This window comes from Leadbetterella sp. DM7, from assembly GCF_040829825.2.
Classification (GTDB): Bacteria; Bacteroidota; Bacteroidia; order Cytophagales; family Spirosomataceae; genus Leadbetterella.
On record NZ_JBFOLH020000005.1, the window covers coordinates 170,600 to 285,942 of the forward strand.

General features: G+C 43.5%; 100 protein-coding genes and 1 tRNA gene (2 of these 101 running past the window's edge). 59 read left to right on the forward strand and 42 right to left on the reverse strand.

Translation table 11 applies throughout. The features are described 5' to 3' along the window. The 6 genes from kdpB to AB2U10_RS08145 all read right to left on the reverse strand — a co-directional run. A protein-coding gene (gene kdpB, locus AB2U10_RS08120) for a potassium-transporting ATPase subunit KdpB (RefSeq protein ID WP_115401462.1) crosses the window boundary here: on the reverse strand, positions 1-1,020 show its 5' portion. The gene continues 990 nt to the left of window position 1, outside the view; 1,020 of the gene's 2,010 nt are visible here — the first part of the coding sequence; its start codon is at positions 1,018-1,020; its stop codon lies off the left edge, out of view. Positions 1,021-1,040: 20 nt separating this feature from the next. Further along, a complete protein-coding gene (gene kdpA, locus AB2U10_RS08125) occupies positions 1,041-2,729 on the reverse strand; it encodes a potassium-transporting ATPase subunit KdpA (protein WP_078690920.1) in 1,689 nt (562 codons plus the stop codon). 242 nt (positions 2,730-2,971) lie between these two features. Beyond that, positions 2,972-3,049, reverse strand: a complete 78-nt coding sequence (locus AB2U10_RS08130) for a potassium-transporting ATPase subunit F (protein ID WP_078691099.1) — start codon at positions 3,047-3,049, stop codon at positions 2,972-2,974. Beyond that, positions 3,046-3,429, reverse strand: a complete 384-nt coding sequence (locus tag AB2U10_RS08135) for a DUF7674 family protein (protein ID WP_078690918.1) — start codon at positions 3,427-3,429, stop codon at positions 3,046-3,048. Before AB2U10_RS08135 ends, AB2U10_RS08130 begins: the two co-directional genes overlap by 4 nt. 122 nt (positions 3,430-3,551) lie before the next feature. Continuing rightward, positions 3,552-3,719: a hypothetical protein gene (locus tag AB2U10_RS08140; RefSeq protein ID WP_158542122.1), complete on the reverse strand. Its 168-nt coding sequence runs from the start codon at positions 3,717-3,719 to the stop codon at positions 3,552-3,554. Positions 3,720-3,725: 6 nt separating this feature from the next. Next, a complete protein-coding gene (locus tag AB2U10_RS08145; protein ID WP_115401464.1) occupies positions 3,726-4,085 on the reverse strand; it encodes a DUF7674 family protein in 360 nt (119 codons plus the stop codon). A 626-nt stretch (positions 4,086-4,711) separates the two neighbouring features. Between AB2U10_RS08145 and nhaA the strand changes: the two genes are divergently transcribed. The 5 genes from nhaA to AB2U10_RS08170 are packed head-to-tail and all read left to right on the forward strand — an operon-like array spanning position 4,712 to position 10,795. Then, complete coding sequence (gene nhaA / locus AB2U10_RS08150; protein ID WP_115401465.1) at positions 4,712-6,043, forward strand: Na+/H+ antiporter NhaA; 1,332 nt, start codon at positions 4,712-4,714, stop codon at positions 6,041-6,043. Between the two features lie 13 nt (positions 6,044-6,056). After that, positions 6,057-7,364 (forward strand): DUF389 domain-containing protein, encoded by a 1,308-nt coding sequence (locus AB2U10_RS08155; protein WP_078690915.1) that lies wholly within the window; start codon positions 6,057-6,059, stop codon positions 7,362-7,364. A 17-nt stretch (positions 7,365-7,381) separates the two neighbouring features. Then, positions 7,382-9,121, forward strand: a complete 1,740-nt coding sequence (locus AB2U10_RS08160; protein ID WP_221406954.1) for a TrkH family potassium uptake protein — start codon at positions 7,382-7,384, stop codon at positions 9,119-9,121. Positions 9,122-9,135: 14 nt separating this feature from the next. Then, entirely contained in the window at positions 9,136-9,828 is a 693-nt protein-coding gene (locus tag AB2U10_RS08165) for a potassium channel family protein (protein WP_078690914.1), read from the forward strand. Positions 9,829-9,850: 22 nt separating this feature from the next. After that, positions 9,851-10,795 carry an arsenic resistance protein gene (locus AB2U10_RS08170; protein WP_078690913.1) on the forward strand — a complete coding sequence of 315 codons (945 nt, stop codon included), beginning with the start codon at positions 9,851-9,853 and terminating at the stop codon, positions 10,793-10,795. Positions 10,796-10,799: 4 nt separating this feature from the next. On the opposite strand, the gene AB2U10_RS08175 is transcribed toward AB2U10_RS08170, so the two are convergent. Continuing rightward, the gene (locus AB2U10_RS08175) at positions 10,800-12,137 is read right to left on the reverse strand and encodes a sigma-54-dependent transcriptional regulator (RefSeq protein WP_078690912.1); all 1,338 of its coding nucleotides are present in this window, start codon (positions 12,135-12,137) and stop codon (positions 10,800-10,802) included. Between the two features lie 189 nt (positions 12,138-12,326). Here AB2U10_RS08175 and AB2U10_RS08180 point away from each other — a divergent pair, with 189 nt between their 5' ends. From AB2U10_RS08180 to AB2U10_RS08205, 6 genes are all read left to right on the forward strand, one after another. After that, positions 12,327-13,172: an RteC domain-containing protein gene (locus AB2U10_RS08180; protein ID WP_078690911.1), complete on the forward strand. Its 846-nt coding sequence runs from the start codon at positions 12,327-12,329 to the stop codon at positions 13,170-13,172. Positions 13,173-13,424: 252 nt separating this feature from the next. Further along, positions 13,425-13,778, forward strand: a complete 354-nt coding sequence (locus AB2U10_RS08185) for a helix-turn-helix domain-containing protein (protein WP_078690910.1) — start codon at positions 13,425-13,427, stop codon at positions 13,776-13,778. Between the two features lie 5 nt (positions 13,779-13,783). Further along, on the forward strand, positions 13,784-14,080 hold the full coding sequence (locus AB2U10_RS08190; protein WP_078690909.1) for a helix-turn-helix domain-containing protein: 297 nt from the start codon (positions 13,784-13,786) through the stop codon (positions 14,078-14,080). 98 nt (positions 14,081-14,178) lie between these two features. Beyond that, a complete protein-coding gene (locus AB2U10_RS08195) occupies positions 14,179-15,636 on the forward strand; it encodes a DUF3945 domain-containing protein (RefSeq protein ID WP_078690908.1) in 1,458 nt (485 codons plus the stop codon). A 6-nt stretch (positions 15,637-15,642) separates the two neighbouring features. Beyond that, positions 15,643-17,727 carry a type IA DNA topoisomerase gene (locus AB2U10_RS08200; RefSeq protein ID WP_115401471.1) on the forward strand — a complete coding sequence of 695 codons (2,085 nt, stop codon included), beginning with the start codon at positions 15,643-15,645 and terminating at the stop codon, positions 17,725-17,727. Then, the gene (locus AB2U10_RS08205) at positions 17,727-18,608 is read left to right on the forward strand and encodes an ORF6N domain-containing protein (RefSeq protein ID WP_367914873.1); all 882 of its coding nucleotides are present in this window, start codon (positions 17,727-17,729) and stop codon (positions 18,606-18,608) included. The genes AB2U10_RS08200 and AB2U10_RS08205 overlap by 1 nt, the downstream gene beginning before the upstream one ends. 29 nt (positions 18,609-18,637) lie before the next feature. On the opposite strand, the gene AB2U10_RS08210 is transcribed toward AB2U10_RS08205, so the two are convergent. After that, positions 18,638-19,396, reverse strand: coding sequence for a Swt1 family HEPN domain-containing protein (locus AB2U10_RS08210; protein WP_115401473.1), 759 nt, complete (start codon positions 19,394-19,396; stop codon positions 18,638-18,640). Between the two features lie 18 nt (positions 19,397-19,414). Further along, the gene (locus tag AB2U10_RS08215) at positions 19,415-21,544 is read right to left on the reverse strand and encodes a DUF262 domain-containing protein (RefSeq protein WP_115401474.1); all 2,130 of its coding nucleotides are present in this window, start codon (positions 21,542-21,544) and stop codon (positions 19,415-19,417) included. Between the two features lie 185 nt (positions 21,545-21,729). On the opposite strand from AB2U10_RS08215, the gene AB2U10_RS08220 reads away from it, so the two are divergent. Together AB2U10_RS08220 and AB2U10_RS08225 are read left to right on the forward strand one after the other, a co-directional pair. Beyond that, entirely contained in the window at positions 21,730-22,167 is a 438-nt protein-coding gene (locus tag AB2U10_RS08220; protein ID WP_115401475.1) for a DUF1896 domain-containing protein, read from the forward strand. After that, the gene (locus AB2U10_RS08225) at positions 22,154-27,547 is read left to right on the forward strand and encodes a helicase-like domain-containing protein (RefSeq protein WP_367914874.1); all 5,394 of its coding nucleotides are present in this window, start codon (positions 22,154-22,156) and stop codon (positions 27,545-27,547) included. The genes AB2U10_RS08220 and AB2U10_RS08225 overlap by 14 nt, the downstream gene beginning before the upstream one ends. Positions 27,548-27,597: 50 nt before the next feature. On the opposite strand, the gene mobC is transcribed toward AB2U10_RS08225, so the two are convergent. The 3 genes from mobC to mobA form a co-directional block, all read right to left on the reverse strand. After that, the gene (mobC, locus tag AB2U10_RS08230) at positions 27,598-29,598 is read right to left on the reverse strand and encodes a conjugal transfer protein MobC (protein ID WP_115401477.1); all 2,001 of its coding nucleotides are present in this window, start codon (positions 29,596-29,598) and stop codon (positions 27,598-27,600) included. Between the two features lie 106 nt (positions 29,599-29,704). Continuing rightward, positions 29,705-30,994, reverse strand: a complete 1,290-nt coding sequence (gene mobB / locus AB2U10_RS08235) for a conjugal transfer protein MobB (RefSeq protein ID WP_115401478.1) — start codon at positions 30,992-30,994, stop codon at positions 29,705-29,707. A 2-nt stretch (positions 30,995-30,996) separates the two neighbouring features. Continuing rightward, positions 30,997-31,434 carry a conjugal transfer protein MobA gene (gene mobA, locus AB2U10_RS08240; RefSeq protein ID WP_367914875.1) on the reverse strand — a complete coding sequence of 146 codons (438 nt, stop codon included), beginning with the start codon at positions 31,432-31,434 and terminating at the stop codon, positions 30,997-30,999. 759 nt (positions 31,435-32,193) lie between these two features. Here mobA and AB2U10_RS08245 point away from each other — a divergent pair. From AB2U10_RS08245 to AB2U10_RS08365, 25 genes are all read left to right on the forward strand, one after another. Beyond that, positions 32,194-32,961 carry a ParA family protein gene (locus AB2U10_RS08245; protein WP_367914876.1) on the forward strand — a complete coding sequence of 256 codons (768 nt, stop codon included), beginning with the start codon at positions 32,194-32,196 and terminating at the stop codon, positions 32,959-32,961. Positions 32,962-32,966: 5 nt separating this feature from the next. Then, complete coding sequence (locus tag AB2U10_RS08250; protein ID WP_115401483.1) at positions 32,967-33,443, forward strand: DUF3408 domain-containing protein; 477 nt, start codon at positions 32,967-32,969, stop codon at positions 33,441-33,443. An 11-nt stretch (positions 33,444-33,454) separates the two neighbouring features. Beyond that, complete coding sequence (locus tag AB2U10_RS08255; protein ID WP_068597194.1) at positions 33,455-33,727, forward strand: DUF3408 domain-containing protein; 273 nt, start codon at positions 33,455-33,457, stop codon at positions 33,725-33,727. A gap of 11 nt (positions 33,728-33,738) precedes the next feature. After that, the gene (locus tag AB2U10_RS08260) at positions 33,739-34,011 is read left to right on the forward strand and encodes a DUF3408 domain-containing protein (protein WP_115401484.1); all 273 of its coding nucleotides are present in this window, start codon (positions 33,739-33,741) and stop codon (positions 34,009-34,011) included. Positions 34,012-34,013: 2 nt separating this feature from the next. Continuing rightward, positions 34,014-34,649, forward strand: a complete 636-nt coding sequence (locus AB2U10_RS08265) for a conjugal transfer protein TraD (RefSeq protein WP_115401485.1) — start codon at positions 34,014-34,016, stop codon at positions 34,647-34,649. 167 nt (positions 34,650-34,816) lie between these two features. Continuing rightward, positions 34,817-37,549, forward strand: coding sequence for a tetratricopeptide repeat protein (locus AB2U10_RS08270; protein ID WP_115401486.1), 2,733 nt, complete (start codon positions 34,817-34,819; stop codon positions 37,547-37,549). 301 nt (positions 37,550-37,850) lie between these two features. Further along, the gene (gene mblB, locus AB2U10_RS08275; RefSeq protein WP_367914877.1) at positions 37,851-39,014 is read left to right on the forward strand and encodes an anti-phage 6A-MBL system MBL-fold protein; all 1,164 of its coding nucleotides are present in this window, start codon (positions 37,851-37,853) and stop codon (positions 39,012-39,014) included. Continuing rightward, the gene (gene cap2-3, locus AB2U10_RS08280; RefSeq protein ID WP_367914878.1) at positions 39,001-41,280 is read left to right on the forward strand and encodes an anti-phage 6A-MBL system cap2_3 protein; all 2,280 of its coding nucleotides are present in this window, start codon (positions 39,001-39,003) and stop codon (positions 41,278-41,280) included. The genes mblB and cap2-3 overlap by 14 nt, the downstream gene beginning before the upstream one ends. Positions 41,281-41,292: 12 nt before the next feature. Continuing rightward, the gene (locus AB2U10_RS08285; protein WP_115401489.1) at positions 41,293-41,919 is read left to right on the forward strand and encodes a hypothetical protein; all 627 of its coding nucleotides are present in this window, start codon (positions 41,293-41,295) and stop codon (positions 41,917-41,919) included. A gap of 202 nt (positions 41,920-42,121) precedes the next feature. After that, positions 42,122-42,427, forward strand: a complete 306-nt coding sequence (locus tag AB2U10_RS08290; RefSeq protein ID WP_002979435.1) for a DUF4134 domain-containing protein — start codon at positions 42,122-42,124, stop codon at positions 42,425-42,427. 11 nt (positions 42,428-42,438) lie between these two features. Further along, positions 42,439-42,771, forward strand: coding sequence for a DUF4133 domain-containing protein (locus AB2U10_RS08295; RefSeq protein WP_115401490.1), 333 nt, complete (start codon positions 42,439-42,441; stop codon positions 42,769-42,771). After that, on the forward strand, positions 42,768-45,272 hold the full coding sequence (locus tag AB2U10_RS08300) for a TraG family conjugative transposon ATPase (RefSeq protein WP_115401491.1): 2,505 nt from the start codon (positions 42,768-42,770) through the stop codon (positions 45,270-45,272). Before AB2U10_RS08295 ends, AB2U10_RS08300 begins: the two co-directional genes overlap by 4 nt. Before the next feature lie 27 nt (positions 45,273-45,299). Then, positions 45,300-45,932 carry a DUF4141 domain-containing protein gene (locus AB2U10_RS08305; protein WP_115401492.1) on the forward strand — a complete coding sequence of 211 codons (633 nt, stop codon included), beginning with the start codon at positions 45,300-45,302 and terminating at the stop codon, positions 45,930-45,932. A gap of 2 nt (positions 45,933-45,934) precedes the next feature. Continuing rightward, positions 45,935-46,930, forward strand: a complete 996-nt coding sequence (gene traJ, locus AB2U10_RS08310) for a conjugative transposon protein TraJ (protein ID WP_367914879.1) — start codon at positions 45,935-45,937, stop codon at positions 46,928-46,930. Between the two features lie 21 nt (positions 46,931-46,951). Beyond that, positions 46,952-47,575: a conjugative transposon protein TraK gene (gene traK, locus AB2U10_RS08315; RefSeq protein ID WP_115401494.1), complete on the forward strand. Its 624-nt coding sequence runs from the start codon at positions 46,952-46,954 to the stop codon at positions 47,573-47,575. 13 nt (positions 47,576-47,588) lie between these two features. Continuing rightward, positions 47,589-48,020 (forward strand): hypothetical protein, encoded by a 432-nt coding sequence (locus AB2U10_RS08320; protein WP_115401495.1) that lies wholly within the window; start codon positions 47,589-47,591, stop codon positions 48,018-48,020. Positions 48,021-48,040: 20 nt separating this feature from the next. Further along, the gene (locus tag AB2U10_RS08325; protein ID WP_115401496.1) at positions 48,041-48,325 is read left to right on the forward strand and encodes a nitrogen regulatory IIA protein; all 285 of its coding nucleotides are present in this window, start codon (positions 48,041-48,043) and stop codon (positions 48,323-48,325) included. Next, the gene (traM, locus tag AB2U10_RS08330) at positions 48,312-49,652 is read left to right on the forward strand and encodes a conjugative transposon protein TraM (RefSeq protein WP_115401497.1); all 1,341 of its coding nucleotides are present in this window, start codon (positions 48,312-48,314) and stop codon (positions 49,650-49,652) included. The genes AB2U10_RS08325 and traM overlap by 14 nt, the downstream gene beginning before the upstream one ends. An 86-nt stretch (positions 49,653-49,738) precedes the next feature. Continuing rightward, positions 49,739-50,641, forward strand: coding sequence for a conjugative transposon protein TraN (traN, locus tag AB2U10_RS08335; protein WP_367914880.1), 903 nt, complete (start codon positions 49,739-49,741; stop codon positions 50,639-50,641). 21 nt (positions 50,642-50,662) lie between these two features. Next, positions 50,663-51,223 carry a conjugal transfer protein TraO gene (locus tag AB2U10_RS08340; protein WP_115401499.1) on the forward strand — a complete coding sequence of 187 codons (561 nt, stop codon included), beginning with the start codon at positions 50,663-50,665 and terminating at the stop codon, positions 51,221-51,223. 66 nt (positions 51,224-51,289) lie between these two features. Then, positions 51,290-51,685 carry a DUF3872 domain-containing protein gene (locus tag AB2U10_RS08345; RefSeq protein ID WP_367914881.1) on the forward strand — a complete coding sequence of 132 codons (396 nt, stop codon included), beginning with the start codon at positions 51,290-51,292 and terminating at the stop codon, positions 51,683-51,685. 137 nt (positions 51,686-51,822) lie between these two features. Continuing rightward, positions 51,823-52,101, forward strand: a complete 279-nt coding sequence (locus tag AB2U10_RS08350; protein WP_115401501.1) for a molybdenum ABC transporter permease — start codon at positions 51,823-51,825, stop codon at positions 52,099-52,101. Positions 52,102-52,281: 180 nt separating this feature from the next. Then, the gene (locus tag AB2U10_RS08355) at positions 52,282-52,593 is read left to right on the forward strand and encodes a helix-turn-helix domain-containing protein (RefSeq protein WP_367914882.1); all 312 of its coding nucleotides are present in this window, start codon (positions 52,282-52,284) and stop codon (positions 52,591-52,593) included. After that, on the forward strand, positions 52,574-52,873 hold the full coding sequence (locus AB2U10_RS08360; RefSeq protein WP_367914883.1) for a helix-turn-helix domain-containing protein: 300 nt from the start codon (positions 52,574-52,576) through the stop codon (positions 52,871-52,873). Before AB2U10_RS08355 ends, AB2U10_RS08360 begins: the two co-directional genes overlap by 20 nt. 276 nt (positions 52,874-53,149) lie before the next feature. Beyond that, positions 53,150-53,599 carry a response regulator gene (locus AB2U10_RS08365; RefSeq protein WP_367914884.1) on the forward strand — a complete coding sequence of 150 codons (450 nt, stop codon included), beginning with the start codon at positions 53,150-53,152 and terminating at the stop codon, positions 53,597-53,599. Here AB2U10_RS08365 and AB2U10_RS08370 read toward each other — a convergent pair. The 14 genes from AB2U10_RS08370 to AB2U10_RS08435 form a co-directional block, all read right to left on the reverse strand. Continuing rightward, positions 53,596-54,576 (reverse strand): bacteriophage abortive infection AbiH family protein, encoded by a 981-nt coding sequence (locus AB2U10_RS08370; RefSeq protein WP_367914885.1) that lies wholly within the window; start codon positions 54,574-54,576, stop codon positions 53,596-53,598. The genes AB2U10_RS08365 and AB2U10_RS08370 overlap by 4 nt on opposite strands. A gap of 31 nt (positions 54,577-54,607) precedes the next feature. Further along, entirely contained in the window at positions 54,608-55,183 is a 576-nt protein-coding gene (locus AB2U10_RS08375; protein WP_367914886.1) for a hypothetical protein, read from the reverse strand. After that, positions 55,184-56,335 (reverse strand): HEPN-associated N-terminal domain-containing protein, encoded by a 1,152-nt coding sequence (locus AB2U10_RS08380; protein ID WP_367914887.1) that lies wholly within the window; start codon positions 56,333-56,335, stop codon positions 55,184-55,186. 317 nt (positions 56,336-56,652) lie between these two features. Continuing rightward, positions 56,653-57,462, reverse strand: a complete 810-nt coding sequence (locus AB2U10_RS08385; protein ID WP_367914888.1) for a PRTRC system ThiF family protein — start codon at positions 57,460-57,462, stop codon at positions 56,653-56,655. Beyond that, positions 57,462-58,184 carry a PRTRC system protein B gene (locus AB2U10_RS08390; protein WP_115401509.1) on the reverse strand — a complete coding sequence of 241 codons (723 nt, stop codon included), beginning with the start codon at positions 58,182-58,184 and terminating at the stop codon, positions 57,462-57,464. Before AB2U10_RS08390 ends, AB2U10_RS08385 begins: the two co-directional genes overlap by 1 nt. Positions 58,185-58,196: 12 nt before the next feature. Beyond that, positions 58,197-59,357, reverse strand: coding sequence for a hypothetical protein (locus AB2U10_RS08395; RefSeq protein ID WP_115401510.1), 1,161 nt, complete (start codon positions 59,355-59,357; stop codon positions 58,197-58,199). A 17-nt stretch (positions 59,358-59,374) separates the two neighbouring features. Continuing rightward, the gene (locus AB2U10_RS08400; protein WP_115401511.1) at positions 59,375-59,593 is read right to left on the reverse strand and encodes a PRTRC system protein C; all 219 of its coding nucleotides are present in this window, start codon (positions 59,591-59,593) and stop codon (positions 59,375-59,377) included. Between the two features lie 18 nt (positions 59,594-59,611). Next, positions 59,612-60,232, reverse strand: coding sequence for a PRTRC system protein E (locus AB2U10_RS08405; RefSeq protein ID WP_115401512.1), 621 nt, complete (start codon positions 60,230-60,232; stop codon positions 59,612-59,614). Positions 60,233-60,449: 217 nt separating this feature from the next. After that, complete coding sequence (locus tag AB2U10_RS08410) at positions 60,450-60,788, reverse strand: molybdenum ABC transporter ATP-binding protein (RefSeq protein WP_115401513.1); 339 nt, start codon at positions 60,786-60,788, stop codon at positions 60,450-60,452. Then, positions 60,785-61,282 (reverse strand): DUF1281 family ferredoxin-like fold protein, encoded by a 498-nt coding sequence (locus AB2U10_RS08415; RefSeq protein WP_115401514.1) that lies wholly within the window; start codon positions 61,280-61,282, stop codon positions 60,785-60,787. The genes AB2U10_RS08410 and AB2U10_RS08415 overlap by 4 nt, the downstream gene beginning before the upstream one ends. A 21-nt stretch (positions 61,283-61,303) precedes the next feature. Continuing rightward, positions 61,304-61,678 (reverse strand): hypothetical protein, encoded by a 375-nt coding sequence (locus AB2U10_RS08420; RefSeq protein ID WP_233509387.1) that lies wholly within the window; start codon positions 61,676-61,678, stop codon positions 61,304-61,306. Between the two features lie 52 nt (positions 61,679-61,730). Beyond that, positions 61,731-62,804: a DUF932 domain-containing protein gene (locus tag AB2U10_RS08425; protein WP_115401515.1), complete on the reverse strand. Its 1,074-nt coding sequence runs from the start codon at positions 62,802-62,804 to the stop codon at positions 61,731-61,733. Positions 62,805-62,852: 48 nt separating this feature from the next. After that, entirely contained in the window at positions 62,853-63,245 is a 393-nt protein-coding gene (locus AB2U10_RS08430; RefSeq protein ID WP_115401516.1) for a single-stranded DNA-binding protein, read from the reverse strand. Between the two features lie 650 nt (positions 63,246-63,895). Next, on the reverse strand, positions 63,896-65,149 hold the full coding sequence (locus tag AB2U10_RS08435; RefSeq protein WP_115401518.1) for a site-specific integrase: 1,254 nt from the start codon (positions 65,147-65,149) through the stop codon (positions 63,896-63,898). A 313-nt stretch (positions 65,150-65,462) separates the two neighbouring features. Between AB2U10_RS08435 and AB2U10_RS08440 the strand changes: the two genes are divergently transcribed. Beyond that, entirely contained in the window at positions 65,463-66,368 is a 906-nt protein-coding gene (locus tag AB2U10_RS08440) for a lysophospholipid acyltransferase family protein (protein WP_367914889.1), read from the forward strand. A 5-nt stretch (positions 66,369-66,373) separates the two neighbouring features. Here AB2U10_RS08440 and dnaE read toward each other — a convergent pair whose 3' ends face one another. Together dnaE and AB2U10_RS08450 are read right to left on the reverse strand one after the other, a co-directional pair. Further along, the gene (dnaE, locus tag AB2U10_RS08445; RefSeq protein WP_367914890.1) at positions 66,374-69,970 is read right to left on the reverse strand and encodes a DNA polymerase III subunit alpha; all 3,597 of its coding nucleotides are present in this window, start codon (positions 69,968-69,970) and stop codon (positions 66,374-66,376) included. Positions 69,971-70,039: 69 nt separating this feature from the next. Next, on the reverse strand, positions 70,040-70,645 hold the full coding sequence (locus AB2U10_RS08450) for a hypothetical protein (RefSeq protein ID WP_367914891.1): 606 nt from the start codon (positions 70,643-70,645) through the stop codon (positions 70,040-70,042). Between the two features lie 331 nt (positions 70,646-70,976). On the opposite strand from AB2U10_RS08450, the gene rpmI reads away from it, so the two are divergent. The 4 genes from rpmI (at position 70,977) to AB2U10_RS08470 (ending at position 77,146) form a co-directional block, all read left to right on the forward strand. Continuing rightward, entirely contained in the window at positions 70,977-71,165 is a 189-nt protein-coding gene (gene rpmI, locus AB2U10_RS08455) for a 50S ribosomal protein L35 (protein WP_367914892.1), read from the forward strand. A gap of 92 nt (positions 71,166-71,257) precedes the next feature. Continuing rightward, positions 71,258-71,602, forward strand: coding sequence for a 50S ribosomal protein L20 (gene rplT / locus AB2U10_RS08460; protein ID WP_367914893.1), 345 nt, complete (start codon positions 71,258-71,260; stop codon positions 71,600-71,602). A gap of 178 nt (positions 71,603-71,780) precedes the next feature. Next, the gene (locus AB2U10_RS08465; protein ID WP_367914894.1) at positions 71,781-73,670 is read left to right on the forward strand and encodes a hypothetical protein; all 1,890 of its coding nucleotides are present in this window, start codon (positions 71,781-71,783) and stop codon (positions 73,668-73,670) included. 95 nt (positions 73,671-73,765) lie between these two features. Then, positions 73,766-77,146, forward strand: a complete 3,381-nt coding sequence (locus AB2U10_RS08470; protein WP_367914895.1) for a HEAT repeat domain-containing protein — start codon at positions 73,766-73,768, stop codon at positions 77,144-77,146. Positions 77,147-77,192: 46 nt separating this feature from the next. Here the strand turns inward: AB2U10_RS08470 and AB2U10_RS08475 are convergent, their stop codons facing one another. Further along, positions 77,193-80,621 carry a ThuA domain-containing protein gene (locus tag AB2U10_RS08475; RefSeq protein WP_367914896.1) on the reverse strand — a complete coding sequence of 1,143 codons (3,429 nt, stop codon included), beginning with the start codon at positions 80,619-80,621 and terminating at the stop codon, positions 77,193-77,195. A 21-nt stretch (positions 80,622-80,642) separates the two neighbouring features. Beyond that, positions 80,643-81,911 carry a serine hydrolase domain-containing protein gene (locus AB2U10_RS08480; RefSeq protein WP_367914897.1) on the reverse strand — a complete coding sequence of 423 codons (1,269 nt, stop codon included), beginning with the start codon at positions 81,909-81,911 and terminating at the stop codon, positions 80,643-80,645. A gap of 187 nt (positions 81,912-82,098) precedes the next feature. Here AB2U10_RS08480 and miaB point away from each other — a divergent pair, with 187 nt between their 5' ends. The 7 genes from miaB (at position 82,099) to AB2U10_RS08515 (ending at position 90,909) form a co-directional block, all read left to right on the forward strand. Continuing rightward, positions 82,099-83,487 carry a tRNA (N6-isopentenyl adenosine(37)-C2)-methylthiotransferase MiaB gene (gene miaB, locus AB2U10_RS08485; protein ID WP_367914898.1) on the forward strand — a complete coding sequence of 463 codons (1,389 nt, stop codon included), beginning with the start codon at positions 82,099-82,101 and terminating at the stop codon, positions 83,485-83,487. A 2-nt stretch (positions 83,488-83,489) separates the two neighbouring features. Then, entirely contained in the window at positions 83,490-84,764 is a 1,275-nt protein-coding gene (locus AB2U10_RS08490; protein WP_367914899.1) for a sigma 54-interacting transcriptional regulator, read from the forward strand. Beyond that, complete coding sequence (lptE, locus tag AB2U10_RS08495) at positions 84,751-85,248, forward strand: LPS assembly lipoprotein LptE (protein ID WP_367914900.1); 498 nt, start codon at positions 84,751-84,753, stop codon at positions 85,246-85,248. Before AB2U10_RS08490 ends, lptE begins: the two co-directional genes overlap by 14 nt. Continuing rightward, complete coding sequence (locus tag AB2U10_RS08500; protein WP_367914901.1) at positions 85,242-85,598, forward strand: hypothetical protein; 357 nt, start codon at positions 85,242-85,244, stop codon at positions 85,596-85,598. The genes lptE and AB2U10_RS08500 overlap by 7 nt, the downstream gene beginning before the upstream one ends. A 70-nt stretch (positions 85,599-85,668) precedes the next feature. Beyond that, positions 85,669-86,013: a preprotein translocase subunit SecG gene (gene secG, locus AB2U10_RS08505; RefSeq protein WP_367914902.1), complete on the forward strand. Its 345-nt coding sequence runs from the start codon at positions 85,669-85,671 to the stop codon at positions 86,011-86,013. A 73-nt stretch (positions 86,014-86,086) separates the two neighbouring features. After that, positions 86,087-87,790 (forward strand): PHP domain-containing protein, encoded by a 1,704-nt coding sequence (locus AB2U10_RS08510; protein ID WP_367914903.1) that lies wholly within the window; start codon positions 86,087-86,089, stop codon positions 87,788-87,790. 77 nt (positions 87,791-87,867) lie between these two features. Continuing rightward, positions 87,868-90,909: a beta-L-arabinofuranosidase domain-containing protein gene (locus AB2U10_RS08515; RefSeq protein ID WP_493820390.1), complete on the forward strand. Its 3,042-nt coding sequence runs from the start codon at positions 87,868-87,870 to the stop codon at positions 90,907-90,909. A 27-nt stretch (positions 90,910-90,936) separates the two neighbouring features. Here AB2U10_RS08515 and AB2U10_RS08520 read toward each other — a convergent pair whose 3' ends face one another. From AB2U10_RS08520 to AB2U10_RS08535, 4 genes are all read right to left on the reverse strand, one after another. After that, positions 90,937-92,175, reverse strand: coding sequence for an alkaline phosphatase family protein (locus AB2U10_RS08520; protein WP_367914905.1), 1,239 nt, complete (start codon positions 92,173-92,175; stop codon positions 90,937-90,939). 172 nt (positions 92,176-92,347) lie between these two features. Further along, positions 92,348-93,349, reverse strand: coding sequence for a redoxin domain-containing protein (locus tag AB2U10_RS08525; RefSeq protein WP_367914906.1), 1,002 nt, complete (start codon positions 93,347-93,349; stop codon positions 92,348-92,350). A gap of 46 nt (positions 93,350-93,395) precedes the next feature. Then, positions 93,396-93,854, reverse strand: coding sequence for a DUF4395 domain-containing protein (locus tag AB2U10_RS08530; protein ID WP_367914907.1), 459 nt, complete (start codon positions 93,852-93,854; stop codon positions 93,396-93,398). A 192-nt stretch (positions 93,855-94,046) separates the two neighbouring features. After that, the gene (locus AB2U10_RS08535; RefSeq protein WP_367914908.1) at positions 94,047-94,367 is read right to left on the reverse strand and encodes an NIL domain-containing protein; all 321 of its coding nucleotides are present in this window, start codon (positions 94,365-94,367) and stop codon (positions 94,047-94,049) included. 559 nt (positions 94,368-94,926) lie between these two features. Between AB2U10_RS08535 and AB2U10_RS08540 the strand changes: the two genes are divergently transcribed. The 7 genes from AB2U10_RS08540 (at position 94,927) to AB2U10_RS08570 (ending at position 104,409) form a co-directional block, all read left to right on the forward strand. Further along, on the forward strand, positions 94,927-95,235 hold the full coding sequence (locus AB2U10_RS08540; protein WP_493820392.1) for a VOC family protein: 309 nt from the start codon (positions 94,927-94,929) through the stop codon (positions 95,233-95,235). A gap of 395 nt (positions 95,236-95,630) precedes the next feature. Next, entirely contained in the window at positions 95,631-96,839 is a 1,209-nt protein-coding gene (locus AB2U10_RS08545; protein WP_367914909.1) for a TlpA family protein disulfide reductase, read from the forward strand. Between the two features lie 309 nt (positions 96,840-97,148). Further along, complete coding sequence (locus AB2U10_RS08550; protein WP_367914910.1) at positions 97,149-98,228, forward strand: OmpA family protein; 1,080 nt, start codon at positions 97,149-97,151, stop codon at positions 98,226-98,228. 5 nt (positions 98,229-98,233) lie between these two features. Next, positions 98,234-99,610 (forward strand): TlpA family protein disulfide reductase, encoded by a 1,377-nt coding sequence (locus AB2U10_RS08555; protein ID WP_367914911.1) that lies wholly within the window; start codon positions 98,234-98,236, stop codon positions 99,608-99,610. Positions 99,611-100,603: 993 nt separating this feature from the next. After that, positions 100,604-101,026, forward strand: coding sequence for a hypothetical protein (locus AB2U10_RS08560; RefSeq protein ID WP_367914912.1), 423 nt, complete (start codon positions 100,604-100,606; stop codon positions 101,024-101,026). Positions 101,027-101,148: 122 nt separating this feature from the next. Then, the gene (locus tag AB2U10_RS08565; protein WP_367914913.1) at positions 101,149-102,078 is read left to right on the forward strand and encodes a DUF4249 domain-containing protein; all 930 of its coding nucleotides are present in this window, start codon (positions 101,149-101,151) and stop codon (positions 102,076-102,078) included. Further along, positions 102,079-104,409 carry a TonB-dependent receptor gene (locus AB2U10_RS08570; protein ID WP_367914914.1) on the forward strand — a complete coding sequence of 777 codons (2,331 nt, stop codon included), beginning with the start codon at positions 102,079-102,081 and terminating at the stop codon, positions 104,407-104,409. Between the two features lie 76 nt (positions 104,410-104,485). Here the strand turns inward: AB2U10_RS08570 and AB2U10_RS08575 are convergent, their stop codons facing one another. From AB2U10_RS08575 to AB2U10_RS08590, 4 genes are read right to left on the reverse strand one after another with little or no spacing between them, the layout of a single operon-like run. Then, a complete protein-coding gene (locus AB2U10_RS08575; protein ID WP_367914915.1) occupies positions 104,486-106,603 on the reverse strand; it encodes an outer membrane protein assembly factor BamB family protein in 2,118 nt (705 codons plus the stop codon). 55 nt (positions 106,604-106,658) lie between these two features. Further along, a complete protein-coding gene (locus AB2U10_RS08580; protein ID WP_367914916.1) occupies positions 106,659-107,135 on the reverse strand; it encodes a cupin domain-containing protein in 477 nt (158 codons plus the stop codon). Between the two features lies 1 nt (position 107,136). Further along, positions 107,137-108,207 carry an alpha/beta hydrolase gene (locus AB2U10_RS08585; RefSeq protein ID WP_367914917.1) on the reverse strand — a complete coding sequence of 357 codons (1,071 nt, stop codon included), beginning with the start codon at positions 108,205-108,207 and terminating at the stop codon, positions 107,137-107,139. Between the two features lie 18 nt (positions 108,208-108,225). After that, positions 108,226-108,939 carry a carboxymuconolactone decarboxylase family protein gene (locus AB2U10_RS08590; RefSeq protein ID WP_367914918.1) on the reverse strand — a complete coding sequence of 238 codons (714 nt, stop codon included), beginning with the start codon at positions 108,937-108,939 and terminating at the stop codon, positions 108,226-108,228. Positions 108,940-109,114: 175 nt separating this feature from the next. On the opposite strand from AB2U10_RS08590, the gene AB2U10_RS08595 reads away from it, so the two are divergent. Next, positions 109,115-110,008 (forward strand): helix-turn-helix domain-containing protein, encoded by an 894-nt coding sequence (locus AB2U10_RS08595; protein ID WP_367914919.1) that lies wholly within the window; start codon positions 109,115-109,117, stop codon positions 110,006-110,008. 67 nt (positions 110,009-110,075) lie between these two features. Here the strand turns inward: AB2U10_RS08595 and AB2U10_RS08600 are convergent. Continuing rightward, positions 110,076-110,147, reverse strand: a tRNA-Glu gene (locus tag AB2U10_RS08600). Positions 110,148-110,446: 299 nt separating this feature from the next. On the opposite strand from AB2U10_RS08600, the gene AB2U10_RS08605 reads away from it, so the two are divergent. After that, entirely contained in the window at positions 110,447-111,469 is a 1,023-nt protein-coding gene (locus AB2U10_RS08605; protein ID WP_367914920.1) for a glycosyltransferase family 2 protein, read from the forward strand. On the opposite strand, the gene hemL is transcribed toward AB2U10_RS08605, so the two are convergent. The 3 genes in view from hemL to yidC are tightly spaced (at most 55 nt apart) and all read right to left on the reverse strand, a layout consistent with a single transcriptional unit that may run on beyond the window. Then, a complete protein-coding gene (hemL, locus tag AB2U10_RS08610) occupies positions 111,436-112,737 on the reverse strand; it encodes a glutamate-1-semialdehyde 2,1-aminomutase (RefSeq protein WP_367914921.1) in 1,302 nt (433 codons plus the stop codon). The genes AB2U10_RS08605 and hemL overlap by 34 nt on opposite strands. After that, positions 112,734-114,377, reverse strand: coding sequence for a hypothetical protein (locus AB2U10_RS08615; protein ID WP_367914922.1), 1,644 nt, complete (start codon positions 114,375-114,377; stop codon positions 112,734-112,736). Before AB2U10_RS08615 ends, hemL begins: the two co-directional genes overlap by 4 nt. 55 nt (positions 114,378-114,432) lie before the next feature. Further along, on the reverse strand, positions 114,433-115,343 hold the final stretch of the coding sequence (yidC, locus tag AB2U10_RS08620) for a membrane protein insertase YidC (protein ID WP_367914923.1). The gene runs 931 nt beyond the window's last position; only the last 911 of its 1,842 coding nucleotides appear in the window; its start codon lies beyond the right edge, outside the window; it ends in the stop codon at positions 114,433-114,435.

The window sequence follows — 115,343 nt, forward strand, 5'->3', positions numbered from 1 at the left end:
CGGTGTTTCATCCGCCATGGAGCTCAATACCGCAGCTTTTATTAATCTTTTCTCATCAATACCATTGGCGGCATGAAAATGGGTTGCTTTACGGTTACCAATGGTAATAGTTCCTGTTTTATCCAATAGCAAAACATCAATGTCACCAGCGGTTTCAACCGCTTTGCCACTTTTGGTAATCACATTGGCTCTCAGGGCTCTATCCATTCCGGCAATCCCAATGGCTGATAATAAGCCTCCAATGGTGGTGGGGATCAGACAGACAAACAGGGAAATAAACGATGCAATGGTAATTCCCACATTGGCGTAATCAGCAAATGGTTTGAGTGTCACACAGACGATGATAAATACCAATGTAAACCCTGCCAATAAAATCGTTAAAGCGATTTCATTGGGTGTTTTTTGTCGCGCAGCACCTTCTACCAACGCAATCATTTTGTCCAGGAAGCTTTCACCAGGCTGCGTTGTCACCTGCACCACGATTTTATCCGACAAAACTTTGGTACCACCCGTTACGGAGCTTTTATCACCACCCGCTTCACGGATTACAGGAGCAGACTCTCCGGTAATGGCACTTTCATCAATGGTAGCCAAACCTTCAATAATTTCTCCATCGGTTGGGATTATGTCGCCTGCTTCACAGATGAAAATATCGCCTTTTTGCAATTGCGCAGACGAGATGGTTTTTCCGTTTTTCAATCTTGCAGGAGTTTCCTCTCTCGTCTTACGCAGACTATCAGCCTGTGCCTTACCTCTTGCTTCGGCAATAGCTTCCGCAAAGTTGGCAAACAATAATGTCAATAACAGGATGATGAAAACCGTAAAATTATAGCCAAAACTTCCTTGTCCCTGAGCTCCTGCCAATGTCCAGAGGCTCACGGCTAACATGACCAAGGTACCGATCCATACAGTAAACATGACCGGATTACGGAACATGGTTTTCGGATTGAGTTTCACAAAAGATTGCTTCAATGCTTCCTGAACCATATCTTTTTGAAACAATGATGTATTGTTGTTCATTTCTAAATTCTTTAATCAGTTTAATAAAGTGAGAAGTATTCTGCAATTGGGCCTAATGCCAAAACCGGGAAGAATGCCAACGCAGCTACAATAGCGATTACGGCGAACACCATCAGTCCGAAAGTGGCTGTATCGGTCTTCAATGTTCCGTCACCTTCCGGTACAAATTTCTTTTGTGCCAATAAGCCTGCAATTGCAACGGGACCTATGATCGGTAAGAATCTGGAAAGGATTAGTACAAATCCAGTACTGATATTCCACCAAGGTGTATTATCACCCAGCCCTTCAAACCCGCTACCGTTGTTGGCAGATGATGAGGTATATTCATAAAGCATTTCGCTAAGTCCATGAAATCCTGGATTATTGAGAGAGTCAGCCGTATACTGTGGTAAAGCTGCTGCCAGTGCTGTTCCGACAAGTATCAGGAACGGATGTAACAGGGCGATAATCATGGCGATTTTCATTTCTCTCGCTTCTACTTTTTTACCCAGGAACTCGGGCGTTCTTCCCACCATCAATCCACTGATAAATACAGCCAGTATGATGAAAATAAAGAAGTTCAATAAACCAACGCCGACACCGCCGTAGAATGCATTGATCATCATGGCCAGTAATTCATTCATCCCGGATAACGCCATCGAACTATCATGCATGGAGTTCACTGAACCCGTAGAGATCACGGTGGTTACGATACTCCAAAATCCGGAAGCAGGTGCTCCTAATCGGATTTCTTTCCCTTCCATTGCTCCCAATGAATTATCGATACCCATAGCTGCTATAGCAGGGTTTCCGTTCATCTCCATATTGATATTTGGAATAGTCAGCATTAGAAAACCTACCGTCATTACGCCGAATATCATCCACGAGAGTTTTCTTCTTCTGATAAAATAGCCGAAAGCAAAAATCATAGCCAAAGGCACGATCAGCTGGGCAACCATTTCTACCATATTGGATAAATAGGATGGGTTTTCAAAAGGGTGAGCAGAGTTTACACCAAAGAATCCACCACCGTTAGTTCCTACGTGTTTAATGGGTACAAAAGCAGCTGCTGGCCCTCTTGACACCTCTACAGAATCTCCCTGTAAAGTAGTGATGGTATCTTTTCCCTCAAAAGTCATCGGCGTGCCTTCAAACGCCAATATGATGGCTACTACAAATGATATGGGTAGTAAAATACGGGTACATGATTTTACAAAATTGCTGTAGAAGTTTCCCAAGGTATCGGCGGTTTTATCCCTGAATGCCCTGAATAATACTACTGCGGCTGCCATACCAGTTCCTGCACTTACAAACTGTAAAAACATCAGCCAGTACTGTCCCAGATAGCTTAACCCAGACTCCCCCGAATAGTGCTGTAGATTACAGTTTACCACAAATGATATGACAGTATTAAATGCAAGGTCTGCCGACATACTCGGGTTTTTATCCGGGTTCAAAGGAAGATTTCCCTGATTCATCAAAACAACCATTCCTAATAGGAACCAGACCATATTGATCGAGATCATCACGACCATCTGCTGTTTCCAGTTCATCTCTGTATGTGGATTGATACCACTGATTTTGTAAAAGATCCGTTCTATTGGATTAAAAATCGGATCGAGCAGCGTTTTTTCGCCGCCATAGACTTTTGCGATGTATTTACCCAGCGGTATTGCCAGCAATATCGACAAGGTAAACATTACGATTATTCCTAAAATTTCTGTGTTCATTTTTATTAATTAAATATGGTTTTAAACATCCACCCAAGCAGCTTGACGAATGCCAATACGATCAGGAATATCAAGGCAATTCGGGCTACATCTTTCATTTCATTGATTATCTTTTTCATAGCAATATTTGAATTTTTAGAAACGCCAAATAGATAATAGAAATAAAGAACAGCACCCAGAATATAATGGATATCCATACCTTGATCTTCACCTTTGTATTTTTCTTCATCTACTGAAACGGTTTAAAATTTTTCCGGTTTAAGCAATACGTAGCAGATGTAAGCAAATACACCTATGGCTACTATAAATAATGCGGTCATAGACTTGTTTTTTGTATTAAATAATTTGTATGCTGAAACTGATAAACATGTTTCAGGTTATTAGGGATAAGTTGATACACGTATATCCATTGTTCTGCTGTACAACGCCTTTTCATTCCTTCAAAAGAGCGGACAAAAAGATTCTCAATAATATACCTTACGTATTCATTTCCTCTTTTATGGAGCCAACCGATAAACTTAATTCTCACCCCAATTTTCTCTATCTGTCCCTTGGAGAGTAGAAGATTGATATGGTTAACGATTGCCTGAAATATGCCTGCAAAGTTTCTTTTCGAGGATAATTCGGTGATTTCTTCTTGAATTTCCCCATAATGCTGAGCCAGATAAACACTGGCTGCATTTTCGTTTATTTCATTCATTGTTCTGATTGTTTTTTATTTGCTGAAAAACATCCCATAGAAAATGCAGAAGACAATAAATGCTAAAAGTATTTTTGCCAATATATCTGTAACTATTTCTCTGTTTGATTTTCGTTCTTTTTTCATCTGCTGATTAATTGAAAGAATAAGAAGAAAAAGACAAAGCCAATTAAAAGACCTGCAAACCCACCAAGCTTTACAGAGGCTGCAAACAGGAGAAATAATAATATTGCTAATGCTGCCTTTTTTATTTTAGAAGACCACTGTTCTTTCTCTTTTGAAACTTTCATGTTTACTTAGTTTTCCAAAATGGTTTTGATATATCCTTTTCGCAATTCGATCGGAAATAAATCCAGGTGTTTTTTTAGACTACCTGGGCTCTCATCAAACGACAATGCTGTCAGGAACTCATTTTCAATAGCATTTCGTGTGTATTGATTTCCTCCCTGGTACAAAAGATTAATTACTTTCGCTATCTCCTGAACCCGCTCTAATTCATCCTCCAATCCCGAACAAATTTTTTGGGAACAAACTTCTGCCAATTTGTGAAGCAATAGGTAGTCTGCAATAGCGTCATCCAGATTATCCAAATCGGGAATTAGTCTTGCAGCTTCAGGAGCCCATTGTTGTATCGTATTTATTATTTTTGTTTTCATCTATTTATTTTCCTTAAAATGGTCGATGAGAGCTCAATGTATTCACATCTTTTTTCATCTTATTTTAGATTTTCTCAAAGAAGTCGATTGACTTTATGAACAGGCCGAAGCAGGCTAACCCTGCGAGTACTAAAACTGTTGTTATCATGTTATAAATTTTAAGATTATACCTCACTAATGTGCTTCATAATGGCTCCGAATATCAACATCACGATCAATGCAAAAAGCAATAAATGATATGATTTGAGCCATTTTGGAAACGACGGCGGTTCTTTTTGCTGTTTCCATTTGACATTTCTTTTTCTCATTTTTAATTTCGTTTGTATACACTATGCCAATATTCATTCCAGTGAAAACAAATACAGTATAAACAACTGTAAATAAGTTTGTTATTTAAATTCCTTTAATTCTTTCTTCCGAAAAACCTTCTCATAATGATAGGGTCATTCTCATAATGATACGACCATGTCAATTGATGATAAAAGGTATGCTGTCTTGGTGGAGCGATATTGCCTTGATTAGTAAGGAGAATCGTTTTGAATTTTATATTTTTGTACTTTATAAAATCGCAAATTGACTTTCTTCTAAGTCATTTTCAGCATAAACAAGAGGGATAATTATAAAAGATGAATAAAGTAAAAAGGACACCTATTGAAAAAATTGTATCACCTATACAGAGCTTCATTAAGAATGAAAAAGCAGGTGGAATCGTATTGGGTATTAGCGTAGTTATTGCTTTGATATTAGCAAACTCACCATTATCGGAAGAGTATCACCATATTCTAGAGCACAGGTTTGGTTTTCAATTAGACGGAAATACTTATTTTGAGTATAACCTGCATCACTGGATCAATGATGGTCTGATGGCTATATTTTTCTTTGTGGTCGGTTTGGAACTAAAAAGAGAGATTGTCGGAGGCGAGTTGTCCAACCCACGTAAAGCGCTATTACCCATTGCTGCGGCATTTGGTGGTATGGCTGTACCTGCCGCTATATATCTCTTCCTGAATCCAACAGGTGAAGTACACAGTGGTTGGGGAATACCCATGGCAACAGATATAGCATTCGCTCTAGGCGTACTTTATTTATTAGGAAACAAAATTCCGCTAACGCTCAAAGTATTTTTAACGGCTTTGGCTATTGTTGACGATTTGGGAGCCGTGCTGGTCATCGCTTTTTTCTATACATCGGACATATCCATGTTTCATTTGATCATCGGTGCTTTGGTACTGTTGACGATGTACATTGGTAATAAAATGGGCGTGCGAAGCATTTTGTTCTACGCGATTTTAGGGATAGGTGGTGTTTGGACTACATTTTTGTTGTCTGGCGTGCATGCGACAATTGCCGCAGTACTGGCTGCATTTACTATTCCGGCAGATGTGAAAATCAATGAAAAAATATTCAGCAATAATATTCAACGGTTGCTGGATAAGTTTAAAGGAATAGATCCGGACAACAGTAAACCTACGCTGACGAATGAACAGCTGCATATTCTCGAAGAAATTCAAAATAGTACGGTTGCAGCGACTCCACCATTACAACGATTGGAACATGCGATGCACCCCATGGTAACGTTTATAATCATTCCGATATTTGCACTGGCAAATGCGGGCGTTTCATTGGCTATAGATATGGAACATTTGTTCAGTACGAATGTGGCATTGGGCGTCGCCTTAGGCTTGTTGGTCGGTAAAGTAGTAGGCGTTGTCGGATTTACATGGCTTCTGGTTAAGCTTAAAGTTGCTCCTTTCCCGGAAGGGATGAATGTACGAAACCTATTTGGTGTAGGTTTGCTTGCTTCTATTGGATTTACGATGTCATTGTTTGTGACTTCATTAGCTTTTTCGCATGAAGAATATATGACACAGGCTAAAATAGGAATTTTTGCAGCATCTATTATCGGCGGTGTGTTGGGGTATTATGTACTCAGCAAACAGGCGAGAAAGAAATCTTAATATTCAATAGCAGATGAGTAATAAAATATGGGATTTTATCAACCTGCACAATGGTGAAGAAGATAAACAAAAAGTTTTAGAAAACGTAACGGCTAACATTTCCTTTCGTGGATCCAACCTTTGGATATTGGCCTGTGCCATCATTATCGCTTCTGTTGGATTGAATGTCAATTCCACAGCGGTGATTATCGGTGCGATGCTGATATCACCCTTGATGGGACCTATATTAGGGGCAGGATTTGCGTTAGGAACCTATAACTTCCTGCTGTTAAGGAAGTCAATCAAAAACCTGTTAATTGCCACAATTGTCAGCTTGCTGGTGTCGGCATTTTATTTTTATATCAGTCCGTTTAAAGACGTGCAATCTGAATTGTTGGCTCGTACTTCGCCCAACATATATGACGTGTTGATTGCTTTCTTTGGCGGTTTAGTAGGTGTTATTGCCATCACCCGGGTAGAGAAAGGAAATCCAATTCCGGGAGTTGCCATTGCAACAGCATTGATGCCGCCGTTGTGTACCGCAGGATATGGTTTGGCAACCTTTAATTTTAGTTATTTCTTTGGTGCCTTTTATCTGTACACGATCAACTGTTTCTTTATATGTATTGCCACTTTTTTGGTAATCAAGTATTTAAAATATCCTGCATCCGCAACGATCGAGCCTAAAAATGAAAAGCGTATCCGATATGGTATTACGACTTTAATGATGGTCATGATTATCCCTAGCTTTTATCTGGCTTATAATCTTTTTGAAGAGAAAAAATTCACAAAAACAGTAGAAGAGTTTATCAGTTCAGAATTTAGCAGCAGAGGTTATACCGTGATTTATAAAAAACTGAATTATAACTCCAAACCTAAAAAAGTGGATATTGCTTTCCTAGACAAAAAATTGAGCAAAGAAGAAATGGAGATGTATAACCGGCTATTGGATGAAAGAGGTATTCATAATACAACGTTGGGTTTTAGACAGGACGATGCAGATCTCAAATCTGAAATTCTCAGTGAATTGAATAAGCAGGATGCTTCTTTATCTGAAAAAGATGTTACCATCAATAATTTGAGGCAGGAATTGAATAGATATAAAGTAAGCGAACCTGGTTTAGTGAAAGAGATCAATGTCCTTTTTCCGGAACTTGAAGATGTGTCCCTCGGCAAAATAGAAAAATATACCGGGACCGACAGTGCAAGGATTGAATGGGTGGTTTTATACCATCTTGAAAAGGGAGCAAAAGAAACTGATAAAACCAAAATAAAGAAATGGCTAAATGAGCGACTTAAGGTCGATAACACACTGCTTTTGCAAGATACACAGTCAGAATAGCCGCAGAGAAAAAAATAATGAAAGATTTTTTATATGCCAGATGGGTGCAGCGACTTATTGTTGTCCTTCATTTGGTAGCACTTACAGCACTTATAGGGGATTATGGCTTTATACTAAATTCAAGCTTACAATTGGGTATCATTTCATTGTATTTGTTTGTATTGGTTATTGGTGTTTTTTATACTGTACTGAAATACTATTATCATCGGAAAGAATTCATATTAAGTGTTTTTGTTTTTGACACATTGAGTGTGTTGTTTGTGCTCTATTGTTTGTACAAGCAATTATCAACAGATGGATTATCAGACATAAGCCCTTGGATAAGGTGGGCTGTTATTTTGAAATTGGTAAGGGAATTTACTCGTCCACGAGTAAGTTATAAGCGTTCTTTACTGAATCCTGCTCAATTGTTTATCATCAGTTTTATAGGTCTGATCGTAATCGGTGCTTTACTTTTAATGCTTCCTAAAGCAACTTATGAAGGGATAAGCTTTGTAGATGCCTTGTTTACTTCCACCAGTGCCGTATGTGTTACCGGGCTTATCGTGGTAGATACGAGCAGTTATTTCACCTCTTTTGGACAAACATTAATCATGTTGCTGATACAGGCTGGTGGTTTAGGTATCCTCACATTTGCCAGCTATTTTAGTTACTTTTTCAAGGGTGGATCCACCTATGAAAATCAACTTGCATTAAGTGATATGACCAATTCTGAGAAAATTGGCGAGGTTTTTACGACGGTAAAAAGGATTTTGACCATTACATTTTTGATAGAATTTATCGGAGCAATACTCATTTTCTTGAATCTGGATAAAACTTTAATTCCATTATTTTCTGAGAGAGTATATTTCTCCGTTTTTCATTCTATTTCGGCTTTTTGCAATGCCGGTTTTTCAACATTGCCAAATGGCATGATGGAAGCTAGTTATGTATATAATTATCCGCTACAATTTATTATTGTCATCATATTTGTATTCGGAGGATTAGGATTTCCGATCGTGATCAATTCCGTACGGTATATAAAAAATCTGATAGCAAGGTATATTCTTTGGTTTGTAGAAAAGAAGAACAACTACCGTCCATGGATTTTGACCTTGAGCAATAAAATAAATTTATTGACCACTTCCATCTTGATAGTTTTAGGAACCGTCATTATCTACATCAAGGAATATCACAATGTTTTGAGTAATCATGAAGGGGTCGGGAAAATTGTCACGGCACTGTTCACAGCCACTACACCCAGAACGGCAGGTTTTAATTCCATTGATTTTAGTCAGATGCACTTTTCGTCTATCATCATCATCATTTTTTTAATGTGGGTAGGTGCATCTCCTGCCTCAACCGGTGGAGGTATTAAAACGAGTACGTTTGCGATTGCCACCTTAAACTATTTGAGTTTGGCAAAAGGCAAACGTAAAATCGAAATTTTCCGACGGGAAGTAGCAGACATTTCCGTACGGAGGGCTTTTGCTGTGATGAGCCTATCTTTATTGGTCATCGGTTCTAGTGTTTTCTTGATTTCTCATTACGACAATCATGTTCCTCTATTAGATATCGCATTTGAGAGCTTTTCCGCTTACAGCACCGTTGGTCTTAGTTTGGGGATAACAGGAGATTTGAGTAGCGAGAGTAAAATGGTGTTGGTGGCTACGATGTTTATTGGCAGGGTAAGTATGCTGACTATCCTTATTGCCTTTTTTAAGAAGGTGAAGCAAGGTAATTATCATTATCCATCGGATGAAATATTAATCAACTAAAAAGAAGATTTAAAATGAAATTTGTAATTATAGGTTTGGGCAACTTTGGAGGCTCATTAGCCGAAAAACTAACCCAACAGGGAAATGAAGTAATCGGGGTAGATTCACGTGATGAAAAAGTAGTGGCATTAAAGGATAAGTTGTCTCATACCATCTGCATGAATGCAACCGATCAGTCTGCTATAGCACACCTTCCACTAAAGAACACCGATGTAGTGATGGTTTGTATTGGAGAAGACGAAGGTGCTAACATTATGGTAACGGCACACTTCAAAAATTTAGGTGTAAAAAGACTAATCAGTCGTTCCATTAATCCTTTGCATGAAAATGTACTACAAGCTCTCGGTGTGAATGAAATTGTACGACCGGAAGAAGAAACTGCTGAACGTTGGGCTAAAAAGTTATGTCTAAAAGGTGTAGTAGATTCTTTCGAGTTAAACAAGAATTTCAGTATCGTAGAGATTATTGTGCCTGAAAAATATGTCGGCAAAACCATAGAGGAAGTTAAATTCAGAGAACTTCACAATGTGTTGATTCTAACCATTATTCGAGATACACCGGAAAAAAGTTTTTTGGGCAGAAGCAAAATAGTAGCCAATGTACAGGGAATTCCAGAACCAACTACTATGCTTCAGCGGGATGACATCATAGTAATTTATGGAGCTAATGAAGATTTACAGAAATTTGCTAAAGGGAAATTTGAATAGATCATTTTTTGCATAAACCAAAATGGATAAAATCAATAGGTACCAAACGATAGTTATTTTAATCGCTGTAATTGTAGGTCTACTTCTTGGGCAATCTTTTACGATTTCAGATTTTTCGTCATCCTTGATTATTCCGCTGTTGATGGTAATGCTCTTTGGGTTATTTCTGACCATTGATCTTACAGAACTAAAGCACGCTTTTCTGAATGTTAAATTTTCAGTAACCAGTATTCTTATCAATTTCGTCTGGACACCTGTATTCGCTTATTTACTGGGAAGTATATTTTTACATAGTGATTTAGCTCTATGGATTGGTTTCGTCATGCTTATGGTCACACCTTGTACCGATTGGTATTTAGTTTTTACAAATGTAGCTAAAGGAAATGTTTCTTTGTCAACAGCCATTCTTCCAGCGAATTTAATATTACAGGTTTTACTTCTACCAGTATATCTCTTGTTCTTTTTTGGAAAATCAGGAAATGTAGCCTTAGGGTCACTTGCGGAGAGCATCTTGATTGTTTTGGTGTTACCGTTCATTCTGGCACTTATAGCCAAAACAATAGTGAAAGGCAAAAATGTAAGCAAAAGCAGCTTTTTAAATTTTTTTGAGACTTCTCAAGTCTTTTTTTTGGCTTTAGCTGTAGTTGCTATGTTTGCGTCTGAAGGAAAAGATTTAATCAGCCATCCAAGTATTATTTACAAAATGCTTATCCCGGTTTTACTTTTTTTTGGGGTAGCATTCCTTGTCGCATTTCTTGCAAGCAAATTACTCCGGTTCAATTATGCAGACAAGGTAAGCTTAACGTTTACTACTATGGCAAGAAATTCTCCAATTTCATTAGCCATAGCTGTTTCGGCATTTTCCGCAGAACCAATGATTGCTTTGGCTTTAGTGATTGGTCCATTAATAGAGTTACCTATTTTAGTTTTGACGTCACAAATACTTTTAAAAACACAAAAAGAATAGCTCACTACTGAATTTTGTATTGCTCCATTTTTCTGTAAAGTGTTGCTACCCCAATTTCCAGTAATCGGGCTGCTTCCGCTTTATTACCTCCCGTATGATTAAGAATTTTCTGTATGTGCAGTTTTTCAGCACTTGCCATAGAAAATGCGGACAACTGTTGCGCATTGGATTTGGCATATTGTAGGTCAGCGGGTAATGTATCCAGATCTAGCACGTCAGCATCTGCCAGAATTACACTTCTTTCAATCACGTTTTTTAATTCACGGATGTTACCTTTCCATGCATTGTTCTCCAGAGCCTCCATGTATTCATCCGTTAACCTCAAAGGTTTTCTGTTTGATTTTAGTGCGAATATACTGGCATAATATTCTGCTAATAATTTGATGTCTTTGGGACGTTCCCTTAATGAAGGCAGGTGAATGCCAAAGACAGAAAGACGGTAAAAGAGATCGCTTCTAAAATGTTCTTTCTCTATTTCCTCTTCCAGATTACGATTTGTCGCAGCAATGATACGTACATTGACCTTAATGGGCTTTGCATCCCCCACACGAAGCAATTCGCCTGATTCCAGTACCCGCAAAATCTTAGCTTGGAGATCCAGTGCCATTTCCCCGATTTCATCCAGAAAAATAGTGCCGTTATGCGCTTCCTCAAAAAGCCCTTTCTGGTCTTTTGAGGCTCCTGTAAAAGCCCCTGCTTTGTGCCCGAACAATTCGTTTTCCAACAGATCTTTACTAAATGCTGAGCAATTGATAGCTACAAAGTTGTGGTTAACCCGTTGACTTCCCTGATGGATGGCTTGTGCAAAGACTTCTTTACCAGTACCTGTTTCTCCTGTCAATAAAACAGTCGTGTCTGTGCCAGCCACTTTTCGGGCTAGCTCAATAGCTTTGATGATAGGCTTAGATGTACCGATGATTTTATCGAACGAATGTTTTTCGCCTAATTGTTTTTCTAATTTTTGAACTCTCTTGTTTAAAGCAACCTTTTCACTGGCTTTATATAGAAGCGGGATTATTTTATTGTTGTCATCACCTTTCGTAATATAGTCGAAAGCCCCGTTCTTTATTGCCTGTACACCATCAGAAATATTTCCGAAAGCGGTCAAAAGAATTACCTCTACAGCAGGATATTTTTCTTTGATAACTTTTGCGGTATCTACACCACTTCCATCCGGGAGTTTTACATCGCATATCACCACATCTATTTCTTCTACATCTAATCGTTGCAATCCCGATTTTATGCTAGATGCCTGAAAAACCTCAAAACCTTCAAAACCAATAATTTTTGAAAGTAGATTTCTCAATTTTTCCTCATCGTCTATTATTAAAACTTTTACCACTTTTTTGCTGAATTATAGGGAACAAATTTACTAAATATTATGTCCGTTTTGATAATTATAACGCGAAGCGGATAAATAAAATCTTTCCCAGCTTGGGATAAGCTTGGGCAACAAATTCTTTTTTATTCAGAATATTTGCAACAATACTTTCAAGTCTAATGAATCTGAAAACCTACTGTGATAAAAATTATGAAGAACTCATTAAAACACATAATTTTAGAGATACATAGAAAAGAAGATAAACTTGCTTCTCAAAACAAGAAATTGATTGAAGAAGCATATGAAATGACCACGTATCTTCAAAACTTATTATCTTCCGTTAAAGACTTTGTAACCAATGATGGGTTTGAAACAGACGTTGAAGAAATTGATTTCTTCAGGAATATCAAGCCCCAAATACTCGGAAAGCTAATTTACTACAATAAAGTTTATCGAATAGAAACATCCTGTCCTGTAAATAACGGGAAGCTATACAATAACTATTTTTCAAACCAACTCGCACAATTGAAGCGTGAGTACATTGAATATATCTGCAACTCCGATTTTTATAGGTACTATCGATCAGGCAGAACCGACCGTGATACTATTTACTTCAAAAGAGGTAATATAAATTATCACGATGGCTTAAATAGTATCGTCTTTGAGATGGATCCATCTTTTTCCACTTTCTTTGACTATAAAACAGCCAGGATTATTGCCAATGAATTGATCTATACCTATCTTCTTACTAAAATTAATCCAGCCGAAGACCCCGATATGATTTTTCAAAAACCCGAAAACTCAAAAGATATCTTCTGGACAGAAAGTAAAAATTCACTTGTGGAATTAATTTATGCATTACATGCTTCTGGAGCTATCTCACATGGAAAAATTGGGATAAGAAAAATTAGTCTATTGTTTCAAATAATTTTCCGTGTTAATCTTGGCGACCTTCATCACTCATTTCATAGAATGAAAACAAGAGCAGGTTCCCGAACTGCATTTTTAGACCAACTCAAAATATCCCTCGAAGAGTATATGGATAAAGACCTTTAGCCATTTCAATACAGTAATTTAAAAGCAGTACCCAAAACGTACTGCTTTTTCTTTTGCCCATATATGCCAATTGGCAAATGTAGGCAAAACTCCCTCACAAAATATCTCCAATACATTTAAACCCTTATCAAACAAGAGTTTTCCCTGTTTGCAAAAAAATTCAAAAAACTGCCAAACCAATTGGCAAGGCTTGGCAGACAAACACTACCACCCTTAGCAATTTTGCATTGTAAACATTATAGGATCAATGCGATGAAAATAATTACAATCGAAGAAGAAGCGTGGCAACAGCTAAACAGCCGTATCAATGCCATTGCCGATTACCTGAAAAAACAGGAAGATAAAAGCTATGATGACCTGTGGCTAAATAACCACGAGGTATGCCAATACCTGCACATCAGCGAAAAGACTTTGTGGCGTATGCGTACCAAAGGCGAAATAGCCTACTCCAAAATGTACGGACAATACTTCTACACCATCGGAGCAATTAAGGATATGCTTAATGCCAATGCCGTACAGAGCAGTGATGAGTTTGTACAGGAACTTATGGCAAAAGGTAAAAGCTATATCGAAAAAGGTAGACAATTGAAAACGGATAAAAAGTAGGTGCTATGAATATTGATAGAATGGAATTTTTGGCGTGGATGGAACGCTTGATAGGTCGCCTCGATATGCTGGGTGATAATATAGATGAGTTGCAAAAGAAACGCAACAGTATAGACGGAGAGGAATTGTTGGATAATCAGGATTTGCTTCAAATGCTGAAAATCAGCAACCGTTCCCTGCAACGGTATCGCTCCATCGGCAAACTACCCTATTATACTATTAGCGGCAAACTGTATTACAAGCTATCCGATGTGCATCAGTTCATAAGAGAGAGTTTTAATCCACCATCTGCAAAACTATAACGCCTTTGAGTGACAAACACTGCCTTTAAGTGCCACTTCGGGCAACGTAGTGAACGCTTCCTTTACATTCGGCGGTAAACTTTTAAAATTTTCATATTATGAGTGAAGAAACCACAAATAAACAGGAAATGCCCGAACAATTATCGGACATATTATTGGTACTGGACAAAGAAAAAATGAAAATCCAAGCCGTAAAGAGCATAGACGAAAACGGGAAAATGGAAACCGTTGACCCCACGAAGAAAAACCAAAACCAGTTTATGCGTGTGGACAAGAGTGGCGATTTCTTTTCCAACTTCTTTTCCAATTTTTTTAGCCAACTAAAGAACCCTACCAATTTTTCATTTTTCAAAGTGCCTGCACCTATCGCCGTTGAGAAAGCACAGGAAATGCAAAAGCAGGTAGATAAGCCAACTTCGGAAGGCGAAAAAGTGATGAAAGAACACGAAGTCAAAACCGCCACACAAGAGAATAATAAACAAGAAAATAAAAATGATATGGCAACAGCACAGACAACGCCGGATGTAAGCGAATACCGCTATAAGCCGGAGCAGATTGATTGGGATACAATGACCAATCTCGGATTAAGCAAGGAATACCTTGAAAAAAGAAACCTGCTTGAACCTTTATTGAAAGGTTATAAAACCAATGAACTCGTACCGATAGGGGTTAATCTTGGAGGTACTATTCTCCGCACAGACGCCCGACTGTCATTACAGCAAGCCGAAGACGGAAAAATTGTTGTGGGAATACACGGCATCAAAAAAGAGCCTAATCTGCATTTTGAGTTTTTTGGACACAAATTTACTGATGAGGACAAGAAAAACCTGCTCGAAACGGGCAATATGGGGCGTGTGGTTGATTTGAAAAATTCCAAGACTGGCGAACTAATGCCGTCCATTATCAGTATTGACAGGCTTACCAATGATGTCATTGCACTGCGAACGGATTTTATTAAAATTCCCGATGAGATTAAGGGTGTAAAACTCAATGATGAGCAAAAGCAAACCTTAATGGAGGGCAAACCGCTCAAATTGGAGGGTATGATTTCCACAAAAGGAACGGAGTTTTCGGCAACGGTACAGTACAATGCCGATAAACGCTATACCGAATTTCTGTTTGACCGCAGTAACTACAACGGACAAAAGCAAAACAACCAACAGAATAATCAACAAAGCCAACCACAGGAAGCTCCAAAAACATTTCGTGGCAAGGAACTGACCGATGATCAATACAAGGATTTCAAAGCGGGTCAAACCATATATATGGCAGGTCTGGTTGATAAGAAAGGGCAAACGTACAACGGTTACATCACGTTCAACAAAGACACCGGAAAAACTGGCTTTGAGTTTCCAAATCAATATAAAGAAAGAATGCAGCCAACCGAATCCCATAAAACGCAAACTGCGGTCAATTCGGAGGGCAAGACCAACGAAGCGACCAAAAATATCAACGAGCCTTTGAAGTCCGGACAGCAAACACCGAAAAATAAACAACAGCAGGAACAACAGGAAAAGCCCAAAGCACCTGCAAAGTCCAAAGGCAGAAAAATGTAGTAAAATATGAAAACAATAATTGCAGAAAAACCAAGCGTAGCAAGGGAAATAGCCGGACTTGTGGGAGCATCCGATAAAAAGGACGGCTACCTGACAGGTAACGGCTATTTTGTTACGTGGGCATTCGGTCATTTAATAGGATTGGGAATGCCCGAAGATTACGGGATTACGGGATTTGACAAAGCATCATTGCCGATACTCCCCAACCCGTTTTTACTGACCGTCCGGAAAGTGAAAAAAGACAAAGGTTATACCGCTGATGCTGGTGCGTCAAAGCAACTGAAAATAATAGACCAGCTTTTCAACCGTAGCGATAGCATTATTGTAGCTACCGATGCAGGACGTGAGGGCGAACTTATCTTTCGCTATATATACGAACACCTCAAATGCAAGAAACCGTTTGAACGGCTTTGGATTAGTTCGCTTACCGAAAAAGCCATCAAAAAAGGCTTTGACAACCTGAAAGACGGAAAAGCATTTGACGGGTTGTATCAGGCAGCACAAGGCAGAAGCCGTGCCGATTGGTTGGTGGGCATCAATGCTACACAAGCATTGAGCATTGCTGCAGGCAATGGAGTTTACTCGCTCGGAAGAGTACAAACACCCACACTCGCTTTGATATGCAAACGTTATTTGGAAAACAAAAATTTCTCGGTAAAGAAATATTGGCAGATACAGTTGTTGCATCACAAAGCAGGTATTGATTTTAAAAGCCTTTCTAAAACTAAATGGGAAGACCAAAAACTCGCCAATGATACGCTGAAATCCATTCAGCGAAGCGATACGGCAACAATTACATCGGTAGAAACAAAAAGCGTTACGGAGCAACCGCCTTTGTTGTTTGACCTTACAGGACTGCAAAAGGAAGCGAACAAAAAGCTTAACCTTTCTGCCGAAGAAACGCTGAACATTGCCCAAAGCCTTTATGAAAAGAAGTTTATCACTTACCCTCGCACCGGAAGCAAATACATTCCCGAAGATATGTGGGCAGAAATTCCCAATCTCGTGAGAGCATTGCAGGACAGGCAAACCTGCAAACAAGCTGTAACCAAAGTGAAATGGGGTCGTTTCAACAAACGTATCGTGAACGACCTGCGTGTTACAGACCATCACGGTTTGTTGATTACGGATAAAATACCGTCTGCCCTGAACGCAAAGGAAAATGCGGTTTATGATATGATTGCTTTTCGACTGCTCGAAGCTATTTCACAAGCCTGTATCAAGGAGATAACCGATATTGCTATACAGGCATTGCATTACGATTTTACGGCAAAAGGATGTAAAATTATTGAACCAGGTTGGCGTTCCCTTAAAGGGACTTTTTCGGATGATGATACCGAACCTGTACAGGATTTACCTGAACTGAAAAAAGGTGATGAACTCAAAATTAAGGAAGCCACCGTTTTGGAAAAGCAAACCAAACCGCCTGTGCTTTATACCGAAGCAGGGCTTTTGTCGGCTATGGAAAGTGCCGGAAAGGAAATCGAAAACGAAGAGGAACGGAAAGCCCTGCAAAATATCGGTATTGGTACACCTGCAACAAGGGCGGCGATTATCGAAACCTTGTTTACCCGAAATTATATCCAAAGGGATAAGAAATCCTTAATCCCAACCGAAAAAGGATTGCAGGTATATGAATTGGTTAAAGACCGAAAAATTGCAGATGTGGCAATGACCGCCGAATGGGAATTGGCTTTACAGAAAATCGAAAACAACGAAGCAGATGCAAGTGCGTTTCAAAAGGAAATGGAAACCTATGCTTCTACTATTACCAATGAGCTGTTGCAAACCTCCATTGCCAAAAGCAACCTGCCTAAACTTACCTGTCCGAAATGTAAAAGCCAGCAACTCATTATCCGTGACAAGATTGCCAAATGCCCTGATGAAAGATGTAATTGGGTACAATTCCGCAATGTGTGCGGTGTACAAATCGGCATAGGCGATATTGAAAGCCTTGTTAATAAAGGCAAAACCTCACTTATCAAAGGAATGAAAAGCAAAGCCGGAAAGAAATTCGATGCTTACATCGTGTTGAATGAGCAAGCCGATAGTTCCTTTGAATTTGAGAAAAGTAAAAATTACAAGAAGTAATGGAAAATAGACCTAACATTAGTACAACGGAAATCAGAAACCTGATTTATACCATACGTGGCAAGCAAGTAATGCTGGATAGCGACCTCGCTTCCTTATACCAAGTGGAAACAAAGAACCTCAACAAAGCCGTAAAAAGAAATATTGAAAGGTTTCCGGCTTCTTTTTGCTTTCAACTGACCGAAGAGGAAGCCAGCAACTTGAGGTTCCAAATTGGAACCTCAAGTTTGAACTACGGCGGAAGACGTTATTTGCCCTATGTTTTTACCGAACAAGGGGTTGCAATGGCTTCTGCCATACTCCGTTCAGATATTGCCGTTAAAGTCAGTGTTGAAATTATGGAAGCCTTTGTAGAAATGCGGCGTATGCTTACTAGCAATGCTTCTTTGTTTCATCGGTTGGATAAGATTGAACTGAAGCAATTAGAAGCTGACGAAAAATTTGAAGAGTTATTTAAGGCATTGGAAAGCGACAAGCTCCACAGCGAAAAAGGTATTTTCTATAACGGACAGGTTTTTGATGCCTACGCCTTTGTATCAGATATTATCCGAAGTGCCGGAAGCTCCATTATCCTGCTTGATAATTATGTGGACGATACGGTGCTGACCTTGTTAGGCAAACGCAATACGAATGTAACTGCCATCATCTATACCAAAAGCATCAGCACTCAATTACGGCTGGATTTGCAACGATATAACAGCCAATATCATCCGATTGAGGTTGAGGTTTTCTCCGATGCTCACGACCGATTTTTGATTATCGACGATACGGAGCTTTATCATATCGGAGCATCACTCAAAGACTTGGGCAAAAAATGGTTTGCCTTTTCACGAATGGATATTGAAGTTGGCAGGATGCTTCAAATCCTTAATCAACAATAAACCCTCCATTCAGAGGGTTTATTGTTATACTATAACTGTAATTGGGCTGTGATACTCTTATAATAAACTTTTAGTGCATCACGTTCATCTTTACCAACATAACTATTGTGAGCAACCAAACACCGTATTTTGTATAATTCATCAACCATTACATTCAACCAATGTTCATTCTGCTTAGGAAAATACTTCCCAAAAATTGTCCAATTCCCAACTATTATTTTTCCTAACTCAATAAAGTCGCAGTAAAATAAATCACTATTACCTCGAATGGGCAAATATTTACTTTCTTGTTCGCTTTTCTTTAGTTTATCTATGGTTTCTTGTACTTTTCGGGGAATATTTATTGTTTCAGTCTTCATAATTTCTTCAATAAATATTCTTAAAGAATTTTCAATACAATATAAATACAAATAGACTTCCGACATTTCTCGTCCTTTTTGTTGTATGTCTTGCGGCAAAAGGTTTAAATGCCCAAAGTTTACATTTTGTTGTATTTCCTCGATGCTATCTAATAGGGAATTTTCATCTGAAATTAGAGGGTAGAATATCTCATTAATATATTTTCTTCGTTCCGCATATCCTCCTTTTGCTTGCATTTCTCTTCTAAATTCTTGAAGAGTAAAGCAAATTTTAAATTCCTTTGGTTGGTTGGTTTGGAACTTCGCAGATTTATTCAGTTCACTTTTCAATCTTTTATATTCTGCTTCATTATCACTTGTTATAGTAACATCGGTAGATGCTCCTGTAAGTAGTATTTTTAAGCGTTCAATGTTTTCTGTATAATTCATTTACATAAATATTTTAGGTTATTCTTCTATACTATGTTCTTCTTCTGGAAGCATAAAATCAAGAAATAATAATTCTGCTTTAGCTTCATCATCTTCAAATTTCAAATCCCAGCGTTGCTCCATAAATTCTAATAATTTATTACCTCGGTCAAGTATAGCAACCGGGTTCCAAACATCATATCCAGACACTTCAATCTCTGAATGCGAACCGTCAGAATATCCTTGTCTTATTTTTTCCTTTCTGTCATTATATTTTGCTGTTTTCTTATCTTCAAAGCAATCATTTTGTAAACTTGAATTTATACTTTGCGACAATGGTAAAAGATTGCCCAATGTTCCCTGAAAAAAAGGATGAAAATTCTTTTTATATTCCTTAAAATTTTGTTTCCAATATTTATCTGTTGGTGTCTGTGGATAAATATGCTCAATAGAAACCTTATCTTTTTCGCTCTTAACAAACAGTTTCCAATCTATCTTTTGGCTTCCTCTTTGTCTAACTTTCTCCATTTCATATTCATATAAGAAATATCGAAGCCCATTCCAAGAATAGAAACCTCCTCCGCTTTTAAACTTCTTGTCAATGAACTTTTGAAAATAGGTATAATCAAAGTAGATTTCTTCAGAATTTTCAGGTGTATAAAAACAATAATCCATTCTTTCATTCAATCTGTGAATGATATTGTCAATTGTTAGTTCCCCATTTCGCAGTTGTCTTGCTGCACGATAAAATTCACTGTTTCTGTATGTTGAAAAAGCTCGGCTAAGCCTGAATGTAATAAAAATGAAACGCTCAATTGCTCTAAAGAGCTGAACTCTCTTATCAGGATTAACATTCTTACTCAAATAAGCTACTGTTACGAGTGGACGAAAATAGATTATACCAATTCTATTCAAACGGTCTATCCAAAGACTTTCCTGTGTGGTTAAGTCCGGATTATTTACAGGGTTATGGGTATTATACCAATGTACAGCGGCAGCCTTTAAGCTGTTCACATAATCTTCTATTTCTTTGGGAGAAAGTTGGGAACGCATAACAATTACTTCTTCTTCGCCGTTTATTTCAACTTCTTCTTGGTCGGTATCTTCATCCTCCCGAACTTCTTCAAACTCTTGCAACGAACTTATTTTCACCTCTGTTTTTGCATAAATATTTTGAGGTGTAAATTTCTGTTCCAGCAAAAAACGGATATAATCATCTCCTTTCTCCCTCGTGTATTGAAAGTACATTATCCAATGAGCCACTAAAAAATCATCATCATTAAGTGGATTTTTCTTGTTTCTCCCAAGTTGATAATAAACTTCTTTCCAAGCATCATTGATTTTTTCACGAAGAGAATTTCTCTCATCAGTTTTTAACTCCTTTTCATCATACAAAGTCGTCAAATAAATTAGCCTGTTTTTGAGAAGTTCCAAATTTGACAGCTTTTTGCCACGATTATTCATCGTTTCAAATGCTACGAAAACATCAAAATCGTCACTTATTTCGTAAACATTGAACATCAGGTTTTGCGTAACTTTTTTGAATAATGTTTCTATCTCGGTTAAACCGTATGTTTCAAAATAGTTTTGCAGATTTTCCTTGAAAAAATGCTTTGCATTTTCAAGATTGAGCGTGTAAAAAGTTTCTTGTACTGTTCCGCTATTTGGTTCTAAGAAAACCTTATGACGTAAATATTTAAAACTCGGATTATCGATCTCATAGCCAAACTTGTAGGTTGTAACAATAAACTGAGGAGGTTTTTCTATTACTAAATATTCTTCTTTAATAGCCTTTAAGCTAAAAGAGCCAAGATAAATTTCTTCATCTTTTTTGCCTTTGTTTTCCGGTATTGCTTTTAATTGTTCCGAAATGGCTTGAATGAAAATTACAAATGTTGTCAATCGCTGTTGCCCATCAACAATATGGAAAGGTTTAAATCCTCTATCTTCAATTAACCATCGTTCGTCATTCCAGTTATTCCAGATATTTTTATCGACTTTTTTCAAAGAGAGTAAACCTGTATAATGAAATCTATCGGCAGGAAGATTGACTAAATCTTCCCAAAAATCTTTCAGTTGTCTTGTTGTCCAAGCGTAACCACGCTGATAATCGGGTATTTTAAATATTCTGTCTTTAAAAATACTTTTTAAGGGTTCTAATTCATTCATTATTTAATGACCGTTCTTTAATTGTTGATTTTATCAATTATCAAAAATACAAATTAAACTCTTCGTTATTACGTGGTTTTACGCCAAATCCCGCCACTCAAAGCCAAACCCTGCCACTTCTGCAAAGGCTCTTATCTACTGCTATAATTTTAGGCTTCAAGTAAATTTCTAAACAAAATTATAGTATGGATACACAGCAAAAAGACCTATCGTATTTCAGATTACTACTGCAAGAATTATTAAACACGAGCTTTCCCGAAAAAGCCAACGACCAAAAGTTTATAGACCAGCGTTCTTCGTGGGCTGCCAATGCCTACGAGGGTGCTTTTCGTTCGGGAAATACCATTGAGCAATGCAACGAAATAGCCAATTATATCCTGTTTGAAAAACTGCATTTCTCCAAATTCGATACGGTTTTCCAAGTCGTATGCGATGAGTTTGATACCCTAATGGCAGACGAGGAATTGCGACCGTTCGCACTAAAAATGTTCCCTGTTTGTGAGGCTGTTTTTGCAAAGTATCAACTAACCGATGATTTCGCTTACGGGTATGAGTTTGACCTGCTCTACACCGAAATAACAGGAACCATCGCAATATGGATAGAGGAAAATGGGCTTCAGTAAAAAGCAACATCTCCAACAAAACATTGATGCCCTGCGAATTGCTTTTAAACTGGAAAAGGAGAACCGTCAAGCCACCGTAGGTGAAAGACTGCTAATGATGCAATACAGCGGATTTGGTGGTCTTAAATTCGTGCTGAACCCCATAGCGGAAGAAATAGACATCAACAATTGGAGAAAGACGGAACACGACCTGTTCCCAATCACGCAGGAACTCCACCAGCTACTCAAAGAAAATTCCGAAGACGATAAACAATACCGCCGATATGTGGATAGTATGAAAAGTTCCGTACTGACGGCTTTTTATACGCCTCCACAGGTTATAGATGCTATTTCTGCATCCCTGCGTGAAAGCGGTCTGAACATTCAGAAATTCCTCGAACCCTCCGCAGGTATCGGTTCATTTGTTCAATCCTTTGCAGAGAGCCAAACCGAAGTTACAGCCTATGAAAAGGATGTGCTGACAGGAAAAATTTTAAAACAGCTTTATCCCGAAAGCAATATCCGTGTGAGTGGCTTTGAGGAAATCCCCGAAAAGGAACACAACACCTATGATGTTGTTGCCAGCAATATCCCCTTTGGCGATACTTCCGTCTTTGATTTATCCTATTCCCGAAGTAAGGATAGTGCAAAAGTACAGGCTGCCCGAAGCATTCATAACTATTTCTTTTTGAAAGGAACCGATATGCTCCGTGAGGGTGGCTTGTTGGCTTACATCACTTCACAGGGCATTCTGAATAGCCCAAAGAATGAGCCGATACGCAGGGCGTTAATGCAGGATAATAATTTGGTTTCGGTTGTGCGGCTGCCAAACAATCTGTTTACAGAATATGCAGGTACAGAGGTTGGAAGCGACCTGATAATCCTGCAAAAGAATACGGCAAAACAAAGCCTGAACGAAACGGAAGAACTATTTTGCCAAAGCAGGCAAACCAAATACAATACGCCAAGCAATGCTTACTTTCAGAATGGTACAAGGGTCATACATACCGACCGTAAGATAGATACCGACCCTTACGGACAGCCCGCAATTATCTATATCCATAAAGACGGTGTTGCCGGAATTGCCAAAGATTTGAAAATGATGCTTTCCGATGATTTTGGAAAGCACCTGAATGTGGATTTGTACAAAGGCGAACGGAACGATGAGCCAATCGTACAAATTCCGGTACAGCCAACGCCTCCGGTCATTGAGCGTGAAATCATTCAGCCGGAACAACCTCGTTTTACGCAAACAACCATAGTAAAGGAAAGCTCACAGGAAAAGCAGTTAAGCATTTTCGACCTGTTTGAAAATGTGAGCGAACCTGTAATGGCAGTTGCTCCACCCAAAAGAACCACGCAAGCCAAAAGACAAACCGCTAACAAAAGACGAGGTGCGATAGGTCGCCAAACTGACCTGTTCAGTTCTGCTACGCAACAGCCTTACACACCTCCGGTTTCAAACGGTACTACAAACGGAACAACGGCTACCAATAGTAATAAACAAGAAGTTATTGGCGATTTGTTTTCGGGTATCAACGGGAATGGCCAAGCTGATAAGCCAGCCGTTCCCGATACCATTCCCGAACCTGCTCCTTATAGTGGCAAGTTGCAATCGTTCCACCGAAACGATTGCCTTGTGGTGGATAATGGTTGGGTAGGTCATCTGCAAGATGTAGATACAGCAGACGGTACGGCTGTTTTCCACCCGCTGCAATTACCAACCTCACAGAAAGCAAGAGCCGAAGCGTACATAGCGGTACGGGATATATACCAAGAGCTTTACAATAAGGAGGCAAATTTTCAGACCGAACACAAAGAAGAAAGGGAAAATCTTAACCGCTTATACGATGCCTTTGTAAAAAGGTACGGAAACCTCAACAGTGCCGATAATGTCAAGCTCATTAAAACGGATAGTTCCGGTAAGGAAATCCCTTATTTGGAGCGTGTCGTTGGCGGTGTGGTACACAAAGCGGATATATTCAGCCGCCCTGTAAGTTTTTCTACCGTAACCATAGCAACGGACAATCCCGAAGAAGCATTAGCGGCATCCCTTAACAAATACGGAAGCGTGGATTTGGGCTATATGTCCGAAATAAGCGGAATGCCTGACGATGCTTTGAAAGAAGCCTTGAACGGTCGTATTTACTACAATCCATTGCAAAAGGAATATGAAATATCCGAACGCTGGATTGCGGGCAATGTGGTGGAGAAAGCAGAGGACGTAAGAACCTACATCGAAAACAATCCTGATGATGCCCAGGCTAAAGCAAGCCTTACGGTATTGGAGGAAGCCCGACCAAGACGTATCGAATTTGAGGAACTCGATTTTAATTTGGGCGAACGCTGGATACCCACAGGCATTTATGCCCGATTTGCTTCACATCTTTTTGATACGGACGTACTTGTTCATTATTCTGAAAGCTCCGACGATTTTTCAGTAAAGTGCGACCGTAAGAATTTACACATATGGGAAAAATATGCTGTCAAAGCCGAAAGCAGAACGTTTGACGGGATTGCTTTACTAAAACACGCCCTTGTCAATACCACACCGGATATTACCAAGAAAATCAAGGTTGGCGACCAAGAGGTCAAGGTACGGGATATGGAAGCCATACAAATGGCATACACCAAGATTGACGAAATCCGTACCGCATTTACCGAGTGGCTTCACGCCCAAAACGATGAGTTTAAAAACAGGCTGACCGACCAATACAACGATACGTTTAATTGCTTCGTCCGCCCCAACTATGAAGGAACACATCAGGATTTTCCGGGATTAGACCGTAAAGCATTGGGCATTAAAGACCTGTATTCGAGCCAAAAGGACACCGTTTGGATGATAAAACTCAATAACGGTGCTATCTGCGACCACGAAGTAGGTGCAGGAAAAACCCTTGTGATGTGTGTGGCAGCACAGGAAATGAAGCGTTTGGGTTTAGCCCACAAGCCTATGATTATCGGGCTGAAAAGCAATGTTCACGAAATTGCCGAAGCCTACCGCACTGCTTATCCACACGCTAAAATCCTGTTTCCTGGCAAAGAAGATTTTACGCCCCAAAAACGCCTGCGGATTTTCGGGGATATTAAAAATAACGATTGGGATTGTGTAATCCTTACACACGACCAATTCGGAATGATACCCCAAAGCCCCGAAATACAAAAAGAAATCCTTGAAATAGAATTGGACAGCGTAGAGCGTAACCTCGATGCCCTACAATCGCAAGGCAAGGAAGTGACCAGAGGAATGCTTGCCGGAGTAATCAAGCGGAAAGAAAACCTCGAAGTAAAGCTCAAAACCCTACAACACGATATTCAAAACCGCAAAGATGATGTGGTGGATTTTAAGATGATGGGTATAGACCATTTGTTCGTGGACGAAAGCCATCAGTTCAAAAATCTGATGTTCAATACAAGGCATACACGGGTTGCCGGATTGGGCAATGTGGACGGTAGTCAAAAGGCAATGAACCTGCTCTTTGCTATCCGTACCATTCAGGAACGCATCAATGCGGATATGGGAGCAACTTTCCTTTCGGGTACAACTATCAGCAATTCATTAACGGAATTGTACCTGCTGTTCAAATACCTGCGACCAAGAGCAATGGAAAAGCAGGGTATTCATTCTTTTGATGCGTGGGCAGCTATCTATGCGAGGAAAACAACCGATTATGAGTTTTCAGTCGCTAACAATATCGTGGCAAAAGAGCGTTTCCGATACTTTATCAAAGTGCCGGAGCTTGCCCAATTCTATTCTGAAATCACGGATTACCGAACAGCAAAGGATATAGGCATTGACCGCCCGAATAAGAACGAGGTGCTGTATAACATACCACCTACTCCAGACCAAGCTGAATTTATCCAAAAACTAATGGAGTTTGCCAAAACAGGAAATGCGGAACTGTTGGGCAGACCAAAGCTAAGTGCCAGCGAAGAAAAAGCAAAGATGCTTATTGCTACGGATTACGCCCGTAAGATGTCGCTCGATATGCGAATGGTAAGCGGTGCTTATGAAGACCATCCAGATAATAAGGCTTCGCATTGTGCCAATAATATTGCTAAGTATTATAACCAATACAACGCACAGAAAGGAACACAATTCGTTTTCTCTGATTTAGGAACCTACAAGCCGGGCGAATGGAACGTGTGCTCCGAAATTAAACGTAAGCTCGTGGAAGACCACGGTATACCTGCGAATGAAGTCCGGTTTATTCAGGAAGCCAAAACGGACAAGCAACGTAAGGAATTGATTAAGGGAATGAACGAGGGTAAAATCCGTGTGCTGTTCGGTTCTACAAGTATGCTGGGTACGGGCGTGAACGCACAGAAAAGAGCCGTTGCCGTTCATCATTTAGATACCCCTTGGCGACCGAGCGACCTTGCCCAAAGGGATGGCAGAGCTGTTCGTAAGGGCAATGAGATTGCCAAGTTTTTTGCAGATAACAAAGTAGATGTAATCATCTATGCCGTAGAAAAATCACTGGACAGTTATAAGTTCAACCTGCTGTACAATAAACAGCTATTTATTGACCAATTAAAAAACAATAATCTCGGTAAACGTACCATTGACGAGGGCAGTATGGACGAAAAATCGGGAATGAACTTTTCGGAATATGTGGCTATCCTTTCAGGAAATACAGACCTGTTGGACAAAGCCAAATTAGAAAAGCAGATTGCAGGACTGGAAAGCGAAAAGCAAGCGTTCAACCGTTCTAAATTCAGTGCTAAATACAAGCTACAAGACTTTACGGAATTGCTGGAAGCCTCCCAAAGTAGGTTAAACCGAATGAGCCTTGATTGGGAAAATTTACAGCAACGCATACAAAAGCGTTCTGACGGCACTATCGCAAACCCTGTTCAGTTGGACGGCTTACAGCCCAATGCGGATATAAAACAAATCGGAGCGAAACTCAACCAGCTTGCGGATAAAGCCCGCACCGGAGGTCAGTATGAAGAAATAGGAAGCCTGTATGGATTTACCTTATTGGTTAAAACCGAAATATCCGAAAAAGAGGGCGTAGATATTCGGGTAAACCGCTTTTTGGTACAGGGAGAGGGCAATATCAAGTACACTTACAACAATGGTTTAATGGCGAAAGAACCCGAAACCGCATCATTGAACTTTTTGAGGGCATTGGAAAAATTGCCCGGCTATATTGACCAGGAACAAAAGAAGATTACTGAAATTAAAAAAGACCTGCCTATACTTCAGGAAGTAGTGGGCGGAACGTGGTCTAAGGAAAGCCGATTGAGCGAACTTAAAACGGAACTGGCTGCCGTGGAACGAAAAATACAGTTATCCATTACCCCTGACTTAAAAAATCAGGAGACTGAGCACCATGAGGAAACCATTAATATTAATGATTTACAAGGGAATTCTGTACGATTACGGACAATGTAGCTGTATCTGTAAACAAAAAATAGCTACCCTAAAAAAGATAGCTAATTTTTTTATTCTTTTTGCACCAGATGTTGTAAGTCAGGATCATTCTTAATCCTTTCCAACTCACTTTCGATAATATGAACGATATCCAGTTTTATTTGTCTATAATTAGCCTCAATGTCCCGTTTCATATTGTCTTCACCGTTTTCATCAACAAAGGATAATATTTCTGGTATCTTCTGATAGGCTTTGGTTTCGACAGCTACCTTGTCATTGTCCACCACGATTTCAGCGTGGAATATCTTTTGCTCGATACGCTCGTCAAAGTTATCAGATACCGAACCCACGAACATACCTTGTGTAAGTGTTGAGATTTTAGAAGCTGGTATCAAACTATCCAACTGCGTAGAAATTGAAGTTGATTTGTCATTTCGGTTGATGGTCATACTTTGGCGTTTCTGTAATACCTTTCCGAAGCGTTCCGAAAGACTTTTTGCCGTTTCGCCAACCACCTGACCACTGAATATATTACCAACCGTGTTCTGTATTACCTTGCTCTCTTTGTCGCCGTAATCCCTCGTTAACTGTGAAAAGTCCTGAAAGCCCAGGCACACAGCCACCTTGTTACTTCTCGCCGTTGCGATAAGATTATCCAAGCCCCTAAAATAAATTGTGGGCAACTCATCTATGATAACAGAACTCTTTAGCTGTCCTTTTTTGTTGATGAGTTTTACAATTCTTGAATTGTATAACCCTAATGCTGCGGAGTAAATATTTTGACGGTCGGGATTATTGCCAACGCATAAAATCTTTGGTTCCTTTGGGTTGTTGATGTCCAACGAAAAATCATCTCCGGTCATTACCCAATAAAGGCTCGGAGAAATCATTCTTGACAAAGGGATTTTTGCCGATGCAATCTGCCCCTGCAACTGGTCTTGGGCTCCGCCTTGCCAGGCATCGAGAAAGGGAGATAAATAATTCTCTAATTCATAATAAGAGGTCAAAATCGTAAATACGTCCGAATACTTTTTATTGAGTAATTCAATGGCGTGGGGAAAGGTGCAATATTTACCATCCTCATAAATTTTCAGATACCAAATTATTGCTGCAAGCAAGATAATTGGACTTTCCACGAAGAAATCCCCTTGCTTCTGTATCCACGACCTGTTGAGGTTTAACATTATCGTATAAGCCGCTTCGTAGGCATCTGAAATATCCGTCATAAAGTCGGGATTTAATGGATTACACCTGTGGCTCTTTCTTGGGTCGTCAAAGTTAATCACGTAGAATTTCGGATGAACTTTGTACTTATCCCTGTTCTTCAGTAAATGATTGTAAGCAATCGTAGATAGGTCGTCAAACTTGAAATCGTAGATGTACATTGAGAAGCCTTTCTCAATCTGCTGTTTGATATAATTGTTTACAATGGCATACGATTTTCCGGAACCTGGAGTTCCCAACACAATCGTTGCCCGAAAAGGATTGACGATATTAATCCAGCCATCATTCCATTTGTTCTTGTAATAAAACTTGGTAGGTAGATTGACCGAATACTCGTTTTCCATCAGTTTGGTTTCCTGCTGAAAACTCTCATTTTCATTATTGAAAACATCGTCCATCAGGTTAGTACGGAGCAATCGGCTCATCCATACTCCAGCTACCATTAAGGCGATATAACCTAAACTTGTGGTAAGTATATACAGAAATGTAGCTGTGTTCAGTGGTAGCTTTAAGAGAGGAAAGTTCAGAAAGAAAAGGACAAAGCCGATAGCTAAAGCCACATAGATTTTAGACCAGGTTATCTTTTCGTTTTTAACGCCCTTAGTACCCAAACAGCTTAATGCCAATAATACTAAAGCAAAAACTTTCGTATATAGTGTATGTGAAAACAGTCCGGCGGTACGCTGAAAATTGCTTAATATTTTGTTGATGATTTCTAACGTCCAGCCACGTTCTATAAAGAAACCGTAGCAAAACCAATACAAGTGCATCAATACTATAATGATGCTTACTGCTCGCATAAAAGCCATAATCTTTGCAAGCCCTCTTAAATCGTCTTCTCCCTGCATTTTTATAAATTTTTAAATGTTCGGGCGTGAATTTATGAGCTATATAGTGTGACTGTGAGATTGTGGCAGTCAAAGGCAGTACGTGGCAGTGTTTGGCTGAATATAACTACTGACCTCTTTTGCGTTTCCGCTTTTTCTTCATTTTGTTGGCAAAGTCCGCTTCATCGTAATCTTCTCCCTGTGCTTCGGGAATGAGCAAACCACCAAAGGCTTCAATCAAACCGTCGTCTTTCTTATTGGTATCATCAAATTCAAACATAGGGTGCGGTTGCTCTGATGTTAATTCCTCTCTGTCCTCTAAACGGGATATTTTTTCTTGTGGCTCGTCCAGCTCTTTGATGTCGGGCTTGATGTTATTGTTCCAATAATCATTAAAGGTATTGGCAGAAAGTTCCTTTGCTAACCGTGAGCCATTCCAAACGGTTTTTGAATTGTGGTCTATGAACGTCATACCGTAGATACGTCCGGTGTCGTTTCTGCGAACCACCACGTTAATACCTTGCTCGCCCAACTGCTTCTTAAAGCTCAATTCATTATCCGTAGATTGCAGGGCAATGGTAACGGCTGTTTTTAACGTCTGCTTGGTCGGGTGGTCTTTCAAAGCCGTTTTGCATTTCGCAAAATGCAATTCCAATGCTGGTAGCCCTGCATTCTTTCCGAATAAGGAAGCCTTAAACGGATTTCCTGCTTTTTCGCCTTTTTCATTCAACGGAATATACAGCAAACCTTGCTGTGGTTTTCCCTGCAATTCGCCCTCCACTTTCTCGGTGGTAATATTGAAAAGAGAAAGCAAAGCATTGTATTCTCCCAAAGTCTGATATTGATAATAGTTCGGCAGGTGTCGGACAACGGATGCAATCTGACTTTTTACATCGCCTTTACTGTAATCCACAGGGTGGAAAATTTTATCGTTCTGGCTACGCTCTTTATCTGTTGCAGGTATCAAATGGTGTTGTTTTTCGAGTTCACGGCAGATGTTCATCGACCGCATTTTCTCGAATTTGTCCGAAATCTTTTTTCCGTTTTCGTCCACACAAACCGACACGATATGGATATGGGTACGGTCAATATCGGTATGCTTAAATACCACAAAAGGCTGTTCGCCATATCCCAACTCCCGCATATACTGCTGTGCCATTTCCCGAAACTTATCATCGCTAACGGTATCTTTCGGGTCGGGATTGAGCGAAATATGCAGGGTATGTTTCTCTGTATTTTGATTAGCTAACAGATAAGGAGCAAAAGATTGTGCTAATTGTGCAACGGAATACTGCCCGTTTGCCGTTTCAATTATCTTATTTGCAAACAGAATTTGTCCGTTTTCTTTCTCTACTTTCAGATTATTATACGCCAATGCTCCGTATAAATTTGCACTTCTTCCTATTTTCGCTATCATTACTACCGCTGTTTTTTGAGGTATTTTTTATCGAACTCTTCGGTTATCTCCACCACTTTTTTGAACAATTCGACCATTTCTGCCGTCTGTTTTTCCAATTTATACAGGTATGCCGATGCTTTTTTCTCCGAAAAATTCTTGTACAACAGCTTTACAATCTGATTATAGTTTACCCCGATTGAGCGGAACTGACTGTGAAACGAAGTCAGCCGCATATAGAAATCAATCGTTCCTTTGTCGATATGTACCGATTTTATCGTCTTATTGAAGATACAGGACGTTATAAAATGTGCCTTTACCTGCATACCTGATTTATCAAAGAGAGCAAGAAAACGGGCGTGTTCCTCCTCGGTAAAGGAAATCGTGTAGCGGATTTTCGCAGGGTCGTTTTTAAGCGGTCGCCCTGTCTTTTTCAACTGCTTTTTGCTGTTCTCATTCATCACTAATCCATTTTTAATTCACACAAAAACGCCGACTTCGGAGGACGTTTTCTGCTCCCTGCAAGGGCAAGTTGTTTTGAGCATCCGAAAAGTTTTCGAGATGCTCAAAACACAACTTGCCGTGTTCCGGTGAACACAAAAATCCGCCCTGCGGGACGGATTGATTTTAACAGGGAAAAATGGCTCGATGCCGTTGTTGTTAAACTCCGTTTTGTCATTTCGATTTTGCATAAATCAGTTAATAAAATTCATTTTACAAAGTAAAGCCCTCTTTCTGAAAGCATTGCAGTGTAACAGCGTGCCAAACACTGCCTTTGAACGCCAAACACTGCCACCAGTGTACAACAAGGAAAATAACATTGGTTCTTTGTATCAGATTTCAGGCAGGAACGCTATCAGACCATCATTCAGATCGGATAGACATCATTCAGAAATGCAGACCATTCTGCAAGCCGGATTGCAAGATTGCAAGACTGCAAGAAAGCAAACGTGATAGACTGACGGCAGGCAATCACGCAAGACAGGCTTCCTGAACGTATGCAGGTTTGCAGGAGTACAGGAATGACGGTTATCCTGATTGAGAGCAAACAGGAACGGGTGCAGTCCTGCCGTATTGCAGAGAGGCAGACAGTCACAAGTTCAGTCAAGCAAGATGGCTGGCTATCCTGCAAGGAAGCCGGAACGAAATCAGGAATGACTGACAGTCATTCCGCAGGACGGAATGCCTGCAAGAAAGTAGCAACTTTAAATTTTTAAGATATGGAAACAAAAAAGAAACCGCTGTTCATTGCCTTTTCCTCTCAAAAAGGCGGTGTTGGCAAAAGCACATTTACGGCACTTGTAGCAAGCCTGCTCCATTACCGGATGGGCTACAATGTAGCCGTGTTGGATTGCGATTATCCGCAGTACAGTTTATTGAAAATGCGTGAAAGGGACTTGAAAGCCGTAAGGGAAAACGAACACTTTAAGCGGATTGCCCACAGGCAGTTTATGACCATTAATAAGAAAGCCTACACGATAGAGCAATGCAAAGCGGAAACCGCTTTGAGTGAAGCCGATAATTTACTCCGTTCCTCAACCATTCCGTTTGATGTGGTTTTCTTCGACCTGCCGGGAACGGTCAATTCTGCCGGAATACTTCATACCCTTATGGGAATGGATTACATTTTTTCGCCTATCACGGCTGACAGGGTTGTCGTGGAAAGTACACTGAGCTTTACACAGGCTCTTACGGATATTATAATGAAAAACGGGGGAAGCACCATTAAAGGCATCCACCTGTTTTGGAACCAGGTGGACAGGCGTGAAAAGTCGGAACTCTATGATTTGTACGGCAAATTCATAGCGGATTTGGGTTTCTCCCTGATGAAGATTTATGTAACGGACAGCAAGCGTTTCAGAAAAGAAAGCGAAGCGATGGAAAAAACGCCTTTCCGTTCTTCTTTACTACCGCCCGATCAAAGGCTGATGGCTGCTTGTCAGTTGGATTTATTTGTCCAGGAATTTTTAAGAACCATTGAACTGTAACGATTATGGAAAAAGGAAATAAAAAAAGAAACAGCCCTGAAATTGACGAAGAATATGTGATGTCATTAATGGCTGGCGGTGTCCGCAAAGAGGGAATGAAACAGCCACCCGCCGAGACGCCCAAAGAGCCTGCCAAAGAGCCTGCCAAAGAGGAAATCAAAGAAGTAGAAATTGCTAAAGAAGAGGTCAAGGATCAAATACAGGAGAAGCCTGTGCAAAAAGAGCGAACAAGAGCCAGAAAAAATTCAGACAGTACCTACGGTGAACGTTTTCTCAATACGCACTCAATGGAAAAGCGGGGCGACAAGAGCATCTATATCCGGCAGGAATACCACGAACGCCTTTCCCGTATCGTACAGGTTATCGGGAAAGATAAGATACCGCTGTATGCTTACCTCGATAACATTCTCGAACATCATTTTGAACTGTTTGAGAAAGCAATTACCGATGATTTTAACGAGAAATTTAAACCCATTTTTTAAAGCATCTGATTATGAAAAATACAAACAAAAAAACAGACAAAGCCTTACGCACGGCTCAATACAAATCCACTTTCCTTACACCTACAGAGTTTATGGCAAGGAAAGGGAAAACGGTATATATCAGCAAAGAGTTTCATCAGAAACTGAACCTGCTTGTATTTATGCTCGGTGGTGGCAAGCTGACCCTTGCCGATTATTTACAGAATTTGCTTCAGCATCATTTTGATGATTTCGGAACGGAAATGAAAGAGCTTTATGGTAAAGCAGATAAACCAACTTTTTAAAAATTATAGCGATGAACAACAATAGAAAAAACCAGAAAAATATAGAGTGGAAAAACCTTTATCCCTCTCTATTCCTCATCAACCGCTTTCCGTCAGGACGGCACGGAAAAGTAGTGTACATACGCCCCGAATACCACGAACGTTTGCTCCGCATTGTACAGGTGTCAAGAGAAGAAAAAGCCACGCTTTACTCATTAATAGACAACATTCTTGAGCATCACTTCAAGGAATTTGGCGAAGACATCATCGATTATTACAACAAACAGAACAAACCAATTTTTTAGCGATGGAAATAGTAATTGTAGTATGCCTGCTGATAGTTATTGCCCTGCTTTTGCAGGACAAGATTGTCATTAAAAGAAAGTCGGAACAAAAGCCGAAACAGGACCCGAAACTGCCCGATATTATGGGGCAACCAAAGCCCGTAAGAAGCCAATCCCTGCCAAATACTGCCAATGAAAGCCAGATAGCGGAACCGGAGGTAGATATTGATAATTTAGACATCGAATACGACACAAATGAAAACGTAGGTATTCAACAAATTCCGCAGGAAGAACTGGACGAGGTGTTCAGTAATAATGTACCCGATTTGGCAGAGGAAGAAGAAGATTTGAACAGGTACAGAACTTCCGGTAGCGATGACGGTTTTGCCCAGGGGGTTACCTTTGAAGAACTAAACAGCGTGGGGGTGTTGCTCCAAAAAGAAACATTGGAACCAGCCCAAAAGGAAACAGCGATTGATATAGTTCAAAGATTACAGGGAACCGAATTATTTGCTCTACTCGAAAGTTCAATGCAAGGTGCTTCCAAAAAGATTGCCGAGCTTCTGGACAGCACACTTTCATCATCTGATACCGAAGCCGGTTCTTCCAATTTGCGGAAAAGTGATTTAAGTGATTTTGATATTGGGGAGTTTGTATAGGAAATATTTACGTTTGTCAGAAATTGTAGAAGCAAGAAAACTGAAGTTTTCTTGCTTCTTTTGTTTCTACAATCATGATAAAAATGGTTTTAACGAAAAAAAAATCGCCAAAAATTTTGACGATAGAAAAATAGTCACTATATTTGACAAAATTTTTATCGTCAACTATGAGTGAGCAAGATATATTTTTAAGAAACAATACGGGGAGCAAATCTAAGTCTGCGATAGTAGATGGGTTTGTTGTACGAACAAATGAGTTTGATTATATCAAAGACATTTTAGTGAATGGAGATATTAAAAGTAAATCTTTAAACACTATTATTATTGGACAGCGCGGTGCTGGAAAAACAACATTAATGCATAGACTGAATTACGCTATACTTGATGAAAAGCTGCTGTCGGATATCTACCTTCCTATTATGTTCTCGGAAGAACAATACAATTTATCTGATCTAACGAATCTTTGGGAGGCTATAGCTATGGGAATTGATGATAATTTTTATAAGGAAAAACTATCTGATTCCATTGAGAAGATTATTGACACGGAAGAAGATTATGAAAAAGCATCATTTAGTTTTTTGCAAAAGTTTCTGAAGTCAAAAAACAAAACGGCCATTCTTTTTATCGAGAATGTTAACTTTTTTTTAAAGAAGCTAAATGAATACGAAAAAAAGCGACTTAAGTCAATTTTAACCTCTGAATCTCATTTTAGGATAATAGGTTCTTCAACTTCTTTCAATGATGGAACAATTGACTTTGGCGATCCATTTTATAAGTTTTTTAATACGGTGCAATTGGATGGGCTGAATCAACAAGATTGCGAAAAACTTCTAATAAAAATTGGTCAACAATATGGAGAGGAGAATCAGATTAAAGAGATTATTGAGAATTACCCCGGTAGAGTTGAAGCGTTAAGAAGATTAACTGGAGGTGTACCAAGAACAATCTCTTATCTTTTTCAGATTTTTTTAGATAATGAAAATGGCAAGGCTATTAAAGACCTTTATCTTCTTATAGATACATTAACACTATTATATAAGTCTGAGTTAGATCAACTTTCAACTCAACAACAGAAAGTAATTGATGCTATAGCTAGAAAATGGGACGCGATTTCTGTTAAAGAAATCGCAAAGCGGACTAGATTGGAAAGCAAAAATATATCATCGATACTATCATATCTAGAAAAAAATCAATTGATTGAGAAGGTGCCTACTTCTACAAAGAATCATTTATATAGAATAAAGGAACGCTTTATGAATATTTGGTACTTAATGAGGTTTGGAAGAAAACATGATAAGGAAAATGTGATATGGCTAGTTCGATTTTTTGATGCTTGGTGTGACGAAAGTGAGCTAACTAAAAGACTTAAAAATCATATTAGCAACCTTAAAGATGGTAAGTATGACGCTGTTGCTGCAATAGATATGGGTAATACATTTTTATCTTGCGAGAACATCCCGGAGAATTTAAAGGAAGAATTGATTAGTACTACTAATTCTATCTTACCAGACAGAATATTAAAAGGGGCAAAAACTGCTGAAAAGGATGTATTAGATGACATTAAAAAGCTCTTAAAAGATGAGCGTTTTGATGAAGCTGTTAGTCGACTCAACGATGTAGAAAATAAAGATATTGATTATTTCATGTTAGCTACATCTGTTTATTTAATGCAAGGAGATCATGAAAAAGCATTAGACGCAGCAAAATCAGCTTGGAATTTAGATGATCAAAATACATTTACATCCACCACATTAGGAGTTATTTATGACATGCACCTAAATGATCCTGATAAAGCTATAGAATATTATGAGAAGTCATTGACATTACCACATCCTCATCCATATGCTGCTAATAGGTTAGGTAGTATTTATAAAAAGAGAAAGGATTACGAGTCAGCGATAAAATATCATAAACAAGCTGTGACAAAGAATTTTAAACAGTCATTGATTTCCTTAGGAAATATTTATTTAGATCTTAATGATTTTGAAATGGCAGAGAAATATTTTAGAGATGCTGTAGAGGCTAAATTAGATAAATCTAATACTGCTTTGGCAAAATTGTTTTCTAAAATGAAAAAGAAAAAAGATGCTGAGATAGCTCTTTTGAATGCGGTTAAGGAGAACGAAGAGGATAGTAATATTAATCTTGGAAGACTCTACATGTTTAAAAGCAAACCAAGTTTCAAAAAAGCGGAGGAGCAATTTAAATTAGCCATTGACAAGGGAGAAATTGATGGGTATACTCAATTAGCAAGATTATATCTTAGACAGAAACAAAACGACATGGCAATTGCTGTTCTTGAAAATGGAGTATCACATAATGATGCTGAATCAGCACATCAGTTGGCTCATCTCTTTCACAGAGAAGGGCTGTTTGAGAAGTCGGATAAAATGTTTGAGAAAGCAATAGAATTAGGCGATACTTCTGTGATAGGATGTTGGGTACAGAGCATCTATAGATCTAAGAGAAATAATAGGAAAAAATTCACAAAAGAGTTGCTTGAAAAATACAAACCAGACGATATAAATAGTCGCTTTGAGTTACTTTATGCTAAAATACTATTGTGGAACGACAATTTGACGGAAGCAATAGGCATTGTAAAAAAGCAAGCTGCCATTTTACATAACAGCACTGATGATGATAGCTATGCTCACAGAAATATTTCAGAACTTGTAGAATTTTTCCTGTTACTGATTGCTAAAAGAGAATATGATATTGCTTTAGATATGTTTAGTGATAATAATGATTTGGATCTTAGAACTATGCTGAAGCCTATATATTACCTAATGATGAATGAGCTCAAGGAAGATTATCCAATGGAATACCTTAAGGCTGGTAAAGAGCTAACAGAAACTATTAATGATTTAAAAAAGGAGGTGGAAAATTTGAGAAAAAAATAGAATAAAAACGTAAAAAAAAATATTAGAGAAATTTAAGCATAGTTTAAGAAATGCGACAACTTAAACTATGCCTACTGTTTCTTTCAAGTGTCCACTTATGAGAATGGATAAATGATATTGTGATTGGAATAGCACAAAAGTAAACAAACTTGTTATTTGTGCAAATATAATTGTCATTTTCTTTTCTTATAGTGGTCAATGATCGTCTGGCTTTGCTAATGTTTATGCTAGGACTACCATTTTTATAAAATTAGGTAGACGATAATGATAAAAGTATTAATTAAATAAAAAAGAAAATTAAATGGCAAACGCTACTATTAAGTATTACCCAGTTGGTAATGGAGATACCTCTCTAATTACTTTGGAAGACAAAACAACCATTGTGGTTGATTGTAACATCAGGAATTGTGACAACGACGAAACATATGATGTTAAAAAAGATTTATTGCAAAGCTTGCAGTATAGTAATGGTATACCCTATGTTGACGTATTTATCTTAACTCATGGTGATCAAGATCATTGTAGAGGCTTTAAAAAGCACTTCTATCAAGGAGCTCCCGAAAAATATTCAGAAAGTGATAAGAAGGAAGGGCTTATCAGAGTAGACACAATGTGGTTTTCTCCAATGATTGCTGAGGAACATACAAATGATGATGAAGATGCTTACCAAAAGGAAGCAGAACGCCGGCTTTCACTACATCGAAGCAAAGACCCTAAAAAGGATAATGCAGGAAATAGAATTAAGATTATCGGGTATGACGGAAGTACAGATTATAAAGACTTAGATCATTTAAGAGCTAAACCAGGAGACATAGTAGACCGCTTTAATGACCGAAATCAAGTATTGTTTTCAATATTCATACATGCCCCCTTCAAGGAACATCTTGAAGCATTAGGTGACGATAAAAAAAATTCAACGAGCATTGTGTTTCAAGCGAGATTTAAAAAGACATCTTATCAGCAAGATTTCTCAACTCTTGCAATGTTTGGGGGGGATTCTGATCACACTTCATGGTGTATTATTTTAGAAAAAACTAAAAAGTACAAAAATGAACATGCTTTGAAATGGGATTTATTTCTTTCTCCTCATCACTGCTCTTGGTCATTCTTTAACGATAGGCCACAAGAAGAAAATCCTGATCCGAAAGATACTTCATTGGAAGTTTTAAACTACAGGAGGAATAATGCAAAGGTTATTGCATCAAGTAAAAAAATCTTAAATGACGAGGATAATCCACCTCATTATGAGGCTAAACGCGAGTATGTTAAAAAAGTAACGGATGGAAATTTTCTGAATACTACTACGTATAACATAGTTAACAAGATTCCGCAACCAATCGTGTTTGAGGTTACTTCTCAAGGAATAGTAAAACCTAAGCAGGTTGAGGGTTCAGCTAAGGTTGCCGGAGGAGCTGGTTTAGGTATTGTAAACACCACTTCAAAATACGGAAATGGAGAAGTTTAGTGATAGCCTACCGTTATTTACTAATGATATAGAGAATCCTGAAATTCAGGATTCTCTAAAATCATTATGTCAACTTCAAGGTGATCAAGTAAAGATTTTGGATTGGGGAAATAGTAGAATCGCTATTCCAATTGAGATCAATATTGACTTACCTAGTCTGGGGAATTTTGACGATTTAGACATTAGAGAAAAAGAGCCTGTTATTTTTGTGTTTGATTTAATTAATTATCCAGTTTCAGCTCCTCGAGTTTATACTGACAGGTTAGATTTTCCTAAAAACAATCTTGCTCATCTTTATGTAGCAGTTAATAATCGCCCGCCGGCCTTCTGTTATGTAAGAGGAAATGCAGACGAATGGTATGCAAATAAAAGGATTGAAGACCTCGTAATACGAATAAGCAACTGGCTTAGAGATGGTGCTACAGGTGAGTTAACTGAAAATGGTGAACAATATGAACCATTGAGATTAGAGGGATACTCGGGAAGTATAATTTATGACTATGATACCCTTCTGACTGTTGTTGCTAATAAAGCAGCTTTTGAATTTGGAGATAAGTTTTCAATTGTCTTGTTCGAACGTCCGAGTAATTTGGGTAGGTATACGTATAAATTTGTTAGGCCGATTACTGATAAAAATGCACTTACTACTATTAAGGAAGTTGACGAGGAACGTAAAAAAGACAAAGAAGATGTTACAAGAAAGAAATATTATTACGGATATGTGCTATGGAGTGAAGAAGATGTGATAAGACGAGAATATGAAGTAAATATTCCAAGGTCATGGGACGAGTTTAAATTGTTTTGTGAGTATTATCATATTAAATATAAAGAGTTTGAAAAATTCATTACTACCTATAGTAAAATAAACGAGTATATCTATTTTCCTGTAATAATTGGAATACGTAGACCTAGTCAACTGATTGGCTATTCATCGAATGTAGAATTCATAAACCTACGCTTTAAGGTAACTTCCAGTGACATCGAACAGGAAAAAATTGTCAATAACGTACCGATAGATATGTTATCGCACAACCAACCTCTAACTAAAAAATTAGCCGGTCATATATCAGGATTGGACAAAATTTCAGACAGCAAAAGAAATGTTATCTTTGGGTGTGGTGCAATCGGATCTAAGATGATAATGCATTTAGCGAGATCTGGACAGACAAACTTAACTTTGATCGACCCAGATTATATTTCTCCGCATAACTTAGTTAGACACACATTATTTGGAGAGGATGTAGGTCACAATAAAGCCGAAGCATTAGCAGAAAAAATAGAGAAAATTTACCCTTATGAAAATACAAAAATAATAAGTGGTACTTCTTTTAAGGATGGGCTTATAGGCCAAAAAGAAACATTTGAGAAATATGATTGGGTATTAGATTTTACTGCTTCCGAAGCATTTTTTAATCGATTGTCTACATTAAGAAATATAGATAATAATCATGTAGTAAGTGCCTCAATAAGTGATTTTGGAAATTTGGGGATAATGTACAAAGAAGGTAATAATAGAAACCCCAGATTGGATGATTTGCAAGTGTATTTGTTTAGTCTTGCTGAAAACGATTTGAATATTAGAAACTGGCTTAAGAATGAACAGGCATCCGCTCACTCTAATTTAACAGTGCATGTTGGTGTAGGCTGTAATTCGGAAACGACAGTTTTATCAGACCATAAAATTTCCTCTCATGCATCTTATTTTTCTGGTGTTCTACAGAAAGAAATGAGTATGATGTCAGCGGAAGGTAAAATATATTTGAATCGCATTATAGATTCAAAAGACTATAGAATTGAAACACAGGTGTTAAATGTAAAACCATTTGATATGTTTCAGGCAGTTAACAATACTAATTGGGAAATTCGATTTAAGCAAGGTATTGTAGAGCAATTGACTAAAGAGTTTACGATTGCTGGAAAAAATGAGACGGGAGGTGTATTTGTTGGTGTTTGTAATTATAAAACGAAAACAATTCATATTACTGGTTCGATCAAAGCTCCTTTGGATAGCAAAGGTAGTACAACACAGTTTGTCAGAGGACAAAATGGTTTAGCGAATGAAATTTCAGCAATAGAAAAGAGTTCAGGAGGTCAAATTGGTTATGTCGGGGAATGGCACACTCATCCTGATGGACCTAATTGTCTTAGTAAACAGGATATGGAAAGCGTGAAGAAGCACAAAGAAGAATGTAGTAATCTTCAACCGCCATTGCCTGTGTTTTTATCCATTATTACTCCAACCGGTATATTTCCTTACGTATTTTAAATTGAAGTGAATATGGAAAAACCTGTGAATTTAAAGGCAAAGAATACTCCACAATTGTGGATCCTACTGTCAGCAAATATTTTAATTATATGTGGTATAATCTTCCCACAGTATTTTAAAGAAATAGCAAATGAATTCGATATCGTTTTAATAATAAAAGGTCTTGGTGCATCTATAGCTCCATTACTGCTGTTTTTATTGAATGGTTTATTATCAAGCAATCAAAAAGCTATACTGGTTTTTTGGAAACTCAAAAACCCCTTGCCAGGCTCAATAGCGTTTTCAAAACTAAGTAAAGAAGATCCTCGAATAGACAGAAAAAAACTGAAAGAGATTCATGGGAATTTACCTAAAAATCCCAAAGATCAAAACAGGCTGTGGTATAAAATTTACCAGAAAAACACTTTAGATATTGTAATTTCCGAAAGTCACAGAACGTTCTTGTTAGCTAGAGATTCTGCTTCATTGTCCTTTCTATTTATAGTCTTTATTGGAATTCCTGCTCTTGTTATTGCAACTTGGCCGATTAACATATATTATTTTTCTTTCTTACTGGTTCAATATATAGTTGTAGTTGTAGGAGCACAAAATAGAGGACGAAGATTTGTTACCAATGTTTTGGCTGTAGAAAGTAAATAGTTATAGTAGTAACTTTGGTATTTGAAAGCATCAAGCCTAATAGCTTGATGCTTTTTTTATATAAGTCAGTTCTACAACGCCACTCAACGCCAAATCATTCCTTTGACAGCCACTTTGTTAGATTGCTTTGATTTCCGAAACACCTTTGTTCCGAAAGCCCGCAAGGTGTGGGCAAACTGTAACAAATTAATGTGTTTCAATTATGGAAAAACAGAGAAAAAAAGTTTTGCTGGCAGCCGTGGCAATGCTGTCAGGAATTGGTGCGTTCGCACAGGGAAACGGTTCGGCTGGTATCAACGAGGCTACCCAAATGGTAACGTCTTATTTCGACCCCGCAACCCAATTAATCTACGCCATCGGTGCGGTGGTTGGGCTCATCGGAGGCGTTAAAGTGTACAACAAATTCAGTTCGGGCGACCCTGATACATCGAAGACTGCGGCAAGCTGGTTCGGTGCGTGTATCTTCTTAATCGTAGCGGCTACCATCCTGCGTTCATTCTTCCTTTAATCCTTTGCTTTATGAACAGTTACAACATAAACAAAGGCATTGGCAGGACAGTGGAATTTAAAGGACTGAAAGCACAGTACCTCTTCATCTTTGCAGGTGGGCTACTCGGCACACTCATTTTCGTGATGATACTGTATATGGCTGGCGTAAACTCTTACATCTGCCTGTTCCTCGGAGCAGGCGGTGCTTCGCTCATTGTGTGGCAGACCTTTTCACTAAACAAAAAGTATGGCGAACACGGACTAATGAAAATTGGTGCGAATAAAAGGCATCCCCGCTACATCATCTGTCGCAAACCTGTACACCGCTATTTAAAATTCACTCCTAAATCGAATGCCCTATGAGAAACGTTGCAAAGACAACAACGCTGGAAAACAAATTTCCATTGCTGGCAGTAGAGAACAACTGCATCCTTTCCAAAGATGCGGACATTACCGCCTGCTTTGAAGTGCGTTTGCCGGAGCTGTTTACGGTAGCATCTGCGGAATATGAAGCCGTTCATTCCGCTTGGCACAAGGCAATCAAAACCTTGCCCGATTTTACGGTAATCCATAAGCAGGATTGGTACATCAAAGAAAACTACGCTCCCGATTTAGCACAGGAAGACCAAAGTTTCCTGTCTAAAAGCTATCAAAGTCATTTCAACGAGCGACCATTTCTGAACCACTATTGCTACCTGTTCCTGACCAAGACCACTAAGGAAAGAATGCGTATGCAAAGCAACTTCAGTTCGCTTTGCAAAGGAATGCTGATACCAAAAGAAATCAGGAACAAGGAAACGATACACCGCTTTATGGAGGCGGTTGCTCAATTTGAGCGTATCGTAAACGATAGTGGTTTTGTAACGCTTAGACGATTGACCGAAGATGACATTATCGGCACTGATGAAAAGCAGGGATTGTTAGAGCAATACCTTACGCTGTCAAGAGAAGCCGGAACCCCAATGCAGGACATCGCATTGGGGGCTGAAGAAGTCCGTATCGGAAATAAAAGGTTATCGCTGCATACCTTGTCCGATACGGACGATTTGCCTGGAACGGTATCGGCAGATACCCGTTTTGAAAAGCTATCTACCGACCGGAGCGATTGCCGTCTATCATTCGCCGCACCTGTGGGCTTGTTGTTAAGCTGCAACCACATCTACAATCAGTATTTGTTTTTAGATAACAGCGACGACAACCTGCAAAAGTTTGAGAAGTCTGCCCGCAATATGCACTCATTGGCTCGGTACAGTCGTGCGAACCAAATCAACAAAGAATGGATAGAAAAATACCTGAACGAAGCACATTCGTTCGGGCTGTCTTCCATAAGAGCACACTTCAACATTATGGCGTGGTCGGAAGATCCTGCGGAACTGAAACAGCTAAAGAATGATTGCGGTAGTGCGTTGGCGTTGATGGAGTGTAAGCCCAGACATAACACTACGGACGTAGCCACTTTGTATTGGGCTGGAATGCCGGGCAATGCCGGAGATTTTCCTTCCGAAGAAAGTTTTTACACGTTCATTGAACCGGCACTGTGCTTCTTCACGGAAGAAACCAACTACCACAATTCGCCCTCTCCGTTCGGTATCAAAATGGCGGACAGGCTTACGGGAAAGCCTATCCATTTGGATATATCAGACTTACCGATGAAACGTGGGATTATCACGAACCGGAACAAGTTCATTCTTGGTCCGTCAGGTTCGGGTAAGTCTTTTTTTACAAATCACATGGTTAGGCAATATTACGAACAGGGTGCACATGTACTTTTGGTAGATACCGGTAATTCCTATCAGGGCTTATGCGAGCTGATTAAAGGAAAAACCAAAGGCGAAGACGGGGTTTACTTCACGTACACCGAAGACAACCCGATTGCATTTAATCCCTTTTATACCGATGATGGCGTGTTTGATATCGAAAAACGTGAAAGTATCAAGACCTTGATACTGACACTGTGGAAGCGTGATGATGAACCGCCAACCCGTTCGGAAGAAGTTGCTCTTTCCAATGCGGTTTCCGGTTATATCGAGCGTATCAAACAGGAAGATATTTACCCGTCATTTAACGGTTTCTATGAGTATGTAAAAGGCGATTATCGTAAGGTACTCGAAGAAAAACAGGTAAGGGAAAAAGACTTTGATATTGCCAATTTCCTGAACGTACTCGAACCCTATTACAAAGGTGGCGAGTATGATTATCTGCTCAATTCAAATAAGCAATTAGACCTGCTTTCCAAACGCTTTATCGTGTTTGAAATTGATGCGATAAAAGACCACAAAATCCTCTTTCCCATAGTAACCATCATCATTATGGAAGTCTTTATCAACAAGATGCGGAGGCTGAAAGGTATTCGCAAACTCATTTTGATTGAAGAGGCCTGGAAAGCGATTGCCAAAGAAGGAATGGCAGAATACATTAAGTACCTCTTTAAGACTGTGAGGAAATTTTTCGGAGAAGCCATTGTGGTCACGCAGGAGGTGGACGACATTATCCAGTCGCCCATTGTAAAGGAAAGTATCATCAATAACTCCGACTGCAAAATCCTCTTAGACCAACGTAAGTATATGAACAAATTCGATGACATACAAGCGATGCTCGGATTGACGGACAAAGAGAAAGGTCAGGTACTTTCCATCAATATGAACAACGATGCGAGCCGACTGTACAAAGAGGTTTGGATTGGCTTAGGTGGTACACACTCGGCAGTATATGCCACCGAAGTTAGTTTGGAGGAATATCTTGCATACACCACCGAAGAAACCGAAAAAATGGAAGTGATGCAGCTCGCATCGGAACTCGACGGTAACGTCGAACTCGCCATCAAGCATATCGCTATGCAACGGCGTGAACAGGTAAATCAATAATTATTAACAATCAAAAATTTCAAGACAATGAAAAAAGTAATGTTACTGGTGTGTACGGCACTTATGCTTGCCGTAGCACCGTCCGCAAATGCCCAATGGGTTGTAACCGACCCTGCAAATCTGGCTTCAGGTATTCTCAACTCTGCGAACGAAATCGTACAGACTTCTTCCACCGTGAGCAATGTGGTCAAGAACTTCAACGAAGTGAAGAAAGTATATGAGCAAGGCAAAGAGTATTACGATAAGCTCAAAGCAATCAATAACCTTGTGAAAGATGCCCGTAAGGTTCAACAGACTGTTTTGCTGGTAGGTGATGTGTCCGAAATGTATGTGCAGAATTTCGGCAAGATGATGAACGACCCCAATTTTTCGCCACAGGAATTGGTAGCCATTGGTAACGGTTATTCGGCATTGCTGAATGAAAGTACCGAACTGCTGAAAGAACTCAAACAGATAATAACAGCATCAAGCCTTTCACTGAACGACAAAGAGCGTATGGATATTATTGACCGTGTGTACAAAGAAGTTAAGGACTACCACAGCCTTGTTCGCTACTACACCAATAAGAATATTTCTGTAAGCTACCTGAGAGCGAAAAAGAAAAACGATGCCCAAAGAGTGCTTGAACTCTATGGAACTGCTAACCAAAAATACTGGTAGTTATGGAATTTCAAAATCTTCACGAAGTCCTGCGTTCATTGTATGATGAGATGATGCCACTGTCCGCTGATATGGCGGCAGTGGCTAAGGGGCTGGCGGGATTGGGAGCATTGTTCTATGTGGCATTAAAGGTTTGGCAGGCATTAAGCCGTGCCGAACCTATTGATATGTTCCCTTTGTTACGTCCGTTCGCTTTGGGGCTTTGCATTATGTTCTTTCCGACTATCGTCTTGGGAACCATCAATGCGGTTCTAAGCCCGGTGGTTATAGGGACTCACCAGATACTCGAAGACCAGGTGCTCGACCTGAACCAATTGCAGCAACAGAAAGACCAATTGGAATACGAGGCAATGGTCAGAAATCCCGAAACCGCCTATATGGTATCAGACGAAGAGTTTGATAAGAAACTGGACGAACTCGGTTGGTCGCCCTCCGACATTGGCACAATGGCAGGAATGTATATGGACAGGCAAGCCTACAAGATAGAAAAAGCCATAAAAGATTGGTTCCGCAATCTGCTGGAGATACTTTTTCAGGCGGCGGCTTTGGTTATTGATACAATACGAACATTTTTCCTGATAGTCCTCTCCATACTCGGACCAATAGCTTTTGCTATTTCCGTATGGGACGGGTTTCAGTCCACGCTCACGCAATGGCTGACCCGGTATGTAAGTGTTTACTTGTGGCTTCCCGTTTCGGATTTGTTCAGTTCTATGCTGGCAAGAATACAATCCCTCATATTGGAAAGGGATATAGCAATGCTGGCTGACCCTACCTATATACCTGATACGAGTAATACGGTGTACATCATTTTTATGATTATCGGCATCATTGGGTACTTCACTATACCGACCGTAACAGGGTGGGTAATCCAAGCCGGAGGTGCAGGGAACTTTACCCGCAACGTAAACCAAGCTGCAATGAAAACCGGAAATATTGCCGGAGCTGGTGCAGGCTCGGCGGCAGGTAATATCGGTGGGAAATTAATGGGAAAATAAAAACAATCAAATCATTTAAAAATGGAATTTAAAACGCTAAGAAATATAGAAAACAGCTTTAGGCAGATACGTTTGTATGCCATTGTGTTTGCCGTTCTCTGCATTGGCGTGGTAGGATATGCCGTATGGCAATCCTACCGCTTTGCAGACGAACAACGCCAGAAAATCTATGTACTGGATAATGGTAAATCACTGATGCTTGCCTTATCGCAGGATGCAAGTATCAACCGACCTGTGGAAGCAAGGGAACACGTCAGACGTTTTCACGAGCTTTTCTTTACGCTTGCTCCCGACAAAAATGCTATCGAAAGCAATATGCGCAGGGCATTCAACCTTGCCGATAAATCGGCTTTCGATTATTACAAAGACTTGTCGGAAAAGGGCTATTACAGCCGGATAATTTCGGGTAACGTGCAGCAGCGCATAGAAGTAGATAGTGTTGTCTGCAACTTCGACACCTATCCGTATGCGGTACGAACCTATGCCAAACAGTTCATTATCCGGTCGAGCAACGTAACCAGACGCAACCTGATTACTTCCTGCTATCTCGTAAACTCCGTTCGCTCCGACAACAATCCCCAGGGCTTTAACATCGAAAAATTTTCGGTGGTAGAAAACCGGGATATAGAAGTCATCGAACGCTAAAAAAATAAGTGATATGAAACAGTCACTTGATTTAGACACATTCGCAAAAACCCTGACCGATAAAGGGTACGATGGTTATTTCCAAACGGAGGCAGCCTATGCCGACAAAATCAAAGACAGCATCAGCAGGTTTTTGGAGGCTTGTAAAAACGGAATGGATAAACCGATGCTGCCCAACATCCTGATGCTGAAAACTTACCTGCAATGGAATGGTGACGATAAGCCAAAGGTTGAATGCAATATGTGGGTAAAGTATGAAGACGGTCTTTTCGATGTACAGAAAATGAATATTGAAAGAACAGACCGGTACGGGCAATTACTGAAGCAATCGAAATTGACAGACCTCTCAACAAGTTCGCTTCCGACAAGGAAAGAAGCCATTGCCCAGGTAAGCGAAAAGCCTAAAGAACAGCTTGCTCCCCGCAAAAGAGGGTTCAGAATGTAATAACCTCAAACAGTAATAGTATGAAAAAATTAAGGGAAAATATGGACAGGTATTTTGACAAGCTGGATGACCGTTGGCGGGCATTGCCCATAAGGAAACAGCACCAATATACGCTGTACTTTTTTGTGGGCTATCTGCTGCTTACCACAGGGGTTGTTCTCAAAGTATGGTATGATGCCGGAAAGTCCAATGATATAGTCATTGAACATATCGAAAACCCTGTCCTCAAAAAACGTGAAAGTCCGGCAGCCTTGCGGGACACAGTATCAACAATTTTAAAAAATCAGATTTATGAAAGAAAATGAGAACAAAAAGTCGGTTGTTCGGATAACAGAAGGTAGCCCGAACGAAACCGCCGATGTGCTGCAAGATGGCACACAGAACAAAGCCGAAAAACTCAAAAAGCCGCTCATATTTGGCTTGATGGGAATTGTCTTTGTAGGCTGTATGTACTTGATATTTAAACCCTCCGCAGACAAAAACGAAATCGAGAACATCGGGTTGAACGATGCCGTACCACAAGCTACAGGAGCAGGAATGCCTGCCGACAAAGGCAAGGCTTACGAGTTGGAAATGCTCGAACGCAAAGAGCAGGAAAAACGCAATGCACTTGCAACACTTTCGGACTATTGGAATACCGAAGACAAAGATGAACCCATAGATGAGCTTCCCGAAGAAGACGAAAGCAATAGCTATGTTGGTAGCAGAGGTTCGGGAAGAAACGGCAATCCTGCATTGAGCAGTTACCGCAATATGCAAAGCACCTTGGGTAATTTCTACCAGGACGACAATTCGGAAACAATTGAACTCCGCAGACAGTTGGACGAACTCAAAGAGCAATTAGCTGAACGGGATATACCTAAGCCTACAACCGTTGATGACCAGCTTGCCCTAATGGAAAAATCTTACCAGATGGCGGCAAAGTATCTTCCACAAGGTACTACGAACACAGCAGAAGCCACTCCTGCTAATAGTGGTACAGCTTCAGCAACTTCGGGAACTAATCAAAAAGAGCATTTTGTGGCGTTCACGCCTACAAGGAAAAACACCGTATCAGCCTTGTACCGTGAGCCAAGTGATAGTGCATTTTTAGCCGATTGGAGTGAAACCCGAAACAGAGGTTTTTATACCGCAGGTGCTGCCGAGCAAATGGTGCAACCGAAAAACAGTATCAAAGCCTGTGTACACGATGCACAAACGGTTGTCGGCGAAACGGGTGTAAGATTGCGATTATTGGAACCTGCAAAAACGCCAATCCGCACCATTCCGCAAGGAACGATTGTAACCGCCAATGCCAAATTTCAGGGCGGACGTTTGCAACTCAAAATTACCAATATCGAATTGGAGGGTAATATTATCCCCGTGGATATTACCATTTACGATTTGGACGGACAACCGGGACTATACGTGCCGTATTCTCCCGAAATGAATGCTCTTACCGAAATGGCAGGCAATATGAGCCAGACAGGAGGAACCAGTGTAATGCTCACGCAAAATGCCGGACAACAGGTCGCTGCTGATTTAAGCCGTGGCGTGGTGCAGGGTATTTCGGGCTATTTCGCCAAAAAGGTAAGAACACCCAAAGTTACCCTAAAGGCAGGTCATCAGGTCTTCCTCGTTTCTAAAAAATAATGTTGAACTCAAATAAATAAAACAATGAAACCTGTCCTGTGCAACAGGACAAGCTTCATCACCATTAAAATTAAATATTATAGACGATGAAAAATCTTTTTAAAACCTTTTGGGCATTCGCCCTTACTATCGGCTTTGCCGTAAGCTCTTTTGCACAGGATAGTGTAAATGCAAAAACACCGCTTGCCCTGGGCAAGATAGAACCGTATCGTATGGAAGTTACTTACGATAAAACTTCGCACCTTATTTTCCCGACCGCCATTCGTTATGTGGATTTAGGAAGCGAATACCTGATTGCAGGTAAGGCAGAAGATGCGGAAAACGTATTGCGTGTAAAGGCAACCGTAAGGGATTTTGAGCCGGAAACGAACTTTTCTGTGATTACCAATGACGGACGTTTTTACAGCTTCAATGTGTATTACAGTTCTTACCCGGAAGCATTGAGCTATGACCTGCTGACTATGCAAAAGGCAGTAGATAAAGCCAATGGAAACGATGTGCTTTTCGAGGAATTGGGCAACAATTCGCCGTCATTGGCAGGCTTGTTATTGGAAACCATTTACAAGAAAGACAAAAGGATTGTAAAGCATATCGGGGCTAAGAGTTTTGGAATACACTTCATTCTGAAAGGCATCTACATCCACAACGGGAAATACTATTTTCATACGGAAGTCAAAAACAAGTCCAATGTACCATTTCAGATTGATTTTGTGAATTTCAAGGTAGTAGATAAGAAAGTAGCCAAACGTACCGTAGTGCAGGAACGACCATTGATACCATTAAGAACTTATAAGCCATTGGAGGACGGAATAAACGGAAAATCGACTGAACAAAATGTGTTTCTGCTTGACCAATTTACCATTGCCGATGACAAGGTATTGCTGATTGAGATTTTTGAGAAGAATGGCGGCAGACATCAAACGCTTCAGGTAGAAAATTCCGACTTAATCAAAGCTCGTTTGATTAACGATATGCACCTAAAATTTTAATAACCTTTTAAAGCAGATAATATGAAAAAGTATATCTATACCGTGATGCTCATCTTTATGGCCATCACGGTTACACAGGCACAAAGAATGTTGCCAAAGCAAAAAGGATTGGAAGTGAGTACAGGTATTTTGTCCGATGACAAAATCGGCAATGACTATTATATCAATATCGGTATGACCGTGAACGGTAAAAATGGCAATTATCAGATTTGGGCGTTGGAATACACGCACCAGTACCACGATTACAAAGACCTCCGCATCCCACAGGAAACCTATTCCGCAGAGGGCGGTTACAGCTTCTTTTTGTTGGGCGATGCCCGAAAAAATATCACGCTGAATTTTGGGATAACTGGTGTGGTCGGTTACGAAACCATCAACCGGGGCGAAGCAATGTTGTATGACGGAGCTCAGATACTGAGCGAGGATAATTTCATTTATGGCACAGGTGGTCGCCTGACTTTTGAAACGTATCTGTCCGACCGTTTTGTACTCGTCTTACAAGGGCGTACAAAAGTCCTTTGGGGTACAGACTTACAGCAGTTCCGACCATCGGCAGGTTTGGGATTAAGGTTTAACTTTTAAAACGTAAAAACGATGATAGCAATATTCAATAAATTCAGAACGGGATTACTGCCAATATACCTATTATTGGCAATCCTGACAGGCTCAATTTCGCTGGTATCTTGTAGCAAAGACGATGAACTCGAAATACAGAATGATTTTCCTTTTGAGGTAAAAGTGATGCCTGTACCTAAAGATGTTGCCAATGGGCAGACCGTTGAGATACGCATTACCATACAGCGAACAGGAAATTACAGCAACACGCAGTATTTCATCCGTTACTTCCAGTTTGACGGACAAGGCATATTGCAGTATTATGATGAACCGCCGTACCTGCCCAATGACCTTTACCAATTGCCCACAGAGCAGTTCAGGTTGTATTATACTTCCGCTTCTGCCGTATCGCAATCCTTTGAGGTTTGGATTTCCGACAGTTTCGGGAACGAAAAACAGATAAGTTTTCAGTTTAACAGTAGTGATTAAATTGGTTTGTATGTTTCAGAAAAAACGGCTTATCGAAAGGTAAATCGTTCTGATTTACAGCATATTGAACAGGGATAATTTTAAAGGTTCGTCAATATTTTTTAAATTTATCAACTGGAATACTAAAAGCATAGGTTATGGTCGCTTCATTGGTTATAGGTATAATATTTTTGGTTGCAGGCTTGGGGCTTCGTTACTGGATTAACCGTAGAAAGTTTTACAGGCGCAGCCCTATGGGAGCAGAGGGATTTTCCTCTTATGAAAGTTCTGTCTTTATTAAATTTGTCGAAAGGGTTGGCAAATGGATAGCTTATGCACTGATTATATTCGGATTGTTGTCATTGTGGGTGTATTCCCGTGAGAAAAAGGAAAAACAACAGCAGGAAGTGAATGCAGAACAACCTGCCCAACGCTGATACATATTCTTCTGACAAGATTTAAAACAAAATCGGGTAGCCCAAAAGGTTATCCGATTTTTCATTTAATGACAATAATAAACTGCCAAATACTGCCTTTCAAAGCCAACGGGTGCAACCTTTCCTAACCCTGCAAAAAGCCTTTATAAATTCGACTTCCACAGAAAAATTGAGCAGACTATGGAAGTTATCGCAGTACAGAAATCCGCATTAGACGGAATGAAGAATGATATAAAGGAGCTTTTGGAACTGACCGAAAAAGCCACTCGGAAATACACGCCCATTTTCAAGGAAGAGCAATGGCTCGATAACCAGGAAGTGTGCCTGATGATGAACATTACCAAACGGACTTTACAAACCTACAAGGATAAAGGCTTACTGCCTTACTCCAAACTGAACCGCAAGAATTATTACAAACTCTCGGATGTAAAGGCTTTGCTCGAAGCCGGACAGCCGTACAATACAAATGACAATGGATTTATTGACGAATGAAGCCGAAGAAATCATTGCCTATCAGGAAATGATAACAAGGTTAAGATACCGTATTGAAGAAATACTGAAGAACTACCGTCCTGTAATGAACGGAGAAATCTACTTGTCAGGCGAAGATGTATGCGGATTGCTACATATCAGCAAACGGACTTTACAGCAATACCGTGATGATAATATTCTGCCTTACATACAGATAGGAGGCAAAATAATCTATAAGGAAAGCGACATTCTGACCATCTTGGAAGAGAATTATATATCCAACATCAAACATTGTCTGTAATAAATTTTGTGTTACTATCTTCCTATCGAAATGAGTTTAGTATCTTTGTATTTGAAAATATAGAAAATACTTAAAGTGTTTTTGCTTTAGGTCTTGGTACTAAAAACTGGTAATTTTTGTAACCCCGAGGCAATAAGTAAGAACGCTCACGTTATGGCGTGGGCGCTCGCTTATTCGGGGTTTGGGCGTACCAGTGCCTTAGTATCGGTAAGTGTGGTTGCCTACGCCTCTTTTTTTGTGCAGGGTTCCACTTACTAAACATTAAAAATTGGTATTATGAACACTGTAAACAACCCCGAACAAACCAACATTGCCTTTATCAATGATAAAAGCCCGATTTTGGATTTGACCAGCAACGACCTCGTTGCTTCAGGAATTAATGTATTGTTCCGTTCAGAAAGCATTGAGGACGGACGATCGCAATTATCCGCTTTAAAAACACTTCCTAAAGCCTGTATTATTGACCTTGATTTTCACGACAAGAATGTGCTGGCACAGCTTCGGGAATTAAAGTCGAAATATCCAAATATCAAACTGATTGCCCATAGTGATATTGATACAGATGAAACGGTAAAAAGTCTTTTGGGAATTGGTTTTGAAAGTTATCTGCTTATCGGTAGCGATGCGGACGACTTTAAAACAGCAATTGAGGGAGTTATCAATGACAAAAGATATTTTAGTGTGGGAATAGCAAAAATTGCACAGGAATACTATACCTATAACTAAGGTTGCTTTTTTAAATCTGTAATTTTTATTTGGATAATATTATTGTTATTTATTCCAAGTTTTAGTAGTGTTTCTATGTGAGCTTGCTTTTCAAGTTCGCTGTAATACGAAACATACCAAATCACGTTTTCATTTAGTTTATCCTTTAATACCTCAAAATATTTTAAATCTACTTCTGAAATTGAATGCCCCAAAACAATAACCTTTTCAACTTCCGTAAGGTTTGAGAAAAACTCAATATTGCTTTCTACAATTGACAATGTGTTTTTAAATGCTTTTGTGTAATAGGAAAGTATTTCCTGTTTAGCACTTTCGTAAGAATAGTCATACTCATCAGCCTTTTGTTCACGCCATTCGTAAAATTCCTCTTCGCTCAATCCTTGCGGTGGTTCTTCTTCTATCTCCTCAAAATTTGCAGGGTCTGTTCCGTGTCCTAAAATTAATGTACAGTTATTCGCATCTGCTCTGTTGTGAATATAAGTTATTCGATTTTCAGGAATGTTATAGCTTTCCTGTAATGTTTCTGTGTAATTGAAATTTAAAAAATGACTATCATCTTCCAATACAATCAGCGTGTCATCGGGAATACTTCCGTATTGAACTTCAAGGATGAAATTATTAAAATCGCTTATCAGAGTTGTGGTTAAATCTTTGATTATTAACTCCATCTCTATCTGATAGCTATGCCAATCTCTATCTCTAAAATCTTCAGCACCAGGGTTAGCAATATAATCAGAGTTATCTTCCAATACTGCTGTATAATCCAAATCAGCTAACGCTTGCTCAAATCTTGACCATAAGGCATATTCTTCATCTGTCAATTCGGGATTTGTAATATCAGGAAGTCCATAATAATTTAATAAAAGGTCATAGACTTCGCTGTTATTTTCAGCCAAGTAGTTTGCAAAACTTTGATATCTTGTGTCTAATCTATGATGGATGTCAAATCCATTACCGATAATGTATAATGTTTTCATAATTGAGTTGTTCAATTTATTCTTAATAGGTTTACAAACCACTGCGTTTACCAAATATTGGACATAGTTTATCCCAAAATTGCTGTTCAAGGATTTCGACAATGAAACGCTCAATAGTTTCATCGCTTTCCGAAATGACCTCGTATGCAAAAATTTCCAAATCGTATTCTAAACAATTATCCCATTTGCATAAATGCAAGCTATAAACCCGAGTTCCCTCTGTACCAAGATGGTTTTTAATTCTTGTCTTGAAATCTGTTGTTGAGCTTCCAACATATAATATATCCGATGAAGTTTTGTTGTATCGAGAAAGATTAACTCTATCTTTATTCTTTGTTTTTAGCTTGTTTGCAGAATGATAGTTTTCAAAATATTCAATTAATCTTTTTACCTTTTGGGGTGACTGAACTCGTAATATAGAGATAAGTGGATTATCACTTTTGGGAATTTTATCTATGTGCTTTTTTAGTGTTGCTTTATCTCTAAACTGCAAGGAATGAAAAGATATTTCACAAAATGGTTGAACCGTGATTTTAGAAATTTGGTCAGCTACATTTAGTGCAAATTTTTCAGATTGCTGTACGATGTCTTTTGTGTCAATTTTCATTTAAATGATTTTCCTCCGTTCTAATTTATTCAATTTTACCTTTTCTTTACTTAATTCGTCATCCCAAAAAAACACTGCCGATTTCTGATTTCTATTTTGTGAAGAGGGGTAAATAATTCCCGATATTTTATTCTTTCTATTTTTATTAAATGGATACCTTAAAAATTCAGTCACAACTTGCGTTGGAACATATTCGGTATGCTCTTTTCCATCTTTAGTAATTTGTTGAGTTATATCTCTTACAAATGAGTAAAGGAATAAGACAAGATAGTATCGTTTCTTATCTCTAATTCCGAAAATGCTTGGGATTTTAGGCAACTTATTAAAATCAACAACAATCTGATTTTCTAATGTTTCAAATTCTGCAATCGTAACATACTTTTTGTATTTATCTGTCCTGCTTATTGTTTCCAAAATTGCTGTATCAATATCAAACGCAGAATAAAACATTGATATTCCTGAAGCACTAAACCTATTCGGATAAATTGCTTTTTTATTTGGTGGAGCCGAAATTTCGTCAAATTCAGTAATATGTGTTTTGAAGTCGTGTTGTCTGCAACGATAAAGTTTTGTTCCTGCCGGGATTACCCTTATTATATTTAATTTTGATATTAGCTTGCCAACCTCTTGTAATATGTGTAATGCTTTAGGTTGGTCACTATCTCCAGATGAAAAAAGATAACGGGACTTATGTTTAATAATATCTTTAAAGTATTTCCACTGAAATTCTAAATCATCCTTAATATTGTCATAATACAAGTCCGGTTGAGCCCAAGCAATATCTTCAATTGAGTTAACGATGTCTTCTATAACTTCAAACGGTTCAGCGTTTAATTCGATGTGTTCTTGAATAAGTTCGTCAGGAGTATAAATTTCTCCAAGATAACCGCCCTCTCTTGAATTATAACTCATAAAATTGGCAGCATCTTCGTAGAAATTTGAAATGCCATCCATAATAAATTCCATTAAATCTTCAAGGGGAACGACTTTTAATTCCTTGCCACAATAATCGCAAAAGCCATCTTGATAGTTTTGTTTAATGAAACGGTTAATACTTTTGTCTTCAAAATGCTTGATACAAATGTTCTTATCTGGAATACTACTTAAATTTCTACTTTCCAATTCAAGCCATCTCTGTTTTACACCTCCCATATATCTGATTTGTTAGAATACAAATTTAGTGAATTTAAAAAAGTGCTTCTACTCCCATAATCGAAATCAAAACCAATATAGCGACGTTCTTTTGCTTCTTTTCTTTGGTCGCTTATGTAGAAAGAAAAGAAGTTGTTATGATGCAAAAAATGGGATAAAGAATATCCCACGCAATAATGCTGCAACCTGTTTGCTAAAATGAAGAAGAAGGAATTGTGTGTGGTGCATTTTGGCAATGGGGTTGCACCTTTAAAAATGCGAAAAGGCGGTTCCGACCAACGGAAGGAAGTGTCTTTTCGCCGCCCGATTTTCGGGCTTTAACCGACCTTTATCGGGTGGGTGCGGTAGTCTTTCAGATTGTGAAAAAATCCTCTGTATTCGGTCATTCCGTTGCGGAATAGGTTCCATAGTAAAGAGCAACCCATTTGGGTCAATGATGAATTGATAAACAATTCCTGTTTTTCCAATGCTTCGGCAAGTGAACAACTTGGGGTGTCGTCCTGATGTTCGGACTGCTTCAGCAAGTCGCCAAATTCTTCGGTAACAAATGGCAGGCTTGCCACCGTTTCGTATTTTTCAGAATTGGGTTGTTTAATAGTTCCTATTGTAGATAGTAACACTTGCCCTGTGTGCCTGCTGTTCCCAAAATCTAACCAATACTTTGGTTCATCTCGGCTGTAGTTTCTACGGTAGCTGATTTCCTTTAGAATTTCGGCTACACCAAACCTTGTCTGTACATTATCCACACACGTAATATAAATAGTGGATTTTGCATTTTCGGGTAATCGCCCGAATTTATCCTTTTCAAACTTTTGGGTTTCTGCTTTCCAACTTGTACCCGAAAAGCGGTTGGCTCGGTTTACTAGTGATACGGATTTGTACAATCCTGTTTCGCATTCTGCAAAACGCTGTCTGCCTAAATTGGCACTTGTGATGATGTCATCATCCCAAAGTCGGACTTGTAACCCTGCGTGTCCCAATTCAATTAAGCTGTGGTTCATTTCCATTAAAGCTGTCAATACCTTTGACCCTGTGCCACCTGCTCCGATAAGGTTTACCGTAATGGGATTGGTCGGATTGATCAGATAATTATCCGTAAAATGTATTTTTGTTTTCTCGGTATTCATCACAATAGATTTTTAAGGGTTTTGTTGGTCTTTTTCAATGTTTCTTTCGGAAAGGGTTTATCCGTATTGATAAGGTCTTTCCAAAGGTTTACAATATTCGTTTTGGTTAAGTTTTCGCATAATGAATGACTGAAATAGGAATTGAAAAAATAATGCTCCCAAGCCTGTATAAATTCCTCAACCGAAGCCGAATTTTTAATATCAATGCTTACCGTTCCCATACATACATTGCCCTTTTCGTAGATATTGAAGAAAGGTACATAGTGCAAAGGTGTTTTTTCGGTGGGTCTTCTGTCGTTTGCCAAAGCAAAAACAGTCAGACTGGTTTTACTCGCTAACCAAAGCATTGCGGGTACTTGTGCCTTTCCGTTGGGTATGCCCAGACTATCGACAAAATACAGTTGTTTTTGCTGTGATTTGGTGTACCATAGCACCTTACCTTTATCATTGCTCGGATTGATGTGCAGAATGTTAGTCGGCAAAATTCCCTTCGGTTTTAAAAATGCCTTACTCTTTTCTTCATCAGTCTGTAAAGACTTTGCCAATACTTCGGCTTCCTTTACGCTCAATGGGTGTGCATTAACAGGATTGCCATTTTTATCCATATCAAAATGCTCAACATACATTGTCTTTTCCGTTCCTTTGGCTTCATAAAAAACCAAAGCAGATTTTGGCAGGTACAATGTTCCAAAATTCCCTGTTATGTCGTTTACGCTGTTCATTACGTTGTGGTTTTAATAGTTATACAATAGCGAACACAATTCGTCTAACAAGGCAAAAAGACGGTTTTCAAAATCAAGGTTGGTTGCGGTTATTTCGCTACCGTCAAAGGTTTTGTGAATGGTAGGTTCTTCCATTGTTCCGCACTCGTTAAATTCATTGTTGATACTATCGGTAAGGTTTTCATATAACCAACCTTTAGTGTCTGCTGTAAAAGAAATGTACTTTTCCATTCCGATAGCTTCATTTTCGTAATCATCGTTATAAGGGTCTTGTTCGGGTATGGGTGCATTTCTGAAAATACTTGCTGTCGGATATTCCGTATAAAGGGCAAAGGCATTAGAAGCTATCTGCCAACATTCGTTGTCAAATGTATTACGGCTTTTGAAACGGCTTAAACGCTGTTCAAATACCGTTAAATTGATGCGGTTATATAGTTTCTGTTCTATATTGTCGCCAATTTGCTCCGCCTTGTTCAACTCATTTTTGTAGGTATCTGTTTCTTCTGTTTCGTAATCATCCTCTATCCAATCTTTGTGCATTTCGTAGAGCCAATACAAATAGCTGTTTTCCTGTCTGTAATAAGGAATGTCGGCAATGTGATAGAGGTAACTGCAAACTGAAATCAACAATTGGGCGTTCTTTTTATGCTTCGTATTGTGCAACATTTTAAAAAGTGGCAGGATTGGAATATAATAAAGGGTTGTGCCTGTATCATATCTTTCCTCACTCACAAAATAGGTTTTCTTACTGTCCTGTATCAATTTGAAATTATCCCAATTTGCATTGGTACGTTTTAGTTTGGCTTCAATATCCCACATACCCAAAGCAATATTGTACGGAAATTTAAAATCTTTGGTATTCATTGTTTCAATGCTGTAATGCTCGGCAAGATTGGAAAGGGACTTGTAAAAATCCCTCTCCGTTTTTGCGGTTTCCTTAAAAGCCTGTACGGTTTTCGTTTCTTTCAGTTTAGGCAGGAATACCGATTTTAAAAAACCATTGGTAGCATTGCAATCGGTACGGATTTCTGCTTGTCTTTCCGCACTTCGTTTGCATCTTTTGGTCTTTGCATCCAATGGGCAAACTCGCTCAACTGTCGGTGCAATTGCCGTTGGCGTTTCTGTTCGGGTATGCTGATAGTTCCCGATATGATGTTGCGTTGCATAATTCATCGTTTTTGATTTTTGGTTTAACCTTTCGTTCCCATTACGCTTTCAAATTTGTATTCTACCGCATCATCTTTGATTTGTGGTGCGGATACTTTTGCGGTTGTAAGTATCGGGTACATATTGGCGTAAAAATTCATTACTGCTTCCACACTCCAACGTGGTTCGGGGTCGGTCAGTCTGATGTCCTGTCCTTTATCTTTGAGTATAAAAACTCGTTCTAATCGCGTTGCTAATAACATACTATTCGTTTTTAATCGTTAATATTCTGTTTCTTCTTCCTCTACTTCATCAATGGGATAATCTGCCGTAACTTCTTCCGCTTGTTTTGGCTCTTGCGGTTCGGGTGTTGGTTCGTCCATTGCTCCGAATAGGCTCGGTGTAGCGAATTTGTCGGACAATGATGTTTTGCGTTTGCGTATTTCGTCCGCTTTTTCGGGAAACTCGGTAATGTCGGGTACTTTAATCCACGCTTCACGGAACTTGCCCTCTTTTTCGAGTTCGTCCACTTTTGCCATACCGTCTTTGTATTTTTTGTCTTTGGCTTCTTTTTCCTTTTTGGCTTTCTCGGTTTTTTCTTTCTCCATTGCCGATTGCTTTTTGACTTCTTCCATTTGTTTTAGGAACTTTTCCATATCCACCATTACACCCGAAACGGTTTTGACAGGTGCTTTTATCTGCTCAAAAAATCCCTCGTCAAACTCTTGGGGTGTGGCGTTGAACGTCAATGGGGGAATGAGGTTTTTGGCACTATCTCCGCATTGCTCGTTATTGAGCAATACCGATACGATTAGGTTATTTTCTGCTCCTTTGGAAATGTTCAGTTGCAATACTCCTGTAAAATCCAACTGCTGTATCTGATTGAAAAAATTTGTGTTCATTGCTCTTAAATTTTAATGTGTTGTTACTTGTTCTTTGATTGCTGTTAGTTTCTCGTACATATCCGTCCAATAGGCTTTTTGCCTTTTGTCAAACTCCGAAAAACTTTTGTCTTTGTGCCTGTATTCCTTGTAGTCTGCCGTTATTCTTATGGCTTCGTCAAGGTCTGTTACTTCAATTAGGCAACCGTTTAAATCTGTTATTTACATTGCTATCCTGTTAATTTTTGATTTCTGCTATTTGGTCAATTCTGCCGTAAACAATGCTTTTAAGACTTGTTTTGTCGGGGGCATTGTATTCGTGCCAACTGTCGTACTGCTTAACCAAATAGGTTTTCAGCACATCCTCAAACCCAAACCGATAACCCTGCAAGGGAACTGCTTTTTTGAAAAAGGCATTTCGGTTTACGGCTTCTGCAAGCCAATTTTTCTCGGCTCTGTTCATCTTTTCGCCCTTGTTCAGTTTTTCCCTTAACACGTACACTTTAGCGTATTGCAGGGATTGTAATTCGGGTACATCGTGACGGACAAACTTTGTGGCTATTGTTTCAGTTTTCATTGTGCTTGGTTTAAAAGTTGATGATTTTTAATTTTCCGCTCCAACAAGGTTTCCAATATTTCACAGTCGCTACCGTATTCCTCACCCTCGAAATGATAGATGTCGGTTTCTTCTTCAAACTGATAGGCTTCAAAATCCTCATCTTCCAAATAAATATCTGTGAGTAGCTTGTCATAGAATGTTGACTTACCATATACACCATTTCCCAATTCCTCATAGTCCTGTACAAAATCAACTTCGTACTGTTCTGCTATCTTTTTCAAAACTTCGGTATTGGGCGACCATTTTGTTTCGTATTGAAAAATCCCTTTATCTCCCTCGTTCCAATAGATGTTGAAGAAATAACCGCCATTGTTGTCCTCTACGAAATCGGGCAATTGTCCGCATTCTTCTTTTTTCTGTTTTTCAGCCATTGCCTTGAATAGCTGTTGTATCTGTTCGATTGCTTCGGGTCTTCCCTCGAAAACAACCGCATTGTTACACCAATTTGCCATAATCAAATGTTTTATTGTTAGTTAATCTTCTGCGGTATAAACCCCATTTACATAGTAGCCGTGCGACTTTTCCCAAAGGCGTATTAAACCGTCCGTATCTATGTAGAAATGCTCTGTACGATTGCAGTAAATAATAAATATGCTTTCGTCTTTGTGCTTCTTTTCAAGGCTCTTGGCTCTCGCCCGACTTTTTGCTTCCCCAATTGTTGTTGCTTTCATATCCTGCTGTCTTGTATCGTTAAAAATTTCTACTATACCCACAATGGCACATTCGGGACAACCCTCTGCGGTTGTTATCTGCTGTATAGCTCCCTGCTTTCCGCTTAGTGATACTACTCTGAGCGTTGTTGTGCCTGTGTCGTGTTTCAGCGTTGCTTTATATATTCCTATTGTCATTGTTTTAGTTTATAGTAGGCTACCACCGATTAAGGCGGTAGCCTGTTGTTATTTAATTAAGGTTTAGGATTTCCGCACCTTCCGAAGCAAAGGCGGTACACAATTCAAATGCTTTCTGTGATTTGAGTTGAGCCGTTCCACCTAAAACAATGGATTGTAGTTTGGCTTCGTTGTCTTTGTAACTGCGTACATTTTGGAAGTAGCCTGTAACAGCGTTGTACGCTCCGAACAAAGTGCCTTTGGTGGTGTCCATTTGTTGGGTATCGCTTGTCATTGCATAGAGAAAAGCATTATCAACGGTGTTTTTGAACACGGTGGACATTTCATCCTCCGCACCTTTTTGGATAAGGTCAAGCGTTTCCTTGTTTGGACAAAGTGCCAATTGGATTAGTTTTCTTACTTCTTTATCTGTGGCTCTTACCTTTGTCCAATCATTAAAAATGCCCTCTAATTGGTCGCTCAATGTGTTTGCCAATCCCATAATCTTGTGGGCGTTCTCAATACGCTGTTTTGCTCCCGAAGTATGTTTGATACGGACAACATTGGTCATAGTACGTAAAGAAGCATTAAGGGTGTTTTGGCAAACGATACGGATAGGTGTAAACGCTGCCGTAATACTTCCGCTACCATCGTGCGAAGTGGTAAGGAAAATGTATTTTTCGGTTACATCATCGCCATTGCCTACACGGATATAGTCGGGCAATTTGGCTGTGATAAAAATGCGTTCTCCTTTGCCTAATGCTCCTGCGGTTTCGTATAGAATACCCTCACCACCGCCTACAATAGCATCAAAGAAATTAAAGGCTTCACGGTTTTGTACGATATGGTAATCTTTACCCACTACGCCCAATACAGTATTGTTATCGGTGCGAATGTTGGCAAAATAGTTGGGCACTTCCAATTCGCTACTGCCTATTTCTATGCCGTTGGCTGTTTCGATAATGTCCGAACCTTTGGTAAATAGTGGGGATTTTACGACTTCGTAATCTAACCCAGCGTGTTTGATTGCTTCCTCGCTCGTTGGGTATTGCTCCACGATTTGCCCCAAACCATGCCACGCTTTTTGCTGTACTGAAAAGAAACTGTGCTTTCCTGTTCTCTCATTGAAATAAATATTATGTGCCATTTTGATAAAATTTTGATGTTAAAAAATGATTGAATACTCGTTTAGTTGTTAGAATGGTAGGTCGTCCTCTGTTCCCTCTGTTGTAAATCCGTTGCTTTCAGATTGTGCAGTAGCCTGTACGGTTTCGGCTCTGTTTCCACCTCCGTGCAGTTTGATTTGTGAGGTATGGAAATTCAGACCTGCTTTTGCTTCGCCCTCTTTGTTTACCCACGCTCTCGGACTTACTCGTCCTGTGAGTTCTACCAAAGTGCCTTTTGTCAGTAGCCTTGCCACGTTTGCGGTTATCCAATAGGCACAATCGAAGTAGGTGGTTTGCTCTACTCGTTCGCCCTGTTTGTTCCGATAGCTGTCGTTTACCGCTACTGAAAAGTTTACTACCTGTTTTTCGTTCGACAATGTGCGTACTTCCGCATTTCTTGTCAGTCTTCCTGTAATGTTCATCTTCTTTGATTTTTAGTTATTGATTTCGATTTGATTTTTTTTGATTTATTCGGCAATGGGAGGAGGTGCTGTTTCGTTTCATTACCATTTTCAATGCTTTTAATCTTCGTATCTGACATTTTTTTTATTCGTTTAAAGAGCCGGAGTATGCTATGTTTCGTTTCACGAGCATAAAAGGTTCGGGTTTAGCCGACACAAGGTTTTGGAAAACAAATACTACCCAAGGGGTGGAGATTTTTTTCCAAACTTGCGTGACCTTTTGTCGGCGTTAAGAACACGGAAATACCTTTGCTCTTGAAATGGGACAAAAAAGCATACGGCACTTTGGATAAAAACTATTGTGGAAGCCTAAGAAGATGGCATTGGAAAATGGTTCGTAGTGATTTGAAATAACACTTCCAATTAGCTGGATTGATAAATGTTTTTTTTCTGTGTGGCTTTGACAGCCACATTACCAGGGATTTTAAAAATGTTGTAAATGGCTTTAGCGGAGATGGAGCATTTTTCAAATGGCTGTTTCAGAAGTAGCCGAAAAAACTCTTTTACAGTGAGGGAATAGGAAAGCGGTAAATGTGCTTTGGCTATCAAAAAGTTTGGGCAAAAAAAAACAGAGCCGTCAAGCTCTGTTCTATAAGTTGTGTTGGATTTAATTAAATAGCTACCGTTAAAAACGCATCTTCCATAGCCTTAAACTTAGGCGAAACCAAATCCATATCCCTGCTGATTTTTTGGCTGGTAATCTTTGCATAAATCTGTGTAGTAGAAATATTTTTATGCCCCATCATTTTGCTAAGGCTTTCAAGCGGTACACCCTCTGTTAAGAACATTGTTCCGAAAGTATGCCTTGCCGTGTGGAAAGTTACTTTTTGTTCCGTAATAATTTCTGCTTTCTCAATCAATTTACCAACGTGAGTATTGCAGGTCGCATTGGTCGGAACCGGAAAGATAAATTCATTACGGGTTGCACCCTGATACTTTTCAATGATGCGTTTCGGGATTTCCATTAACCGAACATTGGAAGCAACATCTGATTTCTTTCTCCTGCTGATAATCCACTGATGACCGTCAAAGAAAGATTGAATATTGTTCCTTGTCAATTTTTTAATATCCGCATAAGCAAGCCCGGTGAAACAACTGAAAATAAACAGGTCTTTTACAAGTTCGTACCGTGGGTGTGACGGCATACACATCATCAATTTTTCTACGTCTTCTTTTAGAATATAACCCCTGTCGGTTTCTTCCATACTAATTTCGTAATCCTGAAACGGATTATTACGTATCAAGCCCTTCTTAATAGCTAACTCCACCAGACTTAATACAGGCATTGTGTAAACCCAAACCGTATTATGTGCACACTGTAAATCGTACCGGAGGTAAAAATCAAACTCACGGATAAAATCGGCAGTCAATTCCCGAAAAGCCATATCATCACGATGATAGCGTTCTTTTATAAACGTGCTAAGATGGTTGTAAACTGTGATGTACTTATTATAGGTGCTTTCAGACCGTTCTTCTTTTTCGACCAATTTTTTAAAATCTTCATTTTGGTCGTTGAACACTTTCAATATGGCATCATCCATTACACCAACACCCAAAAACGAAAGTTTTACTTTCTGTGCGGTTGCAAAGCCCTCGTGCTTCAGCATATCTTCGTATATTTTGTCGATACGCCCACGTATGTTGTCCAGCTTTTTGTTAATGCCCAAAGCTGTGGCACTCTTGCCTTCAACTCTTCCGTATTTTAAATCCCAATTGTTAGGGTCAATTTCTAACTTTGTTCCCAAAGTTTTAGCTGTTCCATCAATGGTAATACGTGCCATAATCGGGGCGTTACCATTCTTTTTCAGTTCGTTCTTTTTCAAATAGAAAAGCAGTTTGAACGTCGATTTTTTTGTCTGCTCCATAACTCAAATGTTTAATGTTTAAAATTAAATTACATTGAGTTACAAGGAAATATAAAAATGGGTGCAAAACGCTGAAATATAATCAGTTAAGTTATATAGTTGCCTTTATCAATCGGTAACGAATTAGTAACCTAACCTTGTCGTTTTAAGCCCAAAACCTATCAGACACCGAGTTCCAAACTAAGACTACTATTTTATAAAGCATTGTATAGCAACGGTTCTAACCGTTTTGCTTACTTTTGCTTTTTACTAATCTTTTTTAATAAAAAGGGCAAGGGACTCGTAATTTTGCCGCATTCATGAAAGAAGAATAATGCAAGCCATCAGTTTTTATTTGTTATATCCCTTTATCTGGTTGTTTTCCCTGTTGCCTTTGCGGGCGCTTTATTTTATTTCGGATTTTGTGGTCTATCCTGTACTTTACAGTATGCTGGGCTACCGGAAAAAGGTGGTGCGCGACAACATGCGGCAGGTTTTCCCGGAAAAGACAGAGGCGGAGAGGCAGGCCATTGAAAGGAAGTTTTACCATTACCTGGCCGACCTGTTTATGGAAACCATAAAGGGTTTCAGCATTTCGTACGAAGAGCTGATTCAACGGGTGACATTCACCAACCAGGATTTTTTTGAGAAAGTATACCGCGAAAATGAAGGGATAGTGATTACCCTGGGCCATGTGGGAAATTACGAATGGCTTGCCCAGTGTTTTCCCCGGATTGCCAATGTGCGTATGGGGGTTCCGTACCGGAAGCTGACCAACCCTTATTTTGACAAGGCCTTCCGGGCTTCGCGTGAGAGGGGCGGAGCCATCTTGTTTCATACCAAAGAAACCCTGGATTTTATTAAGAACGAGAAAAGCCGGTATATCCTGGTGCTGGCCAATGACCAGTCGGCACCGGCTGAAAAATCGTATTGGGTAAAATTTCTTAACCGGGATACTTCGTTTTTTGAAGGTACGGAAAAGATGGCCCGCCAGCTGAACTTTCCCGTTTTGTTTGCCCATATCGGGGTAAGCGGCCGCGGACGGTATGCGATCTCCTTTCAACCCGTTACCGATGACCCGTCTAAGGAGCCGCTGGGCGCTATCCTGGCCGAGCACGCCCGCCTGCTGGAGCAAAATATTTACCAGGCGCCCGAGTACTGGCTGTGGTCGCACAAGCGCTGGAAACACCAGAAGCCGGCCGGCTTTACCTACGGTTTCACCCGCAATATCCTGTCGTAAGCGGGTCAGTTGACCGAAACGTTCTCGGCACCTACCAGCCCGCAAAGCCGGCTGTGGATCTCTTTGCTGATCTCAATGCGTACGGTACGTGAAAACAGTGCGATGTCGTATTGGTTCTGGGTATCGTACACGTCAATTTTCAGCCCGAATTTCCCGGGGTTTTTCAGCACCACTTCCTGTATTTCGTGCACCAGCGACTTGTCGAGAGAATGGATATCGAGCTTGATCTTCATTTCCTTCAGCCGTTTTTCCTTCATTTCACTGAGCAGGTCAATAGACTGGGGCTTGAATTCCAGCTCGTCTTCTTTTCCCCATCGGCCCATCACTTTTCCCTTGATATAAATGAACGATTCCGGGATAAAATAGCGGGAATATTCGATGAAGTCGCGGCCAAACAGGGCAATTTCCAGTGAGCCGGTATAGTCTTCAATGCGGTAGATACCGAACTGGTTACCGTTTTTAGACTGGCGTATATTAACGGAAGTAACCACCCCGCCAATGGTAAATTCTTTGTCTTTGTTCTCTTTTTCAAGCAGGGACGTGTCAAGCGGCCGGCAGAGGCTCATTTCCATGGCAAACTGGTCAAGCGGGTGGCCTGAAATGTAAAAGCCTACCACTTCTTTTTCATACCGGAGCTTCTCAATGTTTCCCCATTCTTCCACCCGGTCTATTTTGGGTGTCTGGATGTTAAAGCCGTTGTCGCCTCCTAAAGACCCGAACAGCGTGTTCTGCGAGCTCATTTTATCTTCCATCACCTTATTGGCATACCGGATCAGCCGCTCAATGAAGGTGCCGCCCTCGTCTGACACGTGAAAATATATCGCCCGGTGAATGTCTTCAAAGCAGTCAAATGCGCCGGCATAAGCGAGTGATTCAAGCGTTTTCTTGTTGACCGTACGAAGGTTAACCCGGGTGATGAAATCAAAAATGTCTTTAAACTGCCCGTTTTTATCCCGTTCTTCGATGATGGCGTCTACGGCGGCATCGCCGGTGCCCTTGATACCGCCCAGGCCGAAACGGATCTCGTGTTTTTTATTCACACTGAAGCGCTTCTGCGATTCGTTGATATCGGGCCCCAGTACCTGCAGCCCCAGGGCCTTGCATTCTTCCATAAAGAAGGTGATCTTATCAATGTTGCCCAGCTGGGAGGTGAGTACGCCGGCCATATATTCGGCCGTATAGTGTGTTTTCAGCCAGGCAGTCTGGTAGGCCACAAAAGCGTAGCAGGTGGAGTGCGACTTGTTGAAGGCATATTGCGCAAAGGCCTCCCAGTCGGTCCAGATCTTATCGAGCGTTTTCTCGGGATGGCCATTGCTGAGCCCGCCTTCAATGAATTTGGTCTTCATTTTATCCAGCACTTCCTTCTGCTTTTTACCCATGGCTTTTCGCAGGGTATCGGCATCGCCTTTGGTAAAGCCGGCCAGCTTTTGCGACAGCAGCATCACCTGCTCCTGGTACACGGTGATCCCGTAGGTTTCGGCCAGGTGCTCTTCCATTTCAGGCAGGTCATAGGTGATGGGCTCACGACCGTGCTTACGGTTTACGTAGTTTGGAATATAGGCAATCGGGCCCGGCCGGTACAGCGCGTTCATGGCGATCAGGTCACCGAAACGGTCGGGCTGAAGATCTTTCATGTATTTCTTCATCCCGTCAGATTCAAACTGGAAAATGGCGTTGGTTTCGCCCCGCTGGAAGAGCTTGTAGGTCTCTTCGTCGTCTAACGGAATGTTGTCGATGTCAATATCTACCCCGTAGTTTTCGCGGATCATGCGCAGGGCTTCCTTGATGATGGTCAGGTTGCGCAGCCCGAGGAAGTCCATTTTGATTACCCCGGCATCTTCAATCACTTTGCCTTCAAACTGGGTGACCAGCAGGTCAGAGTCTTTAGACGTGGAAACGGGCACAATTTCCGACAGGTCGTAAGGCGCAATGATGATACCGGCCGCGTGGATACCCGTGTTTCTCACGGTTCCTTCCAGCTTTTCGGCCTGTTTCAGCACTTTTGAAGTAAGATCGCGGCCCTGGTACATTTCGCGCACCTGCTTCACGTTTTCAATTTCATCCGGGTTGAGGCCCAGCTCGGTCAGCGACTTGGGCCCGGTTATGGGGGCATGGATGAGCTTTTGGAAGTTCATGCCGTATCCCGGTTTATCGGGAATAAGCTTGGCGATCTGGTTGGCTTCCGACAGGGGGAGGTCCATTACCCGGGCCACATCTTTCACCGATGATTTGGTGGCCATGGTACCGTAGGTGATGATCTGGGCCACCTGGTTTTTCCCGTACTTATCTACCACGTAGTCGATCACCTTCTGGCGGCCTTCATCGTCAAAGTCGGTATCGATATCGGGCATCGACTTCCGGTCGGGGTTCAGGAAACGCTCAAACAGGAGGTTGTACTTGATGGGGTCAATGTTGGTGATGCCGATACAATAAGCTACGGCAGAGCCTGCTGCAGAACCCCGGCCCGGGCCGATCATCACGTCCAGCTCACGGCCGGCCCGGATGAAGTCCATTACAATGAGGAAGTACCCGGCAAAGCCCATGGTTTTGATGGTATGCAGCTCAAAATTTAGCCTTTCTTCGGCTTCGGCGCTGATGGTGCCGTAGCGCTGGCGGGCTCCTTCAAACGTAATGTGCCGCAGGTATTCCCACTGGTTGAGGGTGTCATCGGCATGAACCTTAAACTCCTGCGGAATGGGGAAGTTGGGAAGCAGGATATCTTTTTTGAGGTTGAGGGTTTCAATTTTGCCTACTACCTCGTTGGTGTTGTCAATGGCGGCCGGGATATCGGAGAACAGCTGCGTCATTTCAGCCGTGGTCTTGAAATAAAACTGGTCGTTGTAGAAGGCAAAGCGGGTACCTTTCTTGCTGCCTTCGTCGTCGTCTGAAAACTCCTTGTTGCTGGGGGTAGCCAGCTTTTCGCCGGTGTTGATGCAAAGCAGGATATCGTGGGCCACCCAGTCCGACTGATCCACATAGTGGCTGTCGTTAGAAGCGATGACCTTGACATTGTATTTTTTGGCAAATTTAAGCAGGACCTCGTTGACACGGATCTGCTCGGCCATATCGTGCCGCTGAATTTCTACATAATAATCTTCACCGAAGCGGTCAAGCCACCACCTGAACTCTTCTTCGGCGGCTTCTTCGCCCTGCTTCAGAATGGCCTTGGGCACCATGGCACCTATGCAGCAGGTAGTGGCAATGAGGCCCTCTTTGTATTTTTCAATCAGCGCTTTGGTCACCCGCGGGTATTTGCTGTACAAGCCTTCCATATAGCCCAGTGAGCAGAGCTTGGTCAGGTTTTTATAGCCTTCCGGGTTCTTGGCCAGCAGAAGCTGGTGGTAACGCAGGTCTTTCTGCTCTTTGGTGAAGGTTTTGCGGGTATGGTCTTCCACTACGTAAAACTCGCAGCCAACAATAGGCTTTACCCCGTATTTCCCGGCAGTAGCTACAAAATCAAATACGCCGAACATGTTTCCGTGGTCTGTGATGGCTACGGCGGGCATTTCGTCTTTCTGGGCCTTGGCGAAAAGTCGTTTTATACCCGAGGCTCCGTCAAGCAGGGAGTACTGGGTATGGTTATGGAGGTGCGAAAATTTCATGGAGTTCCTGTAAATTCTGAATGAACAAAGTTACAGGATTTTCCGCTGTGTGCCGAAGACCGCCCCCGATTATTTTGCGATGGCGTAGGCCAGTCCGAACCGGATGCCGGTTTCCATGATCCGGTAACGGGAGCGTTGCCTAGTGAAAGACGAGAGCGCGTGAAGCCGGGCATTCGGGTTAACGAAAACAGAAATACCTGATTTGAAGGCATACCGGCCGCCTGCGCCCAGTGCTACGCCCAAGCCGGTCTGGTTACTGATCTCCCTGGATTGTGAAATGTCGATATCGATCATCGGGCCGCCGTTCAGGTAAACGTAATTTCCCAGGTTTGCCCGGAGCAGTGCGGGTACGGTGACCAGCCTGGCCGAGACTTTCGTGGGCGGTGGCGTGGCGTCTCCCAGGAAAGCCGGATGGCGGATGACGTGATGTTCCGAGTAATCAATGCCGGTTTCAAAGTCGAGCACCTTATTCAGGCCGTGGATATAGCTGATACCGAAATTTTGTATGCCGTTGCTTTCATAGCTGCCCCCGCCCACGAGCTGTTCGAAGGTAACGACGGAGCTGTGTGCCGGAAAAGAATAATACAGGCCTATGCTTTTTCCCGACTGGGCGCAGGCAGAGCCGGCCAGGCCCAGCAGGGTAATGAGGGTGAGAAGGCAGAACCGTATGTTCATGTTGTCTTGCTTTAATTTACTAAGTACAAAAATAGGAGAAAAGGAAAGAGAAGAAAGCCGGACAATTGAGTTAAAGGCAGAATATTGAGTTAAAGGCAGATTTTGTTTTGTTACGGGGCGGTGCGGGGTAATAATACAGTGAATTTTTTGCATATTCATGAAACAGAGCCGTATTTTGAATAGCATAATTTTGATTGTGAATTTCATGATATACGGTCTGCTGGTATGTGCACATTTCAAAGATATATTTTGTGGAAGATGTGCATATTATGGATAAATTTCCTAACTTTGCACCCCAATTTACTTTTTAATACTTAATCTGTTTTGTAAAATGCCAAAGCAAAAAACAAATTCAGGAGCGAAAAAAAGGTTTAAATTGACTGGTACCGGGAAAATCAAGCGTAAGCATGCTTTCCACAGCCACATTTTAACCAAAAAGTCGAACAAGAGAAAGAGAAACCTTGTTCAGACCACGCTCGTTAGTCCTGCTGATGAAGCAAGAATTAAAAGCCTGCTGTAATCTTACAGCATCTGGTTCTATTGTTTAACCCGGCTACAGGCCCATTAAGTTTCCCGCTGCGGAACGCCTCTGGTCAAAAAACGTAAAAATTTATGCCACGTAGTGTCAATCATGTAGCGTCAAGAGCACGCCGCAAAAAAGTTCTGAAGCTGGCCAAGGGCTACTTCGGAAGAAGAAAAAATGTTTGGACAGTTGCTAAAAATGCTGTCGAAAAAGGTTTGGTTTACGCCTATATCGGTCGTAAACAAAAGAAAAGAAACTTCCGTAGCTTGTGGATCGTACGGATCAACGCCGGGGTAAGACCTTACGGCTTATCGTATTCGGTATTTATCAACAAGCTGCAGAAAGCAGGTATTGAGCTTAACAGAAAAGTATTGGCCGACCTGGCTTTGAATCATCCTGATGCTTTTAAAGCCATCGTTGAGAAAGTAAAGTAAGCTGTCTCCGGGACAGGTTGAAAAGGGCATCCGGAAGGGTGCCTTTTTTGTTGCATTTTTTTTATCTTTGCAGCAACTATAATTATTTAATGAACCCTAGAATTACTCATGAAAGCTGTCCTGCTGTCCTTCCTGAATTCCTTATTTTCCAAAATAATATTTTAAATCAATCTTATTTATGCGCAAACGTCTACCCCGGGCGGTGCTTTTTGGTGCACTGTTCCTTCCTTCTTTCCTCCAGGCACAGAAGGTAATTCTTACTGATTCAGTGGTGTTGTACAGGACCATCCAGGATCAAAGCAATCCTAAAACAGAGCTGGTTTCCATTCGCGGGTACGTGGCTTCTATTCTGCCCCGCGCCAATTCTTTTGAAATCAATGTGTTTAAGCAGTATACCGGCTATCTTGAATTCAAAACCCAGGCATCAGCACCGAAAAACCTGGCCTCCAGGCTGGCGTATTTACCCGGGCTGGCTCAGTATACCTTTGACCATGCAGCACTGAAAACCCAAAAGGAAAAAGTGTTCCGGCTAAGCACCGGGAACGAGGAGGCTCCCTTTGAATACCAGTTCTACCCGGTACTGGGAAGCAAGCACGGCGGCGAAAAATACGGTTTAAAACCGTTAAGCTCGAATGAGACCGGCGGCAATTACAGCCTTCTCCTGGAAAGTCAGCCGCAGGCTTTGGAGTACTCGGGGCCTAAAAACAACTTTACCGTGCTCTCCAGCCCGTATGCAGCTTCGGCAGAAATACTGACCGTAAAAAGCAGCTTTAATTATTATTCCGGGAAATACTGGATTGACGGCAATAACGGCACGCAGCGAAAGCAGGTTGCTTTAAAAACAGAACCCAAACTCAAAGCCACGTTCCAGTCCCGGCCCGGCGCATTAAATTACCTGAAGCCGATAGACAAGGGGCTATTTACTATTATGCAGGTAGATTCTGTTTTAAAAGAGCGGGAAGTGGCGAAAGTTCAGCTCCCAGCCGATTTCGGGGTGGTAGCCTATGGTATGGTTAAGGGAGTTCCTCAAAAGCCCGTGTTCAGCCTTTCCGAGTTAAGAAACAAGATGGACGGGTTTGTCCTGCTGACCGGAAACGGCTATAACGACCGGAAAAACGGGAAATCTTTCAGTCTTGTCCGGTTTAATTCAGAAGGAGAGTTGCTATATCACCATGATTTTACCGTAGAAGATGAAGATTATCAGTTTGACCAGGCATCGGTTATTGCCAATGAGCAGGAATCGCTGTCCAAAATCATCCTGAGAAAAGGCTTACGCTACAAAAGCATTTATGTGAAGGTTGATGCCTCGGGAGTGAAGTATAAAACCCCGTGGTCGAAAGAAACGGATAAAGAAGCAAAGCTGATCAAATCGTCCGGGAAAGTCTCTACCGGGGGCTCACACCAGGATACCTATTTAATTACGCTCGAAAATGGGGAAAATATGGTTTATGGGGCCGATTACGGTATAGGTGCGCCGGGGGGTGTTCAGGCGGGTTATGGTTTTACCCACCTGGGAGCTGACGGTAAAACAAAGGCATTCTACAATACCGATTGCCGCATCCCGGCTCAGATTATGGGTAAGGCGTATACCTTTGCAGCCATTTACGTTCAGGACGGCAGGGTACTGCTCCTGGCCGATGAGCCTCGGGGCAACTCACCGGAATCTTTCAAGAAATACAGCTGGATAGACCTGGAGTTTTCCAAAACACTCAACCTACTTCAAAAAGGGGAGGAAATACAATTGGCGGCCTACCGGGGTAAAGAAGAAAAGGGTAGCTCATGGAAGCTCTTTTCCGGAGAGCCGGAAGAAATAAGCCGGGAACAGCTCGAAAGCGCCAGTTTGGCCTGCGCCCCTGTAGCGTACATTATCGATACCCGGAAACAGACTATCAGCTTCCTGGATTTGCATGAAAAGGGTGGGTATAGCCTACCCTGGGTAAATAATACCTGGATTGATATGAATAGCCGGGAGATCAATACCTTCCTGCGCACGAGGGAAAGAAGTGAAGATAAAGCAGCCAGCTATCCGAAAGTGGTAAGATTGCAGGCTCTGAAAGCGGCCTATTAATATCTACGGAATTGTCCGGTAGGTCACTATCGCGCCGGAGACTTTTGTTTGGGATCTGCTCAGGCATTATTTTGCAGTATCTTTAACCTCTACCTATGAAAAGAACCTTCCTGTTAATTACCTGCGGGGCCTTGTGCCTCTATGCCTGCCGTTCGTCGGATTCGGGGGGCAAGCCGGAGATCCTGGTCAAATCTGCGGCTGAAGATGACCGGGCGTATGCTGCACAGATCGAATCGGAAACCCCGGTTAAGCTGGCCGACGGACTGAAGATCAGCCTGTGGGCTACCGATTCGCTGGCACCGGATCCTGTATCTATGAGCATCGATGACTACAATACCATTTACCTGACCCGCACCAACCGGCAGAAAAATTCGGAGTTTGATATCCGGGGCCACCGCGACTGGATGACCGAGTCTATTAGCTGGCAGAGTGTGGAAGACCGCAGGGCCTTTCTGAAACGGTTCTTTGATGCTAAAGATTCGCAGAAAAACGACTGGCTTCCGGACCTGAACGGCGACGGCTCCCACGACTGGCGTGACCTGACCGTGGAGCAGGAGGAGATCTGGAAGCTGGAAGATACCAACGGCGACGGCCGGGCGGATCGTTCTACGCGGGTATTGAATGATTTCAGGGAAGAGATCACCGATGTGGCCGGCGCCATACTGGTGCGCAGAAAGGACGCTTTTGTAGGTCTAGGACCCGATCTGTGGCGGCTGGAGGATACCGACGGTGACGGGTATTACGACAAGAAGACGTCGATATCCCACGGCTGGCACGTGCACGTAGGGTTCGGCGGACACGGGATGTCGGGCCTGGTGGAAGGACCCGACGGCAAAATCTACTGGGGCATCGGGGATCCGGGGATGAATGTGGTGGACAAAGCCGGGAACCGGCATTTCTTTCCGAACGAGGGCGTAATTGTACGGTGTAATGCCGATGGCTCGGATTTCGAAGTGTTTTCACACGGCCACCGCAATACCCATGAATTTGTTTTTGATCAATACGGCAATGTCATCAGCTCGGATAACGACGGCGACCATCCGGGTGAGTCGGAGCGCCTGGTGCACCTGGTAGAAGGTTCTGACTCGGGCTGGCGCATCAATTGGCAGTTCGGCAAGTATACCGATCCGAAGAATAACCGGTACAAGGTGTGGATGGACGAAGGCATGTACCTGCCCCGCCACGAGCAGCAGGCCGCCTATTTCCTGCCGCCTATCCGCAATTACCACAACGGCCCCACCGGTATGCAGTTTAACCCGGGTACGGCCCTGGGAAAGAGCTGGCTGAATAAATTTTTCCTGGTAGAGTTTACCGGAACGCCCTCCGGAGCGCACATCTGGTCGTTTGACCTGAAGCCCAAAGGAGCCAGCTTTGATTTTAATTCGGAAACCGATATGGTCAACGGAATCCTCGCTACGGGCATCCGGTTTGGAACAGACGGCGCGCTGTACGCCGCCGACTGGATCAACGGCTGGGGAACCAAGAATTACGGACGTGTGTGGAAGATTGACGTGACCACCTCCGAGCTCAACGGGATAAGGAAGAAGACCCAGGCCCTGATGGCGGCCGATTACGGCAAGAAAAACGGGAGCGAGCTGTACGACCTGTTGTTTTTTGAAGACCAGCGGATCCGTCAGAAGGCCCAGTTTGAGCTGGCAGGACGGTCGGAAGGTGCCGGTCTCTTTGAGAAGGCTGCTCAGCAAACGGGAAATCAGCTGGCACGGGTACATGCCATCTGGGGAACGGGCCAGCTTCTGGCCGCGAAGAAAGGCGATGCCGCCCTGCTGATCCGTTTATTGAAAGACAATGACCCTGAGATTGCGGCGCAGGCAGCTAAGGTGCTGGGCGACGTACGCCATAAGCCGGCCGGCAGTGCCCTGGTGCCGCTGCTGGCACATGCCAGTCCGCGTGTACAATTTTATGCGGCACAGGCCCTGGGCCGCATAGCCTATAAGCCGGCTGTTCCGCAGCTGATCGGCCTGTTGAAAAGAAATAACGACAGCGACCTTTACATCCGGCACGCTGCTACGCTGGCGCTGTCACGCATAGATGACCGCGCGGCCGTGCACGGGCTGATCAGCAGCCCGGAGAGGTCGCTGCGGCTGGCGGCTGTGCTGGTGATGCGGAAAGTACAGGACCCGGAGCTGGCCCGCTCACTGAACGATCCTGATCCGTACATTGTGGCAGAAGCCGCACGGGCCATTAACGACGACCTTTCGGTAAAAGAGGCCCTGCCGGCCCTGGCCGCCCTGGTTACACGCCATGAGATCCGGTCAGAGGTGATTATGCGCAGGGCTATCAATGCGGCTTTGCGGACAGGCGGAGATCAGCAGCTGAATGACCTGGTAGCGTACGCACGCGATAACCAGGCACCTGCTGTGCTGCGGGCCGAAGCGCTGGCTACCCTGGCCGTATGGGCAGAGCCTTCTGTGCTGGACCGTGTAGACGGCCGTTACCGGGGCAGGGTAACGCGTGATGCAGCCCGGGTGAAAGCCCTGCTGGTGCCCGAAATGGAGAGTTTCCTGGCCAGTAAGGACCCGGCCATCGTGAATGCCTCCCTGAATGTTCTTAAAGAGCTGAAGGTGACCGATTTTAACGGGAAGCTGGATGTAATTTACCGGAAAACCGGCAACCCGGAGATCCGGTCGGGCATTCTTACCGCGCTGGCTGAGCTGAATTACGGAAAAGTGGGAGACCTGATCCACGATGCGCTGAAAAGCCCCGACAAAGACCTGCGCGGCACGGCCCTGGGCATGCTGAACAAGCTGGACATTTCGCCTGCCTTATTAAGCAATATGGTCAGCCAGGTGCTGCAAACCGGCGAGCAGGCCGAACAGCAGCGCCTGTTGAAAAGCCTGGGCGAAATGCCTTTGACCAGGACCGAAGGGCTCTTCCGTGAGCTGATCGGCCGGCTCAGAGACAAGCGTTTTCCTGACGGGCTGAGGCTGGACCTGGCTGATGCCGTCGAAGCTTCGGGTTCAGCACCCCTGGCCGCCGGGCTGAAAGCCGTTTTGCCGAAAGGAGATATTTACGAAGAATATGCCGATGTGCTGTACGGCGGAAACCGCTGGAGAGGCGAACAATATTTTAAGCAGAATGAAACGGGACAGTGCGTGAGGTGCCACTCCCTGGGCGACGCAGGCGCAACCGTAGGCCCGGATCTGAGCAATATCGGCCGGGTGCTGGAACGGAAGCAGCTGTTGCAGGCCCTGCTGGAGCCGGGAGCGCGCCTTGCCCCCGGGTTCGGGACCGTTAAGCTGACCCTGAAAGGCGGCCAGGAGGTAACGGGCATACTGGAAAAGGAAAGCGCCTCAGAGCTGGTACTGCGTACTTCGGAAGCTGAGCCGCTGCGGGTGCCTGTGTCACGCATCACCCGGCGCGAAAATTACCCGTCGGCCATGCCCGCCATGGGAGGCATCATGAGCCGGCATGAAATGCGTGATGTAATTGAATTTCTTTCGGGCCTGAAAAAATAGGCAGAATTAAAAAGTGCGCGTATCCCGGATACGCGCACTTTTTTGATTATTTCCCTACTATTACTTCTGCTCTGACCACTATCATGATCGTTTTGTCTTTAATTTCCGGATGCACAAACACCAGGTAAAGATCCTGGTTTTTCTGCAGGTCGGCTGCCGGTACTTTCAGCGGTATGGTTAAGATATCCGGCTTCTGGGTGATCGCTGCCGCCGGCTTCAGAAGGGCCGACTCGCCCACCAGCGTACCCGCAGGGCTGCCCAGCCGGAGCTCTATTTTACCGCCTACGGCATTGACCTGCGCCTCCGGTGCCATTGCAGCCACCACGAGCGCGGTAATTCCTTTCAGGTCAATGTTTTCCAGGGCCACATAGGCACCTGATTTTTGCGGCATAAGCAGCTTCATGTCGTTGAAAGACATTTTCATGACGTCTGCCTCTTTGTCAAACGCATGTACGTCAAGAACGGAATTCCGCAATACCACGGTATGCTCTGAACGTACCGGTGGCAAGCCGTTTGCTCCCTGGTCGGTGTAGGCCGCCCTGAAAATGAAAGATCCTTTACCGGCATCGGCCTTCGGCACAGCAGTGACGTAGGTACCGGTCAGCGGTAACCTGGCAGAGGCTTTTTCCTTGGCCAGGCTCAGGATATACTTCGCCATTTCTTCGGCATCTTTCTGGGGCAGGTCAGGGTGTGCCGCCATGGCTACTTCTCCCCATACGCCGCTTCCGCCGCTGATAATCTTTTTGCTCAGGTAGCCTACGGCATCCGCTGTTTTTTCGTATTTCTGCGATACGGTACGGTAGGTTGGCCCGATTGATTTTTTATCGGTATCGTGACAGGATTTACAGTCGGCCGCATCAATGAGCTTTCTGCCGCGGCTCATCATAATGGCGTTTTCGTCTGCCGTTTTGTGTCCCTGCGAAATCTCCACCTTGTCAAAGCCTTCGGCCAGGTAGTCGGCCGTAAATACCACGTGGCTGGCCTCAATGCCGTTGCCCAGCGTGCCGTCTTCCTTATCCTGCACACTCACACTGTAAGGAATAGCGCCACCGGCCCGGAAGAAGCTGGTGTTATGCCCGCCAAACGAGAGGTCAACCACAGGCAGGTCGTTTCCGGCGGCAATTTCCACTGTAGCCGCTGACTCCCCGCCTTTGCCGTCGTTTACGGTCAGTACGGCCTTGTACAGCCCGGGCTTATCGAGCGTGAGCGCTGCTTTTTCTGTTTTAAATTCTTTTTTGAAGCCGTTATCAGAGGTAACCAGCCAATGATAACTCAGGGCGTCATCATCCAGGTCGGTGCTGCCTTCACCCGACAGCTCTACCTGCAGCGGCACGGCACCTCCCGGCTGGCTTGAACGGGCCTCCACCTGGGGTTTCCGGTTTCCGCCGTTGTATTCAATACGGATCAGCCGGGCGTTGTCGTTCTGAACAAACCAGCCGGTGCCGTATTCCAGCATGTAGAGGTCGCCGTTCGGGGCAAACTCCATATCCATGGGGTTGTTGAAGGTCTGGTTGGGTAAGAACCGCTCCATCCGTACGTAATCGCCGTTTTCGTCGAGGGTAACGGCCATGATAAAGCCGCGCATCCATTCGTAGGTGATCAGCTTTTTGTCGTAGTACGACGGGAATTTCCTTTCGGCACCTTTGAAATCATCCTGGTAATACACCGGCCCGGCCATGGCGTTCCGGCCGCCGTTACCCATCAGCGGGAATTCAGGCGATGAGCCGTAAGGATACCAGATAAATGCATTCTGGGCCGGTGGAAGCTTTTGAAGACCGGTATTGTTTTTAGAGGTATTGAGCGGCGCGGCGGCATCCCATTTCGGACCCGACACCCCTTTCGCAAAATCATATTTGTTATAGGCCTTGTTGTCGCCCACAAAATGCGGCCAGCCGAAGTTCCCCGCTTTTTTGGCCTGGCCTACTTCATCGTGCCCGGCCGGGCCGCGGTCTTCTTTGGGATCACGGGCATCCGGGCCCACATCCCCCCAGTAGAGATAACCGTTATGCTGGTCTACCGAGATTCGGAAAGGATTGCGGTGGCCCATGGTATAAATCTCGGGACGGGTATTGGGCGTGCCTTTGGGGAACAGGTTACCTTCCGGAATGGTGTAGGTGCCGTCAGGCTGGGGTTTGATCCGGATCACTTTCCCTCTCAGGTCGTTGGTGTTGGCCGATGACCGCTGTGCATCCCACGACTCGCGTCCGGGGCGTTCGTCGCTGGGACTGTATCCGTCTGATCCGTGCGGGTTGGTGTTATCGCCGGTAGAAAGGTAGAGGTTCCCGTCTTTGTCCCAGGCAATAGAACCGCCCGTATGGCAGCATTCTTCGCGTTGGGTTGGCACTTCAAGAAGCTCTTTCCGGGAATCCATCAGGAGATTGTCGCCCTTCAGCTCAAAACGGGCCAGCACGTTCGATGATTTTACGGGATCGGAATAGTACATGTAGATCCAGTTGTTTTTGGCAAAATCAGGGTCTTTGCTCAAGCCCAGCAGCCCGTCTTCGGCCTCGCGTACCTCTCCGGCCTTATTGGTATACTTGGTGCTGACAGGTAGTTTGGCAATGTCTTTCAGCTCACCGGTTTTATTGTTGAACAGCCGGATCTCGCCCTTGCGCTGAATGAAGAGAATCCGGTCGTTATCCAGTACTGAAAGCTCCATGGGCTCGTCAAGCTTCTCGGCCAGCACTACTTTCGTAAAGCGGTTCTCTTCGGGTCTTGACCGGGAAAAATCTACAGGTTTGGGTTTTTCGCCACCGGAAGCGTACACAATACCGCCCCAGAGATGATTCAGGAAAAGCGGGTCAGAAAAAGACTCTTTGGTATGGCCCAGGGCCGTGTAGAAAGAACGCCCGCCGTCAAACTCCTGGTACCAGCTCATGGGGTGGAAATCCGGGTTTTTACCGCCGCTATAAGAGGTTTCATCAATGGTCAGCAGCGGGTGGATATTTTTGGAAATATTCCTGAAGTTGTAAAACTCGTCGGTGTACTCAAAATGCTCGGGCATGCCTTTGGTGGCCAGGTTATCTTTTTCCACTACGGTGAACCTGCCTTTCTGCACATTGCTGGGTACGCCGGGGTGGTCAACAAAGACGGCTCCGGCCAGCTCGCCATACCAGGGCCAGTCGTATTCGGTATCGGTGGCCGAGTGGATCCCCACATAGCCGCCGCCGGCCTGGATGTAGCGTTCAAAAGCTTCCTGCTGGCGGGCATTGAGGATTTCACCGGTGGTATTCAGGAACACCACGGCGCTGTAGCCGGCCAGGTTTTTTTCGGTAAAGGCCGTTGCATCTTCGGTGAAGTCGGCTTCAAATCCTTTTTCCGCCGCCATTTTTTTAATGGCTTCTATGCCCGGTTCAATAGAATCGTGCCGGAAACTGGCCGTTTTACTGAAGACCAGGAGCCTGATCTTCCGGTTCTCCGAACACGAGGAAAAGGTCATGATCGCAAGGATCAGGAGTACAAGTGTATTTCTCATGAGTATTGAAAGGTTGAAAATTTAATCGTTAATGGCCTGGAAAACAACCTGCCGGAATTTCCAGGAGGTATTGTCGCCCGAAATCCCCTGGGTTTGTTTCATCAGCACGCCGATGACCTGCTCTTCCGGGTCGGCAAAATATTGCGTATTGAAATAACCGCCCCAGCTGAAGGTGCCCTCGCTGCCCAGCCCGCCGGTAGCCGCTCCTTTGGGGTTAACCACAGAAAATGCCAGTCCCAGGTCCTCGTTGCCACCGGCCCAGAGATCACCGATCTGGTTGGCCATCATCATGTCTATGGTCAGCCTGCTCAGCAGGCGTTTGCCGTTATAAATGCCTTTGTTGAGGTACATCTGGAGAAACCGGGCATAATCGGTAGCGGTAGATGAAAGCCCCGCGCCGCCCGAGAAGAAGGTTTTTGCCCCGCGTACCGGGTAAAGGGCATCGTAATAGGGGTTATCGTTAAAAACCGCCCAGACACCGTTCTTTTTGGTTTGCACATCGGTCAGCCGGGCCGCCTTGCTGTCAGGCAGGTAAAAGTAGGTATCGCGCATTTCGAGGGGAGCAAAAATCCGCTCCCGGAAGAAAACATCAAGGGGCTGCCCCGAGAAAAGCTCGATCAGGTAACCGGCCACATCCAGTCCTTCGCTGTATTTGTATTTTTCGCCCGGATGAAAATGAAGGGGCATTTTTGCCAGCCGCAGGATATTTTCCTTTGTGCTTACCGGATCACCGGAAAAGATGTCTTTAATGCCTGCCTTCTGGAAAATTTTCCGGAAGGTGCTGTCGTCAATAATGCCGTAACCAATGCCCGAAGTATGCGTCAGCAGGTGCCGGATAGTGATAGGGCGGGCCGCCGGTACAGTGGTAAAGCTGGAGTCTTTTTCATGGAAGGTATCCAGCACGCCTGCGTCTTTAAATTCAGGAATATATTGGGATACGGGATCGTCGAGGCGGAATTTCCCTTCTTCCCACAGCATCATCAGGCCGGTAGCCGTAATGGCCTTGGTCTGGGAGGCGATCCGGAAGATGTCGTCTGTTTTCTGGCTTCTGCCGGGTGAGGCATTGCCGAATGCCTTCAGGTAAACAATCCTGCCTTTCCGGGCCACGAGCGCTACGGCACCCGGGATCTCTTCTTTGGCTATGGCTTCAGTGAACAGGGCATCGATCCGTTGGAGCCGGTCTTCGGAAATTCCCGCACTCTGCGGAGTGCCGGGACCCAGCATAGGGGCCTGCTGACCCTGTAGGGTGTACGTGGCGCAAACCAGTACAAACAGGATTTTTTTAATCATCAATTTAACGGTAGGTTGAATAACGGCTTCAAATTACAAAAAAAAGATTTCCAAACCCTAACCGGCCCGTTTTTTTAGGAGGAAACCGGCCGTTTGTCCGGAAAATACACCACTGCAAACAATCTCGGCGAAAATATCTGCCATATTGTCAGAAATGCGTACCTTTGTGCGTTTAATTCAAAAGAAGATGAGCCATTTGACAGAAGAAGTGGAAGAAGCAAAAATTACGGTCAACGAGTTTGTAAACGGGACCAAGAAATTATACATAGAAAGTTACGGCTGCCAGATGAACTTTGCCGACAGCGAAGTGGTGGCCTCCATTCTGCGCAACAACGGGTACTCTACCACCTCGGATGTGGTGGAGGCAGACCTCATTTTGCTGAATACCTGCGCCATCCGCGACAACGCCGAACAGCGGGTACGCAACCGGCTCAGCATCCTGAATTCGAATAAGCGGCGCAACCCTTCGCTGAAAATAGGGGTGCTGGGCTGCATGGCCGAAAGGCTGAAAACCCAGTTCCTGGAAGAAGAGAAAATGGTAGACCTGGTGGTAGGGCCCGATGCCTATCGTGATCTCCCCAATCTCCTCCAGGAAGTAGACGAAGGCCATAAGGCGGTCAATGTTTTTCTCTCGCGGGAAGAAACCTATGCCGACATCACCCCGATACGGCTGGATTCCAACGGCGTATCGGCTTTCATATCCATTATGCGGGGGTGTAACAACATGTGCAGCTTCTGCGTGGTACCCTTTACCCGGGGCCGTGAGCGCAGCCGCGATGCGCACTCGGTGGTGAAAGAAGCGCGCGAGCTTTTTGAGCAGGGCTACCGCGAAGTGACCCTGCTGGGACAGAATGTGGACTCGTACAACTGGAAGAACGGGGAGGAGTCGTTTAACTTTGCCCAGCTGCTGGAAGCCGTGGCACTCATCAGCCCCGACCTGCGCATACGGTTTTCTACCTCCCACCCGAAAGATATCACGGATGAGGTGTTGTACACCATGAAGAAATACGACAATATCTGCAATTATATTCACTTACCGGCCCAGAGCGGAAGCTCGCGTATCCTGGAGCTCATGAACCGTACGTACGACCGCGAATGGTACCTGGGTAAAATAGACCGGATCAGGGAGATCATTGGCGAAGACTGCGGGATTTCGCACGACCTGATCGCCGGTTTCTGCACCGAAACCGAAGAAGATCACCGGGATACCCTGACCTTAATGGATTATGTGAAGTTTGATTACGGTTATATGTTCTTTTACTCGGAAAGACCGGGCACACCGGCCGCCAAGAAGCTGGAAGACGATGTGCCGGAAGAAGATAAGAAACGCCGCCTGAACGAGATCATTGCCAAACAGCAGGAGCACTCGCTTCTGCGCAACCAGCTGGCGGTAGGAAAAGTATACCGGATCCTGATAGAAGGAGAATCGAAGCGTTCACCGGAAGACCTCTGCGGGCGCAACGACCAGAACAAAATGGTGGTTTTTCCCCGTAAGCACTACCGCAAAGGAGAATACGTTAACGTATTGGTCACTTCCTGCAGCACAGCCACACTTAAAGGGGAAATTGTAGACTGAGCATGGAGAACACCCGTGAAATACAGGATGTAAAAAACCGTTTCGGGATCATTGGGAATGCCCCGGCCCTGAATTATGCGCTCAGTGTGGCCATACAGGTGGCACCCACCGACCTGACCGTGCTCATCAACGGCGAAAGCGGCAGCGGGAAAGAATCTTTTTCAAAGATCATTCATGGCCTGAGCAACCGGCGCCGGGGACCTTTTATTGCCATTAACTGCGGGGCCATCCCGGAAGGTACTATTGATTCAGAGCTTTTCGGACACGTGAAGGGCTCGTTTACCGGCGCTGTAGACGACCGTAAAGGGTATTTTGAGACCACCAACCAGGGAACCATCTTCCTGGACGAGATAGGCGAGATGCCCCTGGGCACCCAGGCGCGCCTGCTGCGGGTGCTGGAAAACGGCGAGTATATCCCCGTGGGCTCATCTGCCGTCAGGAAAACCGATGTGCGGGTAGTAGCAGCCACCAATGTGGATCTGATGTCAGCGGTAGAGAACGGGAAGTTCAGAGAAGACCTCTATTACCGGCTGAATACGGTGCCCATCAAAGTACCGCCGCTGCGGGACAGGGGGTTTGATATAGAGCTGCTTTTCCTCAAATTTACCACTGATTTTGCCGAGAAAAACCGTATACAGCCTGTAGAGCTGGCCGAAGACGCCCGGATCATGCTCCGTTCTTTCCGTTTCCCGGGAAATATACGCCAGCTGAAGAATATAGCCGAGCAGATCACCCTGCTGGAGCCTGACCGCCTGATAAGCGGAACGGTGCTGTCCAAGTACCTGCCCAAAGAGCAGGCTTCGGGCCTGCCCGCCCTGCTGAACATGAAAGAGGGACAGGACTTTTCAGAGCGGGAGCTCCTCTATAAGGTGCTTTTTGATATGAAGAAAGACGTGACCGATCTGAAAAGGCTGGTGTATTCGATGATGTCGGGCAATGCGGTTGACAAAGACTCGGTCAGCCCTGAATTTTTTCACGAAGTGGCCACAGAAACGCCGATGCTATATGCGCATCCCGACAGCAGCCTGTATTCGCCGTTCAGCACCAGTACCCTGAAAATTGACGATGTTCAGCGAAACAACGAAGACATTGAAGACATTACCCATGAAACGGACGAAGATTCTCTTTCACTCGAAAAAAACGAAAAGGAAATGATCATCAAGGCCCTCCGGAAAAGCAATTTTAAACGTAAATATGCGGCCCAGAGCCTCGGAATTTCAGAACGCACGTTATACAGAAAGATCAAACAATACGATATTACCGATGAGAAGCCTTAGTGTTTTATTGTCTTTCCTGCTGACGTCTTGCGGAGTATATTCATTTACCGGCCGGAGTACGCTCTCGTCAGATGTGAAAACGTTTTCCATTCAGAACATCACCATGTCGGCGCCGTCGGGCTACGCTACGCTGTCGCAGGACCTGACCGAAAAGCTGAAAGAATATTACCAGCGGAACACCAAGCTGAAGCAGGTGGCCCAGGGGGGCGATATCCAGATCGAAGGCTCGGTGGTGGATTACCGTACTGACGGGGTGGCGTCTTCTGCCAGCGGCGATAAGGCCGCCATGAACCGGCTGACCATTGTGGTAGAGGTAGTGTTTTCCAACAAGTACAACGAGGCGGATAATTTTGAAAAAGATTTCTCTTTTTATATGGATTACCCGCAGAACCAGACCTTAACCGAAGCAGAACCCACGCTGGTACCGAAAATCCTGGATCAGCTGGTGCTTAATATTTTCGGAGATACCGTAGCAAAATGGTGAAAGAGCTGAACCGGATCATCGGGAGTAAAGATTTCACCAGCGGGGAAGACACCCGCAAGCTGGTCTTTATCTGTGCCAACCACCGCGATTTTGAACTGCCCTTTGCCCTCCTGACTCATTACCCTGTTTTTGAAACGTATGCCGAATACTGGGAGAAAGGGCGGGAGATCATCCGGAGAAATACGGACTTGCTGGACGAGCTGCTGCGGCCGGTGAGGGAAGAGCCGGTGCCGGAGTTTCCCGGAGAAAAGCTTTCACGGGCCACGCGGCTGGCGCTTCAGAAGAAGGCAATCCGGAAATACCTGAAGCATTACCCGGTAAAAGGTGAGCCGGGACAGGATCTGCATTAAAAAAAAGTACAACATTATATACAGGATAGTTATAAATCACTATCTTTGCGGCTCGAAATTTTGAAATTGTATGGTAACTACTATTATTGTATTGTTAATTATAGCGGCTATTCTTCTGACCATTGTGGTTTTGATACAGAATCCGAAAGGCGGCGGACTTTCGTCTGAATTCGGCGGAAGCGGCGGTGCGCAGATGTTCGGTGTTCAGAAGACAGGCGATATTGTAGAGCGGCTGACCTGGGGGTTTTTCACCTTTATCCTGGTAGGTTCACTGGGAACGCTGATCTTTATCAAATCAAGCGGCACTCAGCAGGCCACGCAAAGTGATGTAAACGTGGAAAAAGCGACTACCACCACTGCGGTTCCTGCTTTACCGGCTCCGACCTCTACAGCCACAGCTGACAGCACCAAATAAGCTGTAACCCAAGACATTTTTTAAAAAAGATATCCGTTAGGATATCTTTTTTTGTTTTTTAACTTTGCAGGCTATGGAAAACCAACTGACCAACTCGGATATTGCTGACATTCTCCAGCTTGACGGCAAGCTCCTGGACCTGCACGATACAGACCCGGTAAGGGCCAAAGCCTACGTAGATTCGGTATTTACCCTTGAAAGACTGGATAAGCAGATTGCCGGGATGACGCCTGCGCAGATCGGGCAGATCCGGGTATACGGAAAGATACTGCAGCCGGCTATCCTGGAAATCCTGGAAACCGGTACGCTGGCCGAGCTGGCGGAGCTGGCGGAAAAAACACCGGCAGGTATTTTCGAGGTGATGCAGGTCAAGGGCCTGGGCATCAAAAAGGTAAAAGCCCTGTGGAAAGACCTGCAGATCACCGGTCTCGAAAGCCTCAGGGAGGCCTGTGAAAAGGGGGTAATAGCACAGCTGAAAGGCTTTGGCGTAAAAACCCAGGAGTCTATCCTCGAGTCAATCGCCTTCCTGGAAAGCCTGAAAGGGAAGCTTCGTCTGGATGAAGCGCTGCTGTTGGGCGGGGAGATTCTGGAAGAAGTCAGGAAAATTTACCCGGATACCTACCTGAGCGGGGAGGCCCTGCGGTACGAAAATACGGTGGCCGAGCTGGCGTTTATAGTGGTGAAAGACGGGTTTGGCGGGATCAGGCTGCCCGAAGATACTTTCCACCAGGATATTAAGCAATCATCACCGGGAACCTGGCGCGGGCATTACCGCAACTTTGAGATCCCTGTGGTGATGGAAAAAGTATCTGCCCGCGATCGCGTGGCCAAAAGCATCATTAAAAGTGCGGCAGAAGACCACCTGATGTACCGGAACGGCAACGACGAAACGTTTCTCAGCTTCCTGGGCAAAAGCGGGTTTGAGTCGGAAGAAGAGGCCTACAGGCAATTCGGCTTTGCGTACATTATCCCGGAAATGCGGAACGGCTGCGGGGAATTTGAACGGGCCGTGGATCCCGAAACCCTTATTTCCTGGGAAAAAATAAAAGGAACCGTACACAACCATTCTACTTATTCCGACGGCAAGCATACCCTGACAGAAATGGCGGAAGCCTGCCGCAGCCTGGGCTGGGAGTACTTCGGCATAGCCGATCACAGCCAGACTGCCGCCTATGCAAGAGGGCTGTGGCCGGAAACAGTTTACCGGCAGCAGCGGGAGATTGACGAGCTGAATGCCGGGTATGCCGGGCAGTTCCGGATACTGAAGGGGATAGAGTCGGATATTCTTCCTGACGGAAGCCTGGATTACGATACGGAGGTGCTGAAAACCTTTGATTATATTGTGGCCTCTGTGCATTCGGTGCTCAGCATGGACATCGAAAAAGCAACGGCCCGGCTGATCCGTGCCATTGAAAACCCGTATACCAGCATACTGGGGCACCCCACCGGGCGTCTGCTGCTTCGCAGAACCGGCTACCCCGTTGATCACCGGAAAGTGATAGACGCCTGTGCCGCCAATGGGGTGATCATGGAGCTGAATGCCAGCCCGTACCGCCTGGACCTGGACTGGGCCTGGATAGGTTACTGCCTCGAAAAGGGGGTGATGATCAGCATTAACCCCGACGCCCACAGCACAGACGGCCTGCTCGACATACGCTACGGGGTGATGATTGCCCGGAAGGCGGGACTCCCCGCCGATATGACGCTGAATGCGCTGCCTTTGCAGGAAGTAATGAAAAAACTGAAGAAGCAGGGTGCGGCTGTTAATATCGTGTAACCATTCGCTAAAATAGATTTATATACCCAGCGGTATTCTTCCTAGTTTTGCAAGGTGTAAATGATTAAACTATGAAGATGTACAAAGTATTTCTGCGGATTATCCTGCTTTCAGCCCTTTTACCCGCCGGTGCTTACACCGCCCGGGCCCAGGACCAGATATTGGACGGGATCGGTGAAACAGGGATGATTGCACGCTATGTGTTTAACGGGGATACCCGCGACTGGTCGCGCAATAACCTGCACGGTACGCCGGGCACCGGCGTTCAGTTTGTGAACGACAGCCGGTTCGGAAAAGTTTTATCGCTTTCGGGAGAAGGCAATGCGTTTGTCACCCTGCCGGGAGAAACCCTCACCGACCTCGAGTCGATCAGCATATCGGGATGGATTTACCTGCGTTCTAACCGCGCCGGACAGCGTTTCTTTGACTTCGGTACAAGCGCCGGCCGGCATTTTTCTGCCGCTCCGTCGGGTACTAAAAGCGGTGAGGGCTACCAGGCGCTGCTGACCACCGGGGAAGAAAACCTTACCGGGGCCGTTTCACCGGCTATAGAATTGAATAAATGGGTGCACCTGGCCATTGTGGTAGATATACCGTCGCAATCCATGATCACCTATGTAGATAATAAGCCGGCCGGTGAAACTACCGCTATTCCGCGCGAGCTGGCCGCTGTATTTGGCCATTCGGCCAACCGGCTGTATATCGGGAAGTCGTTGCTGGCCGGTGACCCTGATCTCAACGCCCTGATCCATGATTTTCGTATTTACCGGGTTCCGCTGACCCGGCGCGAGGTAGCCGGAATCTACTACAATGCTACCCGCGGCAGCCAGGGAAGCACCGTGAACGTAGGCAAGCCGGAGGAGAACCTCCCGCAGTTTTCCCCGGCTGAATCGCAGCTGTACAACGCGTATTTAACCGCGGTGTCGGATATAGAAGTGGAAACAGAAGCAGGAAACCTGCCCCGCCTGCCCAGTCATGTGCCCGGCACCTACCGCAACGGGGTGGAAGGCCCGCCGGTACGGGTGATCTGGCCGGCACCCACCGATAACAGCGATGTGCTGGAAGCCGGGCGTTATACGCTGACCGGGCGTGTGGCCGGCACCAATTTTCATCCCAAAGCCCTGGTTACGGTTAAAAATACAGGCTCTGCGACTACGCCCGATGCGCAGCTGGAAACCTTTGACCTGAGCCGGGTTTCGCTGGAAACCGACGCCCACCATCACGATACCAAGTTTATTGAAAACCGGGATAAATTTATCAATACCCTGTCCAAAACCAATCCCGACGCATTTCTCTATATGTTTCGGCACGCTTTCGGACAGCCCCAGCCTGAAGGAGCGCGCCCGCTGGGCGTATGGGACAGCCAGGATACGAAGCTGCGCGGACATGCCACCGGGCATTACCTGACCGCCATAGCCCAGGCCTACGCCGGCACCGGTTACGACAAGGCCCTGCAGGCCGGTTTTGCTCAAAAAATGGAGTATATGGTCAACACATTGTATGACCTGGCTCAATTATCCGGGAAACCGAAAACAGCCGGCGGAGAATACGTAGCCGACCCTGTTGCGGTACCGGTAGGGCCCGGAAAAACCGCGTACGACTCCGACCTGAGCCAGGAAGGCATTCGTAACGATTACTGGAACTGGGGCAAAGGATTTATCAGCGCTTACCCGCCCGATCAGTTCATTATGCTGGAGCACGGTGCCCGGTACGGCGGACAGAAAACCCAGGTGTGGGCACCCTATTATACCCTGCATAAAATACTGGCCGGGCTGATGGATGTGTACGACGTAAGCGGCAATAAGAAAGCCCTGGATGTGGCTTCAGGCATGAGCGACTGGGTATATGCGCGCCTGAACCAGGTGCCCCGCGATACCCTTATCAAAATGTGGAATACCTATATTGCCGGCGAGTTTGGCGGTATGAACGAGGCCATGGCCCGCCTGTATCACATTACCGGCCAGGAAAAATACCTGAAAACGGCTCAACTGTTTGACAATATTAAAATGTTTTTTGGCGATGCACAGCATTCGCACGGACTGGCCAAAAACGTGGATACGTTCCGCGGCCTGCACGCCAACCAACATATCCCCCAGGTGGTGGGCAGCATAGAAATGTACCGGGTGGCGCATGATCCGGAATATTACAAAGTAGCCGATAATTTCTGGTACAAGGCCGTGAACGACTATATGTACAGCATTGGCGGAGTAGCCGGAGCACGTAACCCCGCTAACGCAGAGTGCTTCCCGATCCAGCCTGCCAGCCTGTACGAAAACGGGTTCTCGGCCGGCGGACAAAACGAGACCTGTGCCACCTACAATATGCTGAAGCTCACCCAGAACCTGTTCCTGTTTGACCAGCGGGCCGAGCTGATGGATTATTACGAACGCGGGCTGTACAACCATATCCTGGCCTCTGTGGCAGAACATACACCGGCCAATACCTACCACGTGCCGCTCAGGCCGGGGTCGGTAAAGCAATTCGGCAACCCCAATATGACGGGCTTTACCTGCTGCAACGGCACGGCCATAGAAAGCAACACCAAGCTGCAGAGCGCTATTTACTTTAAAAGCAGGGACAACCGGTCGCTGTATGTTAACCTGTACATTCCTTCTACCCTGCACTGGACCGAGCGCGGCATAACCGTGGAGCAGACTACCAGCTTCCCGAAAGAAGATCAGACCCGCCTGACCATCCGCGGGAACGGGGAATTTGACGTTCATGTGCGGGTACCTTCCTGGGCCACAAAGGGATTCTTCGTGAAAATAAACGGCAAGGCGCAGAAGCTCAAAGCTGTGCCGGGGTCTTACCTGAAAATCAGCCGCAAATGGAAAAACGGGGACGTCCTGGAATTGAGAATGCCGTTTGGTTTTCACCTGGATCCCGTGATGGACCAGCCGAATATTGCCAGCCTGTTCTACGGGCCGGTTCTGCTGGCCGCCCAGGAGCCCGAAGCAAGAAAAGACTGGCGTAAAGTAACACTGGATGCGAAAGACCCGGGGAAATCGATCCAGGGAGACCCGCAGAAGCTGGAGTTTACCGTTGACGGCGTGGTCCTTAAACCTTTTTATGAAACCTACGGGCGGCATTCGGTTTACCTCGATGTTACCCTGAAATAATTACCGGATGTGTGAAAAATGCCGGCTTTACGGCTGGATTATCCAGCGGTTGACGGCATTTTTCTCTCCTTCCATCACAATTTTCAGGAATTTGCTTTCCTTCCATTCCGGGGTGAGCGGGATGACCGCCTTACCGCTTTTGAGCTCAAAGCTGCCGGCAGGACGATATATATCGCCTTTCCCTTCGGTATCGAAACGGTTGGTAGTAGAGATCAGCACGTTTACTTTTCCTTCGGTTTCCAGCGGGGTCCATTCCAGGCGCAGCTCCCCGTTCACTGTGCGTGCCGCCGGCTCGGCCAGCGATACGTCGCCGGTAAACGGTATGCCGTCCAGCTCATACCGCTTTTCAGTGGGGATGGAGAGGCCCAGATGCCGGGCCACCGAAGGCAAAACATCTACAATGGCCGGCGTATAGATCCTGAAATACCGGTTCAGGTTTTTGCTGTTGGTGCATATCCATGACATGCGTTCCCGGGCGCTCTGTTTGCCGTGCGAGAGTCCGGTAGCAGCGTCTCTTCCGTGGTCGGTCACGATCACGATCAGCCAGTCTTCCGCATAGTATTGCTCCCTGTATTTTATAGCCTGGTAAAGCTCGCCCAGCTGGCGGTCGGTTTTCCGGATGGCCCCGGCCATTCTTTCGCTGTCGCCTGTGGCATGCCCCACGTCGTCGGTATACTGGAGATATACCCAGCTCAGGTCGGGGGCATCTGTACGGATGCTCCGGCAGGCCTGGCTGATCACTTCCTCGTCAATACGGTTGATATACGCCGATTCGGAGTCGTGCGGAAACCGCTCTTTGTCGAGCTCGTACCCGTCAAAGGCATAATCCAGCTTCAGGTAGCCGGTCTGGGCCAGGTTCTCGCCCAGCAGCTTTGTGCGGTTGTCTGTCCAGGTAGAATACACCGCCAGCTTCTTTTCGGGCCGGCTTTCGCGGAGGAGGCTGAAGAGAGTAGGGTAGTGGTAATTGGGATTTTCGATCCGGTTATCCCATACATTGTGCTTGTTGACCCAGGTGCCGGTCAGCATGCTGTTGTACGATACCGCCGAGATGGTCGGGGTCTGGGAATACGCCCCTTTTTCGCCGCCTACATAGGCCCGGGTGTACCCGCCTTCCCGGCTGATCATGTCGAGGTTAGGGGTGGGCGTGCTTTCCAGCAGGTCGGCCGGGATTCCGTCGGCAATCACCATAACTGCCTTGGGCGTACGGGTCTGGGCACAAGCCAGGCCCGAAAGCAGGAAAAAGAGGAAGAAAAAGCGGTTTCGCATGATTCCAGGGTTAAAATACAGGTAAAGATAAAGCAAATATACACCTGCAGGCCCATCTGAACCCGGTAAAATGCATGAACTATTTACGGCCTCCGTACGTTTTTAAGATGAATGACAAAAGGAGGATCTCCTTTTGAAATCCTCCTTTTGCCTGAGAGCAATCCCTCTCCGTTTACTTACCGCTAAGGCTCAGAACTTCCGCCAGCTTATCGTGCAGCTCCTGGCCCCGCAGATTTTTAGCCACAATAACACCTTCCGGGCTGATCAGGAAATTAGCCGGTATAGCCCTTACGCCGTATAGTGCGGCAGGACCGCTTTGCCAGTATTTCAGATCGGAAACCTGTGTCCAGGTCAGCCCGTCTTTTTCAATGGCTTTTATCCAGGCGTCTTTGGTTTTATCGAGCGATACACCGAAAACTTCAAACCCCTGTTCTTTGTATTGGTTATAGGCGCTTACCACGTTGGGGTTTTCTTTGCGGCAGGGGCCGCACCAGGCCGCCCAGAAATCAAGCAGGATGTACTTCCCGAAATGGCTGGAGAACCTGACCGGCTGGTCACCGGTATCGTTTAATACGAAATCAGGGGCGGGCTGGCCGATTTTTATTTTCTCAAGCGTCTCCAGGTATACATACAGGTTTTTTACATAGGCTGAATGCTGAATCTCCGGGCTCAGCAGGCCAATTGCGTTCCGGATCTCTTCGGGCTCCATGCGGTAAGCGTAGTTCCTGTAGAGAATATAGGCCGACGCAACAGAATTCGGATGATTACGCAGGAAATCTTCGATCTTCAGGTTTCTTTCGGCGCCCCGGGAGCTTTCAAAAACTTTCTGCGCTTCTGAACCCGTGATGCGGGTATTGCGGTAGTAAGACGAGCTGTCGAGCTCTATCTGTATGTTCTTATCTCCCTTGTCCAGGAAAAGAAAAGCCGGGGCCGTCTGTTCATCGGCTGTGATGCCGTATACTTCGGGCACGGAGAGGGCCGTACGAAAGCTGAATTTCCCGGAAGTAACCACGGCCGAGTCCAGCGTATAGAATATCTTATTCCGGAAAGCCTGGAGATATACTTTACCGGCCGGGGAGTTTTTCAGCTCGCCGTTTATGGATACGGTTTCCTGGGCAGCCAGGTTAAAGGTGAAGGCCCCGGTGAGGGCCAGGATAAGGCTATATTTTTTCATGATTTTTTGATTTTAATACACACCTGTAGTAAGCGGTTGATACGGGTTATTTAAATGACCGGACAGCGCTTTTCCAGTAAGGATAGAGAAAGCAGGCTGCACAAAAGCCGAAAACCGATTCGAGGAAAGCAAAGAGCAGCAGCACAGCTCCCAGGAAACGGGGTACATCTGTGAGCCCGTAAACCGATGTAACGAGTACGGCCACGCTGAAAGCGAGCCCTATGCGGGCGGCAAAAACTTTCGGACCGCGGTCAGTAGGTTTGGGGGTGAGCCGGAACAAAGAAACGACCGATCTGCTGGTCACCGCCAGGGGACTGGCCTTACCGTATTGAAAGGCACGTAAGGCAAAATCAACCGACAGGAAACCCGGTATCCACCAGGAGCCGGTGGCCAGGAATAAGCCGGTAAGTAAAACCACAAAAAATGCTGTAATTCGTGCCTGGTTCTCATCTGCTTTCAGAAGATCTACGGGGCATTCGGGATAATTGGCCATAATTGTTTTCAAAAATATGGGGCAAAGTTAAGCAGGGAATATTAATATCCTATTAAATCTATAGATTTTATATTAAATACTTTGAAGCGCCCGGCGGACTTTTGCGCCGTCAGCAGATGGGGGATAAGCCAAAGAAAAGTTCTCATAAGTGAAATACTACAGGGTACGAAAACGGTTTGCCCGAATAAAGACAACGGGGCAAAATTACGCATATCGCATGACTGTATTTTTAATATTTTTCCGGTTAAAATACCGGATGGCTTTGTCGGTATTCTCTTTGTCGGTTCTGAGCTCGAGAACCAATTTCCCGAAATTTCCCTTTCCTAAGAACTCAATATCGGCTTTTACCAGCCGATAGGGTATATTGAGCCCGGAATAAAGGGTATCGATCAGGCGGTCGAACGAAATGGTTCCGTTTAATTCTACTTCCACTATCGGGAACAAATCTTCCGTGGAAATATTCTCTGAAGAGGTATAAATATCCTGTGCTATGGCCATACGTGTTGTTTTTATAAAATGTTTCATGCCGGAGAGACGGTTACCGGTACTGCGTTTGACCGGTAGATAACCGGGTTGACCGCACTAATTATGGGCAAATATAAGTGTATTTTGTATAAATATACTAAATCTATAGATTTTATATTTTATAATAAATAAACAGAAACAAAAGAGCTGCTTTTCCGGCGAAAGAGGGGTACTTTCCGGCCTTAAAAGGCGTGTTTCCGGGTTACTTTTTCACCGGGTTATAACAGCAGAAAAGGTTTTATGCTAAATTTACAATAAGATATCCCCGGCATAGGGAGCTGAATAACCAGCGAAAAGTTATGGCTATCGCAAAAAGAATATTTCTTCTGAATAAAGCGAATATAATCTACGGTGCAGGCCTGGCAGGACTGTTGCTGTTGCTGAAATGGCTGGAGATCCGTTGGGATTGATCGTAACCCTTATCAGTGCATTAATTTTGAAACGGAAAGCAGCTCAAAACAAAGAATTATAAACCGGAGCATACTCTGAAACCCAACAAAGGAATGAAAAAAGTAAAGGCATCGGCGGCATTTTTTTCAAATGCAAAGACCCCAAAAAAATGACGGAATGGTACCGCAAGCACCTCGGTTTGACCACCAATCCTTACGGAGCCACTTTTGAATGGTACGAAGGACCCGGCGGCACCAAAGCCCATACACAATGGACACCGTTTGCCGAAACCTCGGCATATTTTGCAAAAGACTATATGATAAATTACCGGGTGGAAAACCTGGAAGCGCTGGTAGAGGAACTAAAAAAAGAAGGGGTAACCGTGCTGGATACCATTGAAACCTACGATTACGGGAAATTTGTGCATATCCTGGATGCCGAAGGGAACAAGGTTCAGCTATGGGAGCCGGTAGATTAAATTCTATGGGGTATAGTACGTATAATTCATCCGGGAACCGGGCTTATTCACGGATATATTCTATTGAATCAGCGCTTGAAACGCTTAGTGAAAAGTATGGATTCGTTTTTCAAAAGAAGAAAAAGCTGATAAAGAGATATTTGTTTACCAGGTGCAGTTCATAATGTTTTATTATGGTAACTTTAAAATTAACATTCCAGGGCCACTTAATAACGTAACCAATGAATAGGGTAGCTTTTTTATTTGCATGTATTTTCTTTTGTTCATCAGGTATCTATGCACAACGGGATAGAAGTGTGATCATTCAAAGCGAACCGGTAGCACTAAATTATATTGACATATTCGGAGAAACAAAAGGAACAGATGATCCTGGTGAACTTCCGGGGCAAAACGCAATGATGAAGGCTGAGCTTAATGAGCCCCGGTTTTTATATTTCCTCGATACGAAGTCTCCTCAATTTACTTTTTATTATTTTTTTGCGTTTCCGGGTGACTCCATCCTTATTCACCGGGCGAATTCAGCCTTCAGCATCCGGTCAAAAAATTATCCGGCCGTTAATTACCTGATTGAGTCTTTTGAAAAAGACTCCGTAAGTATTTTCCTGGCAAATGAATCAAGAAAACTATCGCTGGTAAACTCGTTTACCGATGCGTACAAGGTTTCAAAAAGAACTTTCTTACACAGAGACAGCCTGATAGACCACTATTCCGGCGAGCTGGGAGAAAACTATAATAAACTTAAAAAACTGAACAGGATTGTACGGTTAGATTATTTGCTGCAACCGTATAACCCTTGCAGCAGCCGTCCTGATTTTACGCCTGAAACAGGCTCGGGCGAGTATTTTGCGGAAATCGGGAGACTATTTTCATTAGCATTTGAAAATGAGGACGATATTTCATTGTTCTCATTTTGGCTCAGTAAAATTGCTACCAACTACCTTAATTACATGGTGAAGGATACCCCGGCTGAAGAAAAAACAAAAACGAAAATCGATTTGATCAGCAGGATGCCTGAAGGAAATACCCGCACTATTTTTATTACAAAGCTCTTTCTGGAGGAAGGAACCAACAGCTCCTTTTATGATGAATACTATCCTATATTCAGTAAAATTTGCAAAAACGAAGCTTATAGAGCCCTGCTTGAGGCCAGAAAGCTTAAAGTGAAGGAGATAACAACTTCTGAAACAATAGCATCCACTTTGCTGGAGTCGCCACGGGGAGATGTAATTTCCTGGGATTCTCTTACCGGGAAGCATCCGGGAAAAATGGTGTATGTCGATATCTGGGCTTCCTGGTGCAGCGGATGTAAAATTGCTCTCCCCAAACTCAATAAATATGCAAAAGAAAACCCTGATCTGAAAGTAGTTTTTCTATCGAAAGACCACGATATTAAAAAATGGGAGAAGAGCCTTTCTGAGTGGGATTTCCCTGATAACGCAGAGCATTACCGCATAGACCCTGATACTGAACTCAGCAAAGCCATTTCTGAACCTTCCATCCCCAGGTTTCTCCTGATCAACAGGTCGGGAGAGGTAACCTTTATCAGTGCAGAAAGCATAGGTACACCCAACTTTGAGAAAATGATGCGGAGACTGGGAAATTGAAATCAGGCTTAAGTACACTTTTTGAATACAGGGTACTATGCAGTAAACGACCATTCACATCTTTTTTTATCAATTCACGGCAAAGATTCGGTAAAACCCGCTGCAGACATTTGTAAGGCCCGTTCCACTTAAGTATCTTTAACAGTGTAAGGAGACTCATGAAAAACAATTTCAAATGTACTTTCATACAATGCAATAGCGCAAAATGATTCCTACGGGTATCCTTTTGAATGTCAATAATTCGTAATTAATATATCTCCCTGTGCTACAAGAGAGGGAGATAGTAAGCTTAAATAAATAACTTTCACCATGATGAAAGGAGGGTTTCTGAATAAATACATCTTTTTTCTGTGTATAATCTCAAATGGTGTTTATGCTCAGAACGCACCTGTTATCCACCTTAAAGGCTCGGTTTATGATGAACGTAGTGGTTACGACTTGCCGTCTAAAGTTTATAGTGTTAAAAACGGTACAAAAAAACTACTTGCCGAGCCGCGTAAGAACGGGATTTTCTACGAATATAATGCGCAGGTACCGGTAGGAACAGATTCTCTGATATTTGAAAGTGCCGGTTATTATACAAAAAGCTTCCCGCTTTATTTTTACGGGAAATTCAAACAGGGGCTTCAAAATCACCTTACTATTGAAACCCTGAAACTGGATAGACCAGAGGTTAACCGAAGATATATCGTATTTTGTGCCCCTGAAAAAAGCAATAATAATTACAATGTGATTCACTATATCGGGAACGAGTGGCATTGTACAATAAATAGAACTTTTTTAAAGAGCAACAACTCCTTAGATCAGGATTCACAGAGCCGGTATGTTATACAGATTTTATCTCAGGATAACGAGCTTTTGTCAGAAGTAGAATACCGTCCGCTTTCTGGTATAAATATAGTGGATCTTACTCCGTATGTGCAGGAAAATAATACGAATGATATTACCGAAAAAACACCGGTAACCGATACAATATCTGCCGTTTATCCAGCGTCTTTAAGCGAGACTCCCGAATTTCAGGAGCCTGGAAATAACGAAGCAACTGAAGCTCCGGAATTTCAGAAATCCGGAAGTTCTGAAATTTTTTTTGAACAGAGTAAATACGAATTAACCGCTATGGCTCAAGAGTCGCTGGAAGAAATCGTAAACTATTTAAACAGGAATCCGGAACAAAAGATAAAAATTAAGGGCTTTACGGATGGCGTTGGAGAAGGGAAATTAAATGAAACCTTAGCAAAATACAGAGCGCAGGGAGTTACCCGATATTTAATTAACAAAGGTCTCTCTCCGGATAGGATCAAAGTGGAGTGGCAAAAATCAGGCGAGCAAACTTTGATACAAAAGGAAGAGCTGGATCAATACAGAAAAGTAACCATAACCGGAATATAATGAACATGAAAATAGTATTCATCCTTTTAACGGTTTTCAGTAATTTATACGCTTCTGAGGTAAAAGAAAGTAAGGAATCTACTATTATTATCATAAACCCGAAAGAGAAAACTTTAAATATTCAATTCAGAATAACACCTGAATTTTCTCTTGGCTTTTATTCCACACGAAAGAAATATGATACTATTCATATCGAAAGTACTACGTCTTCAGGAATCGTAATGGGCTGGTTAAATCAGGAAAACAAGTATACCTATAATACATTCCTTATAAATCATGGCGAAAAAGTTGTTTTAGAATGGGGAAATAATGGTTTGGCTGCAGTAACTACAGATAAAATAAGGAAAAATGAACTGGATTTTTTCCCGGAAATGCAAAAGTCTTTAGGCAATTTCGAGGGTACTCTGACCTATATTCCTCATAAAAGGAAAAATGCAGATTCGTTACTCAATACGGTTCTGGACCTTTATAGCAAACGTCTTTATTTTCTGGAAGAATATAAAATTACGCATCCTGTTTCTGAAGAATACGAAAGTCAACTTAGAAAGATATTGAAATACAGGCAGTATTATGATTTTTTAGACCATTGCCAAATAGATGGAATATTAAATATGGAACTGTTGTTAAATCCTGGCGCTAAGAGTTTTATAGATTCTTTACTAAGCCTCAAAGACGACGAAAACATTTATCTTCAGGAAGCACTCGCATTTGCATTAAAATTAGAAGAAGGGACTTATACCTCTGTTTATTCAAAAATTAAATCTGCTTACACAGGAAGTACCCGTGATTTTCTACTTTATAAGACAATCAGCAGAGCTTATTCCTCTTTAGAACTGGGTGAACTGGTAGACGATTACCTGTCGACCGCAGAGTCAGAAGTCTTGAAAAAATACGTAGCCGATGAGTACGGAGATTATGGAGGGAGTGGCCTGGAGTTCACAAAGCCAACGTACAACTTTTCAAAAGAATCGTTGTTGTATAATTTAAAAACGAAAGAGTTTGTGAGCTGGGATACACTTTTGAAATCAGGAGGAATCGGGTATATTGATTTTTGGGCTACGTGGTGCGGAGGTTGCAGATTAAACCTTCCGTACACGAGAAAGTTAGCCAATGAAATGAGTTCCGGCGGCGGAAGGGTGATATATATATCGAAAGATAAAAACGTAAAAGCCTGGGCTAAAATATCCCGAAAAGAACAATTACCTGATGAGGATAGTTATTTGTTATTAGACGCAGATGTCACCTTAATTTCGCAAAAATATCATATCAGGGCGATTCCAAGATATATGATCGTTGACAGAACCGGAAAGATCAGTAATGATTCTGCCCCACATCCGAATTCTTCACTTTTACACGAAGAATTAATAAAAGCGGCAAGGTGAAATGTCCTTTTTACAATGGGCTCAACGCCATTGATTATGGTAAAGTATCCAACATGTTTTAATGCTCTGGAGAACTCGCCCATTAAAACAGAGAGCAATACTAACTTTAATAATTTGATAGAAATGTGCAAAAAACATAGGTACACCCAACTTTGAGAAAATGATGCGGAGACTGGGAAATTGAAATCAGGCCTAAACACACTTTTTGAATACCGGGTACTATGCAGTAAACGACCATTCACATCTTTTTTTATACTTTCACTGCAAAAGCCCTGCTGATCACTGCAAACGTTTGGATTCCCCTTTCCTGTTAAATATATTTAGCCATGCTAATGAGAACACATGAAAAGAAATTTAGAATATACATTCATTCAACAGATAAAGGCATTAAATATGTCTGAGATAAAAAACCGTGCCTTGGTACGACTGCAATTTCACTCCGATATAGGATCCTCACCGGAGTGCTCTGGAACTTTAAACACCTATGAAATAGAAAATGCAGGTATAAAGGCCGTAAAGAAAGGCTCCATGAACTTCCTGTATCGTTTGATATATACCTGTATCAGTATGGACGCACATTTGCCCTGATAAAAGAGATCTTTCACGAGATTATCTTTTTAAGATCAATCCGGGCACCATGAAATAAAGCAGAAGGGGATAACTGAAAATGAAGTTTTCCGGTATATAACTGGCATTTCATCTCAGTTAAGAAATTAAGAAAAGCCCCGTCACAGTTTTTGGAAGGACAGGTGACAGGGCGTCGTATAAATTGTCAAACAATCTAAACTTGTGTAAAATTATGAACAAATTATTTCTTTTTGTTTTTCTGGGCCTTCTAATTATTTCTTGCCGTACCGAGGAGGTCGTTGTTAAGGAGCCCATAGCAGCTAAAACGGGGACAATGTAGTTTATCAAATCGGGCAGAAAGGCGTGGCTTATATTTCCGTCTTAAATCGGAAAGATATCCTGGGAAAATTTCTACAGAATCCTTTTATGGAAGGTGCATCTTATGAAAAAACGGAGGCTGAATTCATTAAAAATGGTCGTATAGGAGCTATTCAGCTTGGCGTACTAGATGATCCTTACAACGATAAGCGCAGAATAGTCGGAGAATTCGTAAGGCATTATTCGGTTGTCTATATCTCTTTACAGGTAAAAATGCGATATCAAAAGAAAAACTGGATAGGATGGAGTAATACAAGTTGTTATTACATGTATTTTTATGCAGAGGGACTTTACCAGAAGCGAGGTGACGTGATACCTTTTTATGGCTCTCGTAGCGGATATAACGAGGAAGAAATCTCTATGTTTGTCGACGAGCTGTATAACCTTGATCTGACCTGGCGTTATACTTACGGTAGTGGGCAATTTCAAGGTGGATCAGGTGATCCAAGCATCACATCTTTTTATTTTTAGAGGTGATGAAAATCTGAGAATTTTAAAAATTGTAGTAGACAGCAGGGGGAGATCCCCCTGCCGTTTATTCGCTTGACATACTATTAATTTGTAGGATTGAATATTATAGTGGCTTAATGATAATGGCAGGCAGAAAAGTAATTTATATTCAGATTGTTTCCCTTTTATTTCTATACGCTTGCAGGGGACGTGAAGTGACCATTCCGCTTGCTTATGAGGGAGATAAGCTGGTTATATGGGGACGGCTACAAGCCGGAAAACCGATAAAGATAAAGATAGGGAGAACTTTTCCTGCCGTGGGAGCTATCCCTGGTCAAATAGCGGTTACAATGGCCAATGTTAGCTTGTATAAAAACGGATCATTTTACGTACACTTATCGCATTCGTCCCATGAAGAAGGAGTATATGTTTCAGACAGTCTTATTCGGGCGGGTGAGATTTACATGATCAAAGCAGAAGCTACCGGTTTTCCAACAGCAATATCTGCCCCGGTTAAAATCCCGGAAAGTATTCCCAAACTTACATATATTCTTACGAAAGACGTACCCGGTACAAAGCTGCCATTAGTGCCACAGGATTTGATAAGTTTATATTTTGAACCTAATGATCAGATTGTAAATTCCTATGTAGCTGTTGGCTTTTTGGCATCATTTCAGGAAGTTGCCCTTCCGACTAACTGGCCTACTGCTGATAATATTATAGCAAATGAAGAGGATTGTCACGCATGGGCTACAGATCCTGAAAAAAAGTTTGGGAATCTCTTTCTGATAAATGGCTCTTGCGTGGTAAAAAATCGGCCGCTTAACTTTTCAGTAGCGAGTGGCAATTTTTCAAAATTACCCAATAGCAAGGGCGAGTACGAAAGAGCTTATCAATTAACTATGCTTGTCGCGTCAATTACAGAAGGATGGTTTGTTTATAACCAAATTGAGGGGAACCAACCGGGAGGCCTGGATCACCTCGTTGTTCCTTTACAGATGGCATACAGCAATATTGAGAATGGATATGGAATGGTATATGGCATGAACTTGCAACAGATTGAATTAAAGTAAATGAAAAGGGTTGCTTGTATATTATATTTTACATTGGCTGCGAGCACCTTTTACAGGAGTTATGCACAACAGGTCAGTACCAGTGGACAGGTCAGGGATGCTGCAAGCGGAGAACTGATGAGTGGAGTGATTGTGTGGGACAGTCTTTCACAGCGGGGGGCTTTTACTAATATTTATGGTTTTTTCAGCCTTACCTTGCCAGGGCCGGGATTGCTAAAGTTTAGTTACGTGGGTTACTCCCCTGTTTATATTACAATAGATGAGCAGCATATTAATAAGGCGTTGGATATTCGTCTGGAGCGGTCTTGTGAATTAGAAGAAATAATTATTCAGGCAAATCGACCCCGGTATATTTCTGGCAATCCGGTTAGATTGCCGATTGGTGAAGTACGTAGTATGCCAACTTTACTGGGAGAATCAGATGTATTAAAGGCCTTCTCTTTTACACCTGGCGTTTCTACCGGAACTGAGGGGAGTGCAGGGTTGTATGTCCGTGGAGGTACTCCGGACCAGAATCTGATTTTACTTGATGAAGTGCCCGTGTATAATGTGATGCATTTGGGTGGCTTTTTCTCGGTGTTCAATACCGCTTCTTTGAAAAGCGCCGAATTATATAAGGGTTCGTTTCCTGCTCGTTACGGCGGCCGTCTTTCTTCTGTTATTGGCCTGTCGATGAAGGAGGGCAACAATCAAAAATTTGGGGGAGAGGTAGGTTTGGGATTACTAAACCAAAGTCTGACTCTTGAAGGGCCTATTATTAAAAATAGAGCTTCTTTTATCGTCTCTGGCCGTATTTCGAACCTGGGATTAAGTCATTTGCTTAAACGGAAAAGGCAAACTAACGGGTTTGGTTCGGATTATACCTACTTTTTTTATGATCTAAATGCAAAAATTAACTACCAGCTAAGTAAAACCGATCAGCTTTTTCTTAGTTTTTACAGTGGTTATGACAGGTTTAAATATGATGACTGGCGGGTAAATATCAATAAAGAGACGTCGACTTCTACCGGCAATAACTGGGGCAATGCAACCAGTACTTTGCGGTATAGCAAAATGATGAATACCAGATTTTTTTTGCGTGCAGCGCTGATATTTTCAAGGTATACAAGTGAATTTACAAATGATTTAAGTGATATCGATCAAGATGGGAATCCAGTAAAATTGTTTCGCCACACTCAGACACGGGTTACCGATTTTGGAGGAAAGCTTCAATTGGACTACTTCCCACACAGGGCAGTAGAAATGAAGCTGGGAGTTGAAATGACGCGGCATTTCTTTCAACCTTTCAGTACCTTGACCAATTATGAGCAGGATCAGACGAAGGCTGAGAATGAAAAAATTATGGCTATGCAGGCAGATGCTTTTGTTGATACAGATATTAAGCTTACTAAAAAGATAAACCTTAATGTGGGAGGGCGATTTACAAGCTATGAAGTTAACGGTGTAACATTTAGAAACCCGGAGCCACGTGCAGGGATTGGTTGGGTTCCAGATGACAATTGGAAACTTACTGCAAGTGCAACAGTAATGAATCAATATCTGCACCTGTTGGTCAATAACGGTTATGGGTTTGGTTATGACGCATGGTTGCCATCAATTCAACGGGTACCTCCATCAAGGGCAGAGCAATGGTCTGTAGGCCTCAGTCGGAGTTTGGTCGGACCCAACCTTGAATTCTCACTGGAATATTATAGAAAGACATTGAGCCATATGATCGATTACCCGGATGGAACAAATTTTACTGGCCTGCTTGCAAAGCCCTGGGATGATATAGTTTCAAAAGACGGAGTGGGAAGAGGATCAGGACTGGAAATAATGGCTGAAAGAAACTCGGGTAAGTTGAAAGGAAGGTTGTCCTATACTGTGTCCCGGAGTGAACTCCGGTTTGACGAAGTTAATGAAGGGCAATGGTATCCGATGAAATATGATCGCCGACACAATCTGAATATATCTGCCAGATACAATTTGACTAAGAAACTTAGCTGTAATGCAACTTTTATTTACCAGACAGGTCATGCGATCACCGTTCCCTACGGAGCTATTCTTTCGGAGGACGGAAGCGGTCCAAGGTTTATCTACCGGCAGCGAAATAACGGAAGAATGCCGGCATTTCATAGGCTTGACCTGGGGCTGATCCGGTCAGGAACGTTTAAAAGTAAGCACCCTACCCAATTGGGTTTGGGCATTTATAACGTTTACAACCGGTCGAATCCTCTGTATGTTGATCTGGTGGTGAGCGGTTCTCCATTACCCGGTAAGGGTACAATTGCAATCAAACAATATTCCTTGTTTCCTATTTTACCATTTATCAATTATTCAATTCAATTTTGATTTGTAAATCACTATGTGCCTCTTGATTAAATTTTTATTGTTTTTGTGATTTACGTCCCTGAAATTTTGCCCGGAATCATAGAGAAAAAGCCATTATTGAACCTGAGGGGTTTTCTTTTGTCCCTCCCACAGATAAAGCAATATACTGTTTGCCATTTAAATAGTAAGAACAAACATTCGCGTTGTTAGCTGCAGGCAATTCCGTTTCCCAAACCATTTTGCCGGTAGTTTTATCAAATGCCCACAATTTTTTGTCTTCGGCACCGCTAATAAAAACCAAGCCGCCCGCTGTTACCATCGGGCCTGATCTTCCCAGTAAGCCGGTGATCGGGCCGCCCTTTTCCTGCAATTTTTCATCGTTCCCTAAAGGAATCTGCCATTCGTATTCGCCGGTGGAAAGATTCAGGGCATTCAAGGTACCCCAGGGGCCTTTCATGGCCGGATTCCCGGAAGGGCCTGCCCACGTTTTGTAACCGGTGATGTTACCGTATCGGATCGCATTCGTTTCTCCTGTTTTTACTTCTGCAACCGGCCCGGCCTGGTCCCCTTTTTTGTCAAATAAAAAAGCGGTTATCGCCTGCTCTTCGGCCGGGGTCAGTACCCCTTTATAGCCAGGCATGGACCCGCCGCCCATTCTTATTTTTTCGAGTGCTTCCTTTTCACTCATTTTATTTTTCAGGCTTATCAGGGAAGGAAAAGTAGGCGGGATCCCCTTTTTCTCTGCCCCATGACAGGCGGAGCAATGCCGCATATAGGCTACCCTGCCGGTTTCAAAAACCGAGTTGTCACGGGCTGCAAAGTGCTTGTCGAGGTCTACAATGGTTATGATTTCCGGTAAGTTATTTCCCCTGATGTAGAGATGAGCGGTACCCGGGTCGTAGGCGGCTCCGCCCCAATTGGCCCCTCCACGGGTAGCCGGGAGCGACAGTGTTCCTTTTAAATCGGGTGGTGTAAACAATCCTTCGTATCGTACGGACCGGAATTGCTGCAGAATGGCTTTGTGATCTTCATCCGAGTAATAATTTAAATCCTCCTCGGTCATAAACTGTTTCACGAAGGCTTTGGGCTTTACCGGGAACGGCTGGGTGGGCCAGACTTCTTCGCCCGGTATATGGGAAGCGGGTACTTTGCGTTCTTCCACGGGATAGACGGGCTTTCCGGTATCCCGGTTAAGGATAAAGACGAAACCCTGTTTGGTGACCTGGGCTACGGCATCCACCTGTTTCCCGTCTTTGGTGAAAGTCACTAAATTGGGCGGGGCCGGCAGGTCGTAGTCCCACAGGTCATGGTGTACAGTCTGGAAATGCCATTTGTATTGACCGGTGGCTGCATCTAATGCCAGCACGCAGTTGCCAAAAAGATTTTCACCCTTTCTGTCAGTGGCATAATAGTCATAGGAAGGGGAGCCGAGAGCCAGAAAAACCATACCTCTCCTGGTATCTATGCTCAGGCCTGCCCAGCAGTTAACGCCGCCGGCATATTTGTAGGCATCGGGAGGCCAGGTTTCATAGCCGGGTTCACCGGGATGCGGAATGGTATGGAAGGTCCATTCCAGTTTACCGGTTTTGCAATGATAGGCCCGGATATAGCCCGGAGGTGCTCCATAAGAGTCCGGCGTTCTGGCCCCGATGATGATTAAATCTTTGTATATCCTGCCGGGAGAGGAGAGAGTCACCGAAATTTTTTCAGGATCATCTCTCATGCCTTCATTCAGGTTTACCCGGCCATTGGTGCCGAACGAAGGGATGATCTTCCCGGTCTTTGCATCAATAGCCATCAGGTAATTTCCGGAAGAATATAAAATCCGTTTGTCGCCTTTACTTTCCCAATACGTAACTCCCCGGCTGGCGGCACTGGGCACACCTTCGTCCAGTGTCTTACAAGACCAGATTTCTTTACCGGTAGCGGCATCAATGGCATAGACCGTTTGCTTACCGGAGTTGGCGTACATGATGCCATCCACTATGATGGGGTTACTCTGGCTGGATACGGGCTGCTCGCCCTGCGGCAGGTCGCTCATTTGAAAAGTCCATGCATTTTTTAAGCCGCTTACATTAGAAACGTTGATTTCCTCTAACGGAGAGTAGCTGGAGCTGGCTTCATCGCCTTTGTAAAAAGACCAGGTTCGATCCAGGTTAACCGAGTCGGCATTGGATTTACAGCCGGCCATTAAACCGGCGAGTAAAAGCATCATCAGAATGCTTTTTTTCAATGGGAACTTTGTCATATTTTAAGGTTAAATCTTTTAACTACTGGTGGTATTCTTCTTCCGTTACTTCCTGTAACCAGACCGTTTCGCCTTTCTCCCGCCCGGTTATAGCGATCTGAACAAAGGCTGTATCAGGGCTTGCTCCGTGCCAATGGGGCACATTTACCGGGCATTTTACTACTTTCCCCTTCCGGATAATTACTTTTTCCTTTCCTTCTTCCTGGTAGTAACCCACACCCTCCAGCGCCAGGATAATCTGCCCGGCAGGATGGGAATGCCATTTGGTTCTTGCGCCCGGCTCAAAAGTGACACTTCCCACGGCATTCTGGTTCAGGCTATCAGCACTAACCAGGTTATTTAACCAGGCGGTTCCGGTAAAGTTATCGTTAGTGATTTTTTCACCTTTGGCAAAAACAGGTTCCTGTGCCTGCTCTTTTGCAGCCTGATCCTGTGGCCGACAGGAAAACGTTAACGCTGCAAGAAGAAATAGTTTTACGGTGCTTTTGGGCTTCATCATTTTAAAGGTTGGTCTTATAAAAGTTTAATAATTTATGGACGGCCTGCGATACATATTCCGGTTTCCAGTAGGTTTCAATATGCGTAGCGCCGTCAATGATAAACAGCTCCTTGTTTTTGGCATGGACTGCTTTGGCAAATGCTTCATCGGTCATGTATTTTGAATCGGCTTTGCTGCCGGCTATCATCAGCAGGGGCTGGTTGATCAGTTCTATGTGGTCAGTGGCATCCCAGGTCATCAGGTCGGGAAGGCTGCTTACTGTGTATGCCCCGCCGGAGTTGGGGTACGCCCCTGAATTGGGATGGGCGTGGGTACGTCCATAGTAGATAGCTCCCTCTCTGTACATCTCAAAGGGCATGGCGGCAATCTGCTCATCAGTAGGTGCAGGCCCTCCGCCCACATAACGAACTTTTCCTCCGGCCGCTTCCTCCGCCCGGGCTTCAGAAGCCTGTTTTAACCGCTCCTGTATGGTGGAAACCTGGGAGTTCATAAAACCGTTGCGTCTTACTTCTCCTGAATTGAACATGCTTAATGTGGCCACGGCTTTAAAGCGTTTGTCGGACTGGGAGGCTTTCAGCGTATAACCACCGCCACCGCAAATGCCCAGTACCCCCAGCTTATCGGTATCCACCCCCTTATACCCCGAAATGTAGTCTGCCATGCCATGTATATCTTCAATGCGGTTTTCCGGCTTGTCCACATTGCGCGGCAGCCCGCCGCTGGCCCCCTGGTAGGCCGCATCGGCGGTGATGGTGATGTAACCCTGCTCAGCCAGGCGCTGGGCATATAAGCCGGCCACCTGCTCCTTTACCCCTCCGTTAGGGTGTGCAATCACCACGGCAGGGTATTTTTGGGAAGCGTCGTAACCCGGCGGTGTATACACATTGGCAGCGATGGTAATGTCTTTGATTTTATAGGTAACCGGATGAATGTTTACTTTTCCTTTTATGTTTTCGGTAATGGCTCCTTCATACACCAATGTATAAGGGTTCACTCTTTGAGTTTGGGCATGGATTCCATCGGTTACGGCTGTGGACACGGCGAATGCGGCTATCGATATTATGTTTTTCATTTTTAAAGAATTTGAATTTTACTTCCTGTTTTTAATTACTTCATCTAAGATTTTCTGTGCTGATCGGGCTTCTTTTTTACTAATAGCAGATTTAATAACGGCTACAAACTCCTGTAACTGGTCAGCGGTTAATCCTACATTCAGGCAATTGTTTAAGTGAGAACGCAGCATGGGCTCCACCCCGCCGATAGCGGCCAGAACCGATACGGTTACCAACTGCCTTTCGGCATAAGTCAGCACATCACGATCAAAAAGATCGGCAAACAGATGCTCTTTCAGGAACACTTCTATTTCGGGCGCGAAAGCGGCATAACCCGTTTTGGTTCCTGGTTCCTTAACACCTGTGAGTTTTTCCAGGCTGGCCTTTCCCCGGTCATACCGGGTGCGGTGGTCGTTTACCGGGGATGCCTCTTTACCCGCTTCATGGGTAAGGCCTTTGGCTTTACGGTCATCCAGCACCTGCATGAAGGTTTGCAATCCCCGGAGACTGCGGGGAAACCCACAATACGCATAGAGGTGGACAAGGCTTTCTTTGATCTGATTGACGGTTAATCCGGCATCAAGTCCTGTGTTCAGGGCTGTTTTCAGCTTGTCTAAATCTCCTTTTGCGGTCCATGCGGCAATGGAAATCGTACTCTGGTCTTTTGGACTTAATGCTCTTTTTATACCCTGCGCATTTATAGGATTAGTCATGCCCGCCAGGGCTATCAGCAATCCTATAATTGATTTCATTATTTTCATATTATTTGATGACGGGTAGGATTATATTCTGCAATGCAAATTTGCCGGTAATTATTGACACCTGCTTATACCTATTACGGTATTACTTACCAATATTACTGATTGCCGGTTAAAACCTCAAAAACCGTCGTTTGATTTAGTAAATTTGTACTATAAAGATAAAAAAATGGACGGTGTGGTTAACTTCAGCAGCATAAAGGAGTATAATGCCTTTAATCATAACGAAACTCTGCACCCCCTGGCGGGTGTGGTTTACCTGGACAAAGCTGCCCCCCGGAGAAACCGGCGTTTGCGTTATGAATTTTATACGATCTTTCTGAAAAAAATACATTGCGGTGACTTGCGGTATGGGTTGGGGAACTACGATTATGAGGAGGGGACATTGATATTTCTTGCTCCGGGACAGGTCATTGGCCAGAACACTGAGGATTATTATCGGCCGGAAGGTATTGCCCTGGTATTTCATCCCGATTTGCTATTGGGTACTTCGCTGGGGAAAAATATGAGCAATTACCATTTTTTCTCCTATGCCGTGAACGAGGCCCTGCATTTAGCCGAGCAGGAAAGAAAAATTATATTGGAGTGTATTGCTAAAATTGAAAACGAATTACATCACGCTATAGACAAACACAGCAAGCAACTGGTTGTAAATACTATTGAGCTATTTCTGAATTATTGCACCCGGTTTTATGACCGCCAGTTTATAACAAGGGATACGATCAACAAAGGGGTTCTGGAGAAGTTTGAAGACCTGATGAATGACTATTTTTTGTCGGATAAGCCCGTTAATATTGGTTTGCCTACGGTGGCCTGGTGTGCCGGTGAGCTGAATTTATCGGCCAACTATTTCGGCGATTTAATTAAGAAAGAGACCGGGGTTTCGCCACAGGAGTATATCCAGTCAAAAGTAATTAACGCCGCTAAAAGCCGGATTTTTGATGGTAATAAATCCATCAGCGAAATTGCCTATGACCTGGGCTTTAAATATCCTGCCCATTTTACCCGTCTTTTTAAGCAAAAGACAGGAGTAACGCCTAATGAGTACAGGAATCTGAATTAACAGGTATTCGATATTTTTTTCTCATAAAAAGCAGAAAGCGCTGAAAATCAGCGCTTTCCTTGGCCTGTGACCCTACGGGGAATCGAACCCCGGTTTCATCCGTGAAAGGGACGTGTCCTAACCGCTAGACGATAGGGCCGGCTGGTCCCATAAATCGAAAAATAGCGTAACTTTTCACTTATGTCACGACCCCGTTTCCGAAATCGTGGTGCAAAAGTAGAGGCCTTTTGCTAAACTTCCAAACGCGCCGAAGAAAAAAATAAGAGTTTTTAGGGGCTCAGGGAGCTGACCTGTTTTAAGAAATTAATTATGAATAGGTTGGATAAGAATGTGCCCGGCGAGACCAGAGGCCGGAGATAAAAAAAACAGCCGTACGCGGCCGGATGCAGCAGCCGTAGTCTATCTTTGTGACAGCCTACTCGTATAATGAGCATTCTATTGAAATATTCTGTAGTGGTTCCGGTATTTAACCGGCCAGATGAGACCCGGGAGCTATTGGAAAGCCTGGCGGCGCAGACATCCGGTAATTTTGAAGTGGTGATCGTTGAAGACGGCTCTACCCTAAGCAGCGAAGAGGTGGTGCGGCAGTTTGCCGGCCGGCTGGATATCCGCTATTACTATAAAAACAACTCCGGGCCCGGCGATTCCCGGAATTACGGGATGCGGATGGCCACCGGGAATTATTTCCTGATCCTCGACTCCGACTGTATCCTCCCGCCAACGTATATGGCCGGGGTAGACAGCGCATTGCAGGCAGATTACGCAGATTGCTTCGGGGGCACCGATACCGCTTTGGATAGCTTTACCGATGTTCAGAAGGCCATTAACTTTGCCATGACCTCAGTACTCACTACCGGCGGAGTAAGGGGCGGCTCTGAGAAGCTGGGGAAATTCCAGCCCCGGAGCTTTAATATGGGGTTATCCGAAAAAGCATTCAGGGCCTCCGGCGGATTCGGCAGAATTCATCCCGGCGAGGACCCTGACCTGGCTATCCGCTTATGGAAGCTGGGATTTGAAACCCGCCTTTTTAAAAATGTATCGGTGTATCACAAGCGGCGGATCGACTGGGGCAGGTTCTATACCCAGGTCAATAAATTCGGGAAGGTACGGCCCATACTCGACCACTGGCACCCGGAATACGCCAAGATTACGTATTTCTTCCCGTCGGCCTTCCTGGCCGGAGCGGTGCTTGCCCTTGCGGCTTTGCTGATGGGCCGGCCCGGGCTGCTTATGCTTTATGTATTTTATTTTGCCGTTTGTTTCCTGGTGAGTTCCGTGCAGAATAAAAGTGTGAAGATCGGGATAATGTCGCTTCGGGCCGTTATCACCCAGTTTGTGGGCTACGGCTCCGGTTTCCTGAAATCGTTCTGGCAGGTGCGGGTCAGGGGAAAAGAGCCTGAGAGCGCTTTCCCCCGTTTATTTTTTTCTCAATCTTCTGCCAGTGACGCCAGCGTGTCGTGACTGGCCCGCAGGATCTTGTTGGCCAGCTTACGGTCGATCTTCGCCGAAAGAAACAACGATTCAAACTGGGAAGGCGCCAGGTATACTCCCCGCTGCAGCATACCGTGAAAATACTTTCCGAATTTGGCCGTATCAGCCGTTTTAGCCGTTGTATAATCAATTACCTTTTCCGGGGTAAAGAAGAGGCTGTACATGGAGCCAACCTGGTTGACAGTATAGCCAAGACCCAGCTCAGCTACTGATTTTCGCAGGCCTTCTGCTATATATTGCCCGGTTTCTTCCAGCTGCTCATACACCTCGGGGTGTTTCTTCAGGTGCTTCAGCATGGCAAGCCCGGCCGACATGGCAATGGGGTTCCCCGATAACGTGCCGGCCTGGTACATGGGGCCCGACGGTGCCACCATCTGCATGATTTCCTTTTTGCCACCGTACGCGCCTACGGGCATGCCGCCGCCAATGATCTTGCCCAGGGTGGTAAGGTCAGGCTGTATGCCGAAGCGCTCCTGCGCACCGCCCGGCGCCAGCCGGAAGCCCGTCATCACCTCATCAAAGATATAGAGGATGCCTTCCTGTGTACAAATATCCCGCAGGGCCTGCAGGTAGCCATCAGCCGGCAGTACACAGCCCATGTTCCCCACTACCGGTTCGATGATCAGGGCGGCGATCTGCCCCTTGTGGCTGTTAACCAGTGCTTTTACGGCTTCCAGGTTGTTGTAGGGAGCTGTAAGGGTATCCTGAAGGGTAGAAGGCGTAATGCCGGGACTGTCAGGCACACCCAGGCTTAAGGCGCCGCTGCCGGCCGAGATCAGGAAAGCGTCGCCGTGGCCGTGATAGCATCCTTCAAACTTGATGATCTTGTTCCTGCCGGTATAGGCTCTTGCCAGGCGGATGGCCGACATGGTGGCCTCCGTGCCTGAATTCACCATCCGTACCATTTCTACTGAAGGCATCAGGTCGGTGATCAGCCGGGCCATTTCTACCTCTTTCACGGTAGGGGCACCAAAAGAAAAAGAAGAGCGGATGGCTTTTCGTACGGCATTCTCTACCGGTGCAAAGGCATGGCCCAGGATCATCGGCCCCCACGAGCCGATCAGGTCAATGTATCTGTTGTTATCCTCATCGGTCAGGTAAGCTCCTTTGGCGCGTTTGATAAAGCGCGGTGTCCCGCCAACCGATTTGAAAGCTCTTACAGGAGAATTTACTCCTCCAGGGATATATTTTACGGCCTCTTCAAAGGCTTTTTCGCTGTTTTTGGGTTTACGGATCATCGGTATACTTCTTCAAAATTGTGGTCTCTGAACTTCACAATCGGTACAATATCGTTTTGCTTTATTTTATTGCTGAAATCATACCCGCTCAGCAGGTATTCATCTACATATTCTCCCTGTTCAATATGCTTTTGAAATGCACCGGAGCCATCTTTCAGCATAGAACCGAAATAATAAATAATGTCATAGCCCAGGTAGCTGTAGTAGGAGGGAAGAGCGGCGGTTTTGTCGAAGTAATTCTTTTCAAACTCTTTTACAGTCTCCCGGTCCCGGTTAACGTATTCGGGGTAAATCAATGCCACCTTATCGGTAAAAGACGAGGTATTGAGCCGGTCCCAGTTAAAAGAGCTGGCGGTAAGTATAACCTCGCAGTTTAAATCGTTCATGGCCACGCTTTGCAGGAACCTTACTCCCAGGTTATTGTCGGCAGCCAGGAAAACGTGTCCTTTCTGGGGAGGTAGCTTCTGACCGGTAAATTTCCGGACCTCCGTTACGGTATAGCCTCTTTTCCGGGCTTCTGATGCATAAATCTGTGCAAACAGCGAATCCTTCCGGGCCTCCCCGTAATATACGCTGACGGTTTTCGGTAAACCGGCTGAAGCGGCATAATCCAGTGCTTTTTTGGCCTGCTGGGCGTGTGAAGGCTGCATCAGGTAGGCGTTTTTAGACGCGGTCAGCAGCGCAAGATTATTGGAAGTAGGGTGAATATGGATCACATCGTGATCGTTGACAAACTTCTGGGTCAGGGTATTCGGAGCAGGATAAAGCGGGCCTATTACCACGTCGAGTTCAGAAAACCCGGTTTTCTTCTCTGCGGCTTTGAAGGCCTGGGCATCGCTCCGGATGTCGTACGTATGTAAGCTGACCGCTACTCCTTCGGCATTCAGCTTCTCTGTGGCGATCGTCATGCCGGCATAGAGGTCATATATATACCGGAACGGTGATGTGGCCGGATCTGCATTGCTGAGCTCGAAAGGAAGAAGAAGGCCGAAGTTCAGCACACTGCCCGAAGGTTTTTTATTGCCGGCTGAAGTACTGCCCGGCTTTTCCGTTTCCAGCAATCCGAAACGGTTGGTCAGCATATCGGAGAGCTCCAGGTCGGCTTTGGTATTGTACCGGTTTGCCTGGATCTTATCTACCAGGGCACGGGCAATAGGCTTGTAATTCGGATACTTGTTATACAGGCTTTTAAGTGCCGATATGGTCTTTACATTTTTGATATAGTCTTCCATCACCCGCATCTTCAGCGGGTTAAGCGCCTTGTTCTCTACTTCATGAAGGGCCTTCAGGCCTTCCTCGTAGTAGCCGTCTTCCAGGTTGATGCGGGCATAGAGGATTTTTGCTTCGTCTATCTTATCCCAGTCAGGATAATACGTCATCAGGTTCCGGTACAGGATTTTCGCCTGGTACTTATTGCCTTTCTTTTCAGCTGCCTGGGCGGCATACAGATAGGCATAAGGTGCCACGGCGTTGTTGTGGTTACGGGTAGTCAGAACAGATAGTTTATTGAAAGCCTCCTCATAGCGGGCCTCTTCAAACAGGCTTACTCCTTCTTTGTATGTAGTAAGAAATTGTTGATCAGAAAGTTGAGCGAAAAGCTTCCCGGAGCAAAGTAATAAGAATAAGAGCGACCTTTTCATCTAAATTGAGTTGGTTGAAAAAAATATGGGCTGCAAAAGCAGCCCAATTTACGAATTATTTTTTTCTTTTCTGTTGCTGCCCCTTTTTCAGCTCGTCGCTTTTTCGTTTCATCTCCTCTGAAGCCTGCATTTGCTTTTCCAGGAAATCGCTGAATTTATTCTTCTTCTGGGGCCGCGTATGGTAATTCCGTTTGTTGTTTTCGAGGATGGAAAGAATCTTCTCCTCGTTCACAAAACGCTTCACAATCAGCTGCTGGGCAATGGTGATCAGGTTAGAGATCAGGTAATAAAAGCTCAGCGCGGCGGGGAAGCTGTTCAGTACAAACATGAAAACCACCGGGAAGATATACGAGATCTTCTTCATATCTACCGGACCCGGCTGGTCTGGCGTATTCTGGTTGTTATAATAGGTAAACGCCAGGCTGGAAAGCGTCATTAAAACCACAAACAGGCTCAGGTGATTGCCCAGCACGGGTATATTAAAGCCCCAGTGGATCAGGTTATCGTACGTAGAAAGGTCTTTGGCCCACAGGAACTCCTTCTGGCGGAACATCACCAGGTTAGGGAACAGGAAGAAGACCGACATCAGGATAGGCATCTGCAGCAGCAGCGGTATACAGCCGCTGAGCGGGTTGACTCCTACCTGCTGGTAGAGCTTCATGGTTTCCTGCTGCACCTTAACGGCATCATCGCCCACGCGCTCTTTGATGGCGTTGATTTCCGGCGCCAGCACCCGCATCTTTGCCGAGCTCATGTACGACTTGTAGATCAGCGGCGTCAGTACCAGCTTGATGATCAGTACCACCACAATGATCAGCAGCCCGTAATTGGATACAAAAGACTCTACCCAGGTAAAGAGCGGCACAAAAACATACCGGTTAATGGGTTTCACAATGTCGTATCCCAGGTAAAGGTTCTTCTGGAAGTCGTTGCCTACTGCCTTCAGGTCGGCCAGCTCATTGGGGC

What these genes read in the sequence shown, in the direction of transcription:
- kdpA (WP_078690920.1), bottom strand. Translation starts at nt 2,729, where the DNA reads ATGAACACAGAAATTTTAGGAATAATCGTAATGTTTACCTTGTCGATA.
- AB2U10_RS08130 (WP_078691099.1), bottom strand. Translation starts at nt 3,049, where the DNA reads ATGACCGCATTATTTATAGTAGCCATAGGTGTATTTGCTTACATCTGC.
- AB2U10_RS08135 (WP_078690918.1), bottom strand. Translation starts at nt 3,429, where the DNA reads ATGAATGAAATAAACGAAAATGCAGCCAGTGTTTATCTGGCTCAGCAT.
- AB2U10_RS08140 (WP_158542122.1), bottom strand. Translation starts at nt 3,719, where the DNA reads ATGAAAGTTTCAAAAGAGAAAGAACAGTGGTCTTCTAAAATAAAAAAG.
- AB2U10_RS08145 (WP_115401464.1), bottom strand. Translation starts at nt 4,085, where the DNA reads ATGAAAACAAAAATAATAAATACGATACAACAATGGGCTCCTGAAGCT.
- nhaA (WP_115401465.1), top strand. Translation starts at nt 4,712, where the DNA reads ATGAATAAAGTAAAAAGGACACCTATTGAAAAAATTGTATCACCTATA.
- AB2U10_RS08155 (WP_078690915.1), top strand. Translation starts at nt 6,057, where the DNA reads ATGAGTAATAAAATATGGGATTTTATCAACCTGCACAATGGTGAAGAA.
- AB2U10_RS08160 (WP_221406954.1), top strand. Translation starts at nt 7,382, where the DNA reads ATGAAAGATTTTTTATATGCCAGATGGGTGCAGCGACTTATTGTTGTC.
- AB2U10_RS08165 (WP_078690914.1), top strand. Translation starts at nt 9,136, where the DNA reads ATGAAATTTGTAATTATAGGTTTGGGCAACTTTGGAGGCTCATTAGCC.
- AB2U10_RS08170 (WP_078690913.1), top strand. Translation starts at nt 9,851, where the DNA reads ATGGATAAAATCAATAGGTACCAAACGATAGTTATTTTAATCGCTGTA.
- AB2U10_RS08180 (WP_078690911.1), top strand. Translation starts at nt 12,327, where the DNA reads ATGAAGAACTCATTAAAACACATAATTTTAGAGATACATAGAAAAGAA.
- AB2U10_RS08185 (WP_078690910.1), top strand. Translation starts at nt 13,425, where the DNA reads ATGAAAATAATTACAATCGAAGAAGAAGCGTGGCAACAGCTAAACAGC.
- AB2U10_RS08190 (WP_078690909.1), top strand. Translation starts at nt 13,784, where the DNA reads ATGAATATTGATAGAATGGAATTTTTGGCGTGGATGGAACGCTTGATA.
- AB2U10_RS08195 (WP_078690908.1), top strand. Translation starts at nt 14,179, where the DNA reads ATGAGTGAAGAAACCACAAATAAACAGGAAATGCCCGAACAATTATCG.
- AB2U10_RS08200 (WP_115401471.1), top strand. Translation starts at nt 15,643, where the DNA reads ATGAAAACAATAATTGCAGAAAAACCAAGCGTAGCAAGGGAAATAGCC.
- AB2U10_RS08205 (WP_367914873.1), top strand. Translation starts at nt 17,727, where the DNA reads ATGGAAAATAGACCTAACATTAGTACAACGGAAATCAGAAACCTGATT.
- AB2U10_RS08210 (WP_115401473.1), bottom strand. Translation starts at nt 19,396, where the DNA reads ATGAATTATACAGAAAACATTGAACGCTTAAAAATACTACTTACAGGA.
- AB2U10_RS08215 (WP_115401474.1), bottom strand. Translation starts at nt 21,544, where the DNA reads ATGAATGAATTAGAACCCTTAAAAAGTATTTTTAAAGACAGAATATTT.
- AB2U10_RS08220 (WP_115401475.1), top strand. Translation starts at nt 21,730, where the DNA reads ATGGATACACAGCAAAAAGACCTATCGTATTTCAGATTACTACTGCAA.
- AB2U10_RS08225 (WP_367914874.1), top strand. Translation starts at nt 22,154, where the DNA reads ATGGGCTTCAGTAAAAAGCAACATCTCCAACAAAACATTGATGCCCTG.
- mobC (WP_115401477.1), bottom strand. Translation starts at nt 29,598, where the DNA reads ATGCAGGGAGAAGACGATTTAAGAGGGCTTGCAAAGATTATGGCTTTT.
- mobB (WP_115401478.1), bottom strand. Translation starts at nt 30,994, where the DNA reads ATGATAGCGAAAATAGGAAGAAGTGCAAATTTATACGGAGCATTGGCG.
- mobA (WP_367914875.1), bottom strand. Translation starts at nt 31,434, where the DNA reads ATGAATGAGAACAGCAAAAAGCAGTTGAAAAAGACAGGGCGACCGCTT.
- AB2U10_RS08245 (WP_367914876.1), top strand. Translation starts at nt 32,194, where the DNA reads ATGGAAACAAAAAAGAAACCGCTGTTCATTGCCTTTTCCTCTCAAAAA.
- AB2U10_RS08250 (WP_115401483.1), top strand. Translation starts at nt 32,967, where the DNA reads ATGGAAAAAGGAAATAAAAAAAGAAACAGCCCTGAAATTGACGAAGAA.
- AB2U10_RS08255 (WP_068597194.1), top strand. Translation starts at nt 33,455, where the DNA reads ATGAAAAATACAAACAAAAAAACAGACAAAGCCTTACGCACGGCTCAA.
- AB2U10_RS08260 (WP_115401484.1), top strand. Translation starts at nt 33,739, where the DNA reads ATGAACAACAATAGAAAAAACCAGAAAAATATAGAGTGGAAAAACCTT.
- AB2U10_RS08265 (WP_115401485.1), top strand. Translation starts at nt 34,014, where the DNA reads ATGGAAATAGTAATTGTAGTATGCCTGCTGATAGTTATTGCCCTGCTT.
- AB2U10_RS08270 (WP_115401486.1), top strand. Translation starts at nt 34,817, where the DNA reads ATGAGTGAGCAAGATATATTTTTAAGAAACAATACGGGGAGCAAATCT.
- mblB (WP_367914877.1), top strand. Translation starts at nt 37,851, where the DNA reads ATGGCAAACGCTACTATTAAGTATTACCCAGTTGGTAATGGAGATACC.
- cap2-3 (WP_367914878.1), top strand. Translation starts at nt 39,001, where the DNA reads ATGGAGAAGTTTAGTGATAGCCTACCGTTATTTACTAATGATATAGAG.
- AB2U10_RS08285 (WP_115401489.1), top strand. Translation starts at nt 41,293, where the DNA reads ATGGAAAAACCTGTGAATTTAAAGGCAAAGAATACTCCACAATTGTGG.
- AB2U10_RS08290 (WP_002979435.1), top strand. Translation starts at nt 42,122, where the DNA reads ATGGAAAAACAGAGAAAAAAAGTTTTGCTGGCAGCCGTGGCAATGCTG.
- AB2U10_RS08295 (WP_115401490.1), top strand. Translation starts at nt 42,439, where the DNA reads ATGAACAGTTACAACATAAACAAAGGCATTGGCAGGACAGTGGAATTT.
- AB2U10_RS08300 (WP_115401491.1), top strand. Translation starts at nt 42,768, where the DNA reads ATGAGAAACGTTGCAAAGACAACAACGCTGGAAAACAAATTTCCATTG.
- AB2U10_RS08305 (WP_115401492.1), top strand. Translation starts at nt 45,300, where the DNA reads ATGAAAAAAGTAATGTTACTGGTGTGTACGGCACTTATGCTTGCCGTA.
- traJ (WP_367914879.1), top strand. Translation starts at nt 45,935, where the DNA reads ATGGAATTTCAAAATCTTCACGAAGTCCTGCGTTCATTGTATGATGAG.
- traK (WP_115401494.1), top strand. Translation starts at nt 46,952, where the DNA reads ATGGAATTTAAAACGCTAAGAAATATAGAAAACAGCTTTAGGCAGATA.
- AB2U10_RS08320 (WP_115401495.1), top strand. Translation starts at nt 47,589, where the DNA reads ATGAAACAGTCACTTGATTTAGACACATTCGCAAAAACCCTGACCGAT.
- AB2U10_RS08325 (WP_115401496.1), top strand. Translation starts at nt 48,041, where the DNA reads ATGAAAAAATTAAGGGAAAATATGGACAGGTATTTTGACAAGCTGGAT.
- traM (WP_115401497.1), top strand. Translation starts at nt 48,312, where the DNA reads ATGAAAGAAAATGAGAACAAAAAGTCGGTTGTTCGGATAACAGAAGGT.
- traN (WP_367914880.1), top strand. Translation starts at nt 49,739, where the DNA reads ATGAAAAATCTTTTTAAAACCTTTTGGGCATTCGCCCTTACTATCGGC.
- AB2U10_RS08340 (WP_115401499.1), top strand. Translation starts at nt 50,663, where the DNA reads ATGAAAAAGTATATCTATACCGTGATGCTCATCTTTATGGCCATCACG.
- AB2U10_RS08350 (WP_115401501.1), top strand. Translation starts at nt 51,823, where the DNA reads ATGGTCGCTTCATTGGTTATAGGTATAATATTTTTGGTTGCAGGCTTG.
- AB2U10_RS08355 (WP_367914882.1), top strand. Translation starts at nt 52,282, where the DNA reads ATGGAAGTTATCGCAGTACAGAAATCCGCATTAGACGGAATGAAGAAT.
- AB2U10_RS08360 (WP_367914883.1), top strand. Translation starts at nt 52,574, where the DNA reads ATGGATTTATTGACGAATGAAGCCGAAGAAATCATTGCCTATCAGGAA.
- AB2U10_RS08365 (WP_367914884.1), top strand. Translation starts at nt 53,150, where the DNA reads ATGAACACTGTAAACAACCCCGAACAAACCAACATTGCCTTTATCAAT.
- AB2U10_RS08370 (WP_367914885.1), bottom strand. Translation starts at nt 54,576, where the DNA reads ATGAAAACATTATACATTATCGGTAATGGATTTGACATCCATCATAGA.
- AB2U10_RS08375 (WP_367914886.1), bottom strand. Translation starts at nt 55,183, where the DNA reads ATGAAAATTGACACAAAAGACATCGTACAGCAATCTGAAAAATTTGCA.
- AB2U10_RS08380 (WP_367914887.1), bottom strand. Translation starts at nt 56,335, where the DNA reads ATGGGAGGTGTAAAACAGAGATGGCTTGAATTGGAAAGTAGAAATTTA.
- AB2U10_RS08385 (WP_367914888.1), bottom strand. Translation starts at nt 57,462, where the DNA reads ATGAATACCGAGAAAACAAAAATACATTTTACGGATAATTATCTGATC.
- AB2U10_RS08390 (WP_115401509.1), bottom strand. Translation starts at nt 58,184, where the DNA reads ATGAACAGCGTAAACGACATAACAGGGAATTTTGGAACATTGTACCTG.
- AB2U10_RS08395 (WP_115401510.1), bottom strand. Translation starts at nt 59,357, where the DNA reads ATGAATTATGCAACGCAACATCATATCGGGAACTATCAGCATACCCGA.
- AB2U10_RS08400 (WP_115401511.1), bottom strand. Translation starts at nt 59,593, where the DNA reads ATGTTATTAGCAACGCGATTAGAACGAGTTTTTATACTCAAAGATAAA.
- AB2U10_RS08405 (WP_115401512.1), bottom strand. Translation starts at nt 60,232, where the DNA reads ATGAACACAAATTTTTTCAATCAGATACAGCAGTTGGATTTTACAGGA.
- AB2U10_RS08410 (WP_115401513.1), bottom strand. Translation starts at nt 60,788, where the DNA reads ATGAAAACTGAAACAATAGCCACAAAGTTTGTCCGTCACGATGTACCC.
- AB2U10_RS08415 (WP_115401514.1), bottom strand. Translation starts at nt 61,282, where the DNA reads ATGGCAAATTGGTGTAACAATGCGGTTGTTTTCGAGGGAAGACCCGAA.
- AB2U10_RS08420 (WP_233509387.1), bottom strand. Translation starts at nt 61,678, where the DNA reads ATGACAATAGGAATATATAAAGCAACGCTGAAACACGACACAGGCACA.
- AB2U10_RS08425 (WP_115401515.1), bottom strand. Translation starts at nt 62,804, where the DNA reads ATGGCACATAATATTTATTTCAATGAGAGAACAGGAAAGCACAGTTTC.
- AB2U10_RS08430 (WP_115401516.1), bottom strand. Translation starts at nt 63,245, where the DNA reads ATGAACATTACAGGAAGACTGACAAGAAATGCGGAAGTACGCACATTG.
- AB2U10_RS08435 (WP_115401518.1), bottom strand. Translation starts at nt 65,149, where the DNA reads ATGGAGCAGACAAAAAAATCGACGTTCAAACTGCTTTTCTATTTGAAA.
- AB2U10_RS08440 (WP_367914889.1), top strand. Translation starts at nt 65,463, where the DNA reads ATGCAAGCCATCAGTTTTTATTTGTTATATCCCTTTATCTGGTTGTTT.
- dnaE (WP_367914890.1), bottom strand. Translation starts at nt 69,970, where the DNA reads ATGAAATTTTCGCACCTCCATAACCATACCCAGTACTCCCTGCTTGAC.
- AB2U10_RS08450 (WP_367914891.1), bottom strand. Translation starts at nt 70,645, where the DNA reads ATGAACATACGGTTCTGCCTTCTCACCCTCATTACCCTGCTGGGCCTG.
- rpmI (WP_367914892.1), top strand. Translation starts at nt 70,977, where the DNA reads ATGCCAAAGCAAAAAACAAATTCAGGAGCGAAAAAAAGGTTTAAATTG.
- rplT (WP_367914893.1), top strand. Translation starts at nt 71,258, where the DNA reads ATGCCACGTAGTGTCAATCATGTAGCGTCAAGAGCACGCCGCAAAAAA.
- AB2U10_RS08465 (WP_367914894.1), top strand. Translation starts at nt 71,781, where the DNA reads ATGCGCAAACGTCTACCCCGGGCGGTGCTTTTTGGTGCACTGTTCCTT.
- AB2U10_RS08470 (WP_367914895.1), top strand. Translation starts at nt 73,766, where the DNA reads ATGAAAAGAACCTTCCTGTTAATTACCTGCGGGGCCTTGTGCCTCTAT.
- AB2U10_RS08475 (WP_367914896.1), bottom strand. Translation starts at nt 80,621, where the DNA reads ATGAGAAATACACTTGTACTCCTGATCCTTGCGATCATGACCTTTTCC.
- AB2U10_RS08480 (WP_367914897.1), bottom strand. Translation starts at nt 81,911, where the DNA reads ATGATTAAAAAAATCCTGTTTGTACTGGTTTGCGCCACGTACACCCTA.
- miaB (WP_367914898.1), top strand. Translation starts at nt 82,099, where the DNA reads ATGAGCCATTTGACAGAAGAAGTGGAAGAAGCAAAAATTACGGTCAAC.
- AB2U10_RS08490 (WP_367914899.1), top strand. Translation starts at nt 83,490, where the DNA reads ATGGAGAACACCCGTGAAATACAGGATGTAAAAAACCGTTTCGGGATC.
- lptE (WP_367914900.1), top strand. Translation starts at nt 84,751, where the DNA reads ATGAGAAGCCTTAGTGTTTTATTGTCTTTCCTGCTGACGTCTTGCGGA.
- AB2U10_RS08500 (WP_367914901.1), top strand. Translation starts at nt 85,242, where the DNA reads ATGGTGAAAGAGCTGAACCGGATCATCGGGAGTAAAGATTTCACCAGC.
- secG (WP_367914902.1), top strand. Translation starts at nt 85,669, where the DNA reads ATGGTAACTACTATTATTGTATTGTTAATTATAGCGGCTATTCTTCTG.
- AB2U10_RS08510 (WP_367914903.1), top strand. Translation starts at nt 86,087, where the DNA reads ATGGAAAACCAACTGACCAACTCGGATATTGCTGACATTCTCCAGCTT.
- AB2U10_RS08515 (WP_493820390.1), top strand. Translation starts at nt 87,868, where the DNA reads ATGTACAAAGTATTTCTGCGGATTATCCTGCTTTCAGCCCTTTTACCC.
- AB2U10_RS08520 (WP_367914905.1), bottom strand. Translation starts at nt 92,175, where the DNA reads ATGCGAAACCGCTTTTTCTTCCTCTTTTTCCTGCTTTCGGGCCTGGCT.
- AB2U10_RS08525 (WP_367914906.1), bottom strand. Translation starts at nt 93,349, where the DNA reads ATGAAAAAATATAGCCTTATCCTGGCCCTCACCGGGGCCTTCACCTTT.
- AB2U10_RS08535 (WP_367914908.1), bottom strand. Translation starts at nt 94,367, where the DNA reads ATGAAACATTTTATAAAAACAACACGTATGGCCATAGCACAGGATATT.
- AB2U10_RS08540 (WP_493820392.1), top strand. Translation starts at nt 94,927, where the DNA reads ATGACGGAATGGTACCGCAAGCACCTCGGTTTGACCACCAATCCTTAC.
- AB2U10_RS08545 (WP_367914909.1), top strand. Translation starts at nt 95,631, where the DNA reads ATGATGAAGGCTGAGCTTAATGAGCCCCGGTTTTTATATTTCCTCGAT.
- AB2U10_RS08550 (WP_367914910.1), top strand. Translation starts at nt 97,149, where the DNA reads ATGATGAAAGGAGGGTTTCTGAATAAATACATCTTTTTTCTGTGTATA.
- AB2U10_RS08555 (WP_367914911.1), top strand. Translation starts at nt 98,234, where the DNA reads ATGAAAATAGTATTCATCCTTTTAACGGTTTTCAGTAATTTATACGCT.
- AB2U10_RS08560 (WP_367914912.1), top strand. Translation starts at nt 100,604, where the DNA reads ATGGAAGGTGCATCTTATGAAAAAACGGAGGCTGAATTCATTAAAAAT.
- AB2U10_RS08565 (WP_367914913.1), top strand. Translation starts at nt 101,149, where the DNA reads ATGGCAGGCAGAAAAGTAATTTATATTCAGATTGTTTCCCTTTTATTT.
- AB2U10_RS08570 (WP_367914914.1), top strand. Translation starts at nt 102,079, where the DNA reads ATGAAAAGGGTTGCTTGTATATTATATTTTACATTGGCTGCGAGCACC.
- AB2U10_RS08575 (WP_367914915.1), bottom strand. Translation starts at nt 106,603, where the DNA reads ATGATGCTTTTACTCGCCGGTTTAATGGCCGGCTGTAAATCCAATGCC.
- AB2U10_RS08580 (WP_367914916.1), bottom strand. Translation starts at nt 107,135, where the DNA reads ATGATGAAGCCCAAAAGCACCGTAAAACTATTTCTTCTTGCAGCGTTA.
- AB2U10_RS08585 (WP_367914917.1), bottom strand. Translation starts at nt 108,207, where the DNA reads ATGAAAAACATAATATCGATAGCCGCATTCGCCGTGTCCACAGCCGTA.
- AB2U10_RS08590 (WP_367914918.1), bottom strand. Translation starts at nt 108,939, where the DNA reads ATGAAATCAATTATAGGATTGCTGATAGCCCTGGCGGGCATGACTAAT.
- AB2U10_RS08595 (WP_367914919.1), top strand. Translation starts at nt 109,115, where the DNA reads ATGGACGGTGTGGTTAACTTCAGCAGCATAAAGGAGTATAATGCCTTT.
- hemL (WP_367914921.1), bottom strand. Translation starts at nt 112,737, where the DNA reads ATGATCCGTAAACCCAAAAACAGCGAAAAAGCCTTTGAAGAGGCCGTA.
- AB2U10_RS08615 (WP_367914922.1), bottom strand. Translation starts at nt 114,377, where the DNA reads ATGAAAAGGTCGCTCTTATTCTTATTACTTTGCTCCGGGAAGCTTTTC.